The 108,698-nt window shown below is 73.9% G+C and carries 96 protein-coding genes and 4 pseudogenes; 53 read left to right on the top strand and 47 right to left on the bottom strand.

Annotated elements, in window-relative coordinates:
• Window positions 1–312 precede the first annotated feature (312 nt).
• The gene (locus ACZ6AQ_RS27275) at window positions 313–903 is read left to right on the top strand and encodes an isochorismatase family protein (RefSeq protein WP_388699996.1); all 591 of its coding nucleotides are present in this window, start codon (window positions 313–315) and stop codon (window positions 901–903) included.
• A gap of 91 nt (window positions 904–994) precedes the next feature.
• On the opposite strand, the gene ACZ6AQ_RS27270 is transcribed toward ACZ6AQ_RS27275, so the two are convergent.
• A complete protein-coding gene (locus ACZ6AQ_RS27270; RefSeq protein ID WP_468763241.1) occupies window positions 995–2,638 on the bottom strand; it encodes a glycosyl hydrolase family 8 in 1,644 nt (547 codons plus the stop codon).
• A gap of 253 nt (window positions 2,639–2,891) precedes the next feature.
• On the opposite strand from ACZ6AQ_RS27270, the gene ACZ6AQ_RS27265 reads away from it, so the two are divergent.
• The 4 genes from ACZ6AQ_RS27265 (at window position 2,892) to tpx (ending at window position 9,446) form a co-directional block, all read left to right on the top strand.
• Window positions 2,892–3,866: a hypothetical protein gene (locus ACZ6AQ_RS27265; RefSeq protein WP_468763239.1), complete on the top strand. Its 975-nt coding sequence runs from the start codon at window positions 2,892–2,894 to the stop codon at window positions 3,864–3,866.
• A gap of 133 nt (window positions 3,867–3,999) precedes the next feature.
• A complete protein-coding gene (locus ACZ6AQ_RS27260) occupies window positions 4,000–5,862 on the top strand; it encodes an HSP90 family protein (RefSeq protein ID WP_468763237.1) in 1,863 nt (620 codons plus the stop codon).
• Entirely contained in the window at window positions 5,863–8,832 is a 2,970-nt protein-coding gene (locus ACZ6AQ_RS27255) for a hypothetical protein (RefSeq protein WP_468763235.1), read from the top strand.
• A gap of 113 nt (window positions 8,833–8,945) precedes the next feature.
• On the top strand, window positions 8,946–9,446 hold the full coding sequence (gene tpx / locus ACZ6AQ_RS27250) for a thiol peroxidase (protein WP_468763233.1): 501 nt from the start codon (window positions 8,946–8,948) through the stop codon (window positions 9,444–9,446).
• A 71-nt stretch (window positions 9,447–9,517) separates the two neighbouring features.
• Here tpx and ACZ6AQ_RS27245 read toward each other — a convergent pair.
• Window positions 9,518–9,925: pseudogene (locus ACZ6AQ_RS27245) on the bottom strand (Fur family transcriptional regulator); the annotation flags it as partial.
• Between the two features lie 247 nt (window positions 9,926–10,172).
• Between ACZ6AQ_RS27245 and katG the strand changes: the two are divergent.
• Window positions 10,173–12,437, top strand: coding sequence for a catalase/peroxidase HPI (katG, locus tag ACZ6AQ_RS27240; RefSeq protein WP_468763231.1), 2,265 nt, complete (start codon window positions 10,173–10,175; stop codon window positions 12,435–12,437).
• Window positions 12,438–12,525: 88 nt separating this feature from the next.
• Here katG and ACZ6AQ_RS27235 read toward each other — a convergent pair whose 3' ends face one another.
• Together ACZ6AQ_RS27235 and ACZ6AQ_RS27230 are read right to left on the bottom strand one after the other, a co-directional pair.
• Window positions 12,526–14,250: an acyl-CoA dehydrogenase family protein gene (locus ACZ6AQ_RS27235; RefSeq protein WP_468763229.1), complete on the bottom strand. Its 1,725-nt coding sequence runs from the start codon at window positions 14,248–14,250 to the stop codon at window positions 12,526–12,528.
• 62 nt (window positions 14,251–14,312) lie between these two features.
• Window positions 14,313–14,870: a PadR family transcriptional regulator gene (locus tag ACZ6AQ_RS27230; protein ID WP_468763227.1), complete on the bottom strand. Its 558-nt coding sequence runs from the start codon at window positions 14,868–14,870 to the stop codon at window positions 14,313–14,315.
• Between the two features lie 331 nt (window positions 14,871–15,201).
• On the opposite strand from ACZ6AQ_RS27230, the gene ACZ6AQ_RS27225 reads away from it, so the two are divergent.
• Window positions 15,202–16,236: a terpene synthase family protein gene (locus tag ACZ6AQ_RS27225; RefSeq protein ID WP_468763225.1), complete on the top strand. Its 1,035-nt coding sequence runs from the start codon at window positions 15,202–15,204 to the stop codon at window positions 16,234–16,236.
• A gap of 24 nt (window positions 16,237–16,260) precedes the next feature.
• Here the strand turns inward: ACZ6AQ_RS27225 and ACZ6AQ_RS27220 are convergent, their stop codons facing one another.
• The 5 genes from ACZ6AQ_RS27220 to ACZ6AQ_RS27200 are packed head-to-tail and all read right to left on the bottom strand — an operon-like array spanning window position 16,261 to window position 20,577.
• On the bottom strand, window positions 16,261–17,694 hold the full coding sequence (locus tag ACZ6AQ_RS27220) for a cytochrome P450 (RefSeq protein ID WP_468763223.1): 1,434 nt from the start codon (window positions 17,692–17,694) through the stop codon (window positions 16,261–16,263).
• The gene (locus ACZ6AQ_RS27215) at window positions 17,691–18,311 is read right to left on the bottom strand and encodes a GTP-binding protein (protein ID WP_388699967.1); all 621 of its coding nucleotides are present in this window, start codon (window positions 18,309–18,311) and stop codon (window positions 17,691–17,693) included. Before ACZ6AQ_RS27215 ends, ACZ6AQ_RS27220 begins: the two co-directional genes overlap by 4 nt.
• Entirely contained in the window at window positions 18,292–18,648 is a 357-nt protein-coding gene (locus ACZ6AQ_RS27210) for a DUF742 domain-containing protein (protein WP_388699964.1), read from the bottom strand. Before ACZ6AQ_RS27210 ends, ACZ6AQ_RS27215 begins: the two co-directional genes overlap by 20 nt.
• Window positions 18,645–19,052: a roadblock/LC7 domain-containing protein gene (locus ACZ6AQ_RS27205; protein WP_388699961.1), complete on the bottom strand. Its 408-nt coding sequence runs from the start codon at window positions 19,050–19,052 to the stop codon at window positions 18,645–18,647. The genes ACZ6AQ_RS27210 and ACZ6AQ_RS27205 overlap by 4 nt, the downstream gene beginning before the upstream one ends.
• Before the next feature lies 1 nt (window position 19,053).
• Window positions 19,054–20,577, bottom strand: coding sequence for an ATP-binding protein (locus tag ACZ6AQ_RS27200; RefSeq protein ID WP_468763221.1), 1,524 nt, complete (start codon window positions 20,575–20,577; stop codon window positions 19,054–19,056).
• A 594-nt stretch (window positions 20,578–21,171) separates the two neighbouring features.
• Here ACZ6AQ_RS27200 and ACZ6AQ_RS27195 point away from each other — a divergent pair.
• The 4 genes from ACZ6AQ_RS27195 (at window position 21,172) to ACZ6AQ_RS27180 (ending at window position 23,555) form a co-directional block, all read left to right on the top strand.
• The gene (locus ACZ6AQ_RS27195; protein ID WP_468763219.1) at window positions 21,172–21,819 is read left to right on the top strand and encodes a class I SAM-dependent methyltransferase; all 648 of its coding nucleotides are present in this window, start codon (window positions 21,172–21,174) and stop codon (window positions 21,817–21,819) included.
• A gap of 129 nt (window positions 21,820–21,948) precedes the next feature.
• Window positions 21,949–22,293 carry a tetratricopeptide repeat protein gene (locus ACZ6AQ_RS27190; protein WP_468763217.1) on the top strand — a complete coding sequence of 115 codons (345 nt, stop codon included), beginning with the start codon at window positions 21,949–21,951 and terminating at the stop codon, window positions 22,291–22,293.
• A gap of 51 nt (window positions 22,294–22,344) precedes the next feature.
• Window positions 22,345–22,770, top strand: a complete 426-nt coding sequence (locus ACZ6AQ_RS27185) for a DUF6153 family protein (protein ID WP_468763215.1) — start codon at window positions 22,345–22,347, stop codon at window positions 22,768–22,770.
• Window positions 22,771–22,895: 125 nt separating this feature from the next.
• On the top strand, window positions 22,896–23,555 hold the full coding sequence (locus ACZ6AQ_RS27180; RefSeq protein ID WP_468763249.1) for a DUF305 domain-containing protein: 660 nt from the start codon (window positions 22,896–22,898) through the stop codon (window positions 23,553–23,555).
• A 150-nt stretch (window positions 23,556–23,705) separates the two neighbouring features.
• Here ACZ6AQ_RS27180 and ACZ6AQ_RS27175 read toward each other — a convergent pair whose 3' ends face one another.
• Window positions 23,706–25,367 carry an amidohydrolase gene (locus ACZ6AQ_RS27175; RefSeq protein WP_468763213.1) on the bottom strand — a complete coding sequence of 554 codons (1,662 nt, stop codon included), beginning with the start codon at window positions 25,365–25,367 and terminating at the stop codon, window positions 23,706–23,708.
• A gap of 47 nt (window positions 25,368–25,414) precedes the next feature.
• The gene (locus tag ACZ6AQ_RS27170; protein WP_468763211.1) at window positions 25,415–26,812 is read right to left on the bottom strand and encodes a purine-cytosine permease family protein; all 1,398 of its coding nucleotides are present in this window, start codon (window positions 26,810–26,812) and stop codon (window positions 25,415–25,417) included.
• 217 nt (window positions 26,813–27,029) lie between these two features.
• Here ACZ6AQ_RS27170 and ACZ6AQ_RS27165 point away from each other — a divergent pair, with 217 nt between their 5' ends.
• Entirely contained in the window at window positions 27,030–27,590 is a 561-nt protein-coding gene (locus ACZ6AQ_RS27165; protein WP_468763247.1) for a TetR/AcrR family transcriptional regulator, read from the top strand.
• A gap of 9 nt (window positions 27,591–27,599) precedes the next feature.
• Here the strand turns inward: ACZ6AQ_RS27165 and ACZ6AQ_RS27160 are convergent, their stop codons facing one another.
• Window positions 27,600–29,039 (bottom strand): dihydrolipoyl dehydrogenase family protein, encoded by a 1,440-nt coding sequence (locus ACZ6AQ_RS27160; RefSeq protein ID WP_468763209.1) that lies wholly within the window; start codon window positions 29,037–29,039, stop codon window positions 27,600–27,602.
• 362 nt (window positions 29,040–29,401) lie between these two features.
• On the opposite strand from ACZ6AQ_RS27160, the gene ACZ6AQ_RS27155 reads away from it, so the two are divergent.
• The gene (locus ACZ6AQ_RS27155) at window positions 29,402–30,052 is read left to right on the top strand and encodes a CatB-related O-acetyltransferase (protein ID WP_468763207.1); all 651 of its coding nucleotides are present in this window, start codon (window positions 29,402–29,404) and stop codon (window positions 30,050–30,052) included.
• A 33-nt stretch (window positions 30,053–30,085) separates the two neighbouring features.
• Window positions 30,086–30,358 carry a hypothetical protein gene (locus ACZ6AQ_RS27150; protein WP_468763205.1) on the top strand — a complete coding sequence of 91 codons (273 nt, stop codon included), beginning with the start codon at window positions 30,086–30,088 and terminating at the stop codon, window positions 30,356–30,358.
• 260 nt (window positions 30,359–30,618) lie between these two features.
• On the opposite strand, the gene ACZ6AQ_RS27145 is transcribed toward ACZ6AQ_RS27150, so the two are convergent.
• Window positions 30,619–31,395 carry a MerR family transcriptional regulator gene (locus tag ACZ6AQ_RS27145; RefSeq protein WP_468763203.1) on the bottom strand — a complete coding sequence of 259 codons (777 nt, stop codon included), beginning with the start codon at window positions 31,393–31,395 and terminating at the stop codon, window positions 30,619–30,621.
• 278 nt (window positions 31,396–31,673) lie between these two features.
• Here ACZ6AQ_RS27145 and trxA point away from each other — a divergent pair, with 278 nt between their 5' ends.
• Window positions 31,674–32,075, top strand: coding sequence for a thioredoxin (gene trxA / locus ACZ6AQ_RS27140; protein WP_468763201.1), 402 nt, complete (start codon window positions 31,674–31,676; stop codon window positions 32,073–32,075).
• A gap of 130 nt (window positions 32,076–32,205) precedes the next feature.
• Here the strand turns inward: trxA and ACZ6AQ_RS27135 are convergent.
• A pseudogene (locus ACZ6AQ_RS27135) lies at window positions 32,206–32,753 on the bottom strand (transposase); the annotation flags it as partial.
• Window positions 32,754–32,899: 146 nt separating this feature from the next.
• On the opposite strand from ACZ6AQ_RS27135, the gene ACZ6AQ_RS27130 reads away from it, so the two are divergent.
• On the top strand, window positions 32,900–33,181 hold the full coding sequence (locus ACZ6AQ_RS27130; protein ID WP_468763199.1) for a hypothetical protein: 282 nt from the start codon (window positions 32,900–32,902) through the stop codon (window positions 33,179–33,181).
• Window positions 33,182–33,313: 132 nt separating this feature from the next.
• Window positions 33,314–33,625 (top strand): hypothetical protein, encoded by a 312-nt coding sequence (locus tag ACZ6AQ_RS27125; protein WP_468763197.1) that lies wholly within the window; start codon window positions 33,314–33,316, stop codon window positions 33,623–33,625.
• A gap of 306 nt (window positions 33,626–33,931) precedes the next feature.
• Here ACZ6AQ_RS27125 and ACZ6AQ_RS27120 read toward each other — a convergent pair whose 3' ends face one another.
• A complete protein-coding gene (locus tag ACZ6AQ_RS27120; protein ID WP_468763195.1) occupies window positions 33,932–35,119 on the bottom strand; it encodes a thiolase family protein in 1,188 nt (395 codons plus the stop codon).
• Between the two features lie 176 nt (window positions 35,120–35,295).
• Window positions 35,296–35,565, bottom strand: a complete 270-nt coding sequence (locus ACZ6AQ_RS27115) for a DUF6296 family protein (RefSeq protein ID WP_468763193.1) — start codon at window positions 35,563–35,565, stop codon at window positions 35,296–35,298.
• 193 nt (window positions 35,566–35,758) lie between these two features.
• On the opposite strand from ACZ6AQ_RS27115, the gene ACZ6AQ_RS27110 reads away from it, so the two are divergent.
• From ACZ6AQ_RS27110 to egtD, 5 genes are all read left to right on the top strand, one after another.
• A complete protein-coding gene (locus ACZ6AQ_RS27110; RefSeq protein WP_468763191.1) occupies window positions 35,759–36,466 on the top strand; it encodes an alpha/beta fold hydrolase in 708 nt (235 codons plus the stop codon).
• Between the two features lie 495 nt (window positions 36,467–36,961).
• Complete coding sequence (gene egtA, locus ACZ6AQ_RS27105; RefSeq protein ID WP_468763189.1) at window positions 36,962–38,221, top strand: ergothioneine biosynthesis glutamate--cysteine ligase EgtA; 1,260 nt, start codon at window positions 36,962–36,964, stop codon at window positions 38,219–38,221.
• Window positions 38,218–39,561, top strand: coding sequence for an ergothioneine biosynthesis protein EgtB (gene egtB, locus ACZ6AQ_RS27100; protein ID WP_468763187.1), 1,344 nt, complete (start codon window positions 38,218–38,220; stop codon window positions 39,559–39,561). The genes egtA and egtB overlap by 4 nt, the downstream gene beginning before the upstream one ends.
• On the top strand, window positions 39,561–40,313 hold the full coding sequence (gene egtC / locus ACZ6AQ_RS27095; RefSeq protein ID WP_468763185.1) for an ergothioneine biosynthesis protein EgtC: 753 nt from the start codon (window positions 39,561–39,563) through the stop codon (window positions 40,311–40,313). Before egtB ends, egtC begins: the two co-directional genes overlap by 1 nt.
• Window positions 40,310–41,275 carry an L-histidine N(alpha)-methyltransferase gene (egtD, locus tag ACZ6AQ_RS27090; protein ID WP_388695849.1) on the top strand — a complete coding sequence of 322 codons (966 nt, stop codon included), beginning with the start codon at window positions 40,310–40,312 and terminating at the stop codon, window positions 41,273–41,275. Before egtC ends, egtD begins: the two co-directional genes overlap by 4 nt.
• Here the strand turns inward: egtD and ACZ6AQ_RS27085 are convergent.
• From ACZ6AQ_RS27085 to ACZ6AQ_RS27075, 3 genes are all read right to left on the bottom strand, one after another.
• Window positions 41,170–42,117, bottom strand: coding sequence for a lysophospholipid acyltransferase family protein (locus ACZ6AQ_RS27085; protein WP_468763245.1), 948 nt, complete (start codon window positions 42,115–42,117; stop codon window positions 41,170–41,172). The genes egtD and ACZ6AQ_RS27085 overlap by 106 nt on opposite strands.
• Before the next feature lie 14 nt (window positions 42,118–42,131).
• Window positions 42,132–42,926, bottom strand: coding sequence for a GNAT family N-acetyltransferase (locus ACZ6AQ_RS27080; RefSeq protein WP_468763183.1), 795 nt, complete (start codon window positions 42,924–42,926; stop codon window positions 42,132–42,134).
• A 138-nt stretch (window positions 42,927–43,064) separates the two neighbouring features.
• A complete protein-coding gene (locus ACZ6AQ_RS27075; RefSeq protein ID WP_468763181.1) occupies window positions 43,065–44,312 on the bottom strand; it encodes an extracellular solute-binding protein in 1,248 nt (415 codons plus the stop codon).
• A 274-nt stretch (window positions 44,313–44,586) separates the two neighbouring features.
• Between ACZ6AQ_RS27075 and ACZ6AQ_RS27070 the strand changes: the two genes are divergently transcribed.
• Window positions 44,587–44,802, top strand: coding sequence for a dodecin (locus ACZ6AQ_RS27070; RefSeq protein WP_388695842.1), 216 nt, complete (start codon window positions 44,587–44,589; stop codon window positions 44,800–44,802).
• A gap of 136 nt (window positions 44,803–44,938) precedes the next feature.
• On the opposite strand, the gene ACZ6AQ_RS27065 is transcribed toward ACZ6AQ_RS27070, so the two are convergent.
• From ACZ6AQ_RS27065 to ACZ6AQ_RS27055, 3 genes are all read right to left on the bottom strand, one after another.
• On the bottom strand, window positions 44,939–45,427 hold the full coding sequence (locus tag ACZ6AQ_RS27065; protein WP_468763179.1) for a phosphatase domain-containing protein: 489 nt from the start codon (window positions 45,425–45,427) through the stop codon (window positions 44,939–44,941).
• 175 nt (window positions 45,428–45,602) lie between these two features.
• Complete coding sequence (locus tag ACZ6AQ_RS27060) at window positions 45,603–46,517, bottom strand: serine hydrolase (RefSeq protein ID WP_468763178.1); 915 nt, start codon at window positions 46,515–46,517, stop codon at window positions 45,603–45,605.
• Window positions 46,514–47,377, bottom strand: a complete 864-nt coding sequence (locus ACZ6AQ_RS27055; protein WP_468763177.1) for a LysR family transcriptional regulator — start codon at window positions 47,375–47,377, stop codon at window positions 46,514–46,516. Before ACZ6AQ_RS27055 ends, ACZ6AQ_RS27060 begins: the two co-directional genes overlap by 4 nt.
• A gap of 274 nt (window positions 47,378–47,651) precedes the next feature.
• Between ACZ6AQ_RS27055 and bla the strand changes: the two genes are divergently transcribed.
• From bla to ACZ6AQ_RS27020, 7 genes are all read left to right on the top strand, one after another.
• Window positions 47,652–48,587 (top strand): class A beta-lactamase, encoded by a 936-nt coding sequence (gene bla, locus ACZ6AQ_RS27050; RefSeq protein WP_468763176.1) that lies wholly within the window; start codon window positions 47,652–47,654, stop codon window positions 48,585–48,587.
• Between the two features lie 155 nt (window positions 48,588–48,742).
• Complete coding sequence (locus ACZ6AQ_RS27045; protein WP_388695829.1) at window positions 48,743–48,940, top strand: antitoxin; 198 nt, start codon at window positions 48,743–48,745, stop codon at window positions 48,938–48,940.
• 136 nt (window positions 48,941–49,076) lie between these two features.
• Window positions 49,077–51,437, top strand: a complete 2,361-nt coding sequence (locus ACZ6AQ_RS27040) for an ATP-binding cassette domain-containing protein (protein WP_468763174.1) — start codon at window positions 49,077–49,079, stop codon at window positions 51,435–51,437.
• A 324-nt stretch (window positions 51,438–51,761) separates the two neighbouring features.
• Entirely contained in the window at window positions 51,762–52,469 is a 708-nt protein-coding gene (gene cseB / locus ACZ6AQ_RS27035) for a two-component system response regulator CseB (RefSeq protein WP_468763172.1), read from the top strand.
• Between the two features lie 14 nt (window positions 52,470–52,483).
• A complete protein-coding gene (locus ACZ6AQ_RS27030) occupies window positions 52,484–53,746 on the top strand; it encodes an ATP-binding protein (protein WP_468763170.1) in 1,263 nt (420 codons plus the stop codon).
• Window positions 53,747–53,914: 168 nt separating this feature from the next.
• A complete protein-coding gene (locus tag ACZ6AQ_RS27025; protein ID WP_468763168.1) occupies window positions 53,915–54,910 on the top strand; it encodes a D-alanyl-D-alanine carboxypeptidase family protein in 996 nt (331 codons plus the stop codon).
• Between the two features lie 6 nt (window positions 54,911–54,916).
• Complete coding sequence (locus ACZ6AQ_RS27020; RefSeq protein ID WP_468763166.1) at window positions 54,917–56,023, top strand: endonuclease/exonuclease/phosphatase family protein; 1,107 nt, start codon at window positions 54,917–54,919, stop codon at window positions 56,021–56,023.
• A gap of 29 nt (window positions 56,024–56,052) precedes the next feature.
• On the opposite strand, the gene ACZ6AQ_RS27015 is transcribed toward ACZ6AQ_RS27020, so the two are convergent.
• From ACZ6AQ_RS27015 to ACZ6AQ_RS27005, 3 genes are read right to left on the bottom strand one after another with little or no spacing between them, the layout of a single operon-like run.
• Window positions 56,053–56,802 carry a succinate dehydrogenase/fumarate reductase iron-sulfur subunit gene (locus tag ACZ6AQ_RS27015; RefSeq protein ID WP_468763164.1) on the bottom strand — a complete coding sequence of 250 codons (750 nt, stop codon included), beginning with the start codon at window positions 56,800–56,802 and terminating at the stop codon, window positions 56,053–56,055.
• Window positions 56,799–58,739 carry a fumarate reductase/succinate dehydrogenase flavoprotein subunit gene (locus tag ACZ6AQ_RS27010; RefSeq protein ID WP_468763162.1) on the bottom strand — a complete coding sequence of 647 codons (1,941 nt, stop codon included), beginning with the start codon at window positions 58,737–58,739 and terminating at the stop codon, window positions 56,799–56,801. Before ACZ6AQ_RS27010 ends, ACZ6AQ_RS27015 begins: the two co-directional genes overlap by 4 nt.
• A 2-nt stretch (window positions 58,740–58,741) precedes the next feature.
• The gene (locus ACZ6AQ_RS27005; RefSeq protein ID WP_468763160.1) at window positions 58,742–59,467 is read right to left on the bottom strand and encodes a succinate dehydrogenase; all 726 of its coding nucleotides are present in this window, start codon (window positions 59,465–59,467) and stop codon (window positions 58,742–58,744) included.
• A 96-nt stretch (window positions 59,468–59,563) separates the two neighbouring features.
• Here ACZ6AQ_RS27005 and ACZ6AQ_RS27000 point away from each other — a divergent pair, with 96 nt between their 5' ends.
• The gene (locus tag ACZ6AQ_RS27000) at window positions 59,564–60,442 is read left to right on the top strand and encodes a LysR family transcriptional regulator (RefSeq protein ID WP_388695810.1); all 879 of its coding nucleotides are present in this window, start codon (window positions 59,564–59,566) and stop codon (window positions 60,440–60,442) included.
• A 45-nt stretch (window positions 60,443–60,487) separates the two neighbouring features.
• Here ACZ6AQ_RS27000 and ACZ6AQ_RS26995 read toward each other — a convergent pair whose 3' ends face one another.
• Both ACZ6AQ_RS26995 and ACZ6AQ_RS26990 read right to left on the bottom strand, forming a co-directional pair.
• Window positions 60,488–62,653 carry a putative bifunctional diguanylate cyclase/phosphodiesterase gene (locus tag ACZ6AQ_RS26995; RefSeq protein WP_468763158.1) on the bottom strand — a complete coding sequence of 722 codons (2,166 nt, stop codon included), beginning with the start codon at window positions 62,651–62,653 and terminating at the stop codon, window positions 60,488–60,490.
• The gene (locus ACZ6AQ_RS26990; protein ID WP_468763156.1) at window positions 62,650–63,462 is read right to left on the bottom strand and encodes an SAM-dependent methyltransferase; all 813 of its coding nucleotides are present in this window, start codon (window positions 63,460–63,462) and stop codon (window positions 62,650–62,652) included. The genes ACZ6AQ_RS26995 and ACZ6AQ_RS26990 overlap by 4 nt, the downstream gene beginning before the upstream one ends.
• 1,232 nt (window positions 63,463–64,694) lie before the next feature.
• Between ACZ6AQ_RS26990 and ACZ6AQ_RS26985 the strand changes: the two genes are divergently transcribed.
• Both ACZ6AQ_RS26985 and ACZ6AQ_RS26980 read left to right on the top strand, forming a co-directional pair.
• On the top strand, window positions 64,695–65,459 hold the full coding sequence (locus ACZ6AQ_RS26985; protein WP_388695801.1) for a bestrophin-like domain: 765 nt from the start codon (window positions 64,695–64,697) through the stop codon (window positions 65,457–65,459).
• Window positions 65,460–65,694: 235 nt separating this feature from the next.
• Window positions 65,695–66,267: a hypothetical protein gene (locus tag ACZ6AQ_RS26980; RefSeq protein ID WP_388695799.1), complete on the top strand. Its 573-nt coding sequence runs from the start codon at window positions 65,695–65,697 to the stop codon at window positions 66,265–66,267.
• Between the two features lie 111 nt (window positions 66,268–66,378).
• Here the strand turns inward: ACZ6AQ_RS26980 and ACZ6AQ_RS26975 are convergent, their stop codons facing one another.
• On the bottom strand, window positions 66,379–67,002 hold the full coding sequence (locus tag ACZ6AQ_RS26975; RefSeq protein WP_468763154.1) for a hypothetical protein: 624 nt from the start codon (window positions 67,000–67,002) through the stop codon (window positions 66,379–66,381).
• A 399-nt stretch (window positions 67,003–67,401) separates the two neighbouring features.
• Between ACZ6AQ_RS26975 and ACZ6AQ_RS26970 the strand changes: the two genes are divergently transcribed.
• On the top strand, window positions 67,402–68,064 hold the full coding sequence (locus ACZ6AQ_RS26970) for a class F sortase (protein ID WP_388695794.1): 663 nt from the start codon (window positions 67,402–67,404) through the stop codon (window positions 68,062–68,064).
• Between the two features lie 60 nt (window positions 68,065–68,124).
• Here the strand turns inward: ACZ6AQ_RS26970 and ACZ6AQ_RS26965 are convergent, their stop codons facing one another.
• Window positions 68,125–68,994: a polysaccharide deacetylase family protein gene (locus ACZ6AQ_RS26965; RefSeq protein ID WP_468763152.1), complete on the bottom strand. Its 870-nt coding sequence runs from the start codon at window positions 68,992–68,994 to the stop codon at window positions 68,125–68,127.
• Between the two features lie 103 nt (window positions 68,995–69,097).
• On the bottom strand, window positions 69,098–70,312 hold the full coding sequence (locus tag ACZ6AQ_RS26960; protein WP_468763150.1) for a CapA family protein: 1,215 nt from the start codon (window positions 70,310–70,312) through the stop codon (window positions 69,098–69,100).
• 270 nt (window positions 70,313–70,582) lie between these two features.
• Here ACZ6AQ_RS26960 and ACZ6AQ_RS26955 point away from each other — a divergent pair, with 270 nt between their 5' ends.
• Together ACZ6AQ_RS26955 and ACZ6AQ_RS26950 are read left to right on the top strand one after the other, a co-directional pair.
• Entirely contained in the window at window positions 70,583–71,140 is a 558-nt protein-coding gene (locus tag ACZ6AQ_RS26955) for a sigma-70 family RNA polymerase sigma factor (RefSeq protein WP_388695787.1), read from the top strand.
• Window positions 71,141–71,389: 249 nt separating this feature from the next.
• Window positions 71,390–71,881: a hypothetical protein gene (locus tag ACZ6AQ_RS26950; RefSeq protein ID WP_468763148.1), complete on the top strand. Its 492-nt coding sequence runs from the start codon at window positions 71,390–71,392 to the stop codon at window positions 71,879–71,881.
• An 85-nt stretch (window positions 71,882–71,966) separates the two neighbouring features.
• Here ACZ6AQ_RS26950 and ACZ6AQ_RS26945 read toward each other — a convergent pair whose 3' ends face one another.
• The 7 genes from ACZ6AQ_RS26945 to ACZ6AQ_RS26915 all read right to left on the bottom strand — a co-directional run bounded on the left by ACZ6AQ_RS26945 (window position 71,967) and on the right by ACZ6AQ_RS26915 (window position 81,062).
• Window positions 71,967–73,175: a histidine kinase gene (locus ACZ6AQ_RS26945; RefSeq protein WP_468763146.1), complete on the bottom strand. Its 1,209-nt coding sequence runs from the start codon at window positions 73,173–73,175 to the stop codon at window positions 71,967–71,969.
• Window positions 73,172–74,941 carry a sodium/solute symporter gene (locus ACZ6AQ_RS26940; RefSeq protein ID WP_468763144.1) on the bottom strand — a complete coding sequence of 590 codons (1,770 nt, stop codon included), beginning with the start codon at window positions 74,939–74,941 and terminating at the stop codon, window positions 73,172–73,174. The genes ACZ6AQ_RS26945 and ACZ6AQ_RS26940 overlap by 4 nt, the downstream gene beginning before the upstream one ends.
• A gap of 19 nt (window positions 74,942–74,960) precedes the next feature.
• Window positions 74,961–75,347 carry a hypothetical protein gene (locus ACZ6AQ_RS26935; protein WP_468763142.1) on the bottom strand — a complete coding sequence of 129 codons (387 nt, stop codon included), beginning with the start codon at window positions 75,345–75,347 and terminating at the stop codon, window positions 74,961–74,963.
• A gap of 103 nt (window positions 75,348–75,450) precedes the next feature.
• Window positions 75,451–76,203: a LytR/AlgR family response regulator transcription factor gene (locus ACZ6AQ_RS26930; protein WP_468763140.1), complete on the bottom strand. Its 753-nt coding sequence runs from the start codon at window positions 76,201–76,203 to the stop codon at window positions 75,451–75,453.
• 107 nt (window positions 76,204–76,310) lie between these two features.
• Window positions 76,311–77,669: a wax ester/triacylglycerol synthase family O-acyltransferase gene (locus ACZ6AQ_RS26925; protein ID WP_468763138.1), complete on the bottom strand. Its 1,359-nt coding sequence runs from the start codon at window positions 77,667–77,669 to the stop codon at window positions 76,311–76,313.
• A gap of 107 nt (window positions 77,670–77,776) precedes the next feature.
• Complete coding sequence (locus tag ACZ6AQ_RS26920; protein WP_468763243.1) at window positions 77,777–79,783, bottom strand: SpoIIE family protein phosphatase; 2,007 nt, start codon at window positions 79,781–79,783, stop codon at window positions 77,777–77,779.
• A gap of 145 nt (window positions 79,784–79,928) precedes the next feature.
• Window positions 79,929–81,062: a DUF6777 domain-containing protein gene (locus ACZ6AQ_RS26915; RefSeq protein ID WP_468763136.1), complete on the bottom strand. Its 1,134-nt coding sequence runs from the start codon at window positions 81,060–81,062 to the stop codon at window positions 79,929–79,931.
• 469 nt (window positions 81,063–81,531) lie between these two features.
• Here ACZ6AQ_RS26915 and ACZ6AQ_RS26910 point away from each other — a divergent pair, with 469 nt between their 5' ends.
• Both ACZ6AQ_RS26910 and ACZ6AQ_RS26905 read left to right on the top strand, forming a co-directional pair.
• On the top strand, window positions 81,532–82,077 hold the full coding sequence (locus ACZ6AQ_RS26910; protein ID WP_468763134.1) for a DUF1990 family protein: 546 nt from the start codon (window positions 81,532–81,534) through the stop codon (window positions 82,075–82,077).
• Between the two features lie 22 nt (window positions 82,078–82,099).
• A complete protein-coding gene (locus ACZ6AQ_RS26905; RefSeq protein ID WP_468763132.1) occupies window positions 82,100–83,521 on the top strand; it encodes a lipase maturation factor family protein in 1,422 nt (473 codons plus the stop codon).
• Window positions 83,522–83,623: 102 nt separating this feature from the next.
• Here the strand turns inward: ACZ6AQ_RS26905 and ACZ6AQ_RS26900 are convergent, their stop codons facing one another.
• From ACZ6AQ_RS26900 to ACZ6AQ_RS26890, 3 genes are all read right to left on the bottom strand, one after another.
• Complete coding sequence (locus ACZ6AQ_RS26900) at window positions 83,624–83,794, bottom strand: hypothetical protein (RefSeq protein WP_388695760.1); 171 nt, start codon at window positions 83,792–83,794, stop codon at window positions 83,624–83,626.
• Window positions 83,795–84,071: 277 nt separating this feature from the next.
• Entirely contained in the window at window positions 84,072–85,547 is a 1,476-nt protein-coding gene (locus ACZ6AQ_RS26895) for an SDR family NAD(P)-dependent oxidoreductase (protein ID WP_388695757.1), read from the bottom strand.
• Between the two features lie 60 nt (window positions 85,548–85,607).
• On the bottom strand, window positions 85,608–86,321 hold the full coding sequence (locus ACZ6AQ_RS26890) for a (2Fe-2S)-binding protein (protein ID WP_468763130.1): 714 nt from the start codon (window positions 86,319–86,321) through the stop codon (window positions 85,608–85,610).
• A 282-nt stretch (window positions 86,322–86,603) separates the two neighbouring features.
• Here ACZ6AQ_RS26890 and ACZ6AQ_RS26885 point away from each other — a divergent pair, with 282 nt between their 5' ends.
• Entirely contained in the window at window positions 86,604–87,551 is a 948-nt protein-coding gene (locus ACZ6AQ_RS26885) for a DMT family transporter (RefSeq protein ID WP_468763128.1), read from the top strand.
• Here ACZ6AQ_RS26885 and ACZ6AQ_RS26880 read toward each other — a convergent pair.
• Both ACZ6AQ_RS26880 and panD read right to left on the bottom strand, forming a co-directional pair.
• Window positions 87,526–88,923, bottom strand: coding sequence for a peptidoglycan DD-metalloendopeptidase family protein (locus ACZ6AQ_RS26880; RefSeq protein WP_468763126.1), 1,398 nt, complete (start codon window positions 88,921–88,923; stop codon window positions 87,526–87,528). The genes ACZ6AQ_RS26885 and ACZ6AQ_RS26880 overlap by 26 nt on opposite strands.
• 595 nt (window positions 88,924–89,518) lie before the next feature.
• Window positions 89,519–89,944 (bottom strand): aspartate 1-decarboxylase, encoded by a 426-nt coding sequence (panD, locus tag ACZ6AQ_RS26875; RefSeq protein WP_468763124.1) that lies wholly within the window; start codon window positions 89,942–89,944, stop codon window positions 89,519–89,521.
• A gap of 714 nt (window positions 89,945–90,658) precedes the next feature.
• Between panD and ACZ6AQ_RS26870 the strand changes: the two genes are divergently transcribed.
• The 4 genes from ACZ6AQ_RS26870 to ACZ6AQ_RS26855 all read left to right on the top strand — a co-directional run bounded on the left by ACZ6AQ_RS26870 (window position 90,659) and on the right by ACZ6AQ_RS26855 (window position 93,369).
• Window positions 90,659–91,093 carry a hypothetical protein gene (locus ACZ6AQ_RS26870; RefSeq protein ID WP_468763122.1) on the top strand — a complete coding sequence of 145 codons (435 nt, stop codon included), beginning with the start codon at window positions 90,659–90,661 and terminating at the stop codon, window positions 91,091–91,093.
• 94 nt (window positions 91,094–91,187) lie between these two features.
• Complete coding sequence (locus tag ACZ6AQ_RS26865; RefSeq protein WP_468763120.1) at window positions 91,188–92,327, top strand: sensor histidine kinase; 1,140 nt, start codon at window positions 91,188–91,190, stop codon at window positions 92,325–92,327.
• 10 nt (window positions 92,328–92,337) lie between these two features.
• A complete protein-coding gene (locus tag ACZ6AQ_RS26860; protein WP_468763118.1) occupies window positions 92,338–93,006 on the top strand; it encodes a response regulator in 669 nt (222 codons plus the stop codon).
• A gap of 120 nt (window positions 93,007–93,126) precedes the next feature.
• Window positions 93,127–93,369: a hypothetical protein gene (locus ACZ6AQ_RS26855; RefSeq protein ID WP_468763117.1), complete on the top strand. Its 243-nt coding sequence runs from the start codon at window positions 93,127–93,129 to the stop codon at window positions 93,367–93,369.
• Between the two features lie 36 nt (window positions 93,370–93,405).
• Here ACZ6AQ_RS26855 and ACZ6AQ_RS26850 read toward each other — a convergent pair.
• Window positions 93,406–93,603, bottom strand: a pseudogene (locus tag ACZ6AQ_RS26850) (hypothetical protein); the annotation flags it as partial.
• Between the two features lie 747 nt (window positions 93,604–94,350).
• On the opposite strand from ACZ6AQ_RS26850, the gene ACZ6AQ_RS26845 reads away from it, so the two are divergent.
• From ACZ6AQ_RS26845 to ACZ6AQ_RS26835, 3 genes and pseudogenes are all read left to right on the top strand, one after another.
• The gene (locus ACZ6AQ_RS26845) at window positions 94,351–95,016 is read left to right on the top strand and encodes a maleylpyruvate isomerase family mycothiol-dependent enzyme (protein WP_468763115.1); all 666 of its coding nucleotides are present in this window, start codon (window positions 94,351–94,353) and stop codon (window positions 95,014–95,016) included.
• Window positions 95,017–95,193: 177 nt separating this feature from the next.
• Window positions 95,194–95,283: pseudogene (locus ACZ6AQ_RS26840) on the top strand (transposase family protein); the annotation flags it as partial.
• 130 nt (window positions 95,284–95,413) lie between these two features.
• The gene (locus tag ACZ6AQ_RS26835) at window positions 95,414–96,442 is read left to right on the top strand and encodes a S66 family peptidase (protein WP_468763113.1); all 1,029 of its coding nucleotides are present in this window, start codon (window positions 95,414–95,416) and stop codon (window positions 96,440–96,442) included.
• A gap of 133 nt (window positions 96,443–96,575) precedes the next feature.
• Here the strand turns inward: ACZ6AQ_RS26835 and ACZ6AQ_RS26830 are convergent, their stop codons facing one another.
• Both ACZ6AQ_RS26830 and ACZ6AQ_RS26825 read right to left on the bottom strand, forming a co-directional pair.
• Complete coding sequence (locus ACZ6AQ_RS26830) at window positions 96,576–97,409, bottom strand: helix-turn-helix domain-containing protein (RefSeq protein ID WP_468763111.1); 834 nt, start codon at window positions 97,407–97,409, stop codon at window positions 96,576–96,578.
• Window positions 97,406–98,347: a helix-turn-helix domain-containing protein gene (locus tag ACZ6AQ_RS26825; protein ID WP_468763109.1), complete on the bottom strand. Its 942-nt coding sequence runs from the start codon at window positions 98,345–98,347 to the stop codon at window positions 97,406–97,408. The genes ACZ6AQ_RS26830 and ACZ6AQ_RS26825 overlap by 4 nt, the downstream gene beginning before the upstream one ends.
• A gap of 264 nt (window positions 98,348–98,611) precedes the next feature.
• On the opposite strand from ACZ6AQ_RS26825, the gene ACZ6AQ_RS26820 reads away from it, so the two are divergent.
• Window positions 98,612–99,046 carry a hypothetical protein gene (locus tag ACZ6AQ_RS26820; RefSeq protein ID WP_468763107.1) on the top strand — a complete coding sequence of 145 codons (435 nt, stop codon included), beginning with the start codon at window positions 98,612–98,614 and terminating at the stop codon, window positions 99,044–99,046.
• A gap of 247 nt (window positions 99,047–99,293) precedes the next feature.
• Here ACZ6AQ_RS26820 and ACZ6AQ_RS26815 read toward each other — a convergent pair whose 3' ends face one another.
• Together ACZ6AQ_RS26815 and ACZ6AQ_RS26810 are read right to left on the bottom strand one after the other, a co-directional pair.
• Window positions 99,294–99,605 (bottom strand): NIPSNAP family protein, encoded by a 312-nt coding sequence (locus ACZ6AQ_RS26815; protein WP_468763105.1) that lies wholly within the window; start codon window positions 99,603–99,605, stop codon window positions 99,294–99,296.
• Between the two features lie 167 nt (window positions 99,606–99,772).
• The gene (locus ACZ6AQ_RS26810; protein ID WP_468763103.1) at window positions 99,773–100,762 is read right to left on the bottom strand and encodes a LysR family transcriptional regulator; all 990 of its coding nucleotides are present in this window, start codon (window positions 100,760–100,762) and stop codon (window positions 99,773–99,775) included.
• Window positions 100,763–101,106: 344 nt separating this feature from the next.
• On the opposite strand from ACZ6AQ_RS26810, the gene ACZ6AQ_RS26805 reads away from it, so the two are divergent.
• The 6 genes from ACZ6AQ_RS26805 (at window position 101,107) to iolE (ending at window position 108,578) form a co-directional block, all read left to right on the top strand.
• On the top strand, window positions 101,107–102,333 hold the full coding sequence (locus ACZ6AQ_RS26805; RefSeq protein WP_468763101.1) for a serine hydrolase: 1,227 nt from the start codon (window positions 101,107–101,109) through the stop codon (window positions 102,331–102,333).
• Between the two features lie 29 nt (window positions 102,334–102,362).
• The gene (locus ACZ6AQ_RS26800; protein ID WP_468763099.1) at window positions 102,363–102,860 is read left to right on the top strand and encodes a hypothetical protein; all 498 of its coding nucleotides are present in this window, start codon (window positions 102,363–102,365) and stop codon (window positions 102,858–102,860) included.
• 1,058 nt (window positions 102,861–103,918) lie between these two features.
• Window positions 103,919–105,832, top strand: a complete 1,914-nt coding sequence (locus tag ACZ6AQ_RS26795; RefSeq protein ID WP_468763097.1) for a GMC family oxidoreductase — start codon at window positions 103,919–103,921, stop codon at window positions 105,830–105,832.
• 89 nt (window positions 105,833–105,921) lie between these two features.
• Complete coding sequence (locus ACZ6AQ_RS26790; protein WP_468763095.1) at window positions 105,922–107,064, top strand: ferritin-like domain-containing protein; 1,143 nt, start codon at window positions 105,922–105,924, stop codon at window positions 107,062–107,064.
• A gap of 27 nt (window positions 107,065–107,091) precedes the next feature.
• Entirely contained in the window at window positions 107,092–107,661 is a 570-nt protein-coding gene (locus ACZ6AQ_RS26785) for a hypothetical protein (RefSeq protein WP_468763093.1), read from the top strand.
• On the top strand, window positions 107,661–108,578 hold the full coding sequence (gene iolE / locus ACZ6AQ_RS26780; protein ID WP_468763091.1) for a myo-inosose-2 dehydratase: 918 nt from the start codon (window positions 107,661–107,663) through the stop codon (window positions 108,576–108,578). Before ACZ6AQ_RS26785 ends, iolE begins: the two co-directional genes overlap by 1 nt.
• Window positions 108,579–108,698: the final 120 nt, after the last annotated feature.

Raw genomic sequence — 108,698 nt, 5'->3', positions numbered from 1 at the left:
TCGGCCTCTCCCAAATGCAAGTCTCCCGACTCCTCACCCGCATCCTCAAAGACCTCAAAACCGCCCTCCTCACCGACACCCCCACGGACCACTGAGCCCTCCCCGCCGGCGGAACCGCCGGTCACGGCCCGCGCGCCGGTCGCGGACGCCGGCACCGGGCGCCCCCGCGGAGCACGGCGGAACGGTCCTTCGGGCGGAGACCCCGTTCCATGATCCCCATCGGGTGAACAGCGGGCGCGCGCCTCGCCCGGCGGCCGGTGGAGAGGCGACCATGGAGCGACTTCTTCCACCCCCCGAGGAAAGGCCGCTCCCGTGCGCCGTGCCCTGATCGTCGTCGATGTGCAGAAGGACTTGTGCGAGGGCGGCGTCCTCCCCGTGAGGGGCGGGGCCGACCGGGCCGCCGCCATCGCCGAGCTGATCCGGAGCACGGACGGCCGGTACGCGCACGTCGTCGCCACGCGGGACCACCACGTCGACCCGGGCGACCACTTCTCGGACGAGCCGGACTTCGAGGACTCCTTCCCCGTCCACTGCGTCGCCGGTACCGAGGGGGCCGAGTTCCACCCGGACTTCGCACCCGTCGTCGCCTCCGGCGCCGTGGAGGAGGTCTTCTTCAAGGGCGCCCACTCCGCCTCCAAGAGCGGTTTCGAGGGAGCCACCGAGAGCGGGACGCCGCTGGACGAGTGGCTGCGCGCCCGCGCGGTCGACGGCATCGACGTCGTCGGGATCGGCACGGACCACTGCGTGAAGGCCACCGCGCTCGGCGGGATCCGGGCGGGCTTCGACGTGCGCGTCCTCCTCGACCACACGGTCGGGGTCACGGAGGCCACCACCGACCGCGCGCTCGACGAGCTGCGGGCGGCGGGCGTGGAGCTCAGCGGCAAGCCGGTGGTGCTCGTCTGACCTGCCGGAAACGAGGCGGTGGGCCCCGACGGGTGTCGGGGCCCACCGCTTCGCCGTCCCGGGGCGCCGTTCCGGGACTCCGTCCGTACGGCTACGGGACCCAGTGGTTGCCCGAGGCCGTGATCATGACCTGCAGCTGGATGCTCGCCGAGAAGTAGCTGCTGGTGTCGACGGGCGTGTTCAGCATCTTGTTCCACAGGGCGTCCAGCCACGCCTGGCTGCCCGGGTCGGTCATCGCCGCCACGGCGAACGGGGCGAAGAAGGCGGCCTCGCTGCCGGAGGAGATCTGGGTGCCGTTGAGCTTGTAGCCGATGCCGATTCTGTTCGGGTCGCCGCCGGTCTTCGTCTTGATCCAGCCGTTGAGCTTCCGCGCCGCCGCGAGGGACGTGGCGTCTCCGCTGGTCACCGCGTCGTCCGCGATGCGCCACGGCGTACGGCAGGCGTTCCACCAGTAGAAGCCGTCGTTGTCGTGCTCCAGCACCTTGCCCGGGGCGGGCTTGGGCGTGGTGTCGGTGTTGACGACGAAGTCGGGCAGGAGTCCGGTGCCGGAGGCGTACGTGGACTGGAGGCGGGTGATCTGGTTCTGGTGCGCGGTGCGCACGGCGTCCCAGGTGGTGTCGCCCGTGGCCGCGCGGAAGGCGCGGAAGTGGTCGACCATCCAGTCCGAGGTGCGGGAGACGTAGTAGTACTGGTCGCCGGCGCTGCTCCAGTCGCCCAGCTTCAGGAGCCTGGTCGTCGGGTTGAGCTCGTCCTTCTTGATCGCGGCGATGTGCTTGAGCGCGAGGGCCTTGTAGTTGTACGTGCCGGTGCTCCCCCACTGCTTGTCGGCGAGGAGCAGGCCGTAGGCCACGTCCATGTCCCCGTCGGTGGCGCCGTCGCCGCCGGAGACGCTCACGCAGTCCGCGTTCTGTTCGGCCGCGAGCAGGTCCGGGTTGACGGAGGAGGGGTGGTCGATCTTCCACTTGACGAGTCCGTCGAAGATCTTCTTCGCGTCCGGGTCGGCGCCCGCCATGGTGGCGGCCACGACCATGCCGTACCCCTGGGCCTCGGCGACGTACGGGTGGTCGGCGTCGGGCGAGTAGACCTGGTACCAGCCGTTGCCGCAGTTCTGCCGGACGAAGGCGGCCTTCCACCTGTTGTAGTAGTCGACGACCTTCTGGTCGAGCACGGCCTGCGCGCCGGAGGGCTTCAGCGTCCCGGCGGCGTACGGCTTGAGGTGGCTGCCGAAGGGGACGGCCGTTCCGCCGCCGCCCCCGGAGGACGGCGCGCCGAACACCTCGAACTCCCAGAGGGAGTAGCCGTACGGGGTGCCCCGCCCGGTCCCGTACATCCGGACGTACCGGCCGCTGCCGGAGACCGTCAGGTCGTCGACCGCCCCGTCGCCGGTGGTGGTGGAGTAGACGTCGTTCCAGGTGGTCCCGTCGGCCGAGGTCTGGATGCGGTACGCCTTGCCGTACGCGGCCTCCCAGTTCAGCTTCACGCGGGAGATCGTGTGAGGGGCCCCGAGGTCGACGCGGATCCACTGCGGGTCGATCCCTTCGAGGCTCGCCCAGCGGGTGCTCGTGTCGCCGTCCACCGCGAGCCCGGCGCCGAAGGCCGAGGTCTCGACGGACGAGGCCGTCACCGGCTTTCCGGTGGACACCGGGCCGTCGGCGGCCCGCGCCTCCGGCAGGACCGTCAGGGGCAACGCCAGCAGGCCCGCGAGTCCGAGAAGCGAGACGCTTCGTCGACGCATGCCAACTCCCTTTCTCTTCAGGGATGTTGGTTAGGAATATTTCCTAACCATCGGCGGAGGGTAGAGAGGGCCGGGCTTCCGCGCAAGACCCCGCGCGCGAGGGGACGGGGAGCGGCCGGCGGTCGGGAGAGGGCGATCGCGGGCGGCCCGGCCGGGAAACGGATGTGCGACTGTCGTACCCGCGTGATAGTCACTACCCCCACGGGACGGACGATCACCGCCGCCCCGTTCGCACACGGCAAGGGGTGGGGACATGGCGTTGCTCCGTACGTGGGGGCTCGCGCTGGGGAAGAGGACGGGGCGGCCCGTCGCGCGGCTGGAGGAGGACGAGGATCCCGAAGCGGCCCGCGTCCGCGAAGCGGCCGCGGCGGCGGACTGGGCCACCGTGCGGGAGGTGCTCGAAGCGCGTCCCGAGAGCGAGGGCCGGACGGACCTCCTGTGGGCGGTCTGCGACACCGCCGGCGTGGAGGAGTGGATCACCGGGGTGATCGAAGCGGAACCGGAGGCGGCGCTGCCCCGGCTCGTGGCGGGCCTCCGCCACGTCAGCCGGGGCTGGGAGGCCCGGACCGCGGCACGCGCCAAAGACGTCTCGCGGGAGCGGTTCGAGACCTTCCACGCGCGACTGCGCACGGCCGAACGCCATCTGTACGAGGCGGCGGAGCGCGAACCGGGATGGGCCTCGCCCTGGTACTGCCTCCAGGTGAGCGGGCGCGGCCTGGAGGTCGGACCGGAGGTCGCACGGCGCCGGTTCGAGGCGACGGTGCGGCGTTCCCCGCACCACCTGGGGGCGCACCAGCAGCAGTTGCAGCAGGTCTGCGAGAAGTGGGGCGGATCGCACGAGGAGATGCACGCCTTCGCGCGCGCGTCGGCGTTCGGCGCGCCCGCCGGGACGCTCCTCGGCCAGCTCGTCGCGGTCGCGCACCTGGAGGAGTGGCTCTCCCTCGACCCGGGACCGGACGCCGCCCACATCCGCCGGCCCGACGTGGTGGCGTCCCTGCACGAGGCCGCGGACCACTCCTACCGGCACCCGGACTCCGTCCGCCGGAGCGGCCGGCTCCAGGTGCTCAACAGCTTCGCCATGGCCTTCTCGCTCGCCGGGGACCGCGAGGCCGCGCGGGAGTGCTTCCGCGCCACCGAGGGACGGGTCACCGAGTTCCCCTGGTCCTACCTGGACGGTTCCGACCCCGTCGCGGCCTACCGGGAGCGGCGTTCGTCGGCCGGCCGCTGAACCGGCGGGTCGGCCGGCGCGACCGCCGCCCCTCCTCCGCACCCTTGCCTCCGCACCCTTCCCTACTCCGCCCCTCTCCTCCCCCTTCCTCCCGCCCGTCGGCACGGGCGCGTTCACCGAAAGACTTCCCCAGGTGTCTCCTTCCGAGTCAGCGCACACCTTCCAGGTCGACCTGCGCGGTCTGGTCGACCTGCTCTCCCACCACCTCTACTCCAGTCCCCGCGTCTACCTGCGGGAGCTGCTCCAGAACGCCGTGGACGCCATCACCGCCCGGCAGGCTCTCGACCCCGCCGCACCCGGCACCATCACCGTGCGCACGGGCGACACGCTCACCGTCACGGACACCGGCGTCGGCCTGACCGAGGCGGACGTCCACCGGTTCCTCGCCACCATCGGACGCAGCTCCAAGCGGACCCCCGACGGCGCCCTGGACGGCGCCGGACTCGACGCCGCCCGCGGGGAGTTCATCGGCCAGTTCGGCATCGGTCTGCTCGCCTGCTTCGTCGTGGCCGACGAGATCACGGTGGTCAGCCGGTCCGCCGCGGACCCGTCGGCGCCCGCCGTGGAGTGGCGCGGCCACTCCGACGGCCGCTACACCATCCGGAACCTGCCCGCGTCGGAGGCGCCCGCGCCGGGCACGACCGTCCGGCTCGTGCCGCGTGCCGACAACGCCGAGTGGACGAGCCCGGGAGAGGTCGTCCGGCTGGCCCGGCACTACGGCGGGCTCCTGCGGCACGAGGTCACCGTCGTCGACTCCCGGGGCGAGGCGCACCGGATCGACGAGGCACCGCCGTGGGAGCGGAGCCACCGCTCCCCGCTGGCGCGCCGCGAGGCCCTCACCGCGTACTGCCGCGACCTCTTCGACTTCACCCCGCTCGACAGCATCGAGCTGGACCTTCCGGCGGCCGGCCTGCGCGGGGTCGCGTACGTGCTGCCGACGGCGGTGAGCCCGGCACAGCGCGCGGGGCACCGGGTCCACCTCAAGGGCATGCTCCTCACCGACAAGGCGCCCGAACTCCTCCCGGAATGGGCGTTCTTCGTGCGCTGCGTGGTCGACACGACCAGCCTGCGGCCCACCGCGTCCCGGGAGTCGCTGTACGAGGACGGCACGCTGTCCGCCGTACGGGACGCCCTGGGCGACCGGATCCGCGACTGGCTCACCGGGCTCGCCGCCAGCGACCCGGCGCTGCTCCACCGCTTCATCGACACCCACCACCTGGCGGTCAAGGCGCTCGCCCGGTACGACGACGAGCTGCTGCGCGTCGTGCTGCCGTGGCTGCCGTTCGAGACCACCGACGGCAACGTGACCCTGGAGGAGTTCGCGCGGGCGCACCCGGCGGTCCTGGTCACCCGGAGCGTCGAGGAGTTCCGCCAGGTCGCCCCCATCGCCTCGGCCGCCGGCCTGGGCGTGGTCAACGGCGGTTACACCTACGACCGCGACCTGGTGCACCGGCTGCCCGAGGTCCGTCCGGGCACGTCCGTCACGGACCTCGACCCGGCCACGGTCACCGCGCACCTGGACGCCGTGGAACCGGCCGCCGAACTGCGGGCGGCCGCCTTCCTCGCGGTCGCCCGGGAGACGATCGGCGCGCACGACTGCGACGTCGTCCTGCGCGACTTCCAGCCGGTCACCGCGCCCGCCCTCCTCCTCGACAACCGGGAGGCGCGCCACGAGCGGACGCGGGCCGGCCTGGCGGCCGACGGCGACGGCCTGTGGGCCGACATCCTCGGCTCGCTGCGCCAGGAGACCCCGCGCGCCCAGCTCGTCCTGAACCACCTCAACCCGCTGGTCCGCCAGGCGATCACGATCGGTGAGCGCGGCCTCGCCGTGACCACCGCCGAAGCGCTCTACGGCCAGGCGCTGCTGCTCAGCCGCCGCCCCCTGCGGGCGAGCGAGAGCGCGCTGCTCAACCGGGCCTTCATCGGCCTGCTGACCCATGCCATGCACCGTCCGGACGCGGCGGCGCCCGGCTCCGAGCCCCGGAAGGAACGGTAGATGCTGGACACGCCCGAGGCCGTCGTCGAGGCGCTGCGCGAGAACCACGAGCGTCCCCACGGGACGCACCGGACCGTCACCGCCGAGGAGCTGGTCGAGGCCGCCGGGGTCTTCGAGGAGCCCGACACCCTCGTCACGGCCCTCCTGGAGCTGATGACGGCGTACGAGTTCACCGGCGAGCAGCGCAAGTCCCCCGTGGTCTTCGCCCGGCTGCTCCAGCTGTGGGACACCGCGCCGGACGCCTTCAGCCCGTGGGAGGCCCACCAGGTCTTCTGGCGCTTCAAGTGGGTGACGACGTCCCTGCTCCAGGTGCCGGAGGTGCCGCTGGACACCGTGCACGGCTGGATCGACCGGATGCGGGACCGGTACGAGGAGGCCGGGCACGGCATGCAGCCGGTGGCGGCCATGCGGTACCAGGTCGCCGCCCACACCGGGACGGGCGTCCCCGACGCCTACGACCTGTGGGCCACCCGGCCCCGTACCGACCTGAGCGACTGCGAGGCGTGCGAGATCCGGCACCACGCCTCGTACCGCGTGGCGGCGGGGGACGACGCGGCGGCCCTCGATGTCTGGGGGCCGGTCCTCGACGGCTCGCGGTCCTGCAGCGAGGAACCGCAGATGAGCCAGGCGCGTGCCCTGCTGCCGCTGCTGCGCCTGGGCCGTACGGACGAGGCCCGCTCCCACCACCTCACCGGCTACCGGCGGGTCCGGGGCAACACCGGCATGCAGCACGAGGTCGGCCTGCACCTGGAGTTCTGCGCCCTCTCGCGCAACGAGGGCCGGGGCCTCGAAGTCCTCGCGGAGAACCGTCCGCTGTTCGGGGCGACCGGGGCGCCCCTGGACCGGCTGGGCTTCCTCACCGGCGTGGAGGTGCTGCTCGCCCGGCTCGTGGAGGACGGACACGAGGAGACCCCCGTCGCCGGTCCGCCCGGCCGGAACTGGACGGCGGGCGGCCTGCTCGCGCACGTCCGCGCCGAGGCGGACCGGCTCGCCGCCGCCTTCGACGCGCGCAACGGCACCACGGCCGTCGGGGACCGCCGCCGGCGGCGTCTCGGGCGGCGGCCGCTGCTCGACGAGCCGCTGCCGCTCGGACTGCGGACGGCCGCCGCCACCCGCACCCCCGCGGGCGCGGTCCCGGCGGTCGCCGTTCCCGGGGTGCCGGAGGACTTCGCCGCCCTGGTGCGCGAGGCGCGGAGCATGGCGCGCCGGGGGCACCCCGGGGCCGACAGGCTCTGGTCCCGCGTCTCCGGGAGGATCGCCGACGGCTCCGCCGCGCACGACGAACGGCTCGGCCCCGAGGACCTGCTGCGGGCCGAACTGGCGGTGTGGCGCGCGCAGACGCACGCGCGGGAGGGCCGGGACGCGGAGGGCGTCACGGAGCTGGAGGAGGCCGCCGCGCTCTACGAGCGGCTCGGGATGCCGTGGCACTCCCTCGCCGCCCGGGCCCAGGCGTGGGCGAACGCCGCCGGAGCCGCCGGCGGGGACACGGCGGAGGAGGGGGGCGGCGCGGCGGCCGAGACCGCCCGGGTCCGTCTCGACGAGGCGCTGCGCGAGGCGGAGCGCCTCGGGAAGGAGGCTCCCCCGGCCGGCGGGGAGGGCGGGGCCGGTGACGAGGCGGCGGCGGAGCGCGTCCTGAAGTACCTCACCGTGCTGTACGCCCACACCTTCGCCGCGTACCAGGAGGTGATGCGGCGGATGCCGGAGGTCCCCGCGGCCGTCCTGGAGCGGTTCGAGGAGTCCGCGCGGACGATGCGGGCCGAGGCGGAGCGCCTGTCCGTCCCCCACCAGGTGGCCAACGCGCGCCAGTTCGTCGCGGACGTGGCCGGGCGGCGGGGCGACACGGCCCTCGCCGAATCGGAGCTGCGCGCGGCCCTGGCGGACGTCGACGCCTCGGAGCGGCCCTGGCGCGGCGCGCGCCCGCGTGCCCTGCTCGCCCAGTTCGCGCTGGCCCGGCAGGAGCCCGCGGAGGCGGTGGAGCTGCTGCACCGGGCGATCGCGGACGCGGTCCGGTACGACGACGCGGACTTCCCGCTGGCTCCGACGTACGCCCTGCTCGGCCACGCGGCCTCGCACCTCGGGGACTTCACGGGCGCCGTGCGCCACCTCTCCGAGGCGGCCGCCCGGTTCGACCAGGACGGGGAGCCCGGGGAGGCCACGGACGTACGGCTCCGGCTCGCGGACGTGCTGACGCGCGCGGGGCGGCAGGCGGACGCCGTCGCCGTCCTGGAGTCGGTCCTCTCCCACGGGGCGGCCTCCTCCCTCGACGAGCGGATGGCGGCCCAGGTGCGGCTGTCCCTGGCGCGGGGTCTGCGGGACCTCGACGAGCACCTGCCCGCCGCCGAGGAGTTCCTGCGGCTCGCGGACACGGTCGCCGGGTGGGAGGAGGACGGTCCGATCCGCACCCTGGTGGCGGCGGAGACGGCGACCACGCTGGCGCTTGCCGACCGCTGGGACGCGGCGGACACCGCGTACGCGCGTGCGTTCGCCGCGCACGCCGAGGCGCCGAACCCGCCCCTGGTCGCGCTGATGGCGCGCGAGTTCGCCCGCCTCACGGTGGCGGCGCGGGGCCGGGAGGGGGTGGAGGCGGCCCTCGGCCACCTGGAGCGGGCCGACGCGGTCCTGGCCGGACTCGTGGAGGAGGCCGAGGACTTCGCCGTCTGGTACGAGCGCGGCGAGGTGCGCTACCGGCGGGCCCGCGTCCTGGTGGAGGCGGAGCGCTTCGAGGAGGCCCTGGCCGAGGCCGAGGCGGCGGTCGCCGCCCACGAGGAGGGCGGGGAGGAGGGCGAGCTGCCCAGGGCCGAGGCGGTCCGGTTCGCCGCCCTGGTCGAGGGGAACGGCCTCGGCCGGCCCGGCGACGCCGTCGTCCGGCTGACGGCGGCGGCGGCGCGCTGCCGGAAGGCGGGCCACCCCGAGGCGGCGCGCGTCCTGGACGCCCTGCGGCAGGAGTACCTGGCGCGGCCCCGGGACTGAGGCCCCGGCGGGCGGCCGGTTCCGGCCGCCCGCCCACGGGCCGCGACCGCGCGGGCGGCCCGGACTCCGTACGATTCCCTCCGTTGTCACTCGTACGTCCGAAGGAGATCCCCATGGCCCAGGTCACGCTGAAGGGCAGCCCGGTGCGGGTGGACGGCGCGCTGCCGTCCCCCGGCAGCCGGGCACCCGGTTTCACGCTCGTCGGCGCAGGGCTGACCGACACGTCGCTCGGGGACTTCGCCGGGAAGCGCAAGGTCCTCAACATCTTCCCGAGCGTCGACACCCCGACGTGCGCCTCCTCGGTCCGCGCGTTCAACAAGAGGGCGGGGGAGCTGGAGAACACGGTGGTGCTCTGCGTCTCCGCCGACCTGCCCTTCGCCCAGGCGCGCTTCTGCGGCGCCGAGGGCCTGGAGAACGTCACGACCCTCTCGACGCTGCGCGGCCGCGCGTTCCACGCCGACTACGGCGTGGACATCGCGGACGGCCCGCTGGCGGGTCTGACCGCCCGCGCGGTCGTCGTCCTGGACGAGGACGACACGGTCCTGTACGCGCGGCTCGTGGACGAGATCGCGGACGAGCCCTCCTACGACGAGGCGCTGGCCGTCCTGGGCTGACCGCCGCCGTCCCCGGAGGGGTCCGCCGCCTTCGCGGGCGACGGGCCCCTCCCGTCGTGCGCGCCCGCTCCCGCGCAGTCCGGGCACAGGCCCCGGTAGGTCACGTCGGCCTTCTCCACGGCGAAGCCGAACCGTTCCCCGGCCGGCAGCGCGGCCAGCGGGTCCCCCGTCGGGTGGACGTCCCGGATGGTCCCGCAGCCCGAGCAGACCAGGTGCTGGTGCGTCCGGTGCGCGTTCGGGTCGTAGCGCTTGGCCCGTCCGTCCGTGGGGAGTTCCACGACCTCCCCCAGGGCGACGAGTTCGCCGAGGGTGTTGTAGACCGTCGCCCGCGCGATCTCCGGCAGCCGTTCGGCCGCCCGCGCGTGCACCTCGTCCGCCGTGAGGTGCACGTGGTCGCCGGCCAGGACCTCCGCGACCACCCGCCGCTGGGACGTCATCCGCCAGCCCCGGGATCGCAGCCGTTCCAGCAGGTCGCTCATGTCGGTTCACCTCTTCGGCTTCGGCGCGGGGCCGCCGGTGCCCGGCAGGCCCTCCCCAAACAATGACGTGACATCGATCTTGACTTGGACAAGGTCCATCGTAGGATCGCTTCCGTTGATGGCCAAGGGACAGGAAGACGTCAGCGCGGCGGGGACCGGGGGCGGGACGGCTCTCCGGACCCGGCCCGACCGCTCCGCCGATCCCCCTTCCTGAGCACTGTTGTCCGCCAGGTCCGGAAGGATTCCGATGTCTGAGAACCGCGTGTCCGAGAACGAGGCCCCCGAGAACCACGACGCCATCGTCGTGGACGCGAAGCTGGACGAAGCCGGAGGCGGCTGCCCGGTCGCGCACGGCCGCGCCGCCCACCCGACCCAGGGCGGCGGCAACAACCAGTGGTGGCCGAACCGGCTGAACCTGAAGATCCTGGCCAAGAACCCCGCCGTGGCCAACCCGCTGGGCGAGGACTTCGACTACGCCGAGGCGTTCGGGAGCCTCGACCTCCCGGCCGTCAAGCGGGACATAGCCGAGGTGCTCACGACCTCGCAGGACTGGTGGCCCGCCGACTTCGGCCACTACGGCCCCCTCATGGTCCGGATGGCCTGGCACAGCGCGGGAACGTACCGCATCACCGACGGCCGCGGCGGCGCCGGCGCCGGCCAGCAGCGCTTCGCCCCCCTCAACAGCTGGCCCGACAACGTCAATCTGGACAAGGCCCGCCGGCTGCTGTGGCCGGTCAAGAAGAAGTACGGCCGGAACCTCTCCTGGGCCGACCTCCTGATCCTCGCCGGCAACGTCGCCCTGGAGTCGATGGGCCTCAGGACGTTCGGCTTCGCCGGCGGCCGCGAGGACGTGTGGGAGCCCGACGAGGACGTGTACTGGGGCCCCGAGACCGCCTGGCTCGACGACGAGCGCTACACCGGCGACCGCGAGCTGGAGGAACCGCTCGGCGCGGTGCAGATGGGCCTCATCTACGTCAACCCCGAAGGCCCGAACGGCAATCCGGACCCGGTCGCGGCGGCCCGCGACATCCGGGAGACCTTCCGCCGGATGGCGATGAACGACGAGGAGACGGTCGCGCTCGTCGCGGGCGGGCACACCTTCGGCAAGGCCCACGGCGCCGGTCCCTCGGAGAGCGTCGGCGACGACCCCGAGGCCGCGCCGATCGAGGCCATGGGCTTCGGCTGGGCGAACTCCCACGGCACCGGCAAGGGCGGCGACACCATCACCAGCGGCCTGGAGGTGACCTGGACGAACACGCCGACCACCTGGGACAACAGCTTCTTCGACATCCTCTTCGGTTACGAGTGGGAGCTGTTCAGGAGCCCCGCCGGCGCCCACCAGTGGCGGCCGAAGGACGGCGCGGGCGCGGGCACGGTCCCGGACGCCCACGACCCGTCGAAGACCCACGCCCCGACCATGCTGACCACCGACCTGTCGCTGCGCTTCGACCCGGCGTACGAGCGGATCTCCCGGCGCTTCCACGAGAACCCCGAGGAGTTCGCGGACGCCTTCGCGCGGGCCTGGTTCAAACTGACGCACCGCGACATGGGCCCGGTCTCCCGCTACCTGGGTCCCGAGGTGCCGTCCGAGGTGCTGCTCTGGCAGGACCCGCTGCCCGAGGTGGACCACGAGCTCGTGGACGCCGAGGACGTCGCCGCCCTCAAGAGGAGCGTCCTCGCCACGGACCTGACGGTCTCCCAGCTGGTTTCCACCGCCTGGGCGTCGGCCTCCTCCTTCCGGGGCAGCGACAAGCGCGGCGGGGCCAACGGCGCGCGCGTCCGCCTCCAGCCGCAGATCGGCTGGGAGGTCAACGACCCCGAGCGGCTGTCGGCGGTACTGCGCGTCCTGGAGGGCGTCCGCGACTCGTTCAACGGCTCCCGGACCGACGGCCGGCGGATCTCGCTGGCCGACCTGATCGTGCTGGCCGGGGCCGCGGGCGTCGAGCAGGCCGCCAGGAACGCCGGCGTCGAGGTCGAGGTCCCCTTCCGGCCCGGCCGCGTGGACGCCTCGCAGGAGCAGACCGACGTGGAGTCCTTCGCCGCCCTGGAGCCGAAGGCGGACGGCTTCCGCAACCACCTCGGCAAGGGCAACCGCCTCCCGGCCGAGTTCCTGCTGGTCGACCGGGCCAACCTGCTGAACCTGAGCGCCCCCGAGATGACGGTCCTCGTCGGTGGTCTGCGCGTCCTGGACGCGAACCACCAGCAGTCGCGGCACGGCGTCCTGACCACGACCCCGGGCTCCCTGACGAACGACTTCTTCGTCAACCTGCTCGACATGGGCACGGTCTGGAAGCCGGTGGCCGGGGACCCGAACCTCTTCGAGGCCCACGACACCGCGACCGGCACGGTCCGGTGGACGGGCACCCGCGCCGACCTCGTCTTCGGCTCCAACAGCGAACTGCGCGCGGTGGCCGAGGTCTACGCGAGCGACGACGCGAAGGAGAAGTTCGTGCGGGACTTCGTCTCCGCGTGGGACAAGGTGATGAACCTGGACCGGTTCGACCTCGCCTGATCCCCTTCCGGGCCGGACGGCTCCCCCGCCGTCCGGCCCGGGGCCCGGGACCGGGAGGGAAGCCCGTCCGGTCCCGGGCCCCGGAGGCTCAGGGCCTCATCTCGTACGCGCCCGACAGCGCCTCGACGCGCCGCCAGACGCGCTCCGAGCGCGCCTCGTCCGCGACGGGGCGCCGGACGGCGCCGATCGCCCAGAGCTGCTGCGGCTCGGTCGCGGAGTCCTTGCCGTGCAGCTCGACCGCGTGCGCGGAGAAGTCGCGGACGAGGACGGCGAACAGCTCGTCGAGCACGTCCTCGTCGAGACCGGTCAGGGCGGCCCGCTCCAGGACCAGCTGCCCGTGGACGACCAGCGCGAAGAGCCGGCCGACGGCGAGGAGGAGGTCGAGGTCACGGCTCTGCTCCTCGTCGGGAGCGGCCTCGAGGACGAACGCGCAGAGCGCGTCGGCCTGTTCGCGGAACCGGGCGACGTTGGCCAGGTGGGCGTACACATCGTAGGCGGGGCGCCAGTCGTGGAAGCGGACCGAGCCGAGTCCCCGGGCGGGCCCCTGCCGGAAGAGGAACGCGTCGTCGGCCGCGTCCAGGCGGGTCGGGACGGGCTCGTACGCGACCGGGTCGAGGAGGTGGTTGCGCATGAACTTGAGGATCAGCGCCAGGTTGACGTGGACGGTGCCCTCCAGCTTCGGCAGGCCCCGGATCTCCACGGCCGCCTCGGCGAAGTAGGTGTCCTTCTCGAAGCCCTTGGCGGCGATGACGTCCCACATCAGGTCGATGACCTTCTCGCCCTCCGTGGTCACCTTCATCTTCGTCATGGGGTTGAAGAGGAGGTAGCGGCGGTCGTCGGGGCCGGCCGTGCGGAAGTAGTCGACGGCCCGGTCGCTGAACAGCTTCATGCCGACGAGCCGGACGTACGCGTCGGTCAGCTCGCGCCGCACGTGCGGGAAGGCGGTGACGGGCCGGCCGTACAGGACGCGGTTCCGCGCGTGGGTGACGGCCTCGTACATCGCGTGCTCGCAGATGCCGATGGAGGCGGTGCACAGGTTGAACTTGCCGACGTTGACCGTGTTGAGGGCGGCGTCGAAGGCGGCGCGGCCGGTGTGCAGGACGTCCTCGGCGGTGACCGGGTAGTCCTCCAGGCGGAACTCGCTGACGTACTTCGAGGAGTCGACGACGTTCTTGACCAGGTGGTACGCGTCGTGGCGGCTGTCGGCGGCGAAGAAGACGTAGCCGTCGGGGCCCTCGACGTCGGTGCGGCGGCCGAAGACGGAGACGAGCCCGGCGGCGTTGCCGTTGCCGATGTAGTACTTGGAACCGGTGGCGCGGAAGCCGCCCTCGCCGTCGGGCGTGAGCAGCATGTCCGTGGAGTAGATGTCGGCGCCGTGGGTCTTCTCCGAGAGGCCGAAGGCGAACACCTCGCCCCGCGAGAGGAGTTCGGCGGCGCGGGCGCGGGCGGCGGCGTTGTCGCTCTGCCACACCGGGCCCAGGCCGAGGACGGTGACCTGCCAGGCGTACCAGTAGTCGAGCCCGTAGAAGCCGAGGATCTCGTTGAGGGCGGCGATGCGGGCGGTGTCCCAGCGCTTGTCGCCCTCGCCCTCGCCCGCGGCGGAGGACGGGGTGAGGAAGGTGGCGAAGAGGCCCTCCTCCGCGGCGAAGGCGAGGAAGTCGCCGAGCCAGGCCCGGGTGCGGTAGTCCTCGATGACGCGGCGCTTGCCGCGCGCCTCGAACCAGTCGACGGTGGCGCGCAGGAGCCGGCGGGTCTCCGGGTCGAAGTGCGCGGGGTCGTAGGTGTGCGGGTTGAACAGCAGCGGGTCGGCCATGAGGTCCGCCTTTCCGGCTCGGGGTGGGGGTGGGGTGGGGTGCCGCGGTGCGGGGCGGGGCGTCAGCGCCCGGCCTCGAAGCGGGCGAGCGTGACGAGGACGTCGTCCAGCCAGGCGATCATCATCCGCTCGTACGCGATGCCGCCGCGCAGCACGGCGTGCTGGAGCTCCCGCTCGGCGTCGGGCGGACCGTGGTCGCCGGACGCCGGGAAGTCGCGCGCCTCGCCCGCGAGGTAGTGCTCCAGGCGGTCGGTGTGCGCCCGCCGGTGCCGTTCGACCTCGCCGATGAGCGCGGCCGGGTCGTCGAAGGCGGCGCCCCGGATCTTCACCGCGAGGTCGTGCCGCACGCTCTCGGGTTCGATCGGCGCGTGCAGCCACGCGGAGAGCGCGTCCCGTCCGGGCGCGGCGACGGAGTACTCCTTCTTGTCCGGGCGCCCCTGCTGCGGCACGTCCCGGACATCGATCCAGCCGTCGCTCTCCATGCGCTTGAGCACGCGGTAGATCTGCTGGTGGGTGGCGGTCCAGAAGTATCCGATGGACCGTTCGAAGCGCCTGGCCAGCTCGTAGCCGGACCCGGGCTTCTCGAGCAGGGACACGAGGATCGCGTGGTCGAGCGCCATGCGCCCGATCTTGCTATGCAACGAGTTGCATAGCAAGATCGGGCGGGTGTGATGAGACGCGGCTCACCTCGCCGGCCGCCGCCCGGAGGGGCGCGGGGCGGCCGGGCATGTGCGGCGGGCAGGTTTGGGGAGCTTCAGGACGGGCATCGTCCGGATTTCGGCAGTGGGGGTCTCACACGCGGAAGCACGGGCGGCGCGCCATGCCGCTCCGGCACGCCGTCCGGAAGCGTGTCCGTCCTCCCCGCGGTGGGGCGGGGACGACCGGGCGGACCGCCTCCCCGCGGCCGGGCCGCCCGCACGGTGCGGCCCGAGGAGAGAAAGAGGTCGGTCCATGACAGTGCGCGCCGTCGAACTCCCCCGGCTGTGGATGCCCCATCCCCTGCGGGTGAACCCGCACCTGCCGGACCTGCGCGGGGAGAGCGAGACCTGGGCCCGCGAGATGGGCATGCTGGACGGCCACGGGGACGGGCCGGAACGGCGCGGGGTGTGGGGCCCGTCCGCCTTCCACGCCATGACCGTCGACCAGTTGACCGCCTGGACCCTCCCCGACGCCCCGTTCGCCGCCCTCCGGCTGAACCACCGGTTCAACATCTGGACGCTGGCCTGGGACGACCACTTCGCCGCCGCCTTCAAGCAGACCGGCGACCTCCCCGGGGCACGGGCCTTCACCGCCCGGCTGCACGCGTTCCTGCGCCCCGAGCCGGACGTCCGGCTGCCGGAACCGGTGAACGCCGTCGAGCGGGGGATCGTCGATCTCCGGCGGCACCTCTTCCCGCCGGAACTGGCGCACTGGCGCCACGATTTCCTCCGCGCGCTGGTCCGGTACGTCGACGCGGGGGTCGAGGAACTGGCCAACAGCCTCAGCGGCCGCGTTCCCCATCTGATCGACTACGCCCCGTTCCGGCGCGAGAGCTTCGCCGCCTACACCGCCCCCTACTCCGTCGAACTGGCCACGGGGGCGCGGATACCCGAGCGGATCCGGCACGACCGGACGGTCCGGGCCCTGCTGGACGCCTTCATGGACTTCATGGGGCTGGCGAACGACCTCGCCTCCTACGAGAGGGAGGTCCACGAGGAGAACGACGTCAACAACCTGGTCCTGGTCGTCGGGACGTCCCTGGGCATCCCCCTCCACGAGGCCGTGCCCGCCGCCTTCCACCTGGTGAACGCCCGGCTGCGGGAGTTCGAGCACCTCCGGCGGAACGAACTCCCGCCGCTCGTACGGCGGTCCGGCCTCGACCCCGACGAGCGGGCCGAGCTGGAGACGTGGCTCCGGGGCGCCTGCGGCTTCCTCTCCGGGATCCACGCCTGGTACACGGGGGCGCCCCGCTACGTTTCCGGGAACGGGGCGTTCCCGGAAACGTAGCGGGGCGGGTCCCGCCCCGTCGCCCTACCGCCTCCGCAGGAGGCTCCTGACGCGCGCCCACCAGGAGGCGCGGGGCGCGGGGCGGGGCACGGCCGCGGGCCACGGCGGCGCCGAGGGCTCCCCGCTGTTCCGGGCGGGCGGGGCCGGGAGGGGGGCCGGGTCGTCGTGGGTCCGGGGGGAGCGCGGGGAGAAGGTCACGGGCAGCGCCGTGAGGTGCCGGGCCCAGGTGGAGGAGCGCCAGTCGAGGCTCTCCTCCGGGACGGCCAGGGCCACGTCCGGGAGCCGGGTGAGCAGGATGTCGATGCCCGCGTCGGCGATGATGCGGCCGATGTCCTGGCCGGGACACTCGTGCGTGCCGGCGCTGAAGGACAGGTGGGCCCGGTTGTGGTGCACCGGGGCCGCGGGGTCGGGGCGGATCGTCCGGTCCATGTTCCCGGCGGCCAGGCCGAGGAGGAGCATGTCCCCCGCCCTGATCCGCTGTCCGCCGAGGGTGGTGTCGCTGTTGGCCCAGCGGCCCGGACACACCATCAGCGGCGGCTCGTCCCAGAGGACCTGCTCCACCGCTTCGGGCAGGGTCATCTGGCCGCCGGCCAGCGAGCCGCGGAACCGGGGGTCGGTGACGACCATGCGCAGGACGTTGGACATGAGGTTGGCGGTCGTCTCGTAACCGGCGAGCAGGATGAGGCGCAGGTGGTGCTGGACCTCCTCGTCCGTGAGGCCCGCGGGGTGGGCCATCAGCGCGGAGGCGATGTCGTGCCCCGGGCGGGCCCGTTTGGCGACGACGAGCCGTTCGAGGCTCTCCAGGACGTAGGCGTTGCTGGCGAGCGACGTCTCGGTGGCCTTGAAGAGGTCACGGGCGGCGGGGACGAGTTCGGGACTCTCCTCGTCGGACATCCCGAGCAGGTGGATGAGGGTGAGCATGGGCAGGTGCTCGGTGAACTGCCCCACCAGCTCGGCCTCGCCGTCCTCGCAGAACCCGTCGATCAGCTGGTGGGCGAAGCGGGTGATGCGGCGGCGGATCCCCCGGTGGTCGAACTGGCCGAGGGCGGCGGTGACCGCGCCGCGCAGACGCTGGTGCTCCTCCCCGTCCGCGCAGACGCAGTCCGGGCGCCAGCCGATCATCGGCATGAGCGGCGAGGTGGCGGGGTCGATCTCCCCGCTCCTCCAGCCGTGCCAGACCCGGGGGTCGCGGGAGAACTGCGTCGGGCGGCTGGCCACGTCCCGGTTCTCCGGATACCCCAGGACGAGCCAGGCGCGTACGTCGCCGTCGAGCAGGACGGGTGCCACCGGGCCGTGGACGGCCCGCAGTTCCTCGTACAGGCCCATGGGGTCCGTGGCCGCCGCCGTGCCGTAGAGCCGGACCGCTCCGTCGGTTCCGGCGGAGGCGTGGGCCGGGCAGCCCGGGGGCGGGACCTGGCCGGCGTGCGCGGTGGTGTGTCCGGCGGGTGGGAAGTTCATGCGGTCTCCTGGGCGGCGACGAGGGTGCACAGGTAGTCCATCAGCGAGAGCAGGGCGTCACGGCAGGACGCCCGGTCCCGTGCGTCACAGGTGACGATGGGCACGGATTCGCCGAGGGCCAGAGCGGTGCGGAGGTCCGGCAGGGGGTACTGCGGGGCCTCCGGGAAGGTGTTGACGGCCACGACGAAGGGGACGCGGCGGTCTTCGAGACGGGTGATGACCTCGAAGCAGACTTCGATCCTGCGGGTGTCGACGAGGACCACGGCACCGAGCGCGCCCTCGAAGATGCCGTTCCACAGGAACCAGAAGCGCTCCTGTCCGGGGGTCCCGAACAGGTAGAGGATCAGTTCGCGGTTGATGCTGATCCGTCCGAAGTCCATCGCGACGGTCGTGGTGTTCTTGCCCTTGGCGCCGGGGTTGTGGTCGATCCCGACGCCCGCCTGCGTCATGGTCTCCTCGGTGGTCAGGGGCGGGATCTCGCTCACCGTCCCGACCAGGGTGGTCTTGCCGACGCCGAAGCCGCCGACGATCACGACCTTGACCCCCCTGGAGCCGTGGGGCAGCACGTCGGTGCCGCGCGGGCCGGCGACGGGGGCGTCAGAGCTTGCGTAGTCCATGGATCACCGCCTCCAGTAGGCCGCGTTCGGGGTATGCCGCCACGGGGACGGGTGCGATGGCCTCGACCCGTTCCTCCTCGACGAGCTGGGACAGCAGGACGGTGACGACGCTGAACGGAAGGCTGAGGTACGCCGACAGTTCGGCCACCGAGAGCGGGTACTCGCACAGGGAGAGGATGGCCGCCTGTTCGGGCTGCGTCGCGGGGTCGGGCACGGCCCTCGCCGCGATGAGGGTGACCAGGTCGAAGCCCTTGGCCGAGGGTCCGGAACCGCCGGTGATGACGTAGAGCGGAACGGGGGTGCCTTCGTCCCAGGGATTCTGGTTCTCCGATGTCACATCGCCTGCCCGACGTCCTGCCGGGGCGGGCTGGTCATGTGCTGGCCGATCCGGAGCACCAGTGTCCGCATGCGGTCGCCGAGCAGTCCGGCGTCCACCTCCTGGTCGGCGAGGACCGCGAGGTAGGCGCCGGGGCCGGCCGCCATCAGGGAGAAGTACCCGCCGTCGGCCTCCACCCCGACCATGCGCGTCGAGCCGTCCCCGTGCGGGAACATCTGGGCGATGGCCTTCGCCAGGCTCTGGATGCCGGAGCAGGCGGCGGCGATGGCGTCGGCGGTGTCGGGCGCCGTGTTCGCCTGCCCGATGCACAGGCCGTCGGCCGAGAGGACGACCACGTGTCGCACGTACGGAACGCTGCTCACGAGCTCCGTGAGCATCCAGTCCATGTTGGGCAGTGGCTGCATGTTACTCGTCCTCATCTGACGGCTCGCTGGGGGAAGGGAGGGGTTCGGCGCCCGATCTCTTGTCTCCGTTGAACGCCTCCCACATCAGGCCCGGCTGGGGGGCCGTTCCGGAGGTGCTCCGGGAGGGGGGCGGCGTGGAGGACGTCACCACGACCGGTGGCGGGACGGGTGTTTCCCTTCGTCGCTGCGGAAGTCCGTTGACGGTCTTCCCGGTCCCGCCGGAATCCGCGGCGGTGACGGCGCGCACCTGCGCGGGCGCGGGTCCGGTCCGCACCGGGGCGGGCCGGGTCGGCGCGGGCGCGGTTCCGGCCTGCGCCGGGGCGTTCCCGGCCGGCGCCGGCGCGCTGCCGATCGGCGCCGGCGCGGTCCTGGCCGGCATCGGCGCGGTCCTGGCCGGGCCGGGCACACGCCTGCGGGCGAGCCCGCCCGTCCTGATGGTGGGCTGGGGCATCGTGGTGATGAGACGCCGGGGGACGAGCACGACGGCCCGAACGCCCCCGTAGGCGGAGGTCCGCAGGTGGACCTCGCAGCCGTGCTCGCGGGCCAGCCGGCTGACGACGGGCAGGCCGAGCTGCGTCACCTCGCCGAGGCTGGCGAGCTGGATGGTCTCGCGCGACTGCTCCATGACGCGTTCGACGCGCTGCCGGACCTCCTCGGTGAGGCCGACCCCGCGGTCCTCGATCTCGATCGCCACGCCGGAGGGCACCTCGTTCGCGGTCACCTCCACCGGTGTGTGCGGGGGCGAGAACGACGTGGCGTTGTCGAGCAGTTCGGCGAGCAGGTGGATCAGCGGTTCGGCGCCCGGACCGACCACGGCCACCTCCGCCACCGCCTGGAGCTTGACGCGGGGGTAGTCCACGATGCGCGACATGGCGCCGCGCAGGACGTCGTAGAGCGGGATCGCCTTCGACCACTGGCGGCCGGGCCGGGCGTCGCCCAGGACCGCGATGCTGGCGGCGAGGCGGCCGATCAGGGCGTTGCGGTGGTCGACGTCCTGGAGGCCGCGGGAGACCACGATGTCGTTGCCGTGCAGGATCTGCATGGCGTGGAGGTCCTTGGCGAGCTGGTGCACGATCGCCTGGACCCGGCGCGCGACCGCCACGAGGGCCCGCTGGGAGGCGTCCCGCGTGTGCTCCTCGCCCTCCACCGCTTCGAGCACCGTCCGCAGGGCTCCCTTGAGCGCTTCGGCGAACTCGTCGTCGATGTGCTTCCCGAAGTCGACGGCGTGCAGGATGTCCGAGGCGGCCTCGCCCCTCTGCAGGCGGGTGACGGCCGCGGGAAGCAGCTCCTCGGCGAGCCACGCGGTGGTGGTCAGCTGGTCGGCCAGGCGCCCGAGCAGGGTGGCCTCGCGCTGTTCGTAGTACTTCTCCGCCTCGGCCCTCGCCCGCGTGTGGCGGGCCGCTTCCGCCGAACGCAGCCGGCGCGCGGTCCAGGCGGAGACGACGGCCGTCAGGACGACCGCGACGAGGCCGCACCAGGCGACCGCCGGCCGTATCTGCGCGGGGGAAAGGAGCAGCCCCGCCACGGTGGCTCCGGCCAGGAATCCCGAAGGGAGGAGCCACGTCCGGTCAACCGCGGTTGGCCGGGTTCTGGAATTCGAACCTGCATGAACCATCAAGGGGTCCCTAAACAGTCTGGAATGAGCGGACCGAGGTGACGCGATGCGCCGGGAGGAACGGGGGCGGACTCCGTTCGGGCAGGTGGATGTGCTCCGACGAGGTCCCCGCGGGTCACTCCGGAATCGCGATTTTGTTCGCTTCCCTTTGCAGCCGCACTCCGTTCGCCGCCCCACGGCGTCCATGACTCGCCGTGAGCGCGGCGCAACACATCGGGGAGCATAGTCAGTTCGTGTTCCCCGCGTGACTTTGCGGAAAGTACAACCCCCACCGGTCATTCCGAACCCATAAAACGACCGATCGCCCTATCGGAAATGCAATGAACCGATCATTTTCTGACGCGCGGCCCTCAGGGCCGCGACCGTCGCGGGAGGCCGGGCGCGGAGCGCGCGGAAACGGGCGAAGGACTCCCCCGCCCCCGCGCCCCTTGGCATCCTGGGGCCACGACGGCCCCGGACCCGCGGGCCGGTGACCGGTATTCACCGGGACGAGGAGGTGGTGCGGTGAGCGAGGGCGCACAGCACCGGGGAGAGTCCGCCGCGGCGGTGTTCGACGAGGTCGGCGCACGGTACGAGGAGGTGTTCGCCGGCGTCCCCGGCCAGCTCGCGGCCCTGGACTGGCTCACGGGGCGCCTGGCCCCCGGCGCCCGTGTCCTGGACGTGGGCAGCGGCACCGGACGTCCGGCGGCGGAGGCGCTGACCCGGGCGGGCTTCGGGGTCACCGGGATCGACGTGTCGGGCGAGATGGTCCGCCTGGCCCGGCGACAGGTGCCCGCCGCCCGCTTCGAACAGGCCGACGTGCGCACCTACCGGCCCCCCGCCGGGGGGTACGACGCGGTGTGCGCCTTCTTCCCCCTGCTGGTGATGGACCAGCCCGAGGTCGCGGACTCCCTGGCCAGGATGGCCTCCTGGGTCGCCCCCGGCGGGTCGTTCGCGATGGCCACCGTGCCGGGGGACGTCCGGCTCCTCGACATCGTGTGGATGGGGCACGAGGTCCGCGTGAGCAGCCTCGCGACCGAGGACCAGCTGCGCGTCCTGGAGGAGGCCGGGCTGGAGGTGGTCCACCACTCCACCGCTCTGTACCGGCCGCACGGCCCGGAGGCGGAACCCGAGCCGCACCTCTACGTGCACGCCGTCCGCCCGCCCGCGTAGTCCGGGAGGCCCCGCGCGGACCCCCGGCACGCGACGGGAAGCGTAGTGGAATTTTCAACTACCCCGGCCCGTTGATCCGGACGACCGCCTCTCGGGAGGCGGTACCGGAACTCCGGAAGGGAAGAGCGGATGAGCGAGACGTACTACGAGTTCGGCACGGCCGGGGAGCGCTGGGACCGGGCGCAGCTGTTCTTCGGGGCGAAGGAGTACGGGACCGCCGTCCGCATCCTGCGCGGCCTCGTCGCCGAGCACCCGGACCAGACGGCCCAGCGGCTCCTCCTCGCCCGTGCGTACTACCACTCCGCGCAGCTCTCCCGCGCCGAGACGGAGCTGCGGACGATCCTGGAGCGCGACCCGGTCGAACACTACGCCCGGCTGATGCTCGGGCGCACGCTGGAGCGCCTGGGCCGTCCGGAGGAGGCCGCGCCGCACCTGCGCATGGCCGCCGCTATGACGGGCGAGACGGTGTCCTGACGCGCTTCTGATACCCCCTCGCGGTATATTCGCGGCCAGGAGGTTCTGGCTGTGCGGACATACCGGGTGGGGCGGAAACGACGAGCGGGAGGCGCCTCGGCGCACCTCCTGCTCGTCGTCGTGCTCGCGCTCGGCGTGTTCCTGATGCACACCGTGGGCCACCCCGAGGGCTCCCGCGGCGGCACGCACACGGCCGCTGCGGCGGCCTCACCCGGACACGACGGCGGGGACTCCGGCGCCCGGCACGACGGCGGAGACTCCGGCGCCCGGCACGACCCCGGCGCCGGGACGGACATGAGCACCCTGTGCGTGGCCGTCCTCGGCGTCTGGCTGCTGGCGCGGCTCGTCCTGGCCGCGCTGGGACGCGGCCCCGGACGGCTCGTCCCCTTCCTGGCGCGCCTCGCGCACGTGCGGGCCCCGCACGCTCCGCCCCGCCGTCCCCCCGACCTCGCCCGGCTGTCCGTCCTGCGGATATAGGCCGGCCCTCTCCCACGGACGCCCCGCGCTGTCCGTGGGCACCTCCGGCCTGCCCTTTTCCCCGTACGGAACCGCACGGGTCCGTACGATCCGCACGAACAGCACACGAGGTACCACCCATGCACATGCGTGTCTTCACGAACCGCGCCCTCCGGACGTCCGCCCTCGTCGGCGCCGCCGCCGCGACCGGGCTCCTGCTCACCGCCTGCGGCGCGGACGGCACCGCCCCGTCGGCGTCCGCCTCCTCGTCCGCCGCCTCCTCGTCCGCCACCGCCGCCGCGCCCGGGGCCGCCGCCTCCCCGGCACCCGCTCCGGGGCCCTTCAACGACGCGGACGTCATGTTCGCGCAGATGATGATCCCCCACCACGAGCAGGCACTGGAGATGGCGCGGCTCGCCGACGGGCGGGCCGAGGACGCCGGCGTCAGGAAGCTGGTCGCCGCGATCGAGCGGGCCCAGGACCCGGAGATCCGGAAGATGCGGGCCTGGCTCAAGGGCTGGAACAGGCCCGAGTCCGCCGGCCACGGGGGTGGTCACGGCTCCGGCCACGGCATGGCCGGGATGATGTCCGAGCAGGACATGAAGAAGCTGGCGGCCGCCACGGGCAAGGAGTTCGACCGCACCTTCGCCGAGCTGATGATCGCCCACCACGAGGGTGCGGTGGCCATGGCCGAGGACGAGCGGCGGAACGGCCTCAACGCCACGGCCGGGAAGCTGGCCGACGACGTCGTGCGGACCCAGTCCGCCGAGGTCGCCGAGCTGCGGAAGATCCTCGGCCGGCTCTGATGTCCCGCCGTTCCCGGGCCGGTCGCGCCGGCCCGGGGACGGATTCACCGGCCCGGCCGGCTCACGGGTGCGTGCCGCGGGCCGGCCGGGCCTGCTTCCGCGGGGCACCTGCCGCCCCCGCGGGAGGGAAGGCCCCGTGGGCCGGTCGGGTCATTCCCCCGCACGGCGCTCCACGACCACCTCGCCGCCCACCACGACCGTCTCCGCGACGGTGCCGGGGATGTCCTCGGGAGCGACGCGGAGGATGTCGCGGGAGAGGACGACGAAGTCGGCCAGCTTGCCCACCGTGAGGGACCCGCGTTCGTGCTCCAGGAAGTTGGCGTACGCCGAACCCATCGTGTACCCCTCGACGGCGGTGGCCACGTCGATCGTCTCCCCGGCCGTCCACGCCTCGCCCCCGCCGGGCGGGCGGCGGGTGACGGCGGCGTGGATGCCGACCATGGGGTCCATCTCGGCGACGTTCCAGTCGCTGGAGAGGGCGAGGACCGCGCCGGCGGCGTGCAGGCTGCGCAGCGGCCATGCCTTGTGCCAGCGGTCGGGCCCCACGTTCTCGGCCCAGTCCCGGCCCGGTCCCGCGATGTCCGGGGCGGCGTGCCGGGGCTGCATGCAGGCGACGACGCCGAGCTCGGCGAAGCGCGGGGTGTCGGCCGGGTCGAGGCACTCGACGTGCACGACCTGGTGGCGCGCGTCGCGCGGCCCGTTGGCGGCGCGGGCGCGTTCGACGGCGTCGAGGACGGTGCGGATGCCCCGGTCGCCGGTGGCGTGGACGAAGCACTGGAAGCCGCGGGCGTCGAGCCGGGTGAGGAGCTCGGCGAACTCCTCCGGCGGGTAGAAGGTGTCGCCCCGGTGGTGGGAGCAGCCCGCGTACGGCTCCAGGAGGGCGGCGGTGCGGGGTTCGACGACGTCGTCGATGTACAGCTTGAGCGGGCCGACCCGCAGCCGGTCGTCGGCGTGCGCGGCGGCTGCCGCCTCGAAGACGTCGAGCTCGGCCTCGGTGGTGCCGCGCGGGTGGAAGAGCGCGGCGACGATCCGGGAGCGCAGCCGGCCCTCGGCACGGGCACGCCGGAAGAGGGCGAGGTCGTCCAGGGAGTTCTGCGGTTCCACGACGGTGGTGATGCCGTAGCCGATGGCGTCGTCCAGGCTCTTGACGAGCCGTCCGTACTGCCGGTCCGGCGACGCCCAGGGGAGGCCGAGGTCGCGCAGGGCGCGGTGTCCCTCGCGGGAGAGGCCCTTGATCGCGAAGTCCTTGACGAATCCGGTGGGTTCGCCGGTCGCCGGGTCGGTGACGGCCCGTCCGAAGGGAAGGTCGGTGTGGTCGCGGTCGACGCCGAGGCGTTCCAGGGCGGCGGTGTTCAGCCAGGCGGTGTGCACGTCGTAGCTGAGGACGAGGGCGGGCGTGTCGCCGGTGACCGGGTCGAGGTCGGCGGCGGTGGGCATGCGGCCGCCGGGCACGGCCGAGTAGTCGAACGCCTCGGCCTCGATCCACTCGGCGGCCGGGTGGGCGGCGCGCCAGGTGCGGATCCGCTCGTGGACCGCGTCGAGGGTACGGGCGCCCGCGAGCTGCACGCAGGCGTCGTCGGAACCGAGGCGGACGTGGTTGTGGGCGTCGACGAAGCCGGGCAGGACGAGGCGGCCGCCGGCGTCGAGGACCCGGGTGCCGGGCCCGGTCCGGGCTGCGGCGCCCTCGTCGGAGCCGATCCAGACGATCCGGCCGGCGCGGACCGCGAGGGCCCGGGCCTCCGGGAGCGCCGGATCGACGGTGTGGATGCGGGCGCCGGTCAGGACGAGGTCGGCGGGGGCGGTGCTGTTCACGCGGGGTGGCTCCAGGACGTACGGGAGGGACGGGGGTGCGGTGGTGGTCAGGGGCGGTGCGGGGTGACGCTCCCGCGGGCGAGGAGCACGTACACCAGGGCGGAGACACCCGCTCCGAGCACGGTGAGGTCCGCGCCGCCGAGCGGGGCGACGAGGGGGCCGGTCCACAGCTCGGAGTCGCAGGTGAGCACGGAGAAGACGAGGCCCGCGAGGAGCGCGGCGAGCCCGGCCGGGTGCCAGCCCGCGCGGTAGCCGTAGGCGCCGCCGGTGTCCGCGTGCAGGCCCGCGGAGTCGTAGGAGCAGCGGCGCAGGACCATGTCGGCGAGGAAGACCCCGCCCCAGGGGGCGAAGACGACGATCAGGAGGGAGAGGAAGGAGAGGAGCGAGGTGGTGAAGTCGGCCAGGAAGAGGGCGCCGAGCGAACCGGCGGCGGTGACGGCGGCGCTGACGACGATGGCGCGGGACCGGCTCCAGGGGATGCCGAGGACCTGGAGGTTCAGGCTGGACGAGTAGAGCGTGATGATCGAGTTGGTGACGGAGCCGCCGAGGACCAGCGCGAGGAAGAGGGGCTGGAACCAGCCGGGGAGCAGGCTCTCGGTGCCCGCGACGGCGTCGGTCATGTCGGCCTGGGTCGCGGCGGCGGCGCCGGCGACGCCCAGGGCGACGGAGGAGAGGAAGCCGCCCAGGGCCCCGCTCGCGGTGACGGCGCCGAGGGTGGTCGTACGGGGCAGGTAGCGGGTGTAGTCGGCGGGCATCGGGAGGTACGAGAAGGGGCCCGCCAGCATGACGACGAAGGCGAGGCTCCAGCCGGAGACGCCCGGCGGGGCGGCGGGGGCGGAGGTGTCGGCGCCGGGCAGTACGAGGACGAGCAGGACGGCGAAGCCGGCGGCGAGGACGTACGCCATCCAGCGCTCCGCGAACTGGACGGTGGCGTGGCCCCAGAGCGCGACGGCGAAGGTCAGCGCGAGGGTGACGGCGAGGGCCAGGGCCCGGGAGGCGGGTCCGCCGTGCCCGCCGAGGTCCGCGAGGAAGGCTTCGAGGGCGAGGGTGCCCACCACCGTGTTCACCACGGTGTAGCCGATGCCGACGATCCAGTTGAGGAGGCCGACGGGCCAGTTCCCGCGACGGCCGAAGGCCGCGCGGGAGAGGACGAGCGTGGCGGTGCCGGTGCGCACGCCGCCGAGTCCGGCCGCGCCGATGGCGAGGAAGGCGAGGCCGCCGATCACGACGACGGCGGTGGCCTGCCAGAAGGAGAGTCCGAAGGCGACGGCGAGGGCGCCGTTGATGACGTAGGTGAAGGTGAGGTTCGAGCCGAACCAGAGCCAGAAGACGTCCTTGACGCTGCCGTGCCGTTCGGCGTCGGGTATGGGGTCGATCCCGTGTTCCTCGACCCGGAACACCTCGTCGCGGCCCGTGGTCACGGCCGTCGTCTCGTGTTCGAGCACATCGCACTCCCCTCTTGAACGCCGTTCTAAGTTTTAGAACGGTGTTCAAGATGGGCGAAGGATTCGAGCCACGTCAAGACCTCTGCGGGTTCCGGTTAGGGTCGTTCCCGTACACGACGGCCCCGCACGGGACGGGGCGGGCGGCGACGGCGGAAACAGCGGAACGGGGACGGCAGTGGCGGCACGACGGCGGGACGGGCACGTCACCCGGGAACGGATGCTGGAGGAGGCGATGGCGGCGATCGCCGAGGACGGTCTCGCGTCCCTCACCATGTCGGCGCTCGCGGAGCGGCTGGGCACGAGCGGCGGCCACATCCTGTACTACTTCGGCAGCAAGGACCTGCTGCTGCTCGCGGCCCTCCGGTGGAGCGAGGAGGCGCTCGCGGAGGAGCGCCGCGCGCTGCTCGGCCGGCGGACCGCGGCCGAGCGCAAGCTGGACCTCTTCCTGAGGCTCTACCTGCCGCGCGGGCCCCGCGATCCGCGCTGGACGCTGTGGATCGAGCTCTGGGCCCGCTCGGCCGGCAACGAGGCCCTCCGGGAGGCGCAGGTGGAGCTGGACCGGAGCTGGCAGGAGGACCTGGAGACCCTGCTCGCGGCGGGCGTCCGGCGGGGACGCTTCGCCCCGCTGGACGCCCGCGCCCGCGCGTCCGAACTCCTCGCCCTGCTCGACGGGTTGAGCACCCGGGTGGTCCTGGGCCAGGAGGCGGGCCCCGCTCTGGAGGCCGCCCGCTCGGTGGCGCGCGCCCTGGTCCCCCGGCTCGTTCCCGCCGGGCGGTGAGGGGGGCCGTCAGCCCCGGTACGCCTCCAGGAGGCGCAGCCACGCCTCGCTCAGGGTCGGGTACGACGGGACGGCGTGCCACAGACGGGCGATCGGGACCTCGCCGACGACGGCGACCGTCGCCGAGTGGAGGAGTTCGCCGACGGCCGGACCGACGAAGGAGGCGCCGACGACGACCTCCCGGTCCAGGTCCACGACCATCCGCGCGTGCCCCCGGTAGCCCTGGGCGTAGAGACCGGCCCCGGCGACCCCGCCCAGGTCCAGGTCCACGGCCCGGACCCGCAGCCCCGCCCGTTCCGCCCCGGCCAGCGTGAGGCCGACGGCGGCCGCCTCGGGGTCGGTGAACACCACCTGCGGCACGGCGGCGTGGTCGGCCGTGGCGGCGTACGCGCCCCAGTTCCCGGCGTCCGGGAGGGCGTCCCCCCGCGCGCGGGCGGCGATCGCGGCGCCGGCGATCCGGGCCTGGTACTTGCCCTGGTGGGTCAGGAGCGCGCGGCGGTTGACGTCCCCGACGGCGTAGAGCCAGTCGCTGCCGCGGACCCGGAGGCTGTCGTCCACGTCCAGCCAGGACCCCGGCTCCAGGCCGACCGTCTCCAGGCCGATGTCCTCGGTGCGCGGGGCCCGGCCGGTCGCGAAGAGCACCTCGTCGCCCTCGACGCGGTCGCCGCCCTCCAGGACCGCGGTGACCGGGCCGGTGCCCCCGTCCCGCACCACCGCGGTCACCGACGCGTCGCGGATGTCCGCGCCGCGCTCGGCGAGGGCGGCGGCCACGTGCTCGCCGACGAACGGTTCCATGCGGGGCAGCAGCCTTCCGCCCCGCGCCAGCACCGTCACCCGGGAGCCGAGGGCCTGCCAGGCGGTGGCCATCTCGGCCCCCACCACTCCCCCGCCCACCACGACGAGGCGCTCCGGCACGTGCGAGGAGGCGGTCGCCTCGCGGCTGGTCCAGGGCCGCGCGCCGGGGAGGCCGGGCAGCTCGGGCAGGAGGGCCCGGCTGCCGGTGCAGACGGCGACGGCGTGCCGGGCGGTGAGGACGTGGCGCTCGCCCTCGGGGCTCAGGACCTCGACCCGGCGCGGTCCGAGGAGGCGGCCGTGGCCCCGGAAGACCCGGGTGCCGGTCGAGTCGAGCCAGTCCAGCTGGGCGTCGTCCTTCCAGTCCCCGACCACCTCGTTCCGGTGGGCCAGGACCTCCGGCGCGTCCAGGGGCCCCCGGACCGCCTCCCGCAGTCCCGCGACCGCCCGCGCGTCGGAACGGGCGATCGCGGGGCGCAGCAGCGCCTTGCTGGGCATGCAGGCCCAGTACGAGCACTCGCCGCCGATCAGTTCGCTCTCGACGATCGCGGCACTGAGACCGGCCGCCCGCACCCGGTCGACGACGTTCTCGCCGACCGGCCCCGCGCCCAGCACCACCACGTCGTAGACCTGCTCGTTCTCCACCGTATGTGTCATGGTCCCAGTCTGCGGGCAGGGAGCGGAACAGCGCGGCGCGATACGCCGTCGCGCCGGGCGAGTCTCCGGGGGACCGCGAGGACACGCGCCGTTCTCCCCCGACGACGGCGGCACCACCTCCGGGCGCGGTGCCGGGACCGGCCCGGCCGCTCCCCGCCGGCCCGGCCCGCGACACCCCCTGTACGACCGGATGCCGGTCCCGCACGGGCCGCGCCCGTCGGCACATCCTCCGGTACTCTCCTTCCCGCCCTCCGCCGGGCTCTTCGCGCGTGGTCCGGACACCCGTCCTCCCACGCGCCGCCGCACGACCAGCCGGTCACCGATCGTCCCTCCACCACGCGCACACGACGAGGATGCCCGCCATGTCCGTACCCGCCGACCCCACCGTGCTCCACCCGATGCCCGGCCAGCCGAGGGTCGTACAGCTCAAGCCGCTGGTGACCTCGCCGCTGATCGAGGTGGGGGAGTACTCGTACTACGACGACCCGGACGACGCCACCGCGTTCGAGACCCGCAACGTCCTCCACCACTACGGACCGGAGAAGCTGGTCATCGGCAAGTTCTGCGCGCTCGGCACGGGCGTGCGCTTCCTGATGAACGGTGCCAACCACCGGATGGACGGCCCCTCCACCTTCCCGTTCCCGACCATGGGCGGCTCCTGGGCCGATCACTTCGACCTGCTCGCGGGCCTGCCGAACCGGGGCGACACCGTCGTCGGCAACGACGTCTGGTTCGGTCACGGGGCGACCGTGCTGCCCGGGGTGCGCATCGGGCACGGCGCGATCATCGGCAGCGGCTCCGTGGTCACCAAGGACGTGCCGGACTACGGCGTCGTCGGCGGCAACCCGGCCCGCCTCCTGCGCACCCGCTACGAGGAGGAGGACATCGCCCGTCTCCTCGCGGTGGCCTGGTGGGACTGGCCCGCGGAACACATCACCGCCCACATCCGCACCCTCATGTCCGGGACGGTCGACGACCTCGAAGCCGCCGCCCCCTCCCCGCCGCGCGCCTGATCCGCCGACCGCCTCCGGAAGAGGACCGCCGACGTGACCACCGCCAGGTCGTGGCCGACCCCGAGGGCAGCGAGTTCGACGCCGTACGCACGCCTGCTCTCCGAGTTCCGTCCGACTCCGGCGTGCGGTCAGGAGCATCACCAGAACTACTTCGTGGAAGAGCCGACGTTCGCCGGCGCGGACGCGCTCCTCTCGATGCTGCGGGAGCCCTGCCCGAACCCGGTCGACGGCCGGCTCCCGGTCCGGGTCCGCAACCTCGCCCATCGGCTTGTCCCGTTGCGGCGGCCCGACGGCCGGCTCTCCTGAGGGAGGCCGCGCGGAGCCCGTGGCTGCACGGTCCGGACCGGGACGACATCGTGGCGGAACCCACGAAGAGGGCCGAAGAGCTGGAAGCCCGCTGACGGAACCCGTTCGTCGAGGCCCGAGCCACGGGCGGATCGAGGCCGAGGTCACGGTGCCCGTGGAGACGCGCTCGTCGTGACGCTGCGGCCCCGGCCCTCGAGCGCGTTCGCGTACCACGGCCGGGTGCGCGGTCGCCCGCGCACCCGGCCCCCGGGCACGTGCGGTCAGCTCAGCCGGGCATCGGCGTACACGGTCATCGCATCGCGCTGGTAGACGGCGAGACCTTCGGCGATCCTGTCGAAGTTGGCCCGCATCCGCGGGTCGTCGACATAGGTCTGGCCCACTCCCTTGTACGCCGCAGCGATCGGGGTCCAGAACCGGCAGATCTGCCGGTGGTTGGCGTCCACCTCGGCCTGTACGGCGGGATCGGAGACCGGCGTGCCGGCCACCATGAACTCCGCCATACGGATCATCTGCGCCGTCACCTCACGTTGCCGGCGCTCCGTTTCCTCGGGGGTCATCGCCTCGACTGCCTGCCGGGACCGCTCCCACGCCTGCGGCCACCGCTCCCGCACCTCGGCCTCGGCCTCGGCCTCGGCCTCGGAGGGGTCCTGGAACCCCTCGAACAGGTTCTCCGGCTTGTTGATCTTCGTCATCCTCCCGTCGTCCCCACCTTCTTCCAGTTCGGCGATGGTGCGGCCGACCGTACGGGCCGGCGTCTCCAGCCGGTCCCGTTCCGCGAGCAGCCGTCGGTGGTGCTCGCGGAGCACGGCCACCCGGTCGAGCCGGCCGTCCAGGACCGCCCGGATCTCGCTCAGCCCCAGGCCCAGCTCCCGCATCAGCATGATCCGCTGCAACCGCGGCAGACCGGCCTCCTCGTAGTAGCGGTGCCCGTTGCTCCCGATCCGTGCGGGCGGCAACAGGCCGATCTCGTCGTAGTGCCGCAGCGTCCGTGACGTCACCCCGGACATCCGCGCCACCTCCGCGATCGACCAGGCCATGCCGCTGCCTCCTTCGCCGGGCCGGTCCCTCCGGCCACACACATGACCGTAGAAGTTGCCGCAACGGAAAGCGCGAGTCCGGAAACCCGCCGGACAAGAAGGTCTCCGTCCGCCACGCACCGCCCGTGCGTCACGTCACCCGGTGACCGGTCACGATGCCGTCTTTGTTCGCACACGGGTTTAGGCTCGCCATGAGGCCCTCGTGTTCCCAAGGTGTTCCCAAGCGTCTCGGGAACTGGCCAAAACCCCACCATCTATGCAGGTCAGAGGCGGTAAGCATGAGCACCGTAGAACTCACCAAGGACAACTTCGACGAGATCGTGAGCGACAACGAGTTCGTCCTGATCGATTTCTGGGCTGCCTGGTGCGGCCCCTGCCGTCAGTTCGGTCCGGTCTTCGAGGCCGCCTCCGAGCGCCATCAGGACCTCGTCTTCGCCAAGGTGGACACCGAGGCCCAGCAGGAGCTGGCGGCGGCGTTCGAGATCCAGTCGATCCCGACCCTGATGATCGTGCGCGACAAGGTGGCCGTGTTCGCACAGCCGGGGGCGCTGCCGGAGGCCGCCCTGGAGGACCTGATCGGCCAGGCGCGCAAGCTGGACATGGACGAGGTGCGCAAGTCCGTCGCGGAGGCGCAGAACGCCCGGGGCGGGCAGGACGACCGGGGTGGGCAGGACGCCTAGTACCGCAATCGCGTCTGGAGGATCCGGCCTCGGCGCTTGTCGTGGGATCGGCGAACTCGGGCCTGGTCTCGTCGTCGGAAGCGTGACCGGCGCAGATGGTGTTCGTGGTCCGGTGTCGGGGCCCGACGGCCAGGTTCTTCAGCCGGGTGCCGACAGGGTCGTGGCAGACGTAGTGGCGATCTCGCTCGGGTCGCCGACGGAGCGGCGTGCGAGGACCCGGTGTCCGAAGCCGTTCTCCCACACGGGCTGGATCGCTGCTCGGGCCCAGTCGTGAATCCGCTCGCCGTGGGAGCCCCGGCCTCCGGAGATGCGCTTGCGGGCTTGCCGCGGCAGTGTCGCGGTCGGCTCGTCCACTCGGGCCTCGGTCCGGCCCGCGGTGATCACGGTGTCGTCGACCTTGGTGGCGGGCGCGTGCGCGATGCGGCGTTCCTCCGGCCAGTACCCGAGGTGCTCGACCCGGCCGTACGCCTCGTCCCAGGTCACCCAGGAGAACGGGACGCGGGCGTCGACCGCGCGCCGTGACATCCATGTGAAGTGCTCGTTCTCCGTCGCGAACGGCACCTCGTCCCCGATGCCGGCGGTTCGGCAGCGTTCCCGGTCAGCGGTCCGGGACACGGGCAGACAGAACTCGCGGTCGATGTCCGATCGTGGGGCTCCGACCTGACAAAACGATGCGCGAAGCGGGCATGGAACCCGGCTGTCCCCTCGAACCGCGACTCGACCTGCTCGACCTGCTCGACTGTCAGCTCATCGGCGCACGGATACACCAACGAGCTCCCACCACATCCCTCACGCGGACGCGGTTGCGGGATTAGGCTGACCGGATGACAGCTGATCGCACAGCAGCCAGATACCGCCGCGTCCTCGCCCTGGCCGGCGCGGCCGGGATCGCCCTTGTCGGGAGCGCCTGTTCCTCGTCCGGGAGTTCCGGCGGGGCCGCCTCGGGCGGTGCGAGGCTGTCCTACGACCGGGTCGCCTCGACGGCGAAGCAGCTGACGAGTACGTCGGCCTGCCCGTTCGGCCTCGATCCGGCGGCGGCGCTGAAAGCGGCCGGTGCCGAACGGACCGTCACCCCGGCGGCGTCCGGCGGCGACCCCGCGGTTTAGGGGACCGTCGACCCGGGCCGCCCGGCCCAGGCCTGGCCCAGCGGGCAGCCCACGCCGTCCGGACTCCCCTCCGTCCCCGCCGTCCCGCCGAACGCGTCCATCGTCTGCACCTTCACGGCTTCGGAAGCACCGATGGAGATCGGCCTCGTGGCCGTGTCCGAGGATGAGGTGGCGGTGAACCTGGTGCTGCCGCAGATCGCTGCCTTCGGCAACCTCAGCGCCGACGAGGTGATGACGTTCTCCAAGGACGAGCCCGGGATCGGCCGGACCAGGGTCACCCCGGGCCGGGGCACGGCCGCCGTCGCACGGGTGGCGGTGGCGGGCAAGGGCGACTTGGCGCTCGTGGTCTCCCAAGGATCGACCGTCACCAAGGCGGACCCGGCCCTGGCCGGCGAGTCGCTCAGGAAGGTCACCGAGGCACTCGCGGCCCAGCTGCGGCCGTAGGCGGCGCCGGCAGACGACCCCGCCGCGCACCGCTCGCCGCCCGACCGGAGCGAGCCAGTGCGGTACCCGGGAGGGCCGAACCGGAGGTCGCCAGGGCCGGGGCCGCCCCGGAGGCCCGGGTGGCTCCGAACGAGTACCGCGACTCGGCCTGCTCAGCCGTCGGCTCATCGGCACCCAGATACACCGACGAGCCCCCACCACATCCGCCGTGCAGATGCGGTTGCGGTACTAGGACGGGCAGAACGCCCGGGGCGACGGCGAAAAGGGGGGTACGGAGGGGCTTCCCGTCCCCCTTTTCGCGTGGTCTCAGCGCTCCAGGACCAGTGCGAGGCCCTGGCCGACGCCGATGCAGAGCGCCGCGAGGCCCGTGCCCGATCCGGCCGCCGCGAGCTGGTGGGCCACCGCCCCGGCCAGACGGGCGCCGGACGCGCCCAGCGGGTGGCCGATCGCGACGGCCCCGCCGCGCGGGTTGACGGTCTCCGGGTCGAGGTCCGGCCACTCGGCGAGGCAGCCGAGCGCCTGGGCCGCGAACGCCTCGTTGAGCTCGAAGGTCCTCAGGTCGGCGAAGGAGCGTCCGGCCTTCTCCAGGGCCCGGCGGACCGCCTCGACCGGACCGAGGCCGAAGAGCTGGGGCTCGATGCCGGTGACGGCGGAGGCGCGGATGCGGGCGAGCGGCTCGCGGCCGGTCTCGCGCAGCCCCTCCTCGTCCACGAGGAGCAGGGCCGCCGCGCCGTCGTTGAGCGGCGAGGAGTTGCCCGCCGTGACGGTGCCGCCCTCGGTCCGGAAGGAGGGCTTGAGCCGGGCGAGGGCCTCCGTGGAGGTGTTGTCCCGGATCGACTCGTCGCGGGTCAGGTCCGCGCCCGGGTACGGCACGACCTCGTCGTCGTAGAGGCCCTTGGCCCACGCCTCGGCGGCCTTGCGGTGGCTGGCGAGGGCGAAGGCGTCCTGCCGCTCGCGGGTGAGGCCGTGCTTGTCGGCGATCAGCTCGGCGCCCTCGCCCAGGGAGACCGTCCACGCGGCGGGCATCCGCGGATTGGTCATGCGCCAGCCGAGCGTCGTGGAGTGGAGCTGCTGGTGGCCGGCGGGGAAGGCCCGCTCGGGCTTCTGGAGGACCCAGGGGGCGCGGGACATCGACTCGACGCCGCCGGCGATCGCCACGGAGGCGTCCCCGAGGGCTATCGCGCGGGCCGCCTGGATCACGGCCTCCAGGCCGGAGCCGCAGAGGCGGTTGACGGTGACGCCGGGGACGGTGACGGGCAGCCCCGCGAGCAGGACGGCCATCCGCGCCACGTCGCGGTTGTCCTCGCCCGCGCCGTTGGCGTCGCCGAAGTAGACGTCGTCCACGCGGGCCGGGTCGAGCGCGGGCGAGCGGTCCACGAGCGCCCGTACGACATGGGCCGCGAGGTCGTCGGGGCGCACGGGGGCGAGGGCGCCGCCGAACTTCCCGATCGGGGTGCGGACGGCGTCGACGATGTAGACGTCGCGGATGCTCATCGGTTCTCTCCCACGTGGCCTTCGGAACGGCTCTGTTCACCCGGTGGGACCCTCTTCGCCCCACCGGGCGCGCAGAGTCTCCGCCCGGCGGCCCGCCCTGTCAACGGGCCGCTTCCGGAGGGGGCCCGTCGACAGGGCCGCGCGCCGGTCCGGGACCGTGTGCCGGGAGGGCGGGATCAGGTCCGTCCGACCGGGCGGGCCAGGGGGACGAGGCCGTAGTCGAGTTCCCGGCCGTCGACGAGCAGCGCCTCGACCGCGCCCGTCTCGGGGTCGATGTCGGCCCTGACGCCGTGGCCCTCGTAGACCGGGTAGCCGGAGGCGCCCCGGCGTCCGGTGGCCTCCACGACGGCCGTGCGGACGGCGCTGTCCGCGACGGAGGCGCCGCGCCGGTCCTCGACGTGTCCGGGCACCAGCAGGATCTCGAACCGCTTCGGAACTGTGCTCATGAACCGACGCTAAGCGTTCGCGCGGGCCCGCGCCGCACGACCGGCGCCGACGGCCGCGGGTGGGAACGTGCGGCGGCCGGCCCGGCCGGGGCCGTAGGGTCGGACCCCGGCCCGCGGGCCCGCCCCGCGGGCGCCGGACACCGGCACACCGGCACACCGACGGAGAACGGCGGAGAGAGGGAGGGGCGGCACCGTGCGTCTGCACACCACCACCTGGGGGACCGGGGACCGGACGGCCCTGCTCGTCCACGGCCTCATGGCGGACCACCGCACCTGGCGCCGGTTCGGGCCCGCGCTCGCGGAGCGCGGTTACCGGGTGGTGGCGGTGGACCTGCGGGGGCACGGGGCCAGCGGACGGGGCGCGGGCCCCGGGGAGTACCGGCCGGAGGACTACGCCGACGACCTCGTGGAGTCCGTACCGGCCGGTTGCGAACTGGCCGTCGGGCACTCGCTCGGCGCGCTCGTGCTCGCGCGGGCGGTGGAACGGCTCGGGTCCCGCCGGGCGGTGTACTCCGACCCGGCCTGGCACCTGGGGGCCGGGCCCGCCGCCTACCGGGCCGAACTCTTCGTGCGGGGCAAGCGGCTGACCCGGGAGATGATCCGCCGTCTCCATCCGGACTGGACGGAGGAGGACGTCGACGTCGAGGCGGACGCGGTGCGGATGTGGGACGAGCGGACGGCGTACGCCCTGGAGGAGCTGACGGGCACCGACCTGTGGCCGGTCCGGCCGGTCGTCCCCTCGCTGGTCGTCCTCGCCGATCCGAGCCTGCCGGTCTCGCCCGGGAACGCCCGGATGCTGGCGGAGCGCGGGTTCGGGGTCCGTACGGTGACGGGGGCCGGGCACACCGTCCACCGCGACGACTTCGACGGCTTCGTGTCCGCCCTGGACGGCTGGATCTGACGCACGCGTACCGGAGGCGGGCCGCGGCCGGACCGCTCTCGCCGGCGACCTCCAGGACGGTTGTGCGGCCGGTGTCGGGGGTGTCGGGTCCGGGCCCGTGGAGGCGGGTTCCGGCCAGGTCGTCGGCGAGGGAGACGGTCCGGCCGTCCGGGGCGCGGTGGTGGCCGGCGGCGACGATCTCCTCGGTCCGCCACGCGATCTCGCGCGGTCGTGTCTCATGCGCTCATGCGCGTCGGCGTGATCGTTCCGTCCGGCTCGGAACAACGGGTTTCCGACAGGTTTCCGGGGCGGCGGGGAATTCGCGGCGGACGCGGGTACAGAGGGCGCGTAGGGACCGCCGGGGTGCTCTTGCACGCCGGTCGGTGGTGGCTTTAGGTGGAACCAGTGGCGTTCCGGGACCCGTGTGCCCGGGAGCCGCGCCCCGGCGTCCCCGGTGGCGCGGCTCCGGGGACGGACCGTTCCGGGGCCCGCCCCCGAGGACCAGGAGGTGCACGGATGTCACCGAGCGGCACGCGGCGCGACGATCCCCCGCTCACCGAGGAGGAGGCGGAGGAGCTGTTGCGGTGCATCTGTTTCAAGACCGGCCCGCCCCGCACCGTGGGGGTGGAACTGGAGTGGCTGGTGCACGACCTGCGGGACCCCCGGCTCCCCGTACGGCCGCCGAGACTGGCGGCGGCGTTCGGCGCCCTGCGGGCCCTGCCCCTGGTGTCGTGCCTGACGTTCGAACCCGGCGGTCAGGTGGAGCTCAGCTCCCGTCCGGCCGGGACGCTCATGGAGTGCCTGGACACCCTCGCCTCCGACCTGCGGGCGGTGCGGGGCGCGCTCGGACCGCTCGGCCTCGCCCTCGGCGGGTACGGGGTGGACCCGTGGCACGCGCCGCGCGACCGGGTGCTCCACGAGCCGCGGTACGACGCGATGGAGACCGCGCTCGACCGGACCGGGCCGGCCGGGCGGGCGATGATGTGCGAGTCGGCCTCCGTGCAGGTCTGCCTCGACGCGGGGCTCGACGGGCCGGGCCCGCTGGGCCACCGGAGGCGGTGGCGGACGGCCCACCTCCTGGGCGCGGTGCTCGTGGCCGCCTTCGCCAATTCGCCCGTGCACGGCGGGCGCCGGACCGGGTGGCGCTCGACGCGGCAGGCCCTGTGGGCCGACCTCGATCCGCTGCGGACGCTCGCTCCCCGGCCGGCCGGGGAGCCGCGCGAGGAGTGGGCGGCGCACGTGCTCGACGCCCCGGTGCTGTGCGTGCGGTCGGACGAGGGGCCGTGGGCCGTGCCGGAGGGGCTGACCTTCCGGGAGTGGCTGCGCACGGGCCTTCCCCGTCCGGCGGGCGCCGACGACCTGCGCTACCACCTGACGACGCTCTTCCCGCCGGTACGTCCGCGCGGCCACCTGGAGCTGCGGATGATCGACGCGCAGCCGGGGCCGGACGGCTGGATGGTGCCGGCGGCGGTGACGACGGCGGTCTTCGACGACCCGGAGGCGGCGGAGGCCGTGCACCGGGCGGTCGAGCCGCTCGCGGAACGGGCCGGTGACGGGCCCGCGCCGCGCAATCCGCTCTGGGTGGCGGCCGCCCGTGACGGCCTGGCCGATCCCGGGCTGCACGCCGCCGCCCGGACGGTCTTCTCCGCCGCCCTGGAGGCGCTGCCCCGGATCGGGGCGGGCGAGGAGGTGCGGCGGCTGGTCGCCGCCTTCCACGAGCGGTACGTGGTGCCCGGCGGCTCCCCGGCCGACGACCTCCGGGCGGTGGCCTCGTGACCGCGCGCGCGAACGGGAAGGCGGTCGGGTCCGGGGACGCCTCCGGTGCGACGCGCGGGCGCGCCCTGGACGCGCTCGTCGCCGCGCGGGACCGCACCCTCCTGCTCACCTCCTGCGTGGGGGACGACGACCTGACGGCGCAGCACTCGCCCCTGATGTCGCCGCTGGTCTGGGACCTGGCGCACATCGGCAACCAGGAGGAGCTGTGGCTGTGGCGGGGCGTCGCGGGGGGCGAGGCGCTGCTGCCCGGGATCGATCCGCTGTACGACGCCTTCGAGCACCCGCGTGCCACCCGGCCGTCGCTGCCCCTGCTCCCGCCGGGCGAGGCCCGCGCCTACGCGGCGGACGTGCGGCTGCGGGTCATCGACCTCCTGGAGCGGGCGCCGCTGGAGGGACGGCCACTGCTCGACGGGGGGTTCGTCTTCGGCATGGTCGCCCAGCACGAACAGCAGCACGACGAGACGATGCTGGTCACCCATCAGCTCCGGCGGGGGCCGGCCGTCCTGACCGCTCCCCCGCCGCCGGACCACCGGGACGGCCCGCTGCCGGCCGAGGTCCTGGTGCCCGGCGGGCCGTTCACCATGGGGACCTCGGACGAGCCGTGGGCCCTCGACAACGAGCGGCCCGCGCACCGCCGGGACGTGCCCGCCTTCCACATCGACACCACGCCGGTCACGAACGGCGCCTACCTGGCCTTCGTCGCCGACGGCGGCTACACGGACCGGCGCTGGTGGCGGCCCGAGGGGTGGGCGCAGATCCGGGAGCACGGCATCGGGGCGCCCCTGTTCTGGCGCCGCGACGGCGGGCAGTGGCTGCGCCGCCGGTTCGGGGTGACCGAACCCGTACCGGAGGAGGAGCCGGTCCTGCACGTGAGCTGGTACGAGGCGGACGCCTACGCGCGCTGGGCGGGGCGCAGGCTCCCGACGGAGGCCGAGTGGGAGAAGGCGGCCCGGTTCGACCCGGCCTCCGGCCGTTCCCGCCGCTACCCGTGGGGCGACGCCGACCCCGGCCCGGAGCACGCGAACCTCGGGCAGCGGCACCTGCGTCCCGCGGCGGCGGGCGGCTATCCGGCGGGCGCCTCGCCGCTGGGCGTGCGGCAGCTGATCGGGGACGTGTGGGAGTGGACGGCGAGCGACTTCCTGCCGTACCCGGGGTTCAGGTCCTTCCCGTACAAGGAGTACTCGGAGGTGTTCTTCGGCCCGGGGCACAAGGTGCTGCGGGGCGGGTCGTTCGCGGTGGACCCGGTCGCCTGCCGGGGCACCTTCCGCAACTGGGACCTGCCGGTGCGGCGCCAGATCTTCGCCGGTTTCCGCACGGCGCGCTCCGCGGAGCTGGGCTGATGTGCCGTCACCTCGCCTACGTGGGCGATCCGGTGGCGCTCGGCGAGCTGATCGTCCGGCCCGAGCACGGGCTGCTGCGCCAGTCCTGGGAGCCCCGCACGCAGTCCAGCGGGGTGGTGAACGCCGACGGATTCGGCGTGGGCTGGTACGCCGAGGGCGACCCGGTGCCCGCCCGCTACCGGCGTTCCGGCCCGATCTGGGGCGACCTCTCCTTCGCCGACCTGGCGCGGGTGGTCCGTTCCGGAGCGCTGCTCGCGGCGGTCCGGGGGGCCACGCTGCCCGGGGCCGACGGGGAGGCGGCGGCGACGCCGTTCGCCTCCGGGCCCTGGCTGTTCAGCCACAACGGCATGGTCGTGGGGTGGCCGGACTCCCTGGTCCCGCTCGGCGCGACGCTGTCCGCCGGGGAGCTGCTGCGCCTGGAGGCCCGCACCGACTCGGCGCTCGTGTGGGCGCTCGTCCTGCACCGGCTGCGGGCCGGGGACGGGCCGGGCGACGCGCTCGCCGGCGCCGTGCGGGAGGTCGCGGAGGCGGCACCCGGCTCCCGGCTGAACCTGCTGCTCACCGACGGCGTCCGGATCGCCGCGACCGCCTGGGGGAACAGCCTCTGGTACCTGACGGGCCCCGGCCGGACGGTCGTGGCCTCCGAACCGTACGACGACGACCCGCGCTGGCGGGAGGTGCCCGAGCGGACGCTCGTGACCACCGACCGTGCCGATGTCACCCTCACCCCGCTCAAGGAGCCGTCCGCGTGAGCCCGTTCCAGCTGACCCGTACCCTCGACCCGGAGGCCGCCGGCGCCGACCTGCGCGCCGACGTCGTCCACGGCCTGACCCGCTCCCCCAAGGAGCTGCCGCCCAAGTGGTTCTACGACGCCCGGGGCAGCGAGCTGTTCGAGGAGATCACCCGGCTGCCCGAGTACTACCCGACGCGGGCGGAGCGGGAGATCCTGGCCGCGCGGGCGCCGGAGATCGCCGCCGCGACCGGGGCCAGGACGCTGGTGGAGCTGGGCTCCGGCTCCTCCGAGAAGACGCGGTTCCTGATCGACGCGCTGCTGCCCGGTCTGGACAGCTACGTGCCCGTGGACGTGAGCGAGTCCGCGCTGACCGGGGCGGCCGGGTCGCTGCTCGCCGAGCGGCCGGAGCTGCGGGTGCACGCCCTCGTCGCGGACTTCACCCGGGGGCTGGCGCTGCCCGGCGCCCCGGGGCCGCGCCTGGTGGCCTTCCTCGGCGGGACCATCGGCAATCTGCTGCCCGGCGAACGGCGGACCTTCCTGCGCTCGGTCCGTTCGATGCTCGCGCCGGGCGACTCCCTGCTGCTCGGCACGGACCTGGTGAAGGACGAGGCGACGCTGGTGGCCGCCTACGACGACGCGGCCGGGGTGACCGGGGCGTTCAACCGGAACGTGCTGTCCGTGATCGACCGGGAGCTGGGCGCGGACGCCGATCCGGAGGACTTCGAGCACGTGGCGGTGTGGGACGCCGAGCGGGAGTGGATCGAGATGCGGCTGCGTGCCCGCCGCGCGCTCACCGTGAAGATCCCCGAACTGGACCTCGTGGTGCCGTTCGCGGCGGGCGAGGAGATGCGGACGGAGGTGTCGGCCAAGTTCCGTCAGGAGGGCGTGCGGGAGGAGCTGGCGGCGGCGGGCCTCGGCATGGCCCGCTGGTGGACGGACGGCGGGGAGAGGTTCGCGCTGTCGCTCGCGACGGCGCGCTGAGCGGTGGCGGGCCGGAGTGCTGCGGGCCGGGCGACGGCGCGCTGAGCGGCGGCGGCCAGGGCGCGGCGGTCCGGGTACCGGCCGCCCGGCAGCGGGTCCGCCGCGTGGACCTCGGCGGTGAGCCGCCGGGTGGTGACGACCCGCCACAGGGAGGCGCCGAGCGGGTCGTCACCGACGTACGCGGCGCCCTCGGTGGGCCGGTAGGCGATCCGTACCGGCTGTACGGCGCACCCGGCGTCCAGGGCGGCCTGGAAGACGGCCGGCCGGAAGCGCCCCCCGGCCCGGCCGCACCACGTGGAGCCCTCGGGGAAGACGACCACCCGGCCGCCGTCCGCGAGCGCTCCGGTCACGGCGCGCACGGTGCCGGGGAGGGCCCTGAGCCGGTCCCGTTCGACGAAGAGGGTGCCGCCGAGGGCGGCGAGCGTGCCGAGGACCGGCCAGTGGCGGACCTCGGCCTTGGCGACCGCCCGGCCGGGCAGGACGGCCGCGAGGAGCGGGACGTCCAGCCAGGAGACGTGGGGGGCGACGACGAGGAGCGGGCCGGCGGGCGCCGGGTTCCCCGTGTACCGGGCGCGTACGCCGAAGGCGCGGACCACCGCCCGCGCCCAGACGCGGACCAGGGCGAGCCGGGTGGCGGACGGGAGGAGGGCGGTGCCCGGGGCGAGCAGGACGCCGAGGAGGACGGTGCCGGTGCCGGCGGCGAGGCGGGCCAGGGCCCGCAGGAGGCCGGCCGTCGCCGTGCCGGGGCGGCGGCCGGCGCGGTCCCCCGCGCGGTGGTCCGTGCCGGGGTGGGCGGTGCAGCGGCCCGGGGTGCAGGGTGCCGTGGGGAACCACGGCGGGATCGCCGCGGGCCCGTTCACGCGGCCGGGGCGAGCGACAGGAAGTGCTGGAGGTAGCGCGGGTGGGTGCGCCGCAGCGAGAGGAGGACGTAGAAGTCGGCGACGCCGAAGCCGGGGTCGTGCGCGGGGGCCCCGCAGACCCGGGCGCCGAGCCGGAGGTAGCCGCGCAGCAGCGGGGGCAGTGCGGTGCGGCCCTCGGGACGGGTGACGCCCTCGGAGTTCCAGGGCCGGTGCGGGGTGACCCGGTACTCCTCCGGGGCGAGGTGCTTGGCCCGGACGGTGTCCCAGGTGGCGGCGGCGAGGGCGCCGCCGTCGGCGAGCGGGACCGAGCAGCATCCGGCGAGCCAGTTGTGACCCGTCGCCGCCATGTAGCGGGCGAGTCCGGCCCAGATGAGGGCGATGACGGCGCCGTCGCGGTGGTCGGGGTGGACGCAGGAGCGGCCGACCTCCACCAGGTCGTGCCGGACGGGGGCGAGGCGGGTGAGGTCGAACTCGCCCTCGGAGTAGAGGCGTCCGGCGGCGGCGGCCCGCTCGGGCGGCAGGAGCCGGTAGGTGCCGACGACCTCGCCGGTGGTCTCCTCCCGTACGAGGAGGTGGTCGCAGTGGGCGTCGAAGGCGTCGCCGTCGAGGCCGGGTTCGGGGCCGTCGAGGCGGGCTCCCAGTTCTCCGGCGAAGACCCGGTGGCGCAGCCGCTGGGCGGCGCGCACGTCCTCCTGGTCGCGGGCGAGGCCGACGGCGTACCGGGGCGCGGGCCGCCCGGTGCGGGCCCGGGACGGCGCGGGGACGGCGGGCGTGTGCGTCGGTGCGGACATGGCGGGCTCCTCCGGCGGACGGAAGGGGACGGGACGGGGCCGGGCCGCCTGCGCGGTGGCCCTGCCCCCTACTTCTTCCGCGACCGGCTGGATTCGGCGTGACCGTCCGGGGGTTCCCGGGTGTGGGAACGCTGAATGCTATTCGGCGAGGGTCTCGGTGATCTCCGCCGAGGCCCTCCGGGCCGCCTCGGCCGGGTCCTCGCCCCGCAGGACGGCCGTCATGTAGGGCTTGATCGGGTTGTCCGCCTCGACGTCGGCCCACTGGGGGGAGTTGGGGGTGGCCCGGCCGCGCGCGGCCCCCTCGGCCATGACGGCGGTGGCCTCCTGGCCGGCGACGGCGGGGGCGAGGCCCTTCTTGTTGGGCACGTAGCCCATGGCGCGGGCGAGTTCGGTCTGCCACTTCTCGCCGGCCAGCGCCTTGACCACGTCGAGGGCGGCGGCGCGGCGGGGCGCGTTCTCCGGGATGATGAGGTCGGAGCCGCCGGTGAAGACGGCGCAGGGCCGGCCGGCCACGGCGCCGGGTATCGGGAAGTAGCCGAGCTTGTCCTTGAGCCCCGGGTTGGCCTTGAGGATCGCGGCGACGGCGCTGGGGGCGGCGACGAGCTGGGCCACGTCGCCCTTGGCGAAGACGTCGGCCTGCGGCGGGTTCTGTTCGTCGGCGTCCTTGGGGCCGGAGCCGAGGGACTGGAGCTCCTTGTAGAAGGCCATGCCGCGCCGGGCCGCCGGGCTGTCGAGGGCGCCCGTCCACTCGCCGCCCTTCTCGACGGCCAGTTCGCCGCCCTCGTCCCAGATGAAGCCGGAGAGGGTGTACCAGTCCTGTCCGGCGAGGTAGATGCCCTGGGAACCGTTCCTGTTGAGCTTCTCGGTGTCCGCGAGCCATGCGGCGCGGGTGGCCGGCGGCTTGTCGATCCCGGCCGTCCGGAACAGGTCCTTGTGGTAGATGACGATCCGGTTGGCCGCGTACCAGGGAATGCCGTACTGGGTTCCGCCGATGCGCCCGGGTTCGGCGAGGCCGGGCAGCCAGTCCTCGCTGCCGAGGTCGCGCACCGACTCCAGGGTGAGGTCGTACAGCTTGCCGGTGTCGGCGTACTGGGCGACCTGGGTGTTGCCGACCTCGATGACGTCGGGGCCGCCGGGTCCCTTGATCGCCTCGGTGACCTTCTTGCCGATGCCGGTCCACTCCTGGATGGTCACCTCCAGCCGGACGCCGTCGTGCTCGTCCTCGTACGCCTTCGTGAAGCGGTCCAGGAATTCCTGGCTGGCGCTGTCCCGCATCAGCCAGATGCGCACGGTCTGCGTCCCGCCGCCGCCCGGCAGCATCCCGCAGCCCGCGAGGGCGAGCGCGGTGACGACTGCCAGGGGACAGGCGAGGTGGCGGTTCTTCACGTGGGTCACCTTCTGCGGTTCAGCACGGGGTCGTGCGTGGGGGAGCCGACCCGGCATGGGGGGACCGAACGGGGCGTTCGCGCGGGTATGTGGCCTGGATTCTGGTCTGGACCAACGAGATGGTCAAGTCCTTGACCATCTCTTCCGTCCCCCCCGGCGGACGGCCCGCTCCCCCGTCCCGGCGGTTCCCCGGGGCGTGGGGAGGCCGTCGTGTCGCGCCCCGGCGCGGCCTGGGGCACGGTGGAGGAAAGGCACCGAGAGGAGTCCGTCCCCCATGACGAACCACACCTACCGCGTCACCGAGATCGTCGGCACCTCCACCGAGGGCGTCGACGAGGCCATTCGCAACGGCATCGAGCGTGCCTCGCAGACCCTGAGGGGCCTCGACTGGTTCGAGGTGACCCAGGTAAGGGGCCACCTCGTCGACGGCGCGATCGAGCACTACCAGGTCGGCCTGAAGGTCGGCTTCCGCCTGGAGGACGAGAACTGACTCGCCGTGACGGTCGGCTCCCCGCGGGGCCGGGTGCGGTCCTCCTCCTCCGCCCGGTCCTCCACGGGGCCGGGTACGGGCCTTCCCTCCCGTCCGGTCCCCCCGTCACCCGCCGCCCCGCGCGGGTGTCCGGCGGTCAGGTGCGGCCCTCCTTCTCTTGGGCCTCCCTCAGCACCGCCGACGGGGCCGCCCAGTGGGCCCGTACGACGGTGAAGCCGGCCGCCTCCGCCGCGTCGCACACCGCCGGGTCGTCGTCGACCAGCATCCTGACCCGGCGGTCGACGGCGAGTTCCCGCAGCACCTCCAGCTTGGTCACCCGGGCCGGCCGGAAGTCGCGGTGGCGGCGCATGTGGAGCGGGCCCTCCGGAAGCCCCTGCTCCGCAAGCCAGTCCACGGTCGCGCGGCGGCAGCGCTCCGGCCGGCCGGTGAGGTAGACGACCTCGCACTCCACGGCCGCCTCGCGGCACAGCGCGACGCCCTCCTCCAGCGGCGGATCACCGGGCGCCGCCGCGAAGAACGTGTCCCAGTCCTTGGGCCTCCGCTCCAGGAAGCGCCGGCGGTGCGCGGTCGCGGCGAGGGTGTTGTCAAGGTCGAAGACGGCCAGGGGCCTGTTGTCCGGTGTCACGGTGCCAGGGTAGGAGGCGGGAATCCCCGCCGGAGGGCGGGTCGGGCCTCCCTCCGGCGGGACGGAACCGGGTGACGCGTACGGCGTACGCCCCCCGCCGAGCCGGACGCGCCGCGTACGGGAACGGGGACGCGGTCCGCGGCGGTCCGGCCCCGGACGGGGACGCGGGACCCCGTCAGGTCTCCCGGCGTCCCCGCAGTTCCTCCACGGCGACCCTGGCCGCCGCGCCGATCACGGCGTCGGCGCGCGGGAGCTTGCTGTCGGACCGGGCGGCCTGGGTGAAGACGACGGCGGTGTAGGCGCTGCCGTCGGCGAGTTCGACGACGCCCGCCTCGTGGCGCAGCGCGCCGAAGGTGCCGGTCTTGCCGTAGACGGTGACGTCGTCGTAGGGGAAGCCCGAGCCGAGGCGGTGCGTCCACGGCTGTCGGCGCATCACCTCGCGCATGAAGGCGCAGCGGTCTTCGGAGGCGGCCCGTCCGGTCCAGATCGCCCGCAGCAGCCTCGCGATGTCCGCCGGGGTGCTGGACGCCTTGTACGCCGGGTCGTACACGCCCGGTGGGACGACGGTGTCGTTGTCCGTCACGTGCGCCAGGGCGGCGTCCAGGGAATCGGCTCCCGTGTCGGCCAGCAGACGGCTGAACGTGTTGACGACGCCCCCGCGGACGTGGGTGTCGGGCATGCCCAGGTCGCGGCAGACGGCGTCGACCGCGTCCGGGCCGACCGTCCGGAGGACGGCGTCGGCCGAGGTGTTGTCGGAGATGGTCATCATCATCACCACCAGGTCGCGCAGCGACATGGTGACGGCGTCGTGCAGGATCGAGACGCCGGTCGGGCCGGGGACGCGCTCCTCCGGTTCCAGCGTCAGCCGGCGGCGCGGGTCGACGAGTCCCGCGTCGGCCAGGCGGCAGAAGGCGACCATCACCGGCACCTTGTAGATCGAGCCCATGGGCAGCCGTTCGTCGGGATCGATCGTCACCCGGGCCGACGGCCGGTCGAGTTCCGCCACGTGCAGCCAGCCGCGCACGCCCGCGTCGTCGAACATGGTCCGGATCGTCCGCTCCACGCCGCCCCCGCGCCGCGCTCCGCTCACGACGCCCCCTCCCCGGCCAGCGCGTCCTCCAGCAGCCGCGCCGTCCTGGCGGTCTCCTCGGCGCCCGGACGGCGCGGGTCCCAGGCCACCCGCAGCCGCAGGGGAAGCGGTGGGTCCGTCGCCGCCCGCCGCTCGACGCCGGAGGCCGCGAGCCCGCCGTCCGCCGTGACCATCACCGCCTGTCCCGCCGCGACGAGCGCGAGGCCGGCCCGCTCGTCGGAGACCACCACGGTCTCCACCCGGCGGCCGCGACTGGCCAGGGTGTCGAGGAACAAGTCGTGGGCCGCCGGGGCTCCGGCGCGGGGGCGTACGGCGACGGGCAGGCGCGCGACCGACGCGTCCCCGCGCCCGGCCGGGGCGAGGAGCCAGGTCGGGAGGAGGACGACGCGTCCCGCGGCCAGGCCGTGCAGCACGGAGGGGTGCCGGATCACGGCGATGTCCAGCCGCCCGGCGGCGACGTCGCCGAGCAGTGCGACGGTCGGGGCCGTGACCATGCCGATCCGTGCCCGCTCACCCGCCCGGACCGGCGCGGCCGCCACACCGGCCGCGAGGGCCGTCGGCACCTCGGGGGCCAGGCCGAGCCGCAGCCGCCGGCCGTCCGCGCGCTCGCGCGCCCCGGTCTCGCGGAGTTCCGCGAGCGCGGCCAGCGCCCTGCGGGCGTGCGGGAGCAGGAGCGCCCCCTCCTCCGTGAGGGAGACTCCCCTGCCACGGTCGAACAGACGGACGCCGAGCAGGGTCTCCAGGCGGCGCAGCCCCTGCGACAGCGGCGGCTGGGTGATGCCCACCCGCTGCGCCGCGTCTCCGAAATGTTCCTCCTCCGCCAGCGCGACGAAGATTTCCAGATGTCGTTCCGTCAGCACTCTGACCCTCTTGACGTGCGTCGATACGTGTTGCGAATTGCTCGGACCCCGAGAGCGTATTCGACATGCGGCGCGGGGGCGGGTTTGACTCCCGACGAGGGGGCCCGGCGCCTCCGGCGGCTCCCGCCGGCCGCCGGGCCCCGTCGGCGCCGGGACCGCGTCCGGCGGCGCCGACGCGGGGCCGGTCGCCACGCGGTTCCCGACCGCCCTGGCCCGCCGAGCCGGGAAGCGGACGAACACGAACGACCACCGACGAAAGGAACACCCGCTCACCATGCGCGCCCGAACGCCCGTCTCCCGTCGTACCGTCCTCGCCGCGCTGGCCGGGGTCACGGCCCTGCCCCTCTCCGGATGCGCCGCCGGCCCGGACACCGCCTCCCCGGCGGCCACCGGCGGGACCCCACCCGCCTCGAAGCCCTCCCCGCCGGCGCCCGCCCCCCGCGCGTTCGGCGAACTGGAGCGGAGGTTCGGCGCCCGGCTGGGGGTCTACGCGCTCGACACCGGCAGCGGCCGGACCGTGACCCACCGGCCCGACGAACGCTTCGCCTACGCCTCCACCTGCAAGGCGCTGCTCGCCGGCGCCGTACTGGACAGGAACTCCCTCCGGGGGCTCGACCGGCTCGTGCGCTACGGCCGTGGCGAGATCATCAGCAACTCGCCGGTCACCGAGCGGCACGTCACCACCGGCCTGACCCTGCGCGAGCTGTGCGACGCCGCGGTCCGCTACAGCGACAACGCGGCGGCCAACCTGCTCTTCCGCGAGATCGGCGGCCCTCGCGGCCTCCAGGACGCCCTGCGCGCGCTCGGTGACGACGTCACCCGCTGCGACCGGTACGAGGTCGCGCTCAGCGACGCCGTCCCCGGCGACCCCCGCGACACCAGCACGCCCCGCGCCCTCGCGGGCGACCTGCGCGCGTACGCCCTCGGCACCGCCCTCCCGGCCGACAAGCGGGCCCTGCTCACCGACTGGCTCAAGCGCAACACGACCGGTGACCGCACCATCCGCGCCGGTACCCCCAAGGGCTGGCAGGTCGGGGACAAGACCGGAGCGGGCGGCTACGGCACCCGCAACGACATCGCCGTCATCTGGCCGCCCGGCGCCGCTCCCCTCGTCCTGGCCGTCCTCTCCCGGCGCGACGTCAAGGGCGCCGCGCACGACGACGCCCTCGTCGCCCGCGCCACCGAGGTCGCCCTCGCGGCCCTCGCGTAGACGGCCGTCGCGCACCGGCCGCCGGACGCCGGAGGAACCCCGCCGCCCGAAGAAGAAGAAACCCGAAGAAGAAGAAAAAGGTACGTATCGGAGCGGTTCGGGCGGGTAGGGGACACCACGTACGACGCACGAGCACACACGCAGGGAGGAACCCCATGGGCAAGCTGGGCGACATGGCCAAGAAGGCCAAGGACATGGCGAAGGGCCACCCGGACCAGGCCGACCGGGGCGTGGAGCGCGCGGAACGCATGGTGGACGAGCGCACCGGCAACAAGTACGACGCGCAGACGGACAAGGCCGCCGACGCGGCCCGCCGCTCCTACGGCGGCGGTCAGGAACCCGGGCAGCGGTAACGGCGCGGCCCGCCGCGCGGCTCCCGTCCCTCCGGGGACGGGGGCCGCCGCGCTTCCCCCCGGGACTCCGCACCCCTCGACGGCGGAGCGCGCCTCTCATCCGGAGCAATAGACGGATAGTGGCTAAAATCAGGTCATGCACGACAGCCCGCACGACCCCTACGTCCGCGTCCGAGGCGCCCGCGAGCACAACCTCGCCGGGGTCGACGTCGACATCCCCCGTGACGCGCTGGTCGTCTTCACCGGCGTCTCCGGGTCCGGCAAGTCGTCCCTCGCCTTCGGCACCCTCTACGCCGAGGCCCAGCGGCGCTACTTCGAGTCGGTCGCCCCGTACGCGCGACGGCTGATCCACCAGGTGGGGGCGCCGGCCGTCGGCGAGATCACCGGGCTTCCCCCTGCGGTCTCCCTGGAGCAGCGCCGGTCGTCGCCGAACGCCCGCTCCTCCGTCGGCACCGTGACCACCCTCTCCAACTCGCTGCGGATGCTGTTCTCGCGCGCGGGCCGCTACCCGGAGGGAGCGGAACGGCTCGACTCCGACGCCTTCTCCCCCAACACGGCGGCGGGTGCGTGCCCCTCCTGCCACGGCCTGGGGCTGATCCACGAGACCAGTGAGGAACTCCTCGTGCCCGACCCGGACCTGTCGATCCGCGAGGGCGCGATCGCGGCCTGGCCGGGTGCCTGGCAGGGGAAGAACCTGCGGGACGTCCTGGCGGCGCTCGGCCACGACGTCGACCGGCCGTGGCGGGAGCTGGACGCCGAGGACCGGAAGTGGATCCTCTTCACGGACGAACAGCCGGTCGTGACCGTGCACCCGGTGCGGGAGGCGGGGCGCGTCCAGCGCCCGTACCAGGGCACGTACACGAGCGCCCGGCGGTACGTCCTGCGCACCTTCTCCGACTCGAAGAGCCCCTCCCTGCGCGCGAAGGCCGAGCGCTTCCTCACGGCCGCGCCGTGCCCGGTGTGCGGCGGCGGGCGGCTGCGGCCCGAGGCGCTGGCGGTGACCTTCGCGGGCCGGACCGTCGCCGAACTCGCCGCGCTGCCCCTGACGGCCCTGGCCGGTCTCCTCGCGACGGCGGCCACGGCGGCGGACGCCACGGAGACCTCGCGGGTGCTCACCGAGGACCTGGTCGCCCGGATCGGCACCGTGAGCGAACTGGGCCTCGGCTACCTGAGCCTGGACCGCGCCACCCCCACCCTCTCCAACGGCGAGCTGCAGCGGCTGCGGCTCGCCACCCAGCTGCGGTCGGGCCTGTTCGGCGTGGTGTACGTCCTCGACGAGCCGTCGGCGGGGCTGCACCCGGCCGACACCGAGGCCCTGCTCGTGGTCCTCGACCGGCTCAAGGCGGCGGGGAACTCGGTCTTCGTCGTGGAGCACCACCTCGACGTGGTCCGGCACGCCGACTGGCTGGTGGACGTGGGGCCGGGCGCCGGGGTGCACGGCGGGCGGGTGCTGCACAGCGGGCCGCCCGGCGAACTCGCCGGCGTCGAGGAGTCCGCGACGCGGCGGTTCCTCTTCGGCCGGGAGGCCGCTCCGGCGCGGGCGGTGCGCGAACCGGCGGGCTGGCTGCGGACGGGACCGGTCACCCGGCACAACCTGCGGGACGTGGAGGCGGCCTTCCCCCTCGGCGTGCTCACCGCCGTCACGGGCGTCTCCGGCTCGGGCAAGTCCACCCTCGTGGACGCGCTGACCGGTGAACTCGCCGAAGGAACCCGCCTGGTGACGGTTGATCAGCGCCCCATCGGCCGGACCCCGCGTTCCAACCTCGCCACGTACACGGGCCTCTTCGACGTCGTGCGCAAGCTGTTCGCGGAGACGGAGGAGGCGGTGGCGCGCGGGTACGGGGCGGGACGCTTCTCCTTCAACGTGCCCGGCGGGCGCTGCGAGACCTGCCGGGGCGAGGGGTTCGTCTCGGTCGAACTGCTCTTCCTGCCGAGTACGTACGCGCCCTGCCCCGACTGCCACGGGGCCCGCTACAACCCCGAGACCCTCCGGGTGCGGCTGCGCGGCCTCACCGTCGCCGAGGTCCTCGACCTGACCGTGGAGTCGGCCGCCGCCTTCTTCGAGGAGACCCCCGCCGCCGCGCGGAGCCTGCGCGCCCTCCTCGACGTGGGCCTCGGCTACCTGCGGCTCGGCCAGCCCGCCACGGAGCTCTCCGGCGGCGAGGCCCAGCGCGTCAAGCTCGCCTCCGAACTCCAGCGACCGCACCGCTCCCCCACCCTGTACGTGCTCGACGAGCCGACGACCGGACTGCACCCGGCCGACGTCGAGGTCCTGATGCGCCAGCTCCACGGCCTCGTGGACGCCGGGCACTCGGTGGTCGTCGTCGAGCACGACATGGACGTGGTCGCCACCGCCGACTGGGTGATCGACCTCGGTCCGGGCGGCGGGGACCGGGGCGGGCGGATCGTGGCGGCGGGCCCTCCGGACCGGGTGGCGGGCGCGGCGGACAGCCGCACCGCCCCTTATCTGGCCCGCGCCCTCTCCGGGCGGTCCTGAGGAACCGTCCGGAGAGGTGGAGGCGCGTGGCCTTCCGCACCCCGTGACGGTGGCGCGCCCGTGCCTCCCCCCGGGGACGTACGAGTCCGCCGCGCGCGTCGGCGTCCCCGACCGCTCGATCGCGCGGCGGTGACCGCTCGGCCGTGCGTCCGTGACCGCGCGGCCGTGCATCCGTACGGCATCGGCCCTGCTGGGGGGCCGCGTCCTGTCCGCTCCCCCGGACCACCGGCCCGCACGGTCCTCCGTCCGGCAGGGCATGATGGAGGACCGCGGTGCCGTCCCGCACCGCGCCGCCCCGCCCCGCACCTCACCCGATGGACGCACATGCCTGACCCCGCCCCCGTGACGATCCTGCTCGTCGAAGACGACGAGGTGATCCGCCGGTCCGTCGCGATGGCCCTGGAACGCTACGGCTACGACGTGGTCGTGGCGGGCGACGGGCTGAGCGGCCTCGAACTGTTCCGGGAGGGCCGCTTCGACCTGCTGCTGCTCGACGTGATGCTGCCGGGCCTGGACGGCATCGGGCTGTGCCGCCGGATCAGGGAGACCGGCACGGACCCGATCCTGATGATGTCCGCGCGCGGCGACTCCCTCGACGTGGTCTCCGGCCTGGAGGCCGGCGCCGACGACTACGTGGTCAAGCCCGTCGACACCTCGGTCCTGGTGGCCCGGATACGCTCGCTGCTGCGCCGGGCCACCTTCGTGCCGCCGGCGCGGGAGGAGCCGGCCTCGGAACCCGGGCCGGCCGACCGGCTGGTCTTCGGCGACCTGACCGTCCTCCCGGCGGCCCTGGAGGTGTACCGGGGCGGCGAGGAGATCGCGCTGGCCCCGACCGAACTGCGGCTGCTGCTCGAGTTCGCCGCGCACCCCGGGATCGTGCTGAACCGCCAGACCCTGCTGCGCAACGTGTGGGACTACGGCTGGGACGGCGACTCCCGGGTCGTCGACCTGTGCGTCCAGCGCCTGCGCAAGAAGGTGGGCGCCGACCGCATCGAGACGGTCCGCGGCTTCGGCTACAAGCTGCGTCGCTGACCCGGAGACCCGAGATGCCGATCACGCGCGCCCTTCTGAACCCCCGCTCGATGCGCTGGAAGACCGTCTTCCTGGTGACCCTGGCCTGCGCCGCGATGGCGCTCACCGTCGGTGTCCTGGTGCACGAGTCGACCCTGCGGCGATCGATGCACGAGGGCGCGGGGAAAGCCGTCAGCACACTGGACGCGGCGATCCAGGACGCCCGGGACGCCCGGCGGGAACCGCCCCTCGTGACGGAGGGCGAGCTTCCGGAGCCCCTCCTGCGCCAGGTCGAGCTCCACGGCCTGGGCACCTTCTACGAGGAGGGGCCCCCCGCCCCCGCCTTCTGGGCCGCGAAGAAGGAGGGCGGGCAGGTGTACGCGGTCGAGGTCGACATGACCTCCGACCTGCTCACCCGGCGCGCCCTGGACCGGCACATGTGGAAGTACTCCCTGGTCACCCTGGCCTTCGTGGTGCCGATCACGGTCCTCGCGACCGAACTGCCGGCGCGGCGGCTGCGCCGGGTGGCCGGTACGGCGCGGCGCATCACGGCGGGCGACCTGGACGCGCGTACGGGGATGGGGAGCCGCGGGGGCGACGAGATCACCGAGATCTCGGCCACGGTCGACTCGATGGCCGACAGCCTGCGCGAACGCATCGCGAGCGAGCAGCGCTTCACCGCCGACGTCGCGCACGAACTGCGCACCCCGCTGATGGGGCTGGTCACCTCGGCCGGCCTCCTGCCCGAGGGGGAGGCCACCGACCTGGTGCGGGACCGGACCCGGGTGCTGCGCGACCTGATCGAGGACCTGCTCGAGATCTCCCGTCTCGACGCGGGCGCCGAGCGGTCGTGGTCGCGCGCGGTGGACCTGGCCGAACTCGTCGGGGAGTCGGTGGCGAGGACCGGTCTCACGGCGCGGGTGACGGCGGTCGGCGCCCCGGTCGCCGACACGGACCCGCGCCGCCTGGACCGCATCGTCGCCAACCTCGTCGTCAACGCCCACCGGCACGGTGCCGGTCCCGTGGAGGTCACCGTCACGGACCGGACGGTCACGGTCCGGGACCACGGGCCCGGTTTTCCCGCCGATCTCCTGGCGCACGGACCCCAGCGCTTCCGCACGGGCGCGGCCGAGCGGGGGCGCGGTCACGGTCTGGGCCTCACGATCGCGCGCGGGCAGGCCAGGGTGATCGGGGCGTCGCTGGACTTCGCCAACCACCCCGGGGACGGCGGGGCGGTGGCGGTGCTGCGCCTGCCGGAGGGCGTCCCGGACGCGGACGGGTCCGCCGCCCGGCCGTAGGGCGTGGGCCGGAAGCGGCGCCGTCCGCCCGGCGGCGGGCCCCGTCCGATACACGACCGATGGGTTCCCGAGCCCCCGTGGCGCTCCGCCCTCCACGGTCCCGACGAACCGCTCCCGGAGTCTTCTCGGCGTACGGATCACACGCGTCAGAGCCCGGAGTTGGTTGCCGTGTCCCTTTCCCCCGCCCGTCTTCCCCGCACCCGCCGCGGCCGCCTCGTGGGCGGTGTGTCCGCCCTGGTCCTCCTGACCGCGCTGGGTGTCGCCGCCACCGCGGCGCCGGACGGTTCCCCCTCCCCGTCCGCCACCGCCGCCGGCGCCTCCTCCGCCGAGCCGCACGGCGGCCGGGCGGGAAGCGTCGACGACGGCACGGTCCCGTGGCCGTCGGACGGCCAGACCGCGGTCGAACTGGAGGGCGGGGGCTCCCTCGGCACGCGGGGCGAGCAGCGGCCGGTGCCGATCGCGAGCCTGGCGAAGGTGATGACGGCCCACGTCGTCCTCCGGGAACACCCGCTGCGGCCGGGCGAACCCGGCCCGCTGATCGAGGTGGACCGGGAGGCGGCGCACGAGGTGGGCGTCGGGGGCGAGTCGACCGTTCCGGTCGCGGCCGGCCAGAAGTACTCCCAGCGTCAGCTCCTGGAGCTGCTGCTGATCCCCTCCGGGAACAACATCGCCCGGCTGCTGGCCCGCTGGGACTCCGGCAGCCAGGAGGCGTTCGTGAGGAAGATGCGGCGGGCGGCGGACGAGCTGGGCATGGACCGCTCGGTCTACACGGGGGCCAGCGGGATCGAGGTCACCACCACGAGCACGGCGGTCGACCAGCTGAAGCTGGCCCGGGAGGTGATGAAGAACCCCGTCTTCCGCGAGATCGTGGCGAGCCGGTCCGTCACCGTCCCCGGTACGGGTCCCGTCTCCAACACCAACTCCCTGCTCGGCGACTCGGGCGTCGTCGGCCTGAAGACGGGCTCCAGCACCCCGGCGGGCGGCAATCTCCTCTGGGCCTCCGAGGTCCGCACCGACGGCGGGACCCGCCTGCTCCTGGGCGCGGTCCTGCACCAGCGGGCGGGCACCACGGCCGGTGAGGGGCTCCGGGCAGCCCTGGACAACAGCCGTGCGCTGATCGACGGGCTCCGCGGCCGCCTGGCCTCCTCGCGGTCGGGGAGCTGAGCGGGGATGACGACGACACCGGTGGAGAACGGCGTGACGGTTCCGGACGCGCGGCGGGAGCCGCCGCCGGGCACGACGGCCGGGAGCCCGGCACCGCCCCCGCGCCCTCCGTTCCGTTCCTTCCGCCCCTTCCGCTCCTTCCGTTCCTTCCGCCTCTTGCGGCCGTCCCGGACACTCCGGCGGGGAAGGGCGACGGCCGTCCTCTCCGCGCTCCTCACCCTGGTCCTCCTCGGCCACGGAGCGATCCCCGACGACCCGGCCCACCTGGGCAGCCTGATCGAGACCCTGCTCCCCTGGACGGGCCTCGCGGTCGTGGCGCTCCTGGTCGTGGCGCTCCTGCGCCGGTCACCCGTGGCGGCGGTGACCCTGGCGCTGCCGGCCGCCGCCTGGCTGGCGGTCTTCGGCGGCGCGTTCGTCGACGACCCGCGGCCCGGCGGGGACCTCACCCTCGTCAGCCACAACGTCAACCAGGACAACCCCGATCCGGGGGGCACGGCCCGGAGCCTGCTCGCGTCCGGGGCGGACGTCCTCGCCCTGGAGGAGCTGAGCCCCGCCACGGCGCCCGCGTACGAACGGATCCTGGCGCCCTCGTACCCGTACCACTTCTACCAGGGCACGGTGGGCATCTGGAGCGTCTTCCCGCTGCGCGACGCCCGCGCCCTGCCGATCATGCCGTGGACCCGGGCCCTGCGTGCCACGGTGGAGACCCCCTCGGGCCCGCTGGACGTCCACGTGGCGCACCTCGCGTCCGTCCGTGTCGGCCCGTCCGGTTTCACCACGCGCGCACGCGACGAGGCGCTCGGCCTTCTCGCCGCGTCCGTACGGGCCGAGAACGCCCCGCGTGCCGTCGTGATGGGGGACTTCAACGGTTCCACCGACGACCGCGCGCTGCGGCCGCTCACCTCCCGCATGGTCCCGGCCCACTCCTCGGCGGGCACGGGCCTCGGCTTCACCTGGCCCGCGCGCTTCCCGGTGGTCCGGATCGACCAGATCCTCGTCCGGGGCGTACGGGCCACCTCGTCGTGGGAGCTGCCCGCGACGTCGAGCGACCACCTCCCGGTGGCGGCCCGGATCGCCCTCGGCCCGGACGCGGCCGCCGGCGCGGACCGGTGACGGCACGTCCGGCACGTCCGGGGCCCGCGTCAGCCGCGGCGCCCCTTCCGGTGCGCCCGCAGCCACTCCTTGTTCATCGCCGCGATCGACGGCAGCGGGATGCCCTTGGGGCAGGCCGTCGCGCACTCCCCCGCCAGGGTGCAGCCGCCGAAGCCCTCCGCGTCCATCTGCGCGACCATGTCGAGGACCCGGGTCTCGCGTTCGGGCGAGCCCTGCGGCAGGACGTTGAGGTGGTTGACCTTGGCGGAGGTGAAGAGCATGGCCGAGCCGTTCGGGCAGGCCGCCACACAGGCGCCGCAGCCGATGCACTCGGCGTGCTCGAAGGCGGAGTCCGCGTCGGCCTTGGGGACGGGGGTGGCGTGCGCCTCGGGGGCCGCGCCGGTGGGAACGGTGATGTAGCCGCCGGCCTGGATGATCCGGTCGAGGGCGGAGCGGTCGACGACCAGGTCCCTGACGACGGGGAAGGCCGCCGCGCGCCAGGGTTCGACGTCGATCGTGTCGCCGTCGCGGAAGGAGCGCATGTGGAGCTGGCAGGTCGTGGTGGGTTCGGGGCCGTGGGCGTCGCTGTCGATGACGAGGCTGCACGCGCCGCAGATGCCCTCGCGGCAGTCGTGGTCGAAGGCCACGGGGTCCTCGCCGCGCAGGACGAGTTCCTCGTTGAGGGTGTCGAGCATCTCCAGGAACGACATGTCCGGGGAGACGCCGTCCACCTCGTAGGTGACCATGGCGCCGTCCGCGCCGGCGTTCCGCTGGCGCCAGACGCGCAGGTTGAGCCTCATGCGTAGCTCCGCTGGGTGGGGTGGACGTACTCGAAGGTCAGTTCCTCCTTGTGGAGGACGGGGGCGGCGCCGGTGAACTCCCAGGCCGCCACGTAGGCGAACGCGTCGTCGCGGCGGGCCGCCTCGCCGTCGGGCGTCCGCGACTCCTCGCGGAAGTGGCCGCCGCAGGACTCGGCGCGGTGGAGCGCGTCGAGGCACATCAGTTCGGCCAGTTCCAGGTAGTCGACGATCCGGTTGGCCTTCTCCAGGGTCTGGTTGAACTCCTCACCGCTGCCGGGGACCCTGACCCGGCGCCAGAACTCCTCGCGGATCCCGGGGATGCGGGCGAGGGCCGTGCGCAGGCCCTCTTCGGTGCGGGCCATTCCGCAGTGCTCCCAGAGGAGTTCGCCGAGTTCGCGGTGGAAGGAGTCGGGGGTGCGGTCGCCGCCGACGGAGAGCAGCAGGTTCAGCCGGTCCTCGGTCTCCGCGAGGACGTTCCGGACCACCGGGTGGTCGTCGTCGACCGGCTCGGCGTGCGGATGGCGGGCGAGGTAGTCGTTGAGGGTGGCGGGCAGGACGAAGTAGCCGTCGGCGAGGCCCTGCATGAGGGCGGAGGCGCCGAGCCGGTTGGCCCCGTGGTCGGAGAAGTTGGCCTCCCCGATCGCGAAGAGGCCGGGGACGGTGGTCCGGAGGTCGTAGTCGACCCAGAGGCCGCCCATCGTGTAGTGCACGGCGGGGTAGATCCGCATGGGGACCTCGTACGGATCCTCGGCGGTGATCCGCTGGTACATGTCGAAGAGGTTGCCGTACTTCTCCTCGACGGCCCCGCGGCCCGTCCGCCGGATCGCGTCCGCGAAGTCCAGGTAGACGCCCTGGCCGCCGGGGCCGACGCCGCGCCCCTCGTCGCAGACGTTCTTGGCGGCGCGGGAGGCGATGTCGCGGGGGACGAGGTTGCCGAAGGAGGGGTAGAGGCGCTCCAGGTAGTAGTCGCGCTCGTCCTCGGGGATCTCGGCGGCGGGGCGGGTGTCGCCCTGGGCCTTCGGGACCCAGATGCGTCCGTCGTTGCGCAGCGACTCGCTCATCAGGGTCAGCTTCGACTGGTGGTCGCCGGTGCGCGGGATGCAGGTGGGGTGGATCTGGGTGAAGCAGGGGTTGGCGAAGTACGCGCCGCGCCGGTGGGCCCGCCAGACGGCGGTGGCGTTGGAGTTCATCGCGTTCGTCGACAGGTGGAAGACGTTCCCGTAGCCGCCGGTGGCCAGGACGACGGCGTCGGCGTAGTGGGTGGAGACCGCGCCGGTGACCAGGTCGCGGGCGACGATGCCCCGGGCCCGTCCGCCGACCACGATCAGGTCGAGCATCTCGGTGCGGGCGTGCATCTCGACGCGCCCGGCGGCGATCTGCCGGGACAGCGCCTGGTACGCGCCGAGGAGGAGCTGCTGGCCGGTCTGGCCGCGGGCGTAGAAGGTGCGGGAGACCTGGACGCCGCCGAAGGACCGGGTGTCGAGGAGGCCGCCGTACTCGCGGGCGAAGGGGACGCCCTGGGCGACGCACTGGTCGATGATCTCGACGGAGATCTGGGCGAGGCGGTGGACGTTGGACTCGCGGGCCCGGAAGTCGCCGCCCTTGACGGTGTCGTAGAAGAGGCGGTGCACCGAGTCGCCGTCGTTGCGGTAGTTCTTGGCGGCGTTGATGCCGCCCTGGGCGGCGATGGAGTGGGCGCGGCGCGGGGAGTCCTGGAAGCAGAACTGGACGACCTGGTAGCCCTGTTCGGCGAGCGTGGCGCCGGCGGAGCCGCCGGCCAGGCCGGTGCCGACGACGATGATCCGGTGCTTGCGGCGGTTGGCCGGGTTGACCAGCCTCGCCTCGAAGCGGCGGGTGTCCCAGCGTTCGGCGACGGGTCCGGCGGGGGCCCTGGTGTCGGTGATCGGCTCACCGGTGGCGTAATCGACGAAGCTCATGGTCAGCTCACCACTCCGGTCATGACGGCGACGGGGACGGAGACGAAGCCCGCGGTCAGGACGAGCGCGAGGCCGTTGGCGAGGCCCCGGAGGAGGCGCTCGCGACGGGCGGTGCCGACGCCCAGGGTCTGGGCGGCGCTCCAGAAGCCGTGGCGGACGTGGAGGCCGACGGCGAGCATGGCGACGATGTAGACGGCGTTGCCGTACCAGGTGGAGAAGGTGTCCACGACGTTCTGGTAGGGCCTGCCCTGCTCGAAGCCGCCGGTGTGGACGGTGCCGGTGGTCAGGTCGAGGACGTGCCAGACGACGAAGAGGGCGAGGACGATCCCGCCCCAGCGCATGGTGCGGGTGGCGTACGAGGCCCGCCCGCGGCGGTGGACGTAGGCGACGGGGCGCGCCCGGATGTCGCGCCGGCTGAGCTGGTACGCGGAGACGGCGTGGGCGACGACGGCGGCGAGCAGCACGGCCCGGACGATCCAGAGGGCCCATTCGTGGTGCAGGAGCGGGGCGCCCATGACGCGCAGCCAGTGGGCGTACCCGTTGAACTCGTCGGGGCCGAAGAAGACCTTGAGGTTCCCGGCGACGTGGGCGACGAGGTAGCCGAGCATGATCAGCCCGCTGACGGCCATGACCGTCTTCCTGCCGAGCGTCGAGGAGAGGAATCCGCGTGACGGTGCGGGGGACGGCGGTCGGCCCGTCGTCCGGTCCCCCGTGGGTGCCAGTGCCATGCCTCCGACGCTAGGACCGGAGACCCCGAGAGGTCCAAGACATGGTTCGGCTGATCTCGATAGGCTGGACCTATTCACATCGCCTACGCTGGGACCATGCAGTTCCAGCAGCTCCTCTACTTCGTCGCGGTGGCCGAGACGCGGCACTTCACCCGGGCCGCCGAGCGCGTCCACGTCTCGCAGCCCTCGCTCTCCCAGCAGATCAAGGCCCTCGAACAGGAGCTGGGCGCGGAACTGTTCAGCCGGGCACGGGGGAACATCGCGCTCACCGACGCCGGGGAGGCCCTGCTGCCGCTCGCGCGCCGCATCCTCGCCGACACCGAGACGGCCCGGCTGGAGGTGCAGGAGCTGGTCCGGCTCAAGCGGGGCCGGGTGCGGCTCGGCGCGACCCCGAGCCTGTGCACGGGACTCCTCCCGGACGTGCTGCGGACCTTTCACGACCTGCACCCGGGGATCGAGCTGCTGATCCAGGAGAGCGGTTCGCACGACCTCGTGCGGGAGCTGGCGCGCGGGGCGCTCGACCTGGCCCTCGTGGTACTGCCGCTGCCGACCCCGTCACCCGCGCTGACGACGGTCGAACTGCTCCGGGAGGACCTGGTGGTCGTCTCCGCCGCCTCGGCCCCGGGGCCCCGCCGCCCGGTGCGGATCGCGGACCTGCGCGACCAGCCGCTCGTGATGTTCCGGCACGGCTACGACCTGCGGGAGCTGACGGTGGCGGCCTGCCGGGCGGAGGGGTTCGAGCCCTCGTTCACCGTCGAGGGCGGGGAGCTGGACGCGGTGCTCGGTTTCGTACGGGCCGGGCTGGGGCTCGCGGTCGTCCCGGCCATGGTCGCCGCCCGGGCCGGCCGCGACCTGCGGGTGACGCCCCTCGCCCCGCCGGGCCTGCGCCGCACCATCGCGCTGGCCCACCGCAGCGACGTGGCGCCGCCGAGGGCCGCGCGGGAACTGCAGGGGATGCTGCTCCGGTACGGCTGACGTCCCGTTCCCGGGCGGGTGCCGCGCCCGCCCGGGAACGGGACGTCACACCGCGTCCGCCAGGAGCAGGGAGTGGATGCGGTCCGGGGCGCCGGGGCGGGCGTAGTACCAGCCCTGGGCCGTGTCGCAGCCGAGGTCGCGGAGCCGGCGCGCCTGGGCCCCCGTCTCCACCCCCTCGACGGTGACCGCCAGCTCCAGGCTGTGCGCGAGCGCGACGATCCCCTCCACGATCTTCAGGTCCACGGGGTCCACCGGATGCTGCTGCATGCCCCGGGTGAAGGAGCGGTCGAGCTTGAGGACGCTCACCGGCAGCCGGCGCAGGTTGGCCAGGTTCGAGTAGCCGGTGCCGAAGTCGTCCAGCGCGATGTCGACGCCCATCTCGGCGAGCTGCCGCAGCGGCTTCAGCACGCCCTCGTCGGCGCCGATCAGGGCGGACTCGGTCACCTCCAGGCAGAGCGCGCCCGGTTCGAGGCCGGACCGCTCCAGGACGTCGACGGTGTCGGCCACCAGGCGCGGGTGGTGGAGCTGCGTCGGGGAGAGGTTGACGTTGATGCGGAGCGGGCCGCCGTCGGTGTGCCGGTTCCGCCAGAAGCGGGCCTGGCGCACGGCCTCCTGGAGCACCCAGCGGCCGAGCGGCACGATGAGGCCGGTGTCCTCGGCGAGCGGGATGAAGTGGTCGGGGCCGAGCACCCCGTGCTGCGGGTGGCACCAGCGGACGAGCGCCTCCGCGCCGTGCACGCTGCCGTCGCCGAGGTGGACGAGGGGCTGGTACTCGATGAAGAACTCGCCGCGTTCCAGGGCGGCCGGCAGGGCCGTGGTGAGCCCGTGCCGGGTGATGGCGCGGGCGTCGGCCTCGGGGTCGGACAGCTCGAAGCGGTTGCCGCCCGCCGCCTTGGCCCGGTACATGGTGATGTCGGCGCTCCGCAGCACCTCGGCCGGGGTCCGCTCCCCCGCCGGGCCCTCGACCACGCCGAGGCTGCCGCGCACGGTGAGTTCGCGGCCGTCGACGCCGATCGGGGCGGCGAGGGCGCCGAGGATGCGGTCGGCGAGGTCGGTGGCGTCCCGCTCGCCGCCGGAGCCGGTGGTGAGGGCGACGAACTCGTCCCCGCCGAGCCGGGCGACCATCTCGTTGGTCCCGGTGACACAGCTCTGGAGCCGGTCCGCGACTTCCACCAGCAGCCGGTCCCCGGTGGAGTGGCCGAGGCTGTCGTTGATGGCCTTGAATCCGTCGAGGTCGAGGTAGCAGAGGCCGAAGCGGGCGTTGTCTCCGGGGGCGAGCGCCTTCTCCAGGCGCTCGAAGAACAGGGTCCGGTTGGGCAGTCCGGTGAGGGCGTCGTGGGTGGCCTCGTACCGCAGGCGCAGATGGAGCAGGCGCCGTTCGGTGGTGTCCTCCAGGAGGGCCAGCTGGTACTGGGGACGGCCCTCGGCGTCCCGGAGGAGCGAGACGGTGAGGTTGGTCCACAGGACCGTCCCGTCGCCCCGGTAGTACGGCTTCTCCACCCGGTAGTGCTCCCGCTCGCCGCGGACCAGCTCCTCGTACAGCCTCCAGACGTGCGGCCCGTCCTCCGGGTGGACCCACTCGCTGACCTTCCGGCTGCGCAGCCGGCCCTCCATCCCGCCGAACATGCGGGTGAGGGTCTCGTTGACCTCCAGGAGGTTGCCGTCGAGGTCGGCGATGCCGATGCCGATCGCCGCCCCGTCGAAGACCGCGCGGAAGCGACTCTCGGTGGCGTGCAGGGCGATCTCGGCGGCGGTGCGGGCGGCGAGCGCGGAGCGGGCGATGGCCTCCTGCTCCGCGAGGGTCCGCTCGCGGAGGGCCTGAGCGTAGCCGGTGGCGACGGCGTGCTGGAGCCGGGCGCAGCGGGCCCGGAGTTCCTCGGCGGGCAGGTCCGACTCCGTGCCGCAGTAGAGCACCAGGTACGAGTCGACGACGCCGAGGCTGCGGCCGAGGGCGTCCGGGTCGGTGCAGTGGGCGGCGACGAGGGCCGCGCCGGCGCGCTGGGCGGGGGCCGTGTCGAAGGGCCGGGCGAGCAGGGCGTCGCACAGGGCGCGGGCCGGCGGCAGCAGGTGCCCCTCGAACTCGGCGCGGGTGAGCGACGTGGCGGTCACCGGGAAGATCGCGCGGCTCCAGATGGTGACGAACCGCCTGAGCCTGTCCTCCGGGCCGCCGGCCTCGGCGTCGGCGTCGGCCGGCTGGGACGGGACCTTCACGCCTTGCGCCCCACCCCTGCGAAGCCGGAGAAGGCGGAGGGGTCCTCCTCCTCGACCGGGCTCTCCGGCCGCCAGCGCGGCATCGGGACGAGCCCGGGTTCCACGAGTTCGGTGCCCTCGAAGAAGCGGGCGATCTCGTCGCCCGAGCGCATCACCAGGGGATTGTGGATGGTCCGGTAGACGCCGACGGCGCCGCCGATCCGCTCCTGTTCGAGCGGGACGCCCTCGTACGAGGCGTGGGTGAGGACCAGCAGGCTGCCGGGCGCGAGGGCGCCGACCAGTTCGGCGACGGCCTCGTACGGGCGGTCGTGGTCCTCCAGGAAGTGGAGGACGGCGACGAGGAGGAGGGCCACCGGCCGTTCCGGGTCGAGGAGCCGGGCCGTCTCGGGGCTGTGCAGGATGTCGGCCGGTTTCCGCAGGTCGGCGGAGACGACGGCGGCGGCGTCGTCGCCCTCCAGGACGGCGCGGCTGTGGGCGACGGCGACCGGGTCGTGGTCGACGTAGACGACCCGCGCGGCCGGGTCGGCGGCGCGGGCGACCTCGTGCACGTTGCCGAAGGTGGGGATGCCGGACCCGATGTCCAGGAACTGGGTGACGCCGTGGTCGACGGCGTACCGCACGGCGCGCCGCATGAAGGCGCGGTTGGCCTGCATGACCTTGGGCAGTCCGGGCATGAACTCCATGGCCCTGCGGGCGGCTTCCCGGTCGACTTCGAAGTTGTGCGAGCCGCCCAGGTAGAAGTCATACATACGGGACACGCTCGGCACCGAAATGTCGATACCCGGCGGAGCCCAGGCGGGACGCTCCATCAATGTCTCCAACAAGTCGCCGTGGGATACGGCCATGTGTTCGCGGCCGGTGTTCGAGGTGAGGCTACTGATCGCCCGCCAAGAGAGCGAGCAGAAACGGAAATTCGCGGTCCGTTCTTGGTCACACGCCAAAGGCACGTGCTCCCGGAACGCCGACTTCGCGCCTTCGGCCCGTGCACATTCACGTGCATATGAGCGTGCGCCGGTTTGCGAACCGGTCCTGAAAGGGTCCGGAAGAGGCGCGAACACCGCTGCGGCCTGCGGCGTTGACGCGGCGGGGCATGGACCACCGGCCCGGGAAGCGCCTCGACCGTACCGTTCGACACGGCGACAACCGGACAGTTCTTCTCCCGAAGGCCGGAACTGTTCGTCTCGGCCGTCCACCGGCTCCGTCCGGTCACCCGGGCGGAATCGCGGAAGGCCGCGGTGACGGAACATAACGCCCCGCGTACGCGCTGAGAGGAAGCGTCAAGTCCGCGCATCCGGAGATCCCTCGTCCGGCGCATTCACCGGCATTCCGCCCCACCGCGCGAAGACAGTGATCAAGCTCGACAGGTGTCTCCGTACGGATCTCCCCTCGCGCGACCGCTGGCGGCCCTCGCACTGGTGTGGCTGGTCGCCTCCCCCGCCACCGCCACCGCCGACGCCTGCGCCGTCGCCACGTCCGGTTCCGCCGGGCCGGCCGCGGCGGTGGCGTTCGCCGGGGCGGGCCGGTGCCCGCGCCCGCACACTCCTCCTCCGCCGCACACCCCGCCGCCGCACACGCCACCCCCCTCGTGCCCGTCGCCCACGCCCACGCCCACGCCGTCCCCGTCCCCCACGCCCGCTCCCACGACCCCCGCGCCGCCCCGGCCCACGCCGTCGCCCACACCCGTACCGACGACGCGGCCCCCCGTACCGACGACACCGCCCCCGCCTCCCGTACGGACGGCACCGCCGCCCCCCGCGCGGACGACACCGCCGCCCGTCCCCACCGCCTCGCCGCCCGCCACGCCGGAGCCGGAGCGCACGCCCCCGCCCGAGTCGTCGTCAGCCGCCGCTCCCCCGCCCTCCGCGCGCCCCGCGCCGCCGGCCCCCGCGCCCGTCGCGCTCCCCCACTACCGCCCCGTCACGCGGCCCAGGCCGGAGGGCGGCACGTCCGTCGTCACCATGACGCTGGTGATCATCGCCCCCGCGGTCCTCGCGACCGCGATCCTGCGCCCCCGCTCCCGCTGATCCCGCCGGAGGAATCCGTGTCCGAATGGCTTGTCCTGTCCCTCGCGATGGCCGCCGCCTGCGCCGTCGTGCTCACCATCGTCGTCATCAACAACCGCCGGATCCCCGAGGACGACGACCCCAGCGAGACGCCGGACGTCATCGAGTACATGACGATGATGATCGGCGTGATCTACGCCATCGTGCTCGGTCTGGCCATCGCCGGCGTCTGGGAGGCCCGGGGAGCCGCCCAGGAGACGGTGCGCCAGGAGGCCCAGGCGCTGCACGAGATCTCGGCCCGCGCCGAGGTCTACCCGCAGGAGGTCCGCGCCCGCATCCGCGCCGACGTCGACGCGTACGTCTCCTACGTGGTCCACGACGAGTGGAAGCACATGTCCGGGACGGGCGAACTGAGCGACGAGGGCACCGCGCTCCTGGAACGGGTGCGGCGGAGCGTCACCGACTACCGCCCGGCGAACGACTTCGAGGGCCAGGCGTACCAGCCGCTGGTGGACCAGGTGGCCGTCGCCGACGACGCCCGGAACGCCCGGGGGCAGAACGCGGGCGCCACCATGCCCGGGGTGGTGTGGTTCGGCCTGATCATCGGCGCCCTGGTGACGGTCGGCCTGATCTTCACGCTGCAGATCCGCAGGACCGGGCGCGAACTGCTGCTCGCCGGGCTCTTCAGCGTGCTGATCGCCTTCCTGCTCTTCCTGATCTGGGACTTCGACGCGCCGTTCGGGCGGGGCATGTCGGCCACGGCCACGCCGTTCACCGACCTGTTCCCGGGGCTCGACCGGTGAGCCCCGGGCGCTCCTGAGCGTTCCGGCGGGCTCCGGCGGGCCGCGGCGGATTCCGGGCGGGTCCCGGCGGATTCCGCCACCGGGGCGGGCCGCGCGGGGGACACGCGTGACCCGTTCGCACCTCTGGGATCGCGGCCGCGGTGACGCGCTCCTAGCGTTTCGGACATCGAGGTGCACGCAGGCCCTTCGCGGGAACCCCCTTCCGCGGCTGCCCCTCGGGACCCGGAGGATTCACATGCGCGCGATACGTGTCGCGTCCACCGCCCTGTCGGGGGTGGTCGCCATCGCCCTGGCCGCCCCCGTCGCCGTCGCGGCGGGTGCCCCGGCACCCCACCCGCGGGCACGGGGCGCCCAGGCCCAGGCCGATTTCGTCGTGTCGCCCTCGGTCGTCACCCCGGGCGGCCGTGTGACGCTGAGCGCTCCCGGCTGCGCCAGTACGGCGACGGCCGCGGCCGGCGTCTTCGACACCGCCGTCATCGCACCGGGCTCGACGGCGACCGCCGTCGTGGACCTGGACGTGAAGCCCGGTGCCGTCTACACGGTGGCGTTCAACTGCACGGGCGGCGTCCAGGGCACCGTGGACCTCACGATCGGCGGCACCGCGGCCCCCGCCCCCGCCACGGCCGTCCCGACCATCCGCTCCACCGTCCTCACGCCCTCGCGCGGCGTCCGGGGCGGTCTGGGCGGTGCGGCGGACGACGGTGCCGGACCGCTCGAACTGGCCGCGGGCGGGGCACTCGTCCTGGCCGCCGCGGGGGGCGTCCTCCTCGTGGTGCGCCGCCGTTCGGGCGCGACCCGGCGCCACTGAACCGGGGGCGTGACGGGAGGCGGTCCGGCCCCTCCCGGGCAGCCGTCGCCCCCGGGTCCCGACGGGACCCGGGGGCGACGGACACGGGGGCCGGCCGGGAGGTTCGGCCGGTCAGGCTCCCGCACCGGCCGCACGGCGGCGGCGGAGGACGACGAGGCCGCCGCCCAGCGCGGCGGCGGCGACGAGAGCGCCGCCGACGGCCGTCTCGGCGGAGCTGGGGGCCAGCGAGCCACCGAGACCGCCCTGCGCGCCGCGACCCGGGAGGACGCGGAACGACTGCGTGACCACGGAGGAGTTGCCGTTGCACCGGACGGCCAGGTTGTAGTTGCCCGGGGTGGCGTCGTTGTAGATCCGGGCGACGGCGCTGGAGAAGCCGTTGGAGTTCCCCGCGAGGCCGGTCTCGGGGAAGGCGTTGGACGTGACCGTGCCGCCGCGGGCGCAGCCCCTGACGGTGATCGTGAGCGTCGATCCCGGGTGGACGTCGAAGGGGTTGACGGTGACGTTGCTCGGGCCGTTGTTGTTCGAGCCGCCGCCGTTGCCGCCGCCGTTCCCGCCGCCGTTGCCGCCCCCGTTCGGGCCGCCGTGGGAACCACCGTTGGAACCGTTGTTCGGACCACCGTTGGAGCCGCCGTGCAGGATGGTGCCCGGACCGTTGGTGGCGGCGGCGAGGGGGGCCGCGAGCCCGACCGCCGCGATCGCGGTGGCTGCCACCGCCAGAGTGCGTGCAGCACGCATGGTTGAACCTCCAGTGGAAGACGCCCCGAAGCGGTGCTCCGGGAGTTTCGACGAGTACGCCCTCCACGACGAACCATCACCATTCGTGACGCACCACGCATATCGGCGCTGGGCCACCCCGGTGAGGCGACACGCCGGGGCCGGGGCACCGTACGCGGCAGAACCGCAGCTCAGGGCCGCCCGAAAGGTTTATCCGACGATTACTCGGATGGGTCAGCCCGCCGTCACCCGCCCGTCGCGCCCCGTCACCCGCCCGGCTCCCGCCCGGATCCGGCCCCCGTACGTCCTCCGGCGGGGTCCGGCACCCGACCGGGGGCGGTCCCCACCCGTTCGGGCCGCCCGGCGCGACGGACCGTCCGGTCACCCTTACCGTTCTGACGACGCCACGAAGGGAGAACCATGCCCCCGAAGGACTTCCGCGTCCCCGAGCGCAGAAGACGCCACCCCTGGGGCGTCCTGGCCCTCGCCATGCTGTCCGGGCTCGCGATGATGCGCAACGGGGTGGACACCCCCTCCGGCCCTCCGCAGCCCGCCGCGGCGGCCCGGCCGGCGGCGCGCCCGGTCGCCCCTCCGGCGCCCTCCGCGGCCACCGGCCTGGAGCCGCTGCCCTTCGCCCCGGCCTCCCGGATCAAGATCCCGGCGATCCGGGTCGCGGCCCCGATCATGGACGTGGGCCTGGACGCGGACGGCTGGGTCGCGGCGCCCCCGCCCCAGGACGCCAACCTCGCCGGCTGGTACCAGAACGGCATCTCTCCCGGCCAGCGGGGCACCTCGGTCATCGTCGGCCACGTCGACAACACGCGGGGCCCGGCGGTCTTCTACGGGCTCGGCTCCCTGGAGAAGGGCCGGCACATCGAGGTCGAGCGCTACGACGGACGGGTGGCGGTCTTCGAGGTCTACGGCGTCGAGGTGTACGCGAAGGACGACTTCCCCGGCGTGCGGGTCTACGCCGACACCGGGCAGCCGGAACTCCGGGTGATCACCTGCGGCGGCGGGTACACGCGCGCGCGGGGGTACGACGGGAACGTGGTCGTCTTCGCCCGTATGGTCGGCTCCCGCTGAGCGGACGCGCGGAAGGGCCCCGCCTCCCGGAGCGGCGGGGCCCTTCCTCCGTACCGGCCGTCAGCGCCGGGGGACGGTGAGGTGGTAGCCGGCGCCGAGGAGTTCGGGCAGGTAGCGGCGGAGCGCGGCCACGCTCTGGGAGCGGTCGCCGCCCGCGTCGTGGTTGAGGACGACGACGCCGGGGGCCGCGCCGTCGAGGACGCGGCGGACGACGGTGTCGGTGCCGGGCTCCGTCCAGTCCAGGCTGTCGACGGTCCAGGCGAACGGTTCCATGCCGAGTTCGGCGCCGATCTCGAAGGAGTGCCGGTTCCAGGCCCCGTAGGGCGCGCGGTACCAGAGCGGGGCCGTGCCGAGGGCGCGTTCGACGACCTCGCTGGTGGTGCCCAGTTCGTCGCGGATGCGGGAGGGGCGCAGCCGGGTCATCAGGGGGTGGGACCACGAGTGGTTGCCGACGACGTGCCCCTCCGCGGCCATCCGCCGCAGCAGGTCCCGGTTCTCGACGGCCATCTCGCCGCAGACGAAGAACATCGCCCGGCAGTCGTGGCGGCGCAGGGTGTCCAGGATGCCGGGGGTGTAGCGGGGGTCGGGTCCGTCGTCGAAGGTCAGCACCATCGTGCGGCCGGCCCCGGACACGCTGAGGAAGGGGCGTTGCCGCACGGGCGGCGACGCGCGCCGGTACGCCGGGGGCGCGTAGGCGGTCATCGGCCGGAGGCGGTACGCGTTCGGGGCCGGCCGGGCGGTCCGCGCCCCCGGGCCGGCGGCCGGGGCGGGTCCCGTTCCCGGGGCGTGCCGGGGCGTGGAGGCGTCGGCCGCCCGGTCGGCCCCGGCGAGCCGGTCCGCCGTGAGGACTCCGACGGTGGCGGTGGCACCGAGCGCGGCGGCGAGCCGCAGGACCGCCCGGCGCCCGTGGGGCATCTGATCCTTTTTCATGACCAATGGTTCGTACGGGCGAGGGGCCGCGCGGCTCACCGACACCGCGTGCCCGTACGAAAGCACCCGTTGGGCGGACAGCCCGGCGGCGGGTTCCCGCGCGCTACCGGCCCATCACGAGGCCGTCCTCGCCTGCGCCCCGGCCGAGCACGACCCGCCGGATCGTGTCGCGGATCGCGGCCCGGCGCGGGTCTCCGGCGTCGGCACCGAGGTTGACCACCCTGCCGCGCGCGGTGTCGAACCACTGGGGGACGAACTCCGCCCTGGTCACCTCCCAGCGTCCGCCGGGGGCCCTGGGCGGCGCGAAGGTGAAGCGGCCGATGCTGCTCTGGTTGCCGCGCGGGTCGACGACCCCCCGGTGGTCGACCATGTCGCCGGCGATCTGGTCGCCCATTCCGTAGATCACCCAGGTCCCGTTGACCTTCTCGTACGCCTGGGGGACGTGGGCGTGGGTGCCGATGATGAGATCCACGTCCGGGCGGCCGCCGGTCCGCGAGGCGGTCAGCGTCCGGGCGAGGGAGAGCTGCCGCTCGTCCGGCTCGGTCTGCCACTCGGTGCCCCAGTGGAGGCTGACGACGACCACGTCGGCCCCGGCGGCGCGGGCCGCGCGGGCGTCGGCGATCACCTGCCGCTCGTCCAGCAGGCGGACCGCCCAGGGCCTTCCCTCCGGCATCGGGCGGCCGTTGGTGTCGTAGGTGTAGGCGAGCTGGGCGACGGTGGCACCGCCCGCCTCCATCAGGGCGGGCCGGGCCGCCTCCTCGGCGGTGCGGGCCGATCCGGCGTGGCGGACACCGGCCCGGTCGAGGGCGTCGAGGGTCCGGCCGAGGCCCGCCGCTCCGTCGTCCAGGGTGTGGTTGGAGGCGGTGGAGCAGGAGTCGTATCCGGTGGCCCCGAGCGCGGCGGCGACCTCGGGCGGCGACTTGAAGGCGGGGTATCCGGTGTAGGGGCCGCCCTTCTCCCCGTACACGGTCTCCATGTGGCAGACGGCCAGGTCGGCGCCGGAGACGACGGGCTTCGCGCCGGAGAGCATGGGCCGGAAGTCGTAACCGTGCCCGCCCGCGTCCTCGGCCGCCCTGCGGATGACGGAGTCGTGCGGAAGGACGTCCCCGGAGGCCACCAGGGTGAACCCGGCGGGCGCGGACGCCCCGCCGGGCGCGCCGGAAGGGACGGCGGACCGTCCGGGGGCGGTTCCCGGCGGGGTGGCCCCCGGCACGGCGGCGCCGCCGGACGCGCCGCCCCCGACCGCGCAGCCGGTCGCCGCCGCGAGCAGGACGGAGACGAGCAGAGCCGTCTCCACGGATCTGGTGCGTGAGGGCATGGACGACGCTCCACCCGAATCATGTGATGAACACCTGTTCTGATGAATTGATCCCCGGAGGAAAGGCGCAGTCAAGGGTCAAGGCCGCGTAAAGGAAAGAACCGCACCGAAACGGACGCATCGCTTTCTCCTGACCGCTCGCCGTGCCATTCGCCGCTCGGTGCGACCGTTCGCCGCAGACCCCTGTCCGTTCCCTGTCCCTCGTCGCCCGGATGCGTTCGTATGCGCTCGTACGCGCCAGGACGACGAGCCGCGGGAGAGGTGGGCAGCATGACGACGGCGACGACCGACGAACGGACCCTGGAGGAGCTGCAGCGGGACCACGGCCCCGCGCTGCTCTCCTTCCTGCTCGGTCTCACCCACGGGGACCGGCAGCGGGCCGAGGACCTCGCCCAGGAGACCCTCGTACGGGCCTGGCTGCACCCCGAGGCGTTCGGCACCCCCTACGACTCCATGCGTCCCTGGCTCTTCACCGTGGCCCGCCGCCTCGCCATCGACGCCCGCCGCTCACGCCTCGCCCGGCCCGCCGAGATCGGCGACGGCGCCCTCGCCGTGACGCCCGACCCCTCCGACGCCACCGCCTCCGCCGAGGCCGCGCTCGACGTGCGGGCGGCGGTCCGGGAGCTGAGCCCCGAGCACCGCGCGGTACTCGTCCGGCTCTACTTCCACGGCCTCACCGTCAACGAGGCCGCCGTCGAACTCGGCATCCCCGCCGGAACCGTCAAGTCCCGGTCCCACTACGCCCTGCGGCAGCTCGGCCGGTCGCTGCCCGGCTACCGGCCGCGCCGCGCGGGCACCGCGGGGTCCCGCGCCGGGGCCGCGCGGTGAGACCGGAACACCGCCCGCCGTCGCCGCCCCCGTCCCACGTGACACCCGTGGCACCGGCGGTCCCGGGCGCATCGATCCGGCCGGAGGACGTGTCCGAAACCGCCGGGACGAGTTGAGCAGAGCGGGACCCGCGGGCGCCCCTCACGGAGGAGGCTCTTCCCGGGGCCCCGCGCGTCCGGGCCCCGCGTGCCCGGACGCCCCGTGTCCGGGTTCCCCGTGTCCGGTCACGCCCGGGAGAAGGTGGGAGCGTTGCTGTCCGAGAGCACGAACGGCGCCGGTGGCACGAGCGGGGGCGGCCTGGCCGTCCCCATGGCCTGGCTGTGCGCCGAGTACGTGGCCGACGAGGTGCTGCGGGCCGCCGCGCTCGTGGCGCCCGGTTCGCTGGAGTACCGGGCCGGTCTCCGGGCCCTGGCCCTCACCGTCCACCTGACGGAGGACCCGGACCGGCCCCCCGGCGGCCGGACCGACGAGTGGCTGCGCCACACGGCGTACGACCGCCCCTGGCCGCCTTGGGTCGAGGAACGGCTCGCCGCGCGGCGGGCGGCCGGCGGCGACGGACCCGACCTGGCGCTCGCGCACACCGCCTGGCGCCGGCTGCGGGAGACCTGGATCCGGGCCGCCGACCTCGACGGCGGGACGGACGCCGGTCCCGGGTGCGCGCCCGACGAGGACGAACAGGTCTGGCTGCCCGCCTGGAAGCTGGGCCTGCCGCTCGCCCACCTCTCGCTGTACCTGCGCTGACCGGGCCCGCGCGGCCCTCCGGCGCGCCCGCGCCGACCGGGCGCGCCGGACCGCCCCAAGGCGCCCACCGGGCTCCGCGGTGTGCTCACGGAGCCGAACGGTGCACCCCCGGCCGGTACTTGGGGATGCGCACCGTCACCTTCATGCCCGCTCCCACACCCGTCTCGATGACGAGCCCGTACTCCGGCCCGTACACCTGGCGCAGCCGCTCGTCCACGTTGGAGAGGCCGATGCCGGAGTCCACCGGATGCTCTCCGCGCAGGACGGCGCGCAGCAGCTCCGGGTCCATGCCGATGCCGTCGTCCTCGACGGTCACCACGGCCTCGGCGCCCGCGTCCCGGGCGGCGATGGTGACCCGGCAGCCCTTCTCCCGGTCCTGGAGGCCGTGCTTGACCGCGTTCTCCACCAGCGGCTGGAGGCAGAGGAACGGCAGGGTCACCGGCAGGACCTCGGGGGCGATCTGGAGGGTCACCTCCAGCCGGTCCCCGAAGCGCGCCCCGGCGAGCGCCAGGTACTGCTCGATGGAACGCAGTTCGTCGGCGAGCTGGGCGAACTCGCCGTGCCTGCGGAAGGAGTAGCGGGTGAAGTCGGCGAACTCCAGCAGGAGTTCCCTGGCCCGCTCGGGGTCGGTGCGGACGAACGAGGCGATGGCGGCGAGGGAGTTGAAGATGAAGTGCGGGGAGATCTGGGCGCGCAGGGCCTTGATCTCGGCCTCCACCATCCGGGTGCGGGACCGGTCGAGTTCGGCCAGCTCCAGCTGGACGGAGACCCAGCGGGCGACCTCGGTGGCGGCCCGCACCAGGACGGCCGACTCCCGCGAACCATAGGCGACGAGCGCGCCGAGGACCCCGTCCTCGCCGGTGAGCGGGGCGATCACCGCCCAGCGCAGCGGGCACGCGGGGTCGGCGCATCCGGAGTCGGCGGAGCGGCTGCGGCCGGTCTCCAGGGTCTCGGCGGCCTGTGCCGGGACGTGCGCGCGGTGGTGCTCCTCGCCCGGTCCGTCCCAGGCGAGGACCGTGCCCCGGTCGGTGAGGCAGAGCGCTTCGGTGCCCAGCAGGGAGCGGAGGGTGCGGGCGGCCTTGCGGGCCGTCTCCCCGGTGAGTCCGGCGCGCAGCGGCGGGGCGGCGAGCGAGGCGGTGTGCAGGGTGTGGAAGGTGGCCCGCTCGACGGGGGTGCCGAGGTCGGGGTCGGTGGCGCGGTCCCCGCGCCGGGCGGCGAACCGGCCCAGGACGAAGCCCGCGGCGAGCAGGACGGCTCCGGCGGCGGCCGCCGCGGCGAGGGCGAGTCCGCTCACCGGTGGGCTCCCGGCCGGCTTCCGGGACGGGCTTCCGGACGGTCCTCCCGGGTGGGGGCGGCCCCGGTGATCTCCTCCGGGAGGTGGAGCCGGGCGAGGAGCGCCGGGGTGCCGGGCGGGACCCGGCGGGGAGTGGCGAGGGAGACGAGGACCATGGTGAGGAAGCCGAGCGGGACCGACCAGACCGCGGGCCAGGCCATCAGGGTGTGCGGCCAGCCCCCGGGGGCGAGCCCGGCCCTGGTGGCCATGACGGCCGCGAGGGCGGAACCGCCGCCGAGCAGGAGCCCGGCCGTCGCGCCGGGCGGGGTGAGCCTCCGCCACCAGATGCCGAGGACGAGCAGCGGGCAGAAGGAGGAGGCGGAGACCGCGAAGGCGAGCCCGACGGCGTCCGCGACCGGCACCTTGGAGGCGACCACTCCGGCGCCGAGCGGGACGGCGGTGGCGAGCAGGGTCGCCAGGCGGAAGTGCCGGACGCCCCGGGAGGGCAGCACGTCCTGGGTGAGGACCCCGGCGACGGACATGGTGAGCCCGGAGGCGGTGGAGAGGAAGGCGGCGAAGGCCCCGCCCGCGAGGAGCGCGCCGAGCAGGTCGCCGGGGAGCCCGCCGAGGATCCGGTCGGGCAGGACGAGGACGGCCGCGTCGGCGGAGCCGGTGAGGGCGAGTTCGGGGGCGTAGATCCGGCCGAGGGCGCCGTAGAGCGGCGGCAGCAGGTAGAAGGCGCCGACGAGACCGAGGACGACGAGGGTGGTGCGGCGGGCGGCGCGGCCGTGCGGGCTGGTGTAGAAGCGGACGGCCACGTGCGGCAGGCCCATGGTGCCGAGGAAGGTGGCCAGGATCAGGCCGTACGTGGCGTACAGCTGGTGTCCGTCGCGGCCGCCGGCCAGCGGCTGGGACCAGCCGAGGGGGTCCGCTCCCCCGGCCGCCCTGCCGGGCAGCGGCGTGTCCGGCGCGAAGGCCAGCGTGGTGCCGCCGAGGACGTGGTGGGTGCCGGGAGCGAGGGTGACGGGCCGTCCGGTGTACGGGACGGAGTCGACGGTGCCGGTGACGGTGACGGTCAGCGGGGCGTCGATCCCGATCCGCACCGTGTCGGCGACCCGGACGGCGGTGTGGCCGCGCAGCACGGCGGGGGCGTCGAAGCGGGCGCGGGGCGCCCCGTCCCCGTACCAGGCGGCGAGCAGGAAGAGCGCGGGGACGAGCAGGGCGGTGAGCTTCAGCCAGTACTGGAACGCCTGGACGAAGGTGATGCTGCGCATGCCGCCCGCCGCGACGGTGCCGGTGACGACGACGGCGACGAGCAGGCCGCCGACCCAGCCGGGGGCGCCGGTGAGGATCTCCAGGGTGAGCCCGGCGCCCTGGAGCTGCGGCAGCAGGTACAGCCAGCCGATGCCGACGACGAGGAGGCTGGCGAGCCGCCGGACCCGCCGGGACTCGAGGCGGGCCTCGGCGAAGTCGGAGAGGGTGTACGCGCCGGAGCGGCGCAGCGGGGCGGCGACGAGGACCAGCAGGACGAGGTGTCCGGCGGTGTAGCCGACCGGGTACCAGAGCATGGCGGGGCCCTGGACCAGGACGAGTCCGGCGATGCCGAGGAAGGAGGCGGCGGAGAGGTACTCGCCGCTGATGGCGGCGGCGTTGAGGCCCGGCCGGACGGTTCGCGAGGCGACGTAGAAGTCGGAGGTGGTGCGGGAGATCCGCAGGCCCAGGGCGCCGATGAGGACGGTGGCGAGGACGACGGCGGTGACGGCGACGACCGCGTGGGTCCGGTTCATGCGGGGCGGCCCATCGTTCTCAGCGTTCGACGAGGCCGGTGAAGTCGCGCTCGTTGCGCTCGGCGCGGCGGACGTACCAGAGGGCGATGCCCCAGACGACGGGGTAGACGCCGACGCCGAGGGCGAGCCAGACCAGGGCCTCGGGGGCGGGCAGCGCGAGGACGAGCGGGAGGGTGCCGACGAGCAGGGCGAGCGCGCCGAGGGCGGTGAGGGCGGCGCGGAGCTGACTGCGCATCAGGGAGCGGACGTAGGTGTGCCCGAGGGTGGTCTGCTCGTCGATCTCGGAGCGGGCCGGGGGGTGGGCGGGGCGCCGTCCGGCGGGGGCCGGGACTCCCGCGGCACCGTGGGCGGAGGCGTAGGTGACGGTCTCGCGCCGGGGTCCGCGCGGCGGGTGGTGCTCGGACATCGGCGTCCGCTCCGGCATCTCTCGGCTTCGGGTGGTGCGGGCGGTGCGGCCCGGGACGCGTGGAGTCTACGCAGCGGGGTCGCGGGGCGGTAGGCGTACGGGGTCAGCCGCCGGCCCGGCGCATCAGGAGGTCCCGCAGCTGGCGGGCGTGCCGGCGGCTGACGGCGAGGTCGGTCTCGCCGACGCGCACCGAGGTGGCGCCGCCGTCGAGCCGGAGTTCGTCGATCCGGGCGAGGGCCACGAGGTGGCTGCGGTGGATGCGGACGAAGCCCCGGTCCGCCCAGCGTTCCTCGAGGGTGGAGAGGGGGATGCGGACGAGGTGGCTGCCCCGGTCGGTGTGGAGGCGGGCGTAGTCGCCGTGGGCCTCGACGTAGGCGATGTCGTCGACGGGGACGAAGCGGGTGACGCCGCCGAGTTCGACGGGGATCTGCTCGGGGGCCGCCGGGGCGGGTGCGGCGGTGGTGGTGTGGACCAGCTCGTGGACGCGGCGGACGGCTTCGGCGAGGCGTTCGCGGCGCACCGGCTTGAGGACGTAGTCGACGGCCTTCAGGTCGAACGCCTGGAGGGCGAAGCCCTCGTGGGCGGTGACGAAGACGACGAGCGGGGGGCGGGCGAACCCGGCGAGCAGCCGGGCCACGTCGAGTCCGGTGAGGCCGGGCATGTGGATGTCGAGGAAGACGACGTCGACGGCGTCCTCGCCGTCGGGCCCCGCCTCCAGGGCGCGGCCGATCCTGCGCAGCGCCGCCGTCGCGTCACCGGCGCCCTCGGCGGTGCGGACGCGCGGGTCGGCGCGCAGCAGGTAGAGCAGTTCCCCGAGGGCGGGTTCCTCGTCGTCCACGGCCAGTACGCGCAGCATGCGGCGGAGTCTAGAACGTGTCGCGGAAGGCTCCGGCGGTCGGGAACCGTGCGGCGGAGGGCTGCGGCGGGCCGGGAGCCGCGTGCCGAAGGGGCTCCGGCGGGCCGTCACCCCCCGGGGGTGCCGCCCTCCCCCGGGTCGAGGAGGGCGAGTTCGGCGGTGAGGGCGGCGGCGAGGACGTCGGGGTCGGGGACGGCCTCGCCGTCGGCGACGAGGCCGATGTGGACCTGCCCGCCGTACGGGCACATGGCGACGGCGAGGGACTGGCCCCGGGCCAGCGGGGCCATGGGGAAGAGCGCGCGCAGCGGGGCGCCGCCGAGGGAGAGCGCGGAGCGGGGCAGGGGCACCTGGGTGACCAGGAGGTCGAAGAGGAGGCGGGCCGCGCCGGAGGCGAGGGGGGCGCCGAAGCGGTGGGCGAGCGGGGGGAGCCGGTCGGCGAGGAGGGCGACGGCTCCGGCGCCCCGGGAGGGGCCCGCCGCCTTGTTGCGTTCCATGGCGCGCCGGACGGCGGCGAGCCGGGCGGCCGGGTCGGGTTCGGTGACGGGCAGGTCGAGGAGGTAGCCGGAGAGGCTGTTGCCCGGGCCGGACGGGACACCGGGGCGGCGGCGGGAGACGGGGACGAGGGCCCGGGGGTCGGCCCCGGGCAGCGGCAGGCCGCGCTCCTCGAACCAGCGGCGCAGGGCCCCGGCGACGACGGCGAGGAGGACGTCGTTCGCGGTGCCGCCGGTGGTGCGGCGGACCCGGTGGACGCGGTCCAGGGACAGGGTCGCGGTCGCGATCCGGCGGGTCCCGCTGGGGTGGGCGGCGAGGGCGGCGGTGGGGCGCCCGTCGAGGCGGCTGGCGCGGACGACGGAGGCACCGACCCCGACGGCCCGGCCGAGGTCGCCGAGGCGGTCCCGGGCGATGCCGAGGAGGTGGCCGGGGCCGGGGAGCCAGGAGCGCGGGGGTACGGGCCGGGGGTGGCGCGCGGGGTGCGGGGAGGCGGCGATCCCGTCGAGGACGCCGGCGCCGATGGCGACGGCCCGCATGCCGTCGGCGAGGGCGTGGTGGAGCTTGACCAGGACGGCGAAGGAGCCGTCGGGCGCCCCGCGGAGCAGGTACATCTCCCAGGGCGGCAGCCCCCGTTCGACGGGGCGTTCCATGAGTTCGGCGGCGAGCCGGTTGGCCTCGGCGGGGAAGTCGGCGCCGGGGAGGGCGACCTCGCGGACGTGGCGGCGCACGTCGAAGTCCGGGTCGGGGCTCCAGGCCGCGCCGCCGACGGGGAGCAGGACGTCGCGGACGCGCATCCGGAGCCGGGGGACGGCGGCGGCGCGGCGGGCGAGCAGCCCCAGGACGTCGGCCGGTCCGTCGCCGGGGGCGGCGGGTGCGGGGCCGAAGTGGGCGAGGGCGCCGAGGTGCAGGGGGTGGGCGGCGGATTCCAGGTGCCAGAAGGCCAGGTCCAGCGGGGCCAGTAGCTCGGTGGTCACGGGTCGGGTGTCCTCACGTCCTGCGTGCGCGGAGGGGCGGGAGATCGCAGTCAACCGCTACCGTCGGTCACGGTCAAGCATGGTCGGTCGACGCTGCGTGAGCGGTCTCAGCGCTCCGCGCCGGTGCTCCCGGCGCCGGGGTCCTCCACGACGAATTCGCACCACACGCACTTGCCGCCGCCCCGCGGTTCCACGCCCCACGCGTCGGAGAGCTGGTCGACCAGGAGCAGTCCCCGCCCGGACACGCCCGCCTCGCCGGCGTCGCGCCGCCGGGGCAGGGCGCTGGACCGGTCCTCGACCTCCACCCGCAGCCGCCGTACGGGCCCGGGGAGGACCCGCAGGGTCACGATCGTCCCTCCGTCGGTGTGCATGAGCGCGTTGGTCATCAGCTCGTCGGCGGCCAGCTCGATCTCGTCCGCGCGCTCCCCCGCCCCCCAGGCCCGGACGGCGGCCCTGATCATGTGCCGGGCCGAGCTGAGCGCCTCCGGATCGCTCTGGGCCACGTGCTGCTGGAACCGTCCGGCGCCGGGGGCCTGCGTGGCGTGCCGGCGCAGCAGCAGGATCGCGACGTCGTCCTCGCCGCCGCGTTCCGCGACCACGTCGCACAGGTGGTCGGCCAGTTCCTGGAGGTCGGCGGGGCCGCGCCGGACGAGGGAGGAGAGCCACTGGAGGCCCTCGTCGAGGTCGGCGCCCGGTTTCTCCACGAGTCCGTCGGTGTAGAGCATCAGGGTCTGTCCGGGGTCCAGTTCCAGGGCGGTCACCGGGTAGTCGAGGCGGCCGAACTCGGCCGAGAGCCCGAGTGGCAGTCCGCCCTCCACCGGCAGCCTGCGGCACCTGCCGTCGGCCTCCCTGAGCAGGGGATCGACATGGCCGGCGCGGACGAGCTGGACGACGCCGGTGCCGAGGTCGACCTCCGCGTACGTGCAGGTGGCGAAGCGTTCGGTGTCGAGTTCGTGCAGGAAGACGGAGGCCCGCGCCATCACCGTGGCCGGGGGGTGGCCCTCGGCGGCGTAGGCGCGCAGCACGATCCGCAGCTGGCCCATGACGGCCGCCGCGTGGGTGTCGTGGCCCTGGACGTCGCCGATGACGGCGCCGACCCGCCCGCCGGGCAGCGCGATGACGTCGTACCAGTCGCCGCCGATGTCCCGGCCGAGCCGGGCGGAGCGGTAGCGGACGGCCGTCCGGGCGCCGGGCACCTCGGGGATCCGGCGCGGCAGCATGGCCTGCTGGAGCCCTTCGGCGAGGTCGTGCTCCTGTTCGTACAGCATGGCCCGCTGGAGGCTCTGGGCGATGCCGCTGCCGAGGGCGACGAGCAGGGTCCGTTCGTCCTCGCTGAAACCGGCCCTGTCGCTGTAGAGGAGTCCGAGCGCGCCGATCGGCCGGGCCTGGGCGATGAGCGGCAGGTAGGCGGCGGCGGTGATGCCGAGTCCGCTGATGTGCGGCCAGAGCACCGGGAAGGACGCGGAGAAGTCGCGGGCCGAGTCGATGAACCGGGGGCGCAGGGTGCGGATCACCTCGCTCATCGGGTACGGCTCGTCCACCCGGGTGAAGCGGGTGCCCGGCACGAAGGCCCCTTCGGGGCCCTCGGCGACCAGGTGGATGCGGCCCGCCTCCAGGAGGCCCATGACGAGACTGGCCGCGCCGAAGTGTTCGAGGGCCTGGGAGTCGTTGAGGAGGTCGATGACGTCCTGCACGGTCCGGGCGTGGGCGAGGGCGGCGGTGGTGCCCTCCACGACGTCGGCCCGTTTGCGGCGTCCCTCGTCCAGGCCGAGCCGGGCGGCGGGTTCGGTGAGTTCGTGGGTGGCGTCGCGCAGGACGCCGATGATGCGCACGGGGCGGCCGGCGTCGTCGCGCAGGACGATCCCCTGGGTGTGGGTCCACTGGTGGCCGCCGTCGCGGCGGCGGATGCGGAAGTACGCGCCGTACTGGTCGCTGCCGTCCTTGAGCGCCTGCGTCACCAGGGCGTCGAGACGGGCGCCCTCGTCCGGCAGGACCCGCGGGGCCAGGGACTCGGGGCGCCCGTCGTACTCCTCGCGGTCCATGTCGAAGACGGCGAGGGCCGCGTCGTCCATGACCATCGTCCCGGCGGCCAGGTCCCAGTCGAAGCCGCCCATCCGGAAGGCGGAGCCGTACGCGGAGAGGATCGCGGCCCCTTCCGGCGGGCGGTGGCCGGGGCCTCCCGCCGTCCGGCCCCGGTCGTCCGCGCTCATGGGGCCACGCCGGGCGCGGTCCCGTTCGTACGCACCATGGAGATCCGCTTCATCCCTCGAAGGTCTCGGGCTGGTCCGGCACCGGTCCGGGCGGGAGGACCTCCCCGGGCGGCAGCTCTCCGTCCGGCGGGGCGGAGGGGTCGGCGAACGGGTCGGGGAAGGGCTCGGCGGGGGGTTCGGGGTACGCGTCCGGGTCGGGGGCCGGAGAGGCGTCCCCGGGCACGGACGGGTCGGGGTCCGGGGCGGACTCCGTCGGGGTGCCGGGGTCCGACGGGTCCGGGGGCGTGGGGGCGGAGTCCGGCGGGGTGCGGCCGGGGGCGCTGGGGTCGGGGGTGGCCGGTCCGGTCCGGACGCACGTGTCCGGGTCGCAGGCCGGTTCCACGTCGGGCCTGCGGTCCTCCGCGCCGTCGCTGCCCGTCCGCCGTTCGATCCAGGTGCGGTCGGTGGCGTTCACGATGACCAGGCCGGGGACGGGGGCGGGGGCCGGACGGACGGTGATCACGCGGTCGGGGTCGAAGCCGTCCCAGGGGTCGCCCCGGTGGACGCCGCCCCTGTCCGCGGCCGGGGTGCCGAGCGGGTTGCCGCAGGCGCAGCGGACGCGCGGGGCGCCGTACCGGTCGACGAGGACCGCCGTACCGCTCTGCAGGACCGACTGGAAGGCGTGGGCCCGGCCGTCGCGGTAGCCGTGGCCGGTGACGCGGACGTCCTCGCGCAGGGCGACGGGGGTCAGGCCGCGCAGCCAGTCGGCGACACCGGCCCCGGGGACGCCGACGGCCCCGGCGAACGCCTTCGTCTTCTTCCCGTCCCCGGCGAGGAGGGCGATCTGCCGTTCGACGTCGCAGCTCCCGATCGCGCGGGTGCCGCCGTAGAGGCCGGGGGTGGAGCCGGTGACCTCGCGGGTCCCTCCGGTGCCGCCCGCGTCCCGGTCCCCGGCGGGGGCCGACGGCCGGACGGTGTTCCGGACGGTGGAGGCGGTGAAGGGGTCGGGCCCCGGGGTGGCGGACGCCTGGAGCAGGACGTCCTGGGCGGGGGCCGCGGCGGCCCGTGCCGCTCCCCCGGCGCCGGTCTCCCCGGAGGAGCAGCCGGTGAGCAGCAGGGCCGAGGCGAGTGCCGCGGCGGCGAGGCGGGCCCCCTCGCGGGGAGCGGTGACGGTTCGCCGCGTCCGGCGGAGGGGTGGAGGCACCTGGATTCTCCCGACGTTCTCTCCTGCGGGCCCGGGGCCCGGTTCCGGCCAGTTCTTCATGTCTGTCGTACGGTGCGGGCGCCCGCAAGCGGAGGAGGGCCGACCGGGGCATTCGCCGGGCACCGGCACTTGAACACGTTCAGGGGAAGTCCTCCGCTCATCCTGTGGCTTGAACACGTTCAAGCAGAGCGCGGGGTCCGTGCCGCCGGGTCCCGTGGAGAGCGACCGCGACGGCCGGCGCGGTCCGGGCGGCCCCGGCGGTCCCGGGCCCTCCCGGTCCGGACGGCCGCGGCCCGCGCCCCGGTGACGCCCGGTGGCGCCCCGGATTTCGCCGTCCGCGCCCCGGAGGCCCGGTGACGGCGGCACACTGACGGCACCGGTTCGGCCCGCCCGTCCCCGCACCCGTCCCCCTCGTCCCCTTCGCCCCCGCCCCCGCCCCCGCGTCCCCCTCGCGAACGGAGTCCCCGGCATGACCCGCCTCCTGAAGGACCTCTCCCGGCCCGCCCGCCCGGACCTCACCTACCGCGAGACCGGCGCCACCCGCACCCCGGAGGCCCTTCCCGACGCCTACCACCACCTGCGGTGCAGCACGGTCGTCGGCCACGGCCGGGCCGCCTTCGAGACGGCGGGCGCCGCCGTCACCACCTGGCGGGCGCACCGCCGCTCCGGCGCGGTCGTCGTCGCGGACGCCGACCGCGCGGAGCCCGGCGTCCGCGTGGAGGTCTCGCTGGGCGTCGGCCCCCTCCGGATCAGCGCCCCCTGCTCGGTGGTCTGGACGGCGTACGAGGAGAACCGCACCGGGTTCGCCTACGGCACCCTCACCGGGCACCCCGAACGCGGTGAGGAGTCCTTCGTCGTGGAGCTCGAACCCGACGGCACCGTCCGGTTCACCGTCACCGCCTTCAGCCGCCCCGCCGTCTGGTACACCCGGCTCGCCGGCCCCCTGGTCCCCCCGCTCCAGCGCGCGTACGCCCGCCGCCTCGGCCGGACCCTCCGGCGGCTCGTCAGGACCTGACCCCTGGCCGATACTGGGGACGGTGGAATGGTTCACGGCACCCGATCTCTGGCCGGCCCGGATCGCCTTCCAGCGTGGTCTGGCCGCCCTGTACTGCGTGGCGTTCCTGTCGGCCGCCCTCCAGTTCCGGGCGCTGATCGGGGAGCACGGCCTGCTCCCGGTGCCGGAGTACCTGCGCCGGACCCGGCCGCGCGACACCCCCTCCCTCTTCCGCCTGCGCTACTCCGACCGCCTGTTCGCCGCCGTCTCCCGGACCGGGGCCGCGCTGGCCCTGGCGGTGACGGCGGGCGCGGCGGACGCCGTGCCGCTGCCGGTCTCGATGCTCCTGTGGCTGGTGCTGTGGGCGCTGTACCTGTCGATCGTGAACGTCGGCCAGACCTGGTACGCCTTCGGCTGGGAGTCGCTGCTCCTGGAGGCCGGGTTCCTGGCCGTCTTCCTCGGCAACGACGACACCGGCCCGCCCGTCCTGGTGCTGTTCCTGCTGCGCTGGCTGCTCTTCCGGGTCGAGTTCGGCGCCGGGCTCATCAAGATCCGCGGCGACCGCTGCTGGCGGGACCTGACCTGCCTCTGCCACCACCACGAGACCCAGCCGATGCCCGGCCCGCTGAGCTGGTTCTTCCACCACCTCCCCCGGCCGCTGCACAAGGCGGAGGCGGCCGCCAACCACGTCGTCCAGCTCGTCGTGCCGTTCTTCCTCTTCGCCCCGCAACCGGTCGCCACGGTCGCGGCCGGGCTGATGGTGGTGACCCAGCTGTGGCTGGTCCTCTCGGGGAACTTCGCCTGGCTGAACTGGCTCACCGTCGTGCTCGCCCTCTCCGCCGTGGACGCCTCCCCCCTCACCGGCGACCACCCGCGGCCCGACCCGCCGCTCTGGTACGTGGTCCTGGTCGTCGCGGTGACCGCCCTCGTCCTGGTCCGCAGCCACCGCCCGGTGCGCAACCTGCTCTCCCGGAACCAGGCGATGAACCGCTCCTACGACCCGTTCCACCTGGTCAACAGCTACGGCGCGTTCGGTACGGTCGGGCGGGTCCGGGACGAGATCGTGATCGAGGGCACCGACGACCCCGCGCCGCACCCGGACAGCGTCTGGCGGGAGTACGGCTTCAAGGGCAAGCCGGGCGATCCGCGCCGGCTGCCGCGCCAGTTCGCCCCGTACCACCTGCGGCTCGACTGGCTGATGTGGTTCGCGGCGCTCTCCCCGGGGTACGCGCGCGCGTGGTTCGGCCCCTTCGTGGAGCGGCTGCTCGACGGCGACCGGGACACCCTGCGGCTGCTCGCCCACAATCCGTTCCCGGACGCGCCGCCGGTCCACGTGCGGGCCCGGCTGTACCGGTACCGCTACACGACCTGGGGGGAGCTGCGCGCCACCGGGTCCTGGTGGCACCGGACGCTCCTGCGGGAGTACCTGCCGCCGACCCGGCTGCGAAGACCGGCGGCGTCCTGAGGCCCTGCGGCCCGCCGGAGGCCCCGGCCCCGCGCCGGGCACGCCGGTGCCCCCGGCCGGGGGTCCGGCCGGGGGCACCGGGAGGCGCGTCGGGTCGCCGGCTCAGTCGATGCCGGGCAGGATGTGGGGCTCCGCGAGGTCTTCCTCGTAGCCCGCGAGCCGGATCGGGGCCGAGCGGGCCCAGACCTCCAGGCTCCCCAGCTCGCCCTTCCGGCGCGGCCGGTCGGTGGGTTCGGTCGGTCGCGGTTCCTGCTTGGTCAGTTCGGGTGTCACCGCGCACTCCTTCGTGTCGCGTACCTGTGAGGACAAGTGCCGTGCGGTCGCGGTGGCGCCGTTCGTCGGGCGGGTCCGCGGCCTTGGTGGCAGGCCGGTCCCGGGAAGGCCGTGAGGAAGGTGTGTCTCCTCGGTGGCCGACCGTGAACATCAGAGTAACCAAATGAGCGCGCACGCGCTCTGCCGGGCTCACCTGTGTGACGCGATCGGGTGAAGCACGCCGGAAGGGCGCCCCACCCGACCGGTGGGGCGCCCTTGACGGAAAGGGGGGTACGGGTTACCAGTTGGCCGGGGCGTAGTCCTTGAGGAACACCCCGTACAGGTCCTCGCCCGCCTCGCCGCGCACGACCGGGTCATAGACCCGGGCCGCGCCGTCGACCAGGTCGAGGGGGGCGTGGAAACCGGCCTCGGCCAGGCGCAGCTTGTCGAAGTGCGGACGCTCGTCGGTGATCCAGCCGGTGTCGACCGAGGTCATGAGGATGCCGTCGGTCTCGAACATCTCCTGGCCGCTGGTCCGCGTCACCATGTTCATCGCGGCCTTCGCCGCGTTGGTGTTCGGGTGTCCGGCGCCCTTGTAGCCGCGGCTGAAGACGCCCTCCATGGCGGAGACGTTCACGACGTAGGCGCGTCCGCTGGACGCCTTGCGCGCGGCCTCGGCCATCACCGGGCGCAGCTTGCTGATCAGGATGAACGGCGCCGTGTAGTTGCACAGCTGCGTCTCCAGCAGCTCCACCGGGGAGATCTGCTCGATGCTCTGCACCCACGTGTTGCTCTCGACGACGTCCGGCAGGAGGCCGCCCGCGTCGATGGCGGTGCCGTCGAGGTGCCGGGCGATGCTGGCGTTGCCCGCGACCAGGGCCAGGTCCGCGACCTTCTGCGCCTCCAGGCCGCTCGTGCCGGCGGGCAGCGCGGCGAGGCCGTCCACCGCGCCCGAGTTGAAGGCGCCGATGACGTGGTGGGCGGGGAGTTCACCGGCGGGCAGCGGCGCGCTCTCGCCCTCGACCAGGGCGGCGTACGCGGAGGGGAGGCGGCGCACGGTCTGCGTCGCGTTGTTGATGAGGATGTCCAGCGGCCCGGCCTCGGCCGTCCGGTCGGCGAGGGACACGACCTGGGCCGGGTCCCGCAGGTCGATGCCGACGACCTCCAGGCGGTGCATCCAGTCCGCGGAGTCCTCCATCGCCTTGAAGCGGCGGATGGCGTCCTTGGGGAAGCGGGTGGTGACGGTGGTGTGGGCGCCGTCGCGCAGCAGCCGCAGCGCGATGTACATGCCGATCTTGGCCCGGCCGCCGGTGAGCAGCGCGCGCTTGCCGGTGAGGTCGGCGCGGGCGTCCCGCTTGGCCCGGTTCTCGGCGGCGCACTTCTGGCAGAGCTGGTGGTAGAAGTAGTCGACCTCGACGAACCGCGTCTTGCAGACGTAGCAGGAGCGGGGGCGCTGGAGTATCCCCGCGATCCTGCCCTCCTCGGTGGCGGGCGTGGGCAGGAGGCCCTCGGTCTCGTCGTCGATGCGCTGGGCCGAGCCGGTGGCCGTGGCCTCGGTGACCGCCCTGTCGTTGGCGGTCTTGGCGGCCCGGCGCTCCTGGCGGCGGCGCTGCTTCACCGTCCGGTAGATCCCGGCGGTGGCCCGGCGGACGAGGATCGCGTCCGGGTGGTCGACCTCCAGCTTGTCGAGTTCTTCGAGGACGCCGAGGCAGACGGCCAGGCGCTCGGGGTCGATGCCCGGCCCGTAGTCCTGGGTTTCTTCGGTCACCGTCATGGCCTTCGGGTTCCTCGTTCGCTCGTACGTCGCCGCTGGCGGGCTTCGGAAAGGGCAACTTTACGGAGCGGGGGGCCGCCCCTCCAAACCCGTGCGGGGAGCGTGGTCGAAGACACAGTCCCCGCAGAGCCCGCCGCCGGGGCAGCGGTAGTGGAGACAGCAACTGGCGCGGCGCAGCCGGGGGCCCCGGACCGTGCCGGCGAGGTCGGGGTGGTCCAGGAGCCCGGCGACCAGGGCGGCGGCCCGGTCGGCGGCGTCCGGCCGGTCGTGGGCGCGGGCCCAGCGGGTCAGCTCGCGCAGGGCTCCGGCGAGGGCGGAGCCGGCGTTGCCCCAGAGGAGCCGGGGCGATATCCGGCCGTCGCGGCGCAGGGCCGCGTGGAGCGGGACGAGGTGGGCCTCCTGCACGGCCGCGCGGAGGTCGGCCACGGTGGCCGGACGGGTCGCGGAACCGGCCCACCACAGGTCGTCGGGCGAGGTCAGCGCGCCGTCCCAGGACAGGGCCGCGGGGTCGAGGTCCGGGAAACGGCCGTAGAGGGCGGCGGGGCCGAGGGCGGTGGACCAGAGGCGGGCGGCGAGCCCCAGGTGGGCGACGGAGGCGCCGACGCGCCGTTCGGGAGCGCCGAGCCGGGCGGCGACCCGGTCCACGCGCGCCGCGAGGGGGCCGTCCTCCCCCGCGTACAGCCGGGCGAGCGGGCGGTGCGCCCCGCCGCCCTCCGGCGGTGCGGTCCGCAGGACGAAGAACCCGCCCACCGACCCGCTTTCTACGAGATCCATCCGGCCCCCCACGGTCCTGTCGTGCCCTCCTCCGCCCCGGGGCCCCGACCCCGCCCGGAACGGGCCCGGAACCGGGCCGGCGCCCACGGTAGCGCCCCGGACGGACGCGCCGGGGTCCCCTCCGCATCGTCCCCGGCCCGGACGGGCGGGCTTCCCGGCGGCGCCCGGGCCGGGCGGTCGTGGCGGGGCGCCCGTGAGGGGGCCACGAAGGGACCCGTGCGAGGGCCCGTGAGGGGGCCCGGTACGACGCGTGGCGGGCCGGTCGGAGGGATGGTGGAAGACATGAGTCCCCTCGCCCTGTCCGTGGTCCTGGCCCTGGCCTCCGCGGTCGCCTACGCGGCCGCGGCGGTCGTGCAGGAGCGGGTCGCGGCCTGCGCGGTCCCGCCGCCGCGCCGCCCGGCCTGGTGGGGTTCCGTCCTGCTCAACGGCCTCGGGGCGGCCCTGCACGTCGCCGCCCTCGCGTACGGGCCGCTCAGTCTGGTCCAGCCGCTGGGCGCCCTCACGATCGTGTGCGCGCTGCCCATGGCGGCCCTCTTCGCCGGCCGCCGGGCCGGCCGCCGGGCCTGGCGGGGTGCCCTCACGACCACGGCGGGCCTCGCCGGTCTGCTGAGCCTCACGACCGGCGCCGGGGCGCGGTCCCCCGGGGACGGGCAGCGGTGGCTGCTCACGGGGGCCGCCCTCGGCGCGGTGGGCGTCCTCCTCGCGGTCGCGCGCCCGACGGGACGGCCGGTGCCGCGCGGCGTCGCCCTGGCCGCGGCGGCGGGCGTCTCCTTCGGCGCGGCGTCGGTCCTCACCAAGACGGTGGCCGGGGCGTGGACGCCGCGGGCGCCGTTCGCCGAATGGACGTCGCTGCTCGCGCTCTCGGCGTTCGCCGTGGGCGGGCTGCTGCTCTCCCAGGCGTCGTACCGGGGCGCGGGCCTCGCCGCCCCGCTCGCCACGCTCACGGTGGTCGATCCGGTGGTCGCCGCGGCGGCGGGCGTGGCCCTGTTCGGCGAGGGCTTCCGCCACGGTACGGCGGGCGCCTCGGGCGCGCTGGTCTGCGGCGCGATCACCGCGTACGGGCTCGTCCTGCTCACCCTCGACCGCGCGGCGCCCGCCCCGGGGGCGGAACCGGGGCGGGCGCCGGCGGCGGGGACGGCCGCCGGGGCCGGGGACGGACCCGACGGCCGGGCCGGGGCCGGCGGGGACGGACCCGGCGGCGGGGTCAGAGGGAGACGCCGCGCGCCCTGAGGTAGGCCAGGGGGTCGATGTCGGAGCCGTACCCCGGGCCCGTCCGGATCTCGAAGTGCAGATGCGGTCCCGAACTGTTGCCGGTCGATCCCGAGCGGGCGATGCGCTGGCCGGCGCGCACCCGCTGGCCCTCGCGGACGGAGAGGGCGGAGAGGTGCGCGTACTGGCTGTACCGGCCGTCGTCGTGACGGAGGACGACCTGGTAGCCGTACGCTCCGCCCCATCCGGCGGAGACGACCCGGCCGCTGGCCACCGCCCTGACCGAGGTGCCGGTGGGGACGGGGAAGTCGACGCCGGTGTGGTAGCCGCTGGACCAGGAGGAGCCGGGCTTGCCGTAGCGGGTGCCGGTGCCGGCCGAGACGGGGGCCGAGTAGGCGGCCTCCGGTGCGGCGGCGGGGCGCGGCTTGGCGGCGGGCCGGGGGGCCGGTGCGGCGGCCGACGGGGAAGCGGGCTTGGCGGCGGGCCGGACGGGGGGCCGCGCGGTCGGTCCGGCGACCGGTTTCGCGGCCGGTCTGGTCACGGGGTGCGCGGGGGCGGGCCGGGGGGCGGGGGCCCTGGGGGGTGTCGCCCGGGGCGGGGCCGTCTTCGCGGACGGCGCGGCCCCGGGGGCCCTCGCCGGGGCCCCGGCCTTCCCGGCCTGCCCGGTCCCCCCGGCCTTTCCGGCCTCCTCGGTCTTCCTCGGCGCGGTGATGCGCAGGGTGAGGCGCTGGCCGGGGTGGATGAGGTCGGGGTCGTCGCCGACGACGGAGCGGTTCGTCTCGTACAGGCTCTTCCAGCCGCCCCGGACGTGCTCCTCGCCGGCGATCTTCGACAGGGAGTCGCCGGGCGTCACCGTGTACATCTCGCGCACGGCGGGGACGGCGGTGGGGCCGGTGTTGCGCGCCGGCCGCTCCGGCAGGGCGCGCTGCCCCGGCAGGGAGGCCGTGCTCATCCGGTTCCCGCCGGACGGCTTCCCGGCCGTGGTGGACCGGGGGGAGACGTCGGGCGACGCGCCGCCCCGGGCGAGACCCGCGCGGGAGCCGCAGGACGGCCACGCGCCGGGACCCTGCTTCTTCAGGACGCGCTCGGCGATCACGATCTGCTGGTCCCTGGAGGCGAGGTCGGCACGCGGCGCGTAGTGCGTGCCGCCGTACTCCTCCCAGGTGGACTGGCTGAACTGGAGGCCGCCGAAGTAGCCGTTCCCGGTGTTGACGTGCCAGCTGGAGGAGGACTCGCAGGACGCGACCTTCTCCCAGACGTCGAGCGAGGCCGCCTGCACCGTGCCCGCGCCGATCAGCGGCAGCGCCACGCCGGCGCCTCCCGCCGTGACGGTGAGCGAGGCGCGGTTGATGCGGCTCGGCTGGTGGCGGCGGTGACGTCCGCGTACGGCCATGGGCCCCCCTTGAACACAGCAACGGCCATTCAAGTTAGGGGCGGCGCACGCTCCGTGACAAGGGTTTCACGCAACCCGGAACTTCTTCCGTCAGGTCCGCGTTGACATCCGGCCCCCGCGGGCCGGTCCCGGCTGGGGCTGGGGCTCCGGTTCGGGCACGGGGCCGCCGGGCTGCGGGACGGGGGCGGGAGAGGGCTCCGGCGGGACCGGGACCGGGCTGGGGTCCGGCGGGGGCACGGGGTTCGGTACGGGGGGCGGGATGGGCGACGGGGGCACGGGGTCGGGATACGGCTGGGTCATCACGGGCCTCTCGCTCGTCGGGTTCGTCGCCCTTCCAGGGTGACGCGACGGGGCCTCCGGCGCCTGTCGGAACGGGCCCCGGGGCCGGCTTCCGGACCGGTGGCGAACCGGCCGGGCGCGGCCCCGCCGCCCGCCCGTGATCAGCGCGCTGGGGCGGGCGGCGGGGCCGGACTCCCCGCGGGGACGCCGCCCTCGCCCCCCCCCAGAAGCCCGTTCGCCCGGTCGCCACGGATCCGCGACCCGGCTGCCGTGCGGCTCTCCCCCGGGCGGTCCCGTACGGGCGGGCCCCCGCGGGTCAGCTCCGGGCGGGCACGGCGTGCGGGGGACGGACCGCGCCGCCGCCGGGGACGGGCGCGGACGCGTCGGACCCCAACTCCACGATGCGGTTCCCGGCGTCGACGTGCACGACGCGCGGCACGAACGTCCGCGCCTCCGCGTCCTCGACCTGCGCGTAGCTGATGAGGATCACGAGGTCGCCGGGGTGCACGAGGTGCGCGGCGGCGCCGTTGATGCCGATGACGCCCGAGCCGCGCTCGCCCTCGATGACGTAGGTCTCCAGACGGGCGCCGTTGTCGATGTCGACGATGTGCACCAGCTCCCCGGGGAGCAGGTCGGCGGCCTCCATCAGGTCCGCGTCGACGGTGACCGACCCGACGTAGTGCAGGTCCGCCTGGGTGACGGTGGCGCGGTGGATCTTGGACTTGAATATCGTTCGTATCATCGAGGTACTCCTGGAACTAGGCTCCCTGCCTGCGTTTTTGCAGGTCAAGGGCGGTTTCCCTACCTTACAACGAGTCGCACGTCCAGTCAGCTTTCACCAGGTTCTTGAGGACTGATGCTGACCAATTGCCGACTTTCCTGACACACCGTCAGGCAGGCTTGAGGGGCCCAGCCGGCTCACCCACTCCCCCACCACGACGACGACGCCAGCCTACGCAACGACCGTCCGCGGCCGTCCGGGAGCACCCTCACCGCGAGCGGATGCCCGGAGGTGGGCGGCCGCCGGTACGGGTCGACACTTGCAGCCGGACCGACCCGCCGGGCTGCGGCACTGCTCCGACACGCTTGGCTGCGCCGCTCGCGACGAGCAACGGCACCCTCTTGGCGGGCGCGGCGACACAGCCGCAAAAACCCGGTCAGCCAAACCGGGGATTCTCGCGACCACTGATGCTGTCCGCGCGACAGCGCCTGGCGGTGCCATTCAGCGGACACACACATTCCTGCCAGACTGGTGAGGGCCGCGTGACGGGGAGGGTTCGCCGGCGCCGGTGAGGCCGGTGATGGCGTCGCGGATGAGAGGGCGGTTCCAGGCCGACGCGGCCGGGCTCCACAACCACGGGTGCGGACGCCCCGGCGAGGCCGCAACCGCTGGGGTACGGCAGGTGCCCTCTCCGGGCTGACGACCCGGAGGCGGAAGACGCACACCCTGGAGGGCATGAACCCACCCCACCACGCTCCGACCCGCCCGGCCGAGCCGCTCGCCCGGCGTCTGCACTGGCCGATGGTCGTCGGCCTCGCCCTCTTCGCACTGATCCGGCCCGTCTTCTCCATCGCCGGATGGAGCGAGGCGCTGGGCAAGCCGGCGACCCCGCTGATCCTCACCGCTGTGATCTCGGTGGTGTGGATCGCGGTCGCCGGATTCAGCCGGGTCCGTGAGCCGCTGCTGCAGTCGGTGGCGGCGGGGATCTGCTACGCGGTCGCGTCGACCGTCCTGGCGGCGGTCCTGTCCCCCATGCTGGAGGGCGAGTTGCAGGGACCGATCACCCATCCGATCGCCCTGGTCATGGTCTGCCTGACGAACGCGGTCTGGGGCGGTCTGTGCGGCGTCTGCGCCACGGGCGTGCAGCGGTGGCGCGGTGCCCGTACCTGACCGGCGCGGTGGCGCGGCGCCGCGTGGCCCCGTCACGGACGATGCCCCGGACGCCCGCACGCGACCCCGAGGAGCCCCCGCTTACGCTGGGCACATGCCATCGTGGATGCCCCAGGGTCGTGCCACCGACGCCGCCGTCGCCGGTGCTGTCGCCGCGGTGGTGGCCGTCGGCAGCGTGCGCTCGTTGCTCCCGCGGGACCGGACGGAGTCCTGGGGAGCCACCGCCGCGTGCTGGGCGCTGATCGGCGTGGCCTGCGGGGCCCTGTACTTCTGGCGGCGGTGGCCGGTGCCGGTCGCCGCGGTCTGCATCGCGGCCACCGGCGCGTACTACCTCGTCAGCCGCTACGACGGCCCGCTGATGATCGCCCCGATCGTCGCACTGTACGGGGTCGCCGTCGCGGGCCGGCTCCACGCGGCCACGGCCCTCGCCGCGCTGGTCGTGATCGGTGTCGGGGCGGGCACCGTGGCGGGCAACGAGCAGATCAACGGCGTCGCGATCTTCATGCTCACCGGCTGGCTCGTCGGCATGGTCGCCCTCGGCGCCATGCAGCACGGCCGTCGCGCGTACGCCGAGGAGGAGGCACGGCTGCGCGCGACCGAGGAGCGGCTGCGGATCGCCCGCGAAGTGCATGACGTCGTCGGCCACAACATCTCGATGATCAACGTGCAGGCGGGCGCCGCCCTGCACCGGCTGAAGAAGACGGCGCCGCCGGACGACCTCGCCGTGACGGCGCTGGAGGAGATCAAGGCGGGCAGCAAGGAGACGCTGCGCGAACTGCGCGCCACTCTCGGCACGCTGCGCCATGTGGACGAGACGTCACCGCCCGCCCCGCCGCCGGGAGTCGACCGCCTCGGCGACCTCACTGACGCCGCCCGGCGCGCCGGTCTCCACGTCCGCCTCACCACGCGCGGCACGCCACGGCCGCTGCACGCCGAGACGGACCTGGCCGCGTACCGCATCGTGCAGGAGTCGCTCACCAACATCACCCGGCACGCCCGGGGCGCCCACGAGGTGGAAGTGCGACTCGCCTACGGGCAACGTGAGCTGACGCTCTCGGTGACCGACGACGGCCGCGGTGGCGCAGGCGGCTCGGCCGAGGGCGCCGGCAGCGGGCTCAGTGGACTGTACGAGCGGACCCGGCTGCTGGGCGGCCGGTTCACCGCGGGCGGGCGCGCGGAGCGCGGTTTCACCGTCGAGGCCGTGCTGCCGTACGAGCACCGGGGGAGCAGGTAGCGTGGGCGGGATGATCAGAGTCCTGCTGGCGGACGACCAGCGCCTGGTACGAGCCGGATTCCGCTCGATGCTGGAGGACGAGCCCGACATCGAGGTCGTCGGCGAGGCGGGCGACGGCGACGCGGCCGTGGCGGGCTGCCGCGCCCTGCGTCCCGACGTGGTGCTGATGGACATCCGCATGCCGGAGACCGACGGTCTCGACGCGGCCCGGCAGATCGCCGCCGACGCACGCCTGGCGGACGTGAAGGTGGTCATCCTGACCACCTTCGACCTCGACGACCACGTGTACGGGGCGCTGCGCGCCGGCGCCACCGGCTTCCTGGTGAAGGACACCGAGCCCGAGGAGCTCATCCACGCCGTACGCGTGGCCGCCCGTGGCGACGCGCTGATCAGCCCGTCGGTCACCCGTCGGCTCATCGCGGAGTTCGCGGGCCGGATCCGGGCGCCGCAGCCCTCGCCGCGACTCAACGCGCTGACCGGGCGCGAGCGGGAAGTGATGGAGCTGGTCGCGGGCGGCCTGTCGAACGACGAGATCGCCCGGCGCCTCGTGCTCAGCCCCGCGACGGCGAAGACCCATGTCAGCCGGATCATGACGAAGCTCGACGTACGCGATCGCAGCCAACTGGTGGTGCTCGCCTATGAGTCGGGCATGGTCAGGCCGGGCTGGCTGATGCCCTAGGCGGCAGGTACCGGCGACTGCCGGGGTACGCGCCGTCCTCCGGCCGCACCTGACGGGGTAGGCCGGGTCACTCCCGCAGGCCGATGCGCCGGTCGGCTCCCGCGGTGCAGCCTCGTGGGCATGAGCGCACACATCCACTCCGCGAAGGCCGCGGGCGGGTTGTTCGGTTCCCTCGTCGGCGGGGCTGGAGGCTTCCTGCTGATGGAGGCCGTCGGCCACCTCCTCGTCCTCGCACTCGGCCTCGACCGCACGCCGGCCGTCGACGGCCCCCCGCCCATGCCCGTCGCCTTCGTCGTCGTACCGGTCCTCGTGGCCCTCGCCGGTGCCGTGATCGGCGCGCGCCGGGCAGGGCGAGGCCGATGACCCGGCGCACCGGCTCCCGCACGGCTCCCGGCCGGAGACGGTCCGGTAGAGCGTCATGCGGGACTTCGGACGGTCCAGGCTGTAGCTCGTCCGCCCGGACCAGACGATGCGGAGCGGCAGGTCCACGTTGCCCTCGACGGGGCCGGCCGGCTCCTGCAAGCGCTCGGGCAGTCGGCTGCGACAGCGGTCCCGCAGCACCTCGGCGCGGGGCGCGGTGGTACGTACGTCGGGCAGGCGCCCGCCCTTCCCCCGGACACCTCACCCAGTGGGCGCCTAGCGCGTACGGCCTACCCGTGCAGCCCCCGGTGGCGCGACGACGGACCGCCCAGCCGTCCCGAGAACCGGCGCACTCGCGGGCGCGTGTGATCATCACACAGCAGGTCGCGGGCCCGGGCGGCTGTCCCCAGGTTTTCAGGCCTTGCGCCGACCGCTTGCCGACTTTCCTGGCACGTGATCGGGCAGTGCCGAAGGGCTTCGCCGCGCGCCCCGTCCCCACCGCGACAACCCCACAAGCGTACGCGGCGTTCCTCCGGAAGCCCTCGTGGCCACCGTCACCTCGGCGGTGTGACGGTGGCCCTGATCCTGACGCGCACGGAGACCCCGGCACCACAAGCCCCTCGAAGCGGCGCGGCAGCCCAGTACTCCGGCCGCAGGTCGTGACGGGGTCCCTGGTCGTTCGTCAGGCGCCTGACGGGCCTCGTCGACCCTGCCCACCGGCTCATCCGGTCCGAACGGCGCCGTCGCCGCCAGGCACGATCACGCACCGGTCACGACCAGCAGCGCCTCGCATCCCGGACATGAGGGTCACGATCTGCAACTGGAGCATCGAGGCCCCGGTTCGGACGACTTGAGGAAGGATCACCTTGGGGCGATGACTTTGCTCCAGCAGGAGAGTCTGTTCTTCGAACAGCCTGCCGGGCGACCACGTGTTCCGGTCCAGGTGCAAGGCAGAGCACGACGCGTGACAGGAGACTCGTCCGTATGACTGGTTCGGAACCGGCAGCAGATCGCGGCCCGACGACCGGGGTCTGGCCACTGATCCGTACCGAGCGAGCGGCACTGGTGGCCGATCTTGCGGCTTTGTCCGACGACCAGTGGGCGACACCGTCGCTGTGCACCGGGTTGACGGTGCGTGAGGTGCTGGCACACCTCACCGCGGGGGCGAGCCTCAATGCCGTGCGCTGGCTGGCGGGCGTGATCCGCTGCCGATTCGACTTCGACAAACAGGTGGCCATGCGGCTGGCCGAACAGCTCGGTGCGACCCCGGCCGAAACGCTCGAGCGGTTCCGGCGGGTCGTCCCCAGCAGAACCAAGCCTCCCCTCCCCGCCGTGGCGATGCTCGGCGAGACGGTCGTACATGCGGAGGACATCCGGCGTCCGCTGGGCATTCGTCGCGACTACCCGACTGGAACAGTCACGAGGGTGGCCGAGTACTACCAAGGGTCGGATCAGGTGGTCCTTGCCAAGGGACGCATCGGCGACCTGCGACTCGTCGCGGACGACGGCCCGTTCACGACCGGATCCGGGGCACTCGTGTCCGGCAGCACCTTGGCCCTGACGATGGCCATGACCGGTCGCGCCGCGCATCTCGACGACTTGGAAGGCGACGGTGTCGAGCTCCTCCGCGAGCGCTGCGGAAGGGCGTGACGGTGAAGGCGGCGGGCCGTCGGTCCGCAGGGCGGTGGCCGGGCCCACGATGACGTGTTCGTGGACGTGGTGGCGGTTCAACAACAGGACCCCGACCCGTGCCCGGGTGCCGTCCCGCGCGCCGTGAACCTCGCGGGCCCGGGGCCCGCCAGGCGTCGTCGACCGGGGTCAAGGCCCGTGCACCTGCGGAAGAACGAGACGTCTTCGCAGCTCGGAGCGGACTTCGGGATATCCCGGGCCACCACCTGGCGGTACGTCGACGAGACCTGGTCCGGGCCGCTTCTGTCACCGGTTTTCGATCTCGCTCCGGAAGGGGGCGCTTCCGGGAGTGCCCGCCCGTGCGGGGCGCGCCGGAACTCGTCAGGAGCGGCCGTGGCGTCGCGCCAAAATCCAGCGCATGTCTGTTCGGTATCCATCCCCTCTGCGTCCCGGTGACCGCGTCGGCATCACCTCTCCTTCGAGCGGCGTCACGAAGGAGCTGCGCGCGCGCCTCGACGTGGCCATCGGCGATGTCGAGGCCCGGGGATACGAGGTAGTTGTCGGCCACTGCATGGACGGTTCCGGCCATGTCAGTGCCCCTGCGGCCGACCGCGCCGGCGAATTGATGTCCATGCTGACGGATCCCGGCATCAGGGCGGTCGTGCCGCCCTGGGGTGGGGAGACGGCGATCGACCTGCTTCCCCTGCTCGACTGGGACCGGCTGCGCGACGCCGAGCCGACCTGGCTTGTCGGCTTCTCCGACATGTCGACCATCATCACGCCGCTCACCCTCCTCACAGGAACAGCGACCGTGCACGGCAACAACCTCATGGACACGCCCTACCGGGTGCCCGAGGGACTCTTGTCATGGTTCGACATCGCCGCCGCTCCACAGGGGCACCGATTCACCCAGATCCCGCCCAACCGCTACCGAGCCACGGGCTGGGACGACTACCGGACCCGACCCGAGGTGCGCGAGTACACGCTCGACGCTCCCGGCGGCTGGACCAGGCTGGACACCGATGGGGACGTGGAGGTCGAAGGACGCCTGATCGGGGGCTGCATCGAGACCCTTTGCAACCTCACGGGAACGCCTTACCTCGACGTTTCGGCCTTCGCACGCGCCGAGTCCCCGGAAGGACTCCTCGTCTGTGTCGAAGCAGCCGGCGACGACGCCTTCAGCATCTGCAGAAACCTGCACGGGATGCGGCCGGCCGGCTTCTTCGACACGGCGAACGCGATCCTCGTCGGCCGGACCTCGGCACCCGACGCCACCTCACTCACCCAGCACCAGGCCGTTCTCGACGCACTCGGCCCCTTGAACGTCCCGATCATCGCCGATGTCGAGTGCGGGCATGTTCCCCCGTACCTGCCCGTCGTCAACGGAGCACACGGCCGAGTGGTGCACACCTCGACGCGCAGCGAACTGGTCCAGACACTGGACTGACGCCCCGAGCCAGACGCCGCCCCCGCCCCCCGCCGACCGTGGATGCCGAGTCGGCCGTCCGGTTCTCGTCGCCCGAGCCGTTGGGGTCTCCCCTGCCCCGCAGGAGACAAGGCCCGGGGCCGGCGAGGGACACTCAGCCGAAGCACTCCGGCTCTCCGCTCGTCGGCAGCAGGCAGACCCGCGCGTTCTGGGCGCCGGGGCCTTCGACGGCGGCCATCGGCGTGGCGATGTACGTCTCCACGCCCTGCCGGCCGGTCGCGGCGAGGCGCTGCGTCCGGCCGTCCGGCATCCGCATCTCCACGCGGTCGCCCGGCCTGAGGCCCGTGGCGCGAACCCACATCGCCCGGCAGAACTCACCCTGCCGCAGTTCCAAGCGCTGTCCGGCCCTGCCGGTGCGCGCCGCGACGGTGGAGGCCATCCCTGTGCCGCCGCACCCCATCGTCTTCGGGTCCTTGCCCTCGCACGTCACGCCCGTGCAACCGGGATTGCGGATGGCCGGCTCGCCGGCACCCGCGGGCGAGCCGTCACCCCGGGGCACCAGGACCAGCCCGCCCAGACCAAGCAGCACCACCGCGCCGACGGTGGCGCCCGCAGCCCACCGCCGTCGGCGCCGTACTGGTCCCGCGCTCGCGCGCGCCGGGTGCCGGGCCGGCGGCGGGCCGCTGTCGCGGGAGGTGGGCATCCCCAGGGCGGGCCCGGGCGGTGCGGACCGGCCGCTCCAGACCGCGTCGGCCAGTTCCCACAGCACCAGGAGCCGGCCGGGCGGTTCCCCCGCCATCGCGCACAGCGCCTCGACGGCCTGGCGCGGCACCGGCTTCTTCCCGTTGAGGTAACGCTCCCAGGACGACTTGCTGTACGGCGTGCGCGCGGCGAGCGCGGCCAGGCTCAGCCCGGTGGACTCCCTCAGCTCGCGCAGCGCGGCGGCGAGCCGGCCGCACTCGGTCGCCGCGTCGGCCACCGCACTCACCGCCGCAGTTCCCGCCAGGTGTTGGGCCCGACGATGCCGTCGACGACGAGGCGGCGCTCCTTCTGGAAGCGCTTGACCGCCTCCTTCGTGCGCTCGCTGTACAGCCCGTCGGCCGCTCCCGGGTCAATGCCGTGCTCCCGGAGCAGGCACTGGGTCTCGACCACGTCGAAGCCGGTGCTGTTGATGTCCAGCAGCATCTCCCGCGTGGGGCTGTGTCCCGCGCGCAGCTCGCCGTCTTCCCGGCGCACCTCACAGGCGTACGTCTGCCCCCGCCGGTACCCCGTCGCGGAGGGGTCGGTCGCGCCGGAGCCTTCGTTCCGCCACGCACCGGCGACGAGCAGGCCGGCGACGAAGGCAACGGCGACGGCGAGCGCGGCCGGCACGAGCACGCGCCCCAGCGGCACGGGCCGTCTCGTCCACCGGCCGCCCGGTCCGCCGCCGGGCGCCCCGTCCGGCGGCATCCCCTCCCCTGCCGCTTCCCTCTCCGGCTCCACCGCCGCGACGCTGTCGAGACCGGTCGGAGCGGTTTCCCCCGCGGGGTCGCTGCCGGAACCGGGGTTCCCGGCCACAGCGCCGGGGTCCGAAGAGCCGGCCGGTCCGGCGCCCGCTGCGTCCGGGGCAGCGCCGTCCGGAATCCCCGGCTTCCTCCGCGGGCCGGTCGGCGCCGGTGCCCCCACCCGATTCCCCACCGCCACCTCGTGAAGCACGACCAGCCGCGTCGCGTCGGTCCCGCACACCCGGGCGAGCTCCTCCACCGCCCGGCGCGGCACCGGCTGCTTGCCGTTGAGGTAGCGCTCCCAGGAAGAGCGGCTGTAGCCGGTGCGCCCCGCGAGCGCGGCCAGGCTCAGCCCGCTGTGGTCCTTCAGCCGACGGAGCTGTACGAGCAGTTGCCGTTCCCGCTCCCCGAGCCCGGTCGGCAATTCCTTCCATCGGGCCATGTCCCGTCCCCCTTCGTCCACTGCGGGGACTCCGGACGCGAGGCGGAGGTTCCCGCCGGGAACGTCCCACGGCGTAATCCGGACAGGCCGGCCGTCCCACCGTCACCGCATGGGACGCGACGTCCCAGCAGGTCAGACCGGAGGACGTCCCACCCTGCCCCATCCCGGGAGCCGCGTCTGGACCCGCCGAACCTGTCGCGGGAAAGTCGTTGCCACGGAAGCCGGGCGCCACCGCCCCGGCCCGCCAACGGAGGGAACACGACCATGAACCTGCGCAGGAGCCTCGCGCTCTCCACCGCGACCGTGATGCTCGGCGGCGGTCTCGCCCTGGGCGCCGCCCCCGTCGTCTCCGCCGCTCCCGCGGCCCCGGCTCCGGCCGCCGCCCAGGCGAGCTGGACCAACGTCTGGAACGCCAACATCAGCGCGGACTACCTCAGGAGCCACGGCAGGAAGTGGGTCTCGCAGGGCTACAAGCTGCCCCGCGGCACCAACATGGCGCGCGGCGTCTTCACCTGCTGGGGCGGCGGCAACGCCACGCTCAGGGTGCTGATCCTGGACACCGGCAAGTCCGTCACCAAGCAGCACCGGTGCAACGGCCAGAAGCACTACGCGACCGTCGCGTACAGGCGCGGCCAGACCGTCAAGCTCATCCTCAACGGCTCGAAGAACACCCGCCTGGAGGCATGGGCCGGCCGCTGACCCGACTGAGGTGCGGTAGTCAGCAGTCACACGGGGGTGGCCCGTTCCCGGCCCACGTACGGGAACGGGCCACAGGTGTCACACGCGGGGATCCCGCACGGCTGGGGGCCGGCTGTCGCGTGGCGCGCGGACCGTCCGGTCCCGCGCCTGCTGTTCGCCGCGACGCGTCACACCGAGACCGCGAAGCCGACGGTCACGGCCGTCGTCACGGCACTGCGCACGGCGGCGCGCCAGGGTTCCCGGAGGTTCAGGACAGGGCGTCGAGCGGCCGGAGGAAGCGGCGCTCGTACCGCTTGATGCAGCGGGTGTCACGCGCCAGCCGGAACGCCTCCTGGCACTCGGGGTCGGACATGCTGTCCGTGCGGTACCGCTCGTACGCGGCCAGGCTGGGAAACGAGAAGAGGGCGTAGGCGATGTCGCTGTCGCCCTCGCTCGGCAGGAAGTAGCCGTGGTGCGTCCCGCCGAAACGGTTGACGAGCCGGACCCAGCGCCGGCCGTACTCCTCGAAATCCTCGAGCTTGTCGGCGTCGATCTCGTACTTCAGATGAATGGTGACCATGCCCGCATGATGCCGTGTGACGCCGGTCCCAGGTCGACGGTGCTGCCCGGAGCGGCCGGTCCATGGCGATCTGCCCCCGTGGGCCGCCCGGTGTTCCTCCCGCCGGACGCCGGGAGGGACGGCGGCCGGGCCCCGCGCCCGGAGCGGCCGCGACCCGCGGCGTGGGGTCAGTCCTCGGCCCGGCTTCCGTCCCGGACGGCCCCCCGGTCCCGCGCCGAGGCCACGTGTCCGGCAGCCGCCACCACGGCCGCGACGAGCGGTTCCGTGCGGTTCTCCCTCAGCCAGGCGAGGCCCGCCGTCGACGGGGGCAGGTCCGTGACCTCGACGTAGCGGATGCCGGGGCGCGGGAAGAAGTCGCGCGCGGCGGCCGGTAGGAAACACATGCCCCTGCCCTGGGCCACGAGGTGCAGAAGGCCCTCCAGGTCCGAGGCGACGGGTCCGTAGCGGACCGGGGTGCCGTCGGGTCGCGGGTCGGCGGCCCAGAAGTCCCACCAGAGCCGTGGCACCTGCGGCGGGACGTCGATCACCGGGTGGCGGGCCAGCTCGGCGAGGGTGATCCGGTCGCGGTCCACGAGCGGGTCGCTCGCGGGGAGACAGGCCAACCGCGGTTCCGTGGCCAGGTGTCGCACCTCGACGCCGGGCGGGACCGGTGGACGGAGGAAGGCGACATCGACGTCATGGCGGAACAGGGCGTCGAAGTGGTCGGCGAAGTGGAGGCTGCGCACGTCGACCTGGACCAGCGGGTGCCGTTCGTGGAGCAGGCGCAGCACGGCGTGCGTATAGGGCATCGCCGCTTCCGCGCCGATGGTGCCGACGACGAGCCGTCCGGAGAGCCTGCGTGCCTGGGTCGAGGCGCTGCGGCTCAGCCGGTCCATGGCCGCCACCACGCCGCGCGCGTCCGCCACCAGCACCCGGCCCTGCGGGGTGAGCGTCACAGCTCGGCTCGAACGCTCGAACAGCCTTACCCCGAGGCGCCTTTCCAGGTCCCTGATCTGCTGGCTCAGCGCCGACTGCGTGATGAACAACCGGGCGGCGGCGCGCGAGAAGTGGAGCTCCTCCGCGAGGGCGACGAACAGCCGGAGTTGATGGGCGCTCGGCGTCCGCGGGTCGGGACCCGTGGGCGCCGCGCCCCCAGCGGCCGTTTCGCCAGGAACCATGATGAATCCCTTATCGATCGTCTTTCATGTCGCATGGCCACAAGCGATGACATGAACAGAGTGCGGGTGGAAGGCTCGGCTCTCAAGCGACGCCCCGAACGACTCCTCGGTTCCGCAGGGCCGTCCGACCGTTCCTTTCTCGACGACGGGGGCGAAACATGTCCGTGAGACGAGCGATGGCGATGCTCGCCGCCCTCCGCCGGAAGCCGTTCGCCCGGCCCGCTCCGGTGGAGCCCCTCGCGTCCCGCCGGGGACTCCGCGCCGCCGTCCCGTCGCCCTCGTCCGCCCGCCTTCTCCGAGACCCGGGCAGCCCGCTCCCCCACCAAGCGAGGACCTCTCACGCCATGTTCCGCACCGCCAGGAACTCCCGCACCATCGTTCGCCGTACGCCTCGACGCCTGCTCGCCGCGACCGCGGCCTTCCTCTCCCTCTCCTTCACCGGCGCGGCGCTCCCGCACTCCGTCGCGGCCGCGACGGAACCGGCGGGCGTCCCCGTGCCGGTCACGCCCGCGGGCCCCCAGGTGCCCGCGGGGGTCACGGCGGGCGTGGCCGTGTTCGACCGGCAGACCGGAACGTTCACCGAACAGCTCGCCCCGGCCGCCACGTTCCGGTCCGCGTCGGTCGTCAAACTCCTGATCGCCCTCGACTTCCTGTGGAACCGCGACCCCGACACCCTCCCGGTCGCCGACCGTACGCGGCTGGACGCCATGCTCCGCAGCAGTCAGGACGCCGCCGCCGACCACTACTGGTCGGCCTACGGCGGGCCGGCGATCGTCGAACGCATGGTCACGCGGCTCGGGCTCACCGACACCGCTCCCCCACCGGCGGCCTACGAGGGGTACTGGGGCTACACGGCCATGTCGGCCCGCGACGTCGTGAGGACCTACCGGCACATCCTGGAGTCCGCTCCCGCGCCGGTCCGGGACTTCGTCATGGAGCGTCTGCGCCGGTCGACCCGGTGCGCGTCGGACTCCTTCGACCAGCATTTCGGCATCGCCGCCGCGTTCGACCGCCCGTGGGCCGTGAAGCAGGGCTGGTCGGGGAGGTACGCGAACGGGAGCTGCGGCTCCGTGAGCGCCCCCGCGGCTCGTGGCACCGGCGCCTCGGGCCCCGCGCCCGCCGGCGCGGGTGGGGCGAGCGTCGACCTGGACCGGCCGGCGCTGCACACGACCGGCACCGTCGGGGCGGGTGACCGTTCGATCGTGGCCGTCCTCACCCTGCACCCGGACGGCACGTCGTACGGGAAGGCGTACACCGACCTCGGCCGGCTGACCCGTTCCCTGAACGTTCCCGGCGGAACGGCGCCGAAGGGGAAGTGGTACGGGACGTGGGGACAGGACGTCGCCGTCCGGAGGGAACCGGCCGTCGGGGACAACCTGCTGACCCGGCTCCCGGCCGGCGTGGAGGTGCTGGTGGGCTGCCAGAAGAAGGGACAGCTCGTCTCCGTCCCGCCGTACACCAACGACTGGTGGGCGTATCTGCCGCAGTACGGGGGCTACGTCACCAACATCTACATCAGCCATCCGGACGACCAGTTGCCGGACGTACCGCTGTGCACGGGTCAGAAGTGAACCCGGGGATCCCCGGGGAAGGAGTGACGATGTCGCGTACCTGGCGTTCCACCCTCGGTGTGGCCGGTGCCCTCCTGTGGGTGCTGGTGTCCGCCTTCGCGGCGGGCCCGGCCCGGGCGGCGGCCTCGGACGGGCCTCGCGAGGGCGGCGGCCACACCGTGGTCGTGCCACCGGCGCCCCGGGGCGAGGGACCGTCCTCGCGTGCCGTGGCGGCCGTGTCACCGACGGTCTCGCCCTGGGCGGACTACGTGCACACGACGTCGGGCAGCCCCGTCACGTGCGCGCCGGGGAATCTCTGCACCGGGGTCTGGGACCCGGTGGTGGGCACGTACAAGGTCTTCTTCCTCTACCGGTGCCAGCAGTACTCCCTGTCCCACTGGAACGGCGTGGGCCAGGTGGTGAACAACCAGGTCGGCGCCGCCGCGTTCTTCTACGGCCAGAACGGCCAGGTGCTGGACGTCGTCCTGCCGGAGCCCACGCCGTTCACGTACGACTGGACGCCCGTGTGGTCCATCCGGAACTGCTGAGCGGCGCGCGTCGACACCGTCCGGCCACCGGGCGCTCCGCCCGGTGGCCGGGGCAGCCTGCGCGACCACCCGGGGCGGCCCGGCTCCGGCGCGCACACGGCGTGCGTGGAGGGGTTCGAACGGAAGGGAGTGGGGACCGCGTCCCGCACGCGTCCAGCGCTGCCGGGCCCGCGCGACCCCGGGCCGAGCGTCGTCCGGCACTCGTGATCGCGGGCGTCGCGGAACTGAAGACCTGAAAACCTGAAAACCTGAGGAGCGGACGGCGCGCGGACGGTCTCGACCTCTACGGGCAGCATGAAGAACCGGCAAGCACGCGCAACGCCCCGCCCGCGCCCGGCTGACCGCACCGCACACCATGAAGAACACCGGCGCCACTTGCCCCGGCATCGCCGACGCCCCGCAGGTCGGCCTCTCGGACCCGCACGACGTCCTGACCCTCCTTCACCGGGCGCGGGCGGCCCGCACGCTTGAGCAACACCGGGCCCGGTGGCACCGGCGAGCCGCCGATCGGGCATGGGGATCACGATCCGCGACTGGAGCGTCGCCCCATCGGTGAGCCGTTCTCCACCCCACGCGTCAGCACGGGGTGGAGAACGGCTCGCTGATTACGCCCGAACGATGGGTTTGCCGACAAGATCCCCGGCGCGACGGCACGGAACGACAGCGACATATGCAAGCCTCGTGCCGAGGCCCTTCCCATGATCCCCGGTGGACCGGCGAGCGGCGTCGGATGCGGTCCACCGCACAGCCGAGGACGGTCCTCGTACACGACGTACGCGAACGATCCGGCAGCGCGGCGAGCGGCCGCGGTCGGCGCCGGGACCCGCCGGGGACGACGGGAAGCCTCAGCGGTTCATCGGTGGGCGCCGTGATGCCCGCTCGCCTCGGTTCTCCGGCTCGACATCGGGTTCCGAGCCGGTTCTCCCTCGCCGGCGGCAGCGGCCGACCTCCGACAGCCATGCGATCACCATCCGTCCTGACGGCTGGTGGGATCCGTCACCGGGCTGTTCTGCCCGTCATCGGGGTGAGGCCACCCCCAGACGCGACAAGGGGCATCAATGACGTCTTACGACGATACGGAAGCGGTGATCTTCCCGGCCGGGGCCGCGACGCGGACCAGCGCCGCGGAGGCCGCGAGAGAGGAGTGGGACGCCGTTGTCGTCGGTGGCGGCATGGCGGGTTCCATCGTCGCCGAGCAGCTGAGCCAGGCGGGCTACAAGGTGCTGATCCTCGAAGCCGGCCCCGGCAAGGACCTGGACCTCGCCGAGTACGAGTCGTACCTGTCGCGGTTCTACGGCGCGATCGTCAAGGACAACCAGTCTCCGTACCCGTTCAACCCGAACGCCCGGATGCCCAGGAGCACCGACACCATGCCGGTGGGTCCGGAGACGCCCCCGGACGCCTTCTACCTCGTGCAGGAGGACAAGTACTGCACGGACACCACCTTCACCCGGGTCCTCGGCGGCACCTCCATGCACTGGGAGGGGAAGGCGCTGCGCATGCTTCCCGAGGACTTCGACCTGCGGACCAGGTACGGCCAGGGCCTGAACTGGCCGCTCGGCTACGACGACCTGGAGCCCTACTACCGGCAGGCCGAGGCCGAACTGGGCGTGGCCGCCGAAGTCGAGGACCAGGCGTACCTGGGAATGCGCTTCCCCGAGGGATACGTGTTCCCGATGCACCGCATGCCGCCGTCCTATCTCGACCAGGTGGTCGCCCGGGGCGTGGACGGCATGCGGGTCAACCTGGCGGACAACGACTACACCCTCCGGGTACGGAGCTTTCCGCAGGCCCGTAACGGCGTGCCGAACGCCGCGTACGACGGCGGCAAGGGCTTCGTCCCGGTCGGCGCGGTGAGCACGAGCCAGGTGGAGGAGGGCGAGCGCTGCCAGGGCAACACCAACTGCGTCCCGATCTGCCCCGTGCAGGCCAAGTACCACGCGGGAAAGACGCTGGCCAAGGCGCTCCGCAAGGGGAACGTCAAGATCGTGACGCAGGCCGTCGCGTCCAAGGTCGAGATCGACGAGCAGAACCGACGGGTGACCGGGATCACCGTCAAGAACTACCGGTCGCTCGACTCCGACGGCTACGACACGTACACGGTGAAGGGCACCGTCTACGTCCTCTGCGCGCACGCCATCGAGAACGCCCGGCTCATGCTGGCCTCCGGCATGCAGCGCATGAGCCGCAGCCAGCTGATCGGCCGCAACCTGATGGACCACGCGTACCTGCTGTCCTGGGGTCTGCTGCCCGAGCCGGCCGGCACCATGCGGGGCACGTCCTGCACGAGCGGGATCACCGACCTGCGCGGCGGGCGGTTCCGCAGGACCCAGGCCGGATTCGGCGTGGACATCCACAACGACGGCTGGGGGTGGGCGACCGGCTCGCCCTACACGGACCTGGTCGAACTCGTCGACAAGCAGGGCCTGCGCGGGTTGGAGTTGCGCAGGACGCTCGGGAACCGGATCTCCCGGCAGCTCCTGCTGGCCTTCATGATCGACCTGCTGCCCGACAGGAACAACGCGGTCACCGTGGACGACCGGTACAAGGACGCCCTCGGCAACGTGAAACCGGTCGTGTCGCTCACGATCCCGCCCTACACCATGCGGGGCGCCGCGTTCGCCCGCGAACTCGCGAAGGACATCTTCGAGAAGCTCGGCGCCGAGGACTGGACCACGTACGACAAGGACCGCCACAGCGCCGTCGAGCACGAGGGCCAGTGGTACAACATCGTGGGCGGCAACCACCTCGCGGGCACCCACATCATGGGAACCGACCCGGCGAACTCGGTGGTCGACCACACCCAGCGGTCGTGGGACCACGACAACCTCTACCTGGTCGGGCCCGGCAGCCTGCCCTCGATCGGGACGTCCAACATCAGCCTGACCATGGCGGCGCTCGCCTTCCGCAGTTCGGCCCACATCGTCAAGCAGCTGCGTGCCGCGAAGGCGCCGGCCGTCGTCCGCGGCTGAACGGCTCGCGGACCGGCGGGCCGGACGCGACACCGTCCACCGCCACAGTCACCGCCACCGCCACCGCCACCGCCCACGATTGGGGGAACATGTCCGTTTCAGAATCAGCGCCGCCCCGGGGCTCCCGGATCCAGACCATCGAGGAGCTGCACGAGTACCTGTACAAGGGGCTCCAGTTGGAGCATGCGACGCTCCCGCCCTACCTGACCGCGCTCTACTCGCTGCATCCGGGGAAGAACTCGGACGCCTGGCACGTCATCAGGGTCGTGGCCGTCGAGGAGATGCTGCACCTCACCCTGGTCGCGAACGTCATGAACGCCGTGGGCGGGACGCCGGACCTCACCAGGCCGAACTTCGTGCCGAACTATCCGACGCGCCTGCCGTGCGGTCCCGACTACTTCGAGGTGCACCTCCGGCCGTTCTCGCGCGAGGCCCTCGACACGTTCCTGAAGATCGAGAAGCCCGCACAGGCGGACACCGAGGAAGACAGGTTCGTACCGATGGACTGGGCGGCCCTCGGGCTGGCGCCCCACGGCGCGGCGCCGCCTCCGGAGGAACTGGCGGAACTCGAGGAGTCCGGGACGATCCTCGGCCTCGTCCCCGGAGACCCCTCCCAGCGTTTCTCGAGCATCGGCGAGTTCTACGAGGAGATCGTCCGGGGCATCAACCACCTGGAGGACCAGGCCCGTACGGCGGGAAGGACGATCTTCACCGGCGATCCCGCTCGCCAGGTGACTCCCGAGTACTTCTACTCCGGTGGCGGCGACGTGATCGAGGTGACCGGCCGCGACACCGCGGTCGCTGCGCTCACCCTCGTCGCGGAGCAGGGAGAAGGGCTGTACGGCGGCATCTTCGACAGCCAGGACGAAATCGCCCACTACTACAGGTTCCAGCAACTGGACAAGGGAAGGTACTACCAGAAGGGCGACAGCCCGGGCGAGCCCTCCGGCCCGGATCTGAACGTCGACTGGGATGCCGTCTATCCGGTGAAGCCGGACATCAAGCTGGCGGACCTCGCGGGAGACCCGCAGGTCCTGGCGGCGGCCGAGGAATTCAACCGGTTCTACGCCTCCTTCCTGACCACCGTCAATCTGGCCTACAACGGCAAGCCCGACCTTCTGCTGAAGGCGGTTTGGGAGATGTTCCGCATGCGCGACGGCATGAACCGGCTCATCCGCAACCCGCTCACCGGACATCCGGGGAAGAACGCCGGACCGACATTCGAGATCTAGACCGTCACCGTCGAAGGAGGAGGCATCGTGACGCAAGGAACAACCACAGAAGAGAAGCTGCGCGAATTCGTGAAGTTCTCTGCCACCGTGACCGGGTTCAGCGAATTCGACCTGTGGGGAACCGGTCAGGCAGAGGCGTACTACGAGACGGTCGTGAGTCAAGAAGGGGCGGATGTGCTCCAGAAGGCGATGACTTCCGATCCCTGCGCCCTTCCCGCCGATCCGGTCGTGAAGAGCATCATCAAACTCTGGTACGTCGGCGTCTGGTACGGCCCGGAACTGACGGGACGCATGGACGTGGCGGCCTGGACGGCGCCCGGGCGGAGCGGAGCGAAGCCCGCCGTCCCGGATGACAGCATGCCCGAGGGAAGCCGGTCCTGGCAGACCGCGCCCGGACGACAGCGGGCCGGGGAGGACCGCGCGCACGGCGAAGACGGAGGCGAACCCCCGTTCGTCGTCTCCCCCGACGCCTACACCGAGGGGCTGTTGTGGCGGGCGATCGGCGCGCACCCGTCCGGCGCGAAGGCGCCGGGCTACGGGTCGTGGGCCCATCCGCCCGTGTTCGAGGACTCCCACGAGCAAGAGGAGAACGCGTGATGACCGGCACCGTCCCGAACCTGGGTCGCGACAAGGTGTCCCTCGGCGTCACGCCGACACTGTGGTGGAACGACGACTTTCCGCTGATCGACATCGGGATCCCGTTCGAGCAGTGCGTGAGCGAGATGGCGCTCGCGGGATTCCAGGGCTGCAGCATCGGTCACAAGTACCCGACCGACCCCGCCGTGCTCAAGAAGGCGCTCGACCTGCGCGGCCTGAAGGTGTCCGAGCCCTGGGTGAGCACCTACTTCACGGTCGGGGAGAAAGAGCGGACCGTCGAGAATTTCAAGAGGCAGCTGGATTTCCTGGAGAAAGTGGGCGGCCGGGACATCGTGGTCGCCGAATTCGGGCGGTCGTCGCACCTGCAGCCCATCCCGGTCTTCAAGCACCGCCCCGAGTTCACCCACCACGAATGGAAGCTGCTCACCGGCGGGCTCAACGAGATCGGCGAACTGGCCGCCGCCAAGGGGATGCGACTCTGCTACCACCATCACATGGGAACCGGCGTGCAGACGGCCGAGGACATCGACAGGCTGATGGCGGACACCGACCCCGAGCGCGTGCATCTGCTGTTCGACACCGGGCATCTCCGGTTCGCGGGCGGCGACCCGCTCAAGACCGTGGAAAAACACCAGCGGCGGATCAAGCACGTCCACCTCAAGAACGTCCGCCAGGCCGTGGCCGAAAAGGTGAAGAGCGACCACCTGTCCTTCCAGGAGGGGATCCTGCAGGGCGTCTTCACCGTGCCCGGAGACCCGGAGGGTTCGATCGAATTCGAGCCCGTCCTCTCGGTACTGGGGAGAGCCGGCTACGAGGGATGGCTGGTCGTCGAGGCCGAACAGGACCCGGCGACGGCATGCCCGCTGAAGTACGCCACGATGGCCCACGATTACCTCACCGGGGTCCTGGGCTGGTGACGACGGGGACACGCGGCATGCGCCCCGGCCCCCTCATGTCCGCCGTCGGCCAAAGCCCGGGGCCCGTTCCTTCGCCACAGTTCTTCGATCGCCGCGTGCGGGTGACGAAGCCTGTCCCCC

Source organism: Streptomyces sp. NPDC041191, from assembly GCF_055591945.1.
The sequence above is the reverse complement of the archived record's forward strand: the minus strand, read 5'-3'. Positions and strand labels throughout refer to the sequence as shown.

Excerpts from the sequence above, each read along its gene's own strand:
- panD (WP_468763124.1), bottom strand. The coding sequence starts at position 89,944 with ATGATACGAACGATATTCAAGTCCAAGATCCACCGCGCCACCGTCACC.
- ACZ6AQ_RS27000 (WP_388695810.1), top strand. The coding sequence starts at position 59,564 with ATGCAGTTCCAGCAGCTCCTCTACTTCGTCGCGGTGGCCGAGACGCGG.
- cseB (WP_468763172.1), top strand. The coding sequence starts at position 51,762 with ATGCCTGACCCCGCCCCCGTGACGATCCTGCTCGTCGAAGACGACGAG.
- tpx (WP_468763233.1), top strand. The coding sequence starts at position 8,946 with ATGGCCCAGGTCACGCTGAAGGGCAGCCCGGTGCGGGTGGACGGCGCG.
- ACZ6AQ_RS27125 (WP_468763197.1), top strand. The coding sequence starts at position 33,314 with ATGGAGATCGGCCTCGTGGCCGTGTCCGAGGATGAGGTGGCGGTGAAC.
- ACZ6AQ_RS27130 (WP_468763199.1), top strand. The coding sequence starts at position 32,900 with ATGACAGCTGATCGCACAGCAGCCAGATACCGCCGCGTCCTCGCCCTG.
- ACZ6AQ_RS27120 (WP_468763195.1), bottom strand. The coding sequence starts at position 35,119 with ATGAGCATCCGCGACGTCTACATCGTCGACGCCGTCCGCACCCCGATC.
- ACZ6AQ_RS27235 (WP_468763229.1), bottom strand. The coding sequence starts at position 14,250 with ATGGCCGACCCGCTGCTGTTCAACCCGCACACCTACGACCCCGCGCAC.
- ACZ6AQ_RS27270 (WP_468763241.1), bottom strand. The coding sequence starts at position 2,638 with ATGCGTCGACGAAGCGTCTCGCTTCTCGGACTCGCGGGCCTGCTGGCG.
- ACZ6AQ_RS27145 (WP_468763203.1), bottom strand. The coding sequence starts at position 31,395 with ATGGCCTGGTCGATCGCGGAGGTGGCGCGGATGTCCGGGGTGACGTCA.
- ACZ6AQ_RS27230 (WP_468763227.1), bottom strand. The coding sequence starts at position 14,870 with ATGGCGCTCGACCACGCGATCCTCGTGTCCCTGCTCGAGAAGCCCGGG.
- ACZ6AQ_RS27010 (WP_468763162.1), bottom strand. The coding sequence starts at position 58,739 with ATGAGCTTCGTCGATTACGCCACCGGTGAGCCGATCACCGACACCAGG.
- ACZ6AQ_RS27040 (WP_468763174.1), top strand. The coding sequence starts at position 49,077 with ATGCACGACAGCCCGCACGACCCCTACGTCCGCGTCCGAGGCGCCCGC.
- ACZ6AQ_RS26890 (WP_468763130.1), bottom strand. The coding sequence starts at position 86,321 with ATGGATCTCGTAGAAAGCGGGTCGGTGGGCGGGTTCTTCGTCCTGCGG.
- ACZ6AQ_RS27015 (WP_468763164.1), bottom strand. The coding sequence starts at position 56,802 with ATGAGGCTCAACCTGCGCGTCTGGCGCCAGCGGAACGCCGGCGCGGAC.
- katG (WP_468763231.1), top strand. The coding sequence starts at position 10,173 with ATGTCTGAGAACCGCGTGTCCGAGAACGAGGCCCCCGAGAACCACGAC.
- ACZ6AQ_RS26955 (WP_388695787.1), top strand. The coding sequence starts at position 70,583 with ATGACGACGGCGACGACCGACGAACGGACCCTGGAGGAGCTGCAGCGG.
- ACZ6AQ_RS27255 (WP_468763235.1), top strand. The coding sequence starts at position 5,863 with ATGCTGGACACGCCCGAGGCCGTCGTCGAGGCGCTGCGCGAGAACCAC.
- ACZ6AQ_RS27080 (WP_468763183.1), bottom strand. The coding sequence starts at position 42,926 with ATGTCCGCACCGACGCACACGCCCGCCGTCCCCGCGCCGTCCCGGGCC.
- egtA (WP_468763189.1), top strand. The coding sequence starts at position 36,962 with ATGTCACCGAGCGGCACGCGGCGCGACGATCCCCCGCTCACCGAGGAG.
- ACZ6AQ_RS26940 (WP_468763144.1), bottom strand. The coding sequence starts at position 74,941 with ATGAACCGGACCCACGCGGTCGTCGCCGTCACCGCCGTCGTCCTCGCC.
- ACZ6AQ_RS26980 (WP_388695799.1), top strand. The coding sequence starts at position 65,695 with ATGCGCGCGATACGTGTCGCGTCCACCGCCCTGTCGGGGGTGGTCGCC.
- ACZ6AQ_RS26965 (WP_468763152.1), bottom strand. The coding sequence starts at position 68,994 with ATGAAAAAGGATCAGATGCCCCACGGGCGCCGGGCGGTCCTGCGGCTC.
- ACZ6AQ_RS26990 (WP_468763156.1), bottom strand. The coding sequence starts at position 63,462 with ATGGAGCGTCCCGCCTGGGCTCCGCCGGGTATCGACATTTCGGTGCCG.
- ACZ6AQ_RS26970 (WP_388695794.1), top strand. The coding sequence starts at position 67,402 with ATGCCCCCGAAGGACTTCCGCGTCCCCGAGCGCAGAAGACGCCACCCC.
- ACZ6AQ_RS27180 (WP_468763249.1), top strand. The coding sequence starts at position 22,896 with ATGCGTGTCTTCACGAACCGCGCCCTCCGGACGTCCGCCCTCGTCGGC.
- ACZ6AQ_RS26975 (WP_468763154.1), bottom strand. The coding sequence starts at position 67,002 with ATGCGTGCTGCACGCACTCTGGCGGTGGCAGCCACCGCGATCGCGGCG.
- ACZ6AQ_RS26865 (WP_468763120.1), top strand. The coding sequence starts at position 91,188 with ATGCCATCGTGGATGCCCCAGGGTCGTGCCACCGACGCCGCCGTCGCC.
- ACZ6AQ_RS26910 (WP_468763134.1), top strand. The coding sequence starts at position 81,532 with ATGACCCGCCTCCTGAAGGACCTCTCCCGGCCCGCCCGCCCGGACCTC.
- ACZ6AQ_RS26885 (WP_468763128.1), top strand. The coding sequence starts at position 86,604 with ATGAGTCCCCTCGCCCTGTCCGTGGTCCTGGCCCTGGCCTCCGCGGTC.
- ACZ6AQ_RS26855 (WP_468763117.1), top strand. The coding sequence starts at position 93,127 with ATGAGCGCACACATCCACTCCGCGAAGGCCGCGGGCGGGTTGTTCGGT.
- ACZ6AQ_RS27115 (WP_468763193.1), bottom strand. The coding sequence starts at position 35,565 with ATGAGCACAGTTCCGAAGCGGTTCGAGATCCTGCTGGTGCCCGGACAC.
- ACZ6AQ_RS26845 (WP_468763115.1), top strand. The coding sequence starts at position 94,351 with ATGACTGGTTCGGAACCGGCAGCAGATCGCGGCCCGACGACCGGGGTC.
- ACZ6AQ_RS26870 (WP_468763122.1), top strand. The coding sequence starts at position 90,659 with ATGAACCCACCCCACCACGCTCCGACCCGCCCGGCCGAGCCGCTCGCC.
- ACZ6AQ_RS26790 (WP_468763095.1), top strand. The coding sequence starts at position 105,922 with ATGTCCGTTTCAGAATCAGCGCCGCCCCGGGGCTCCCGGATCCAGACC.
- ACZ6AQ_RS27265 (WP_468763239.1), top strand. The coding sequence starts at position 2,892 with ATGGCGTTGCTCCGTACGTGGGGGCTCGCGCTGGGGAAGAGGACGGGG.
- ACZ6AQ_RS27020 (WP_468763166.1), top strand. The coding sequence starts at position 54,917 with ATGACGACGACACCGGTGGAGAACGGCGTGACGGTTCCGGACGCGCGG.
- ACZ6AQ_RS26935 (WP_468763142.1), bottom strand. The coding sequence starts at position 75,347 with ATGTCCGAGCACCACCCGCCGCGCGGACCCCGGCGCGAGACCGTCACC.
- ACZ6AQ_RS26825 (WP_468763109.1), bottom strand. The coding sequence starts at position 98,347 with ATGGCCCGATGGAAGGAATTGCCGACCGGGCTCGGGGAGCGGGAACGG.
- ACZ6AQ_RS26920 (WP_468763243.1), bottom strand. The coding sequence starts at position 79,783 with ATGGGCGGCTTCGACTGGGACCTGGCCGCCGGGACGATGGTCATGGAC.
- ACZ6AQ_RS27190 (WP_468763217.1), top strand. The coding sequence starts at position 21,949 with ATGAGCGAGACGTACTACGAGTTCGGCACGGCCGGGGAGCGCTGGGAC.
- ACZ6AQ_RS26795 (WP_468763097.1), top strand. The coding sequence starts at position 103,919 with ATGACGTCTTACGACGATACGGAAGCGGTGATCTTCCCGGCCGGGGCC.
- ACZ6AQ_RS26805 (WP_468763101.1), top strand. The coding sequence starts at position 101,107 with ATGTTCCGCACCGCCAGGAACTCCCGCACCATCGTTCGCCGTACGCCT.
- ACZ6AQ_RS26815 (WP_468763105.1), bottom strand. The coding sequence starts at position 99,605 with ATGGTCACCATTCATCTGAAGTACGAGATCGACGCCGACAAGCTCGAG.
- ACZ6AQ_RS27225 (WP_468763225.1), top strand. The coding sequence starts at position 15,202 with ATGACAGTGCGCGCCGTCGAACTCCCCCGGCTGTGGATGCCCCATCCC.
- ACZ6AQ_RS27165 (WP_468763247.1), top strand. The coding sequence starts at position 27,030 with ATGCTGGAGGAGGCGATGGCGGCGATCGCCGAGGACGGTCTCGCGTCC.
- ACZ6AQ_RS27160 (WP_468763209.1), bottom strand. The coding sequence starts at position 29,039 with ATGACACATACGGTGGAGAACGAGCAGGTCTACGACGTGGTGGTGCTG.
- ACZ6AQ_RS26820 (WP_468763107.1), top strand. The coding sequence starts at position 98,612 with ATGAACCTGCGCAGGAGCCTCGCGCTCTCCACCGCGACCGTGATGCTC.
- ACZ6AQ_RS27155 (WP_468763207.1), top strand. The coding sequence starts at position 29,402 with ATGTCCGTACCCGCCGACCCCACCGTGCTCCACCCGATGCCCGGCCAG.
- ACZ6AQ_RS27070 (WP_388695842.1), top strand. The coding sequence starts at position 44,587 with ATGACGAACCACACCTACCGCGTCACCGAGATCGTCGGCACCTCCACC.
- ACZ6AQ_RS27215 (WP_388699967.1), bottom strand. The coding sequence starts at position 18,311 with ATGGACTACGCAAGCTCTGACGCCCCCGTCGCCGGCCCGCGCGGCACC.
- ACZ6AQ_RS27205 (WP_388699961.1), bottom strand. The coding sequence starts at position 19,052 with ATGCAGCCACTGCCCAACATGGACTGGATGCTCACGGAGCTCGTGAGC.
- ACZ6AQ_RS27030 (WP_468763170.1), top strand. The coding sequence starts at position 52,484 with ATGCCGATCACGCGCGCCCTTCTGAACCCCCGCTCGATGCGCTGGAAG.
- ACZ6AQ_RS26810 (WP_468763103.1), bottom strand. The coding sequence starts at position 100,762 with ATGGTTCCTGGCGAAACGGCCGCTGGGGGCGCGGCGCCCACGGGTCCC.
- ACZ6AQ_RS27045 (WP_388695829.1), top strand. The coding sequence starts at position 48,743 with ATGGGCAAGCTGGGCGACATGGCCAAGAAGGCCAAGGACATGGCGAAG.
- ACZ6AQ_RS26960 (WP_468763150.1), bottom strand. The coding sequence starts at position 70,312 with ATGCCCTCACGCACCAGATCCGTGGAGACGGCTCTGCTCGTCTCCGTC.
- ACZ6AQ_RS26880 (WP_468763126.1), bottom strand. The coding sequence starts at position 88,923 with ATGGCCGTACGCGGACGTCACCGCCGCCACCAGCCGAGCCGCATCAAC.
- ACZ6AQ_RS26835 (WP_468763113.1), top strand. The coding sequence starts at position 95,414 with ATGTCTGTTCGGTATCCATCCCCTCTGCGTCCCGGTGACCGCGTCGGC.
- bla (WP_468763176.1), top strand. The coding sequence starts at position 47,652 with ATGCGCGCCCGAACGCCCGTCTCCCGTCGTACCGTCCTCGCCGCGCTG.
- ACZ6AQ_RS26800 (WP_468763099.1), top strand. The coding sequence starts at position 102,363 with ATGTCGCGTACCTGGCGTTCCACCCTCGGTGTGGCCGGTGCCCTCCTG.
- trxA (WP_468763201.1), top strand. The coding sequence starts at position 31,674 with ATGAGCACCGTAGAACTCACCAAGGACAACTTCGACGAGATCGTGAGC.
- egtC (WP_468763185.1), top strand. The coding sequence starts at position 39,561 with ATGTGCCGTCACCTCGCCTACGTGGGCGATCCGGTGGCGCTCGGCGAG.
- ACZ6AQ_RS26930 (WP_468763140.1), bottom strand. The coding sequence starts at position 76,203 with ATGCTGCGCGTACTGGCCGTGGACGACGAGGAACCCGCCCTCGGGGAA.
- ACZ6AQ_RS27005 (WP_468763160.1), bottom strand. The coding sequence starts at position 59,467 with ATGGCACTGGCACCCACGGGGGACCGGACGACGGGCCGACCGCCGTCC.
- ACZ6AQ_RS26895 (WP_388695757.1), bottom strand. The coding sequence starts at position 85,547 with ATGACGGTGACCGAAGAAACCCAGGACTACGGGCCGGGCATCGACCCC.
- ACZ6AQ_RS26860 (WP_468763118.1), top strand. The coding sequence starts at position 92,338 with ATGATCAGAGTCCTGCTGGCGGACGACCAGCGCCTGGTACGAGCCGGA.
- ACZ6AQ_RS27220 (WP_468763223.1), bottom strand. The coding sequence starts at position 17,694 with ATGAACTTCCCACCCGCCGGACACACCACCGCGCACGCCGGCCAGGTC.
- iolE (WP_468763091.1), top strand. The coding sequence starts at position 107,661 with ATGACCGGCACCGTCCCGAACCTGGGTCGCGACAAGGTGTCCCTCGGC.